The organism is Thioalkalivibrio sp. ALJ21 (assembly GCF_000378605.1).
GTDB lineage: Bacteria > Pseudomonadota > Gammaproteobacteria > Ectothiorhodospirales > Ectothiorhodospiraceae > Thioalkalivibrio.
Map to the genome: position 1 here is coordinate 52881 of NZ_KB905157.1, position 109658 is coordinate 162538.

The 109658-nt window shown below is 66.5% G+C and carries 117 protein-coding genes, 1 tRNA gene and 2 pseudogenes (2 of these 120 cut by a window edge); 74 read left to right on the forward strand and 46 right to left on the reverse strand.

From position 1 onward, the window contains the following. Both mobB and mobA read right to left on the reverse strand, forming a co-directional pair. Nucleotides 1–183: the beginning of a molybdopterin-guanine dinucleotide biosynthesis protein B gene (gene mobB / locus F579_RS0111530; protein ID WP_019024851.1), read on the reverse strand. The gene continues 354 nt to the left of window position 1, outside the view; the window shows 183 of its 537 coding nt (coding positions 1–183); the start codon lies at nucleotides 181–183; its stop codon lies off the left edge, out of view. Between the two features lie 64 nt (nucleotides 184–247). Beyond that, nucleotides 248–814: a molybdenum cofactor guanylyltransferase MobA gene (mobA, locus tag F579_RS0111535; protein ID WP_019024852.1), complete on the reverse strand. Its 567-nt coding sequence runs from the start codon at nucleotides 812–814 to the stop codon at nucleotides 248–250. A gap of 137 nt (nucleotides 815–951) precedes the next feature. Between mobA and F579_RS0111540 the strand changes: the two genes are divergently transcribed. From F579_RS0111540 to F579_RS14675, 5 genes and pseudogenes are all read left to right on the forward strand, one after another. Then, nucleotides 952–2502: a nodulation protein NfeD gene (locus tag F579_RS0111540; RefSeq protein ID WP_019024853.1), complete on the forward strand. Its 1551-nt coding sequence runs from the start codon at nucleotides 952–954 to the stop codon at nucleotides 2500–2502. Between the two features lie 35 nt (nucleotides 2503–2537). Then, entirely contained in the window at nucleotides 2538–3353 is an 816-nt protein-coding gene (locus F579_RS0111545) for a slipin family protein (protein ID WP_019024854.1), read from the forward strand. Nucleotides 3354–3367: 14 nt separating this feature from the next. After that, nucleotides 3368–4273: a site-specific tyrosine recombinase XerD gene (xerD, locus tag F579_RS0111550; RefSeq protein WP_019024855.1), complete on the forward strand. Its 906-nt coding sequence runs from the start codon at nucleotides 3368–3370 to the stop codon at nucleotides 4271–4273. A 94-nt stretch (nucleotides 4274–4367) separates the two neighbouring features. Then, nucleotides 4368–5081 carry a DsbC family protein gene (locus tag F579_RS0111555; protein ID WP_019024856.1) on the forward strand — a complete coding sequence of 238 codons (714 nt, stop codon included), beginning with the start codon at nucleotides 4368–4370 and terminating at the stop codon, nucleotides 5079–5081. Nucleotides 5082–5533: 452 nt separating this feature from the next. After that, nucleotides 5534–5827 (forward strand): annotated as a pseudogene (locus F579_RS14675) (OsmC family protein); the annotation flags it as partial. 100 nt (nucleotides 5828–5927) lie between these two features. Here the strand turns inward: F579_RS14675 and trxA are convergent. Continuing rightward, a complete protein-coding gene (gene trxA, locus F579_RS0111565) occupies nucleotides 5928–6803 on the reverse strand; it encodes a thioredoxin (RefSeq protein WP_019024859.1) in 876 nt (291 codons plus the stop codon). 133 nt (nucleotides 6804–6936) lie between these two features. Between trxA and parE the strand changes: the two genes are divergently transcribed. Both parE and F579_RS0111575 read left to right on the forward strand, forming a co-directional pair. Then, nucleotides 6937–8823, forward strand: coding sequence for a DNA topoisomerase IV subunit B (gene parE, locus F579_RS0111570; protein WP_019024860.1), 1887 nt, complete (start codon nucleotides 6937–6939; stop codon nucleotides 8821–8823). 125 nt (nucleotides 8824–8948) lie between these two features. Continuing rightward, the gene (locus F579_RS0111575) at nucleotides 8949–9524 is read left to right on the forward strand and encodes a Spy/CpxP family protein refolding chaperone (RefSeq protein ID WP_019024861.1); all 576 of its coding nucleotides are present in this window, start codon (nucleotides 8949–8951) and stop codon (nucleotides 9522–9524) included. 42 nt (nucleotides 9525–9566) lie between these two features. Here F579_RS0111575 and F579_RS0111580 read toward each other — a convergent pair whose 3' ends face one another. Together F579_RS0111580 and F579_RS0111585 are read right to left on the reverse strand one after the other, a co-directional pair. Continuing rightward, nucleotides 9567–9893, reverse strand: a complete 327-nt coding sequence (locus F579_RS0111580; RefSeq protein WP_019024862.1) for a DUF3634 family protein — start codon at nucleotides 9891–9893, stop codon at nucleotides 9567–9569. A 12-nt stretch (nucleotides 9894–9905) separates the two neighbouring features. Continuing rightward, entirely contained in the window at nucleotides 9906–10733 is an 828-nt protein-coding gene (locus F579_RS0111585; protein WP_026301090.1) for a M48 family metallopeptidase, read from the reverse strand. Nucleotides 10734–10979: 246 nt separating this feature from the next. On the opposite strand from F579_RS0111585, the gene F579_RS0111590 reads away from it, so the two are divergent. Together F579_RS0111590 and F579_RS0111595 are read left to right on the forward strand one after the other, a co-directional pair. Continuing rightward, nucleotides 10980–11339 carry an MbcA/ParS/Xre antitoxin family protein gene (locus F579_RS0111590; RefSeq protein WP_018862065.1) on the forward strand — a complete coding sequence of 120 codons (360 nt, stop codon included), beginning with the start codon at nucleotides 10980–10982 and terminating at the stop codon, nucleotides 11337–11339. 15 nt (nucleotides 11340–11354) lie between these two features. Continuing rightward, on the forward strand, nucleotides 11355–12101 hold the full coding sequence (locus F579_RS0111595; RefSeq protein WP_019024864.1) for an RES family NAD+ phosphorylase: 747 nt from the start codon (nucleotides 11355–11357) through the stop codon (nucleotides 12099–12101). Nucleotides 12102–12149: 48 nt separating this feature from the next. On the opposite strand, the gene F579_RS0111600 is transcribed toward F579_RS0111595, so the two are convergent. From F579_RS0111600 to F579_RS0111615, 4 genes are all read right to left on the reverse strand, one after another. Next, entirely contained in the window at nucleotides 12150–13064 is a 915-nt protein-coding gene (locus tag F579_RS0111600; RefSeq protein ID WP_019024865.1) for a pirin family protein, read from the reverse strand. Continuing rightward, the gene (locus F579_RS0111605; protein WP_019024866.1) at nucleotides 13064–13648 is read right to left on the reverse strand and encodes an NADPH-dependent FMN reductase; all 585 of its coding nucleotides are present in this window, start codon (nucleotides 13646–13648) and stop codon (nucleotides 13064–13066) included. The genes F579_RS0111600 and F579_RS0111605 overlap by 1 nt, the downstream gene beginning before the upstream one ends. Before the next feature lie 26 nt (nucleotides 13649–13674). Continuing rightward, entirely contained in the window at nucleotides 13675–14367 is a 693-nt protein-coding gene (locus F579_RS0111610; RefSeq protein ID WP_019584616.1) for a pirin family protein, read from the reverse strand. Between the two features lie 73 nt (nucleotides 14368–14440). Further along, nucleotides 14441–14890: a DoxX family protein gene (locus F579_RS0111615; RefSeq protein WP_019024868.1), complete on the reverse strand. Its 450-nt coding sequence runs from the start codon at nucleotides 14888–14890 to the stop codon at nucleotides 14441–14443. 121 nt (nucleotides 14891–15011) lie between these two features. On the opposite strand from F579_RS0111615, the gene F579_RS0111620 reads away from it, so the two are divergent. The 4 genes from F579_RS0111620 to F579_RS0111635 all read left to right on the forward strand — a co-directional run bounded on the left by F579_RS0111620 (nucleotide 15012) and on the right by F579_RS0111635 (nucleotide 18053). Continuing rightward, on the forward strand, nucleotides 15012–15917 hold the full coding sequence (locus F579_RS0111620) for a LysR family transcriptional regulator (protein WP_019024869.1): 906 nt from the start codon (nucleotides 15012–15014) through the stop codon (nucleotides 15915–15917). A 190-nt stretch (nucleotides 15918–16107) separates the two neighbouring features. Then, nucleotides 16108–16470: a nucleotide pyrophosphohydrolase gene (locus F579_RS0111625; protein WP_019024870.1), complete on the forward strand. Its 363-nt coding sequence runs from the start codon at nucleotides 16108–16110 to the stop codon at nucleotides 16468–16470. Between the two features lie 143 nt (nucleotides 16471–16613). Further along, entirely contained in the window at nucleotides 16614–17378 is a 765-nt protein-coding gene (locus tag F579_RS0111630; protein ID WP_019024871.1) for an SDR family NAD(P)-dependent oxidoreductase, read from the forward strand. Between the two features lie 207 nt (nucleotides 17379–17585). Further along, on the forward strand, nucleotides 17586–18053 hold the full coding sequence (locus tag F579_RS0111635; protein WP_019024872.1) for a pyridoxamine 5'-phosphate oxidase family protein: 468 nt from the start codon (nucleotides 17586–17588) through the stop codon (nucleotides 18051–18053). Between the two features lie 65 nt (nucleotides 18054–18118). On the opposite strand, the gene F579_RS0111640 is transcribed toward F579_RS0111635, so the two are convergent. From F579_RS0111640 to F579_RS0111670, 6 genes are all read right to left on the reverse strand, one after another. Then, complete coding sequence (locus tag F579_RS0111640; RefSeq protein WP_019024873.1) at nucleotides 18119–18784, reverse strand: DUF3012 domain-containing protein; 666 nt, start codon at nucleotides 18782–18784, stop codon at nucleotides 18119–18121. Between the two features lie 204 nt (nucleotides 18785–18988). Next, nucleotides 18989–19930 carry a DUF5996 family protein gene (locus F579_RS0111645; protein ID WP_026301091.1) on the reverse strand — a complete coding sequence of 314 codons (942 nt, stop codon included), beginning with the start codon at nucleotides 19928–19930 and terminating at the stop codon, nucleotides 18989–18991. Nucleotides 19931–20105: 175 nt separating this feature from the next. Further along, complete coding sequence (locus F579_RS0111650; protein WP_019024875.1) at nucleotides 20106–20735, reverse strand: MarC family protein; 630 nt, start codon at nucleotides 20733–20735, stop codon at nucleotides 20106–20108. Between the two features lie 479 nt (nucleotides 20736–21214). After that, on the reverse strand, nucleotides 21215–21514 hold the full coding sequence (locus F579_RS0111660) for a type II toxin-antitoxin system RelE/ParE family toxin (RefSeq protein WP_018138039.1): 300 nt from the start codon (nucleotides 21512–21514) through the stop codon (nucleotides 21215–21217). A gap of 25 nt (nucleotides 21515–21539) precedes the next feature. Next, complete coding sequence (locus F579_RS0111665; RefSeq protein WP_018994284.1) at nucleotides 21540–21791, reverse strand: YlcI/YnfO family protein; 252 nt, start codon at nucleotides 21789–21791, stop codon at nucleotides 21540–21542. A 164-nt stretch (nucleotides 21792–21955) separates the two neighbouring features. Next, nucleotides 21956–22288: a DUF3634 family protein gene (locus F579_RS0111670; RefSeq protein ID WP_026301092.1), complete on the reverse strand. Its 333-nt coding sequence runs from the start codon at nucleotides 22286–22288 to the stop codon at nucleotides 21956–21958. A 225-nt stretch (nucleotides 22289–22513) separates the two neighbouring features. On the opposite strand from F579_RS0111670, the gene F579_RS0111675 reads away from it, so the two are divergent. Beyond that, nucleotides 22514–22870, forward strand: coding sequence for a PilZ domain-containing protein (locus F579_RS0111675; RefSeq protein WP_026301093.1), 357 nt, complete (start codon nucleotides 22514–22516; stop codon nucleotides 22868–22870). Nucleotides 22871–22965: 95 nt separating this feature from the next. On the opposite strand, the gene F579_RS15185 is transcribed toward F579_RS0111675, so the two are convergent. After that, nucleotides 22966–23847 carry a hypothetical protein gene (locus tag F579_RS15185; RefSeq protein WP_081616928.1) on the reverse strand — a complete coding sequence of 294 codons (882 nt, stop codon included), beginning with the start codon at nucleotides 23845–23847 and terminating at the stop codon, nucleotides 22966–22968. Nucleotides 23848–24632: 785 nt separating this feature from the next. Here F579_RS15185 and katG point away from each other — a divergent pair. Beyond that, on the forward strand, nucleotides 24633–26825 hold the full coding sequence (katG, locus tag F579_RS0111680) for a catalase/peroxidase HPI (protein ID WP_019024878.1): 2193 nt from the start codon (nucleotides 24633–24635) through the stop codon (nucleotides 26823–26825). 116 nt (nucleotides 26826–26941) lie between these two features. On the opposite strand, the gene corA is transcribed toward katG, so the two are convergent. After that, a complete protein-coding gene (gene corA, locus F579_RS0111685; protein ID WP_019024879.1) occupies nucleotides 26942–28015 on the reverse strand; it encodes a magnesium/cobalt transporter CorA in 1074 nt (357 codons plus the stop codon). A gap of 138 nt (nucleotides 28016–28153) precedes the next feature. On the opposite strand from corA, the gene F579_RS0111690 reads away from it, so the two are divergent. Continuing rightward, the gene (locus F579_RS0111690) at nucleotides 28154–28639 is read left to right on the forward strand and encodes a universal stress protein (RefSeq protein ID WP_019024880.1); all 486 of its coding nucleotides are present in this window, start codon (nucleotides 28154–28156) and stop codon (nucleotides 28637–28639) included. A gap of 16 nt (nucleotides 28640–28655) precedes the next feature. Beyond that, complete coding sequence (locus F579_RS0111695; protein ID WP_019024881.1) at nucleotides 28656–28910, forward strand: Smr/MutS family protein; 255 nt, start codon at nucleotides 28656–28658, stop codon at nucleotides 28908–28910. 98 nt (nucleotides 28911–29008) lie between these two features. Here F579_RS0111695 and F579_RS0111700 read toward each other — a convergent pair whose 3' ends face one another. Further along, entirely contained in the window at nucleotides 29009–29971 is a 963-nt protein-coding gene (locus F579_RS0111700) for a patatin-like phospholipase family protein (protein ID WP_019024882.1), read from the reverse strand. Nucleotides 29972–29981: 10 nt separating this feature from the next. After that, on the reverse strand, nucleotides 29982–30413 hold the full coding sequence (locus F579_RS0111705; RefSeq protein ID WP_026301094.1) for a hypothetical protein: 432 nt from the start codon (nucleotides 30411–30413) through the stop codon (nucleotides 29982–29984). Between the two features lie 100 nt (nucleotides 30414–30513). On the opposite strand from F579_RS0111705, the gene F579_RS0111710 reads away from it, so the two are divergent. After that, nucleotides 30514–30990: a YbhB/YbcL family Raf kinase inhibitor-like protein gene (locus tag F579_RS0111710; protein WP_019024884.1), complete on the forward strand. Its 477-nt coding sequence runs from the start codon at nucleotides 30514–30516 to the stop codon at nucleotides 30988–30990. A gap of 208 nt (nucleotides 30991–31198) precedes the next feature. Here F579_RS0111710 and F579_RS0111715 read toward each other — a convergent pair whose 3' ends face one another. Beyond that, nucleotides 31199–32131, reverse strand: a complete 933-nt coding sequence (locus F579_RS0111715) for a carbohydrate kinase family protein (RefSeq protein WP_019024885.1) — start codon at nucleotides 32129–32131, stop codon at nucleotides 31199–31201. 389 nt (nucleotides 32132–32520) lie between these two features. On the opposite strand from F579_RS0111715, the gene F579_RS15365 reads away from it, so the two are divergent. The 10 genes from F579_RS15365 to F579_RS0111765 all read left to right on the forward strand — a co-directional run bounded on the left by F579_RS15365 (nucleotide 32521) and on the right by F579_RS0111765 (nucleotide 43313). Then, entirely contained in the window at nucleotides 32521–32679 is a 159-nt protein-coding gene (locus F579_RS15365; RefSeq protein ID WP_019024886.1) for a hypothetical protein, read from the forward strand. Next, nucleotides 32676–33410, forward strand: coding sequence for an ABC transporter ATP-binding protein (locus tag F579_RS0111725; RefSeq protein ID WP_038029894.1), 735 nt, complete (start codon nucleotides 32676–32678; stop codon nucleotides 33408–33410). Before F579_RS15365 ends, F579_RS0111725 begins: the two co-directional genes overlap by 4 nt. 15 nt (nucleotides 33411–33425) lie before the next feature. Further along, entirely contained in the window at nucleotides 33426–35786 is a 2361-nt protein-coding gene (locus F579_RS0111730; protein ID WP_019024888.1) for an ABC transporter permease, read from the forward strand. A gap of 866 nt (nucleotides 35787–36652) precedes the next feature. Then, on the forward strand, nucleotides 36653–37846 hold the full coding sequence (locus F579_RS0111735; protein ID WP_019024889.1) for an efflux RND transporter periplasmic adaptor subunit: 1194 nt from the start codon (nucleotides 36653–36655) through the stop codon (nucleotides 37844–37846). A gap of 9 nt (nucleotides 37847–37855) precedes the next feature. After that, nucleotides 37856–40381: an ATP-dependent helicase HrpB gene (hrpB, locus tag F579_RS0111740; RefSeq protein ID WP_019024890.1), complete on the forward strand. Its 2526-nt coding sequence runs from the start codon at nucleotides 37856–37858 to the stop codon at nucleotides 40379–40381. Between the two features lie 297 nt (nucleotides 40382–40678). Then, the gene (locus F579_RS0111745; protein WP_017925782.1) at nucleotides 40679–40900 is read left to right on the forward strand and encodes a hypothetical protein; all 222 of its coding nucleotides are present in this window, start codon (nucleotides 40679–40681) and stop codon (nucleotides 40898–40900) included. 139 nt (nucleotides 40901–41039) lie between these two features. After that, a complete protein-coding gene (locus F579_RS0111750; RefSeq protein WP_019024891.1) occupies nucleotides 41040–42260 on the forward strand; it encodes an AI-2E family transporter in 1221 nt (406 codons plus the stop codon). Between the two features lie 12 nt (nucleotides 42261–42272). Then, entirely contained in the window at nucleotides 42273–42590 is a 318-nt protein-coding gene (locus F579_RS0111755; RefSeq protein ID WP_012983424.1) for a YqjD family protein, read from the forward strand. A gap of 3 nt (nucleotides 42591–42593) precedes the next feature. Continuing rightward, on the forward strand, nucleotides 42594–43007 hold the full coding sequence (locus F579_RS0111760; protein WP_019024892.1) for a phage holin family protein: 414 nt from the start codon (nucleotides 42594–42596) through the stop codon (nucleotides 43005–43007). Between the two features lie 3 nt (nucleotides 43008–43010). Further along, complete coding sequence (locus tag F579_RS0111765) at nucleotides 43011–43313, forward strand: hypothetical protein (protein WP_019024893.1); 303 nt, start codon at nucleotides 43011–43013, stop codon at nucleotides 43311–43313. A gap of 21 nt (nucleotides 43314–43334) precedes the next feature. On the opposite strand, the gene smpB is transcribed toward F579_RS0111765, so the two are convergent. Then, nucleotides 43335–43814, reverse strand: coding sequence for an SsrA-binding protein SmpB (smpB, locus tag F579_RS0111770; RefSeq protein WP_019024894.1), 480 nt, complete (start codon nucleotides 43812–43814; stop codon nucleotides 43335–43337). Nucleotides 43815–44048: 234 nt separating this feature from the next. Here smpB and F579_RS0111775 point away from each other — a divergent pair, with 234 nt between their 5' ends. The 3 genes from F579_RS0111775 to F579_RS0111785 are packed head-to-tail and all read left to right on the forward strand — an operon-like array spanning nucleotide 44049 to nucleotide 46253. Next, nucleotides 44049–45407: a sodium-dependent transporter gene (locus F579_RS0111775; protein ID WP_019024895.1), complete on the forward strand. Its 1359-nt coding sequence runs from the start codon at nucleotides 44049–44051 to the stop codon at nucleotides 45405–45407. Beyond that, nucleotides 45407–45847 carry a type II toxin-antitoxin system RatA family toxin gene (locus F579_RS0111780; protein WP_019024896.1) on the forward strand — a complete coding sequence of 147 codons (441 nt, stop codon included), beginning with the start codon at nucleotides 45407–45409 and terminating at the stop codon, nucleotides 45845–45847. The genes F579_RS0111775 and F579_RS0111780 overlap by 1 nt, the downstream gene beginning before the upstream one ends. Further along, nucleotides 45837–46253, forward strand: a complete 417-nt coding sequence (locus F579_RS0111785; RefSeq protein ID WP_019024897.1) for an RnfH family protein — start codon at nucleotides 45837–45839, stop codon at nucleotides 46251–46253. Before F579_RS0111780 ends, F579_RS0111785 begins: the two co-directional genes overlap by 11 nt. 15 nt (nucleotides 46254–46268) lie before the next feature. Here the strand turns inward: F579_RS0111785 and F579_RS0111790 are convergent, their stop codons facing one another. Beyond that, nucleotides 46269–46631: an outer membrane protein assembly factor BamE gene (locus F579_RS0111790; RefSeq protein ID WP_019024898.1), complete on the reverse strand. Its 363-nt coding sequence runs from the start codon at nucleotides 46629–46631 to the stop codon at nucleotides 46269–46271. 100 nt (nucleotides 46632–46731) lie between these two features. Between F579_RS0111790 and fur the strand changes: the two genes are divergently transcribed. Then, nucleotides 46732–47157, forward strand: a complete 426-nt coding sequence (gene fur, locus F579_RS0111795) for a ferric iron uptake transcriptional regulator (RefSeq protein WP_019024899.1) — start codon at nucleotides 46732–46734, stop codon at nucleotides 47155–47157. A gap of 177 nt (nucleotides 47158–47334) precedes the next feature. On the opposite strand, the gene F579_RS0111800 is transcribed toward fur, so the two are convergent. Further along, a complete protein-coding gene (locus tag F579_RS0111800; RefSeq protein ID WP_019024900.1) occupies nucleotides 47335–48024 on the reverse strand; it encodes a glutathione S-transferase family protein in 690 nt (229 codons plus the stop codon). A 109-nt stretch (nucleotides 48025–48133) separates the two neighbouring features. Between F579_RS0111800 and F579_RS0111805 the strand changes: the two genes are divergently transcribed. The 12 genes from F579_RS0111805 to F579_RS0111860 all read left to right on the forward strand — a co-directional run bounded on the left by F579_RS0111805 (nucleotide 48134) and on the right by F579_RS0111860 (nucleotide 58168). Further along, nucleotides 48134–48559 carry an RNA-binding S4 domain-containing protein gene (locus F579_RS0111805; RefSeq protein WP_012983414.1) on the forward strand — a complete coding sequence of 142 codons (426 nt, stop codon included), beginning with the start codon at nucleotides 48134–48136 and terminating at the stop codon, nucleotides 48557–48559. Between the two features lie 20 nt (nucleotides 48560–48579). Beyond that, a complete protein-coding gene (locus F579_RS0111810) occupies nucleotides 48580–49026 on the forward strand; it encodes an NUDIX hydrolase (protein WP_019024901.1) in 447 nt (148 codons plus the stop codon). Between the two features lie 76 nt (nucleotides 49027–49102). Beyond that, nucleotides 49103–50488, forward strand: a complete 1386-nt coding sequence (gene pcnB, locus F579_RS0111815; protein WP_019024902.1) for a polynucleotide adenylyltransferase PcnB — start codon at nucleotides 49103–49105, stop codon at nucleotides 50486–50488. Beyond that, a complete protein-coding gene (gene folK / locus F579_RS0111820) occupies nucleotides 50485–51015 on the forward strand; it encodes a 2-amino-4-hydroxy-6-hydroxymethyldihydropteridine diphosphokinase (RefSeq protein ID WP_019024903.1) in 531 nt (176 codons plus the stop codon). Before pcnB ends, folK begins: the two co-directional genes overlap by 4 nt. Continuing rightward, nucleotides 51012–51662 carry a deoxynucleoside kinase gene (locus F579_RS0111825; RefSeq protein ID WP_017925772.1) on the forward strand — a complete coding sequence of 217 codons (651 nt, stop codon included), beginning with the start codon at nucleotides 51012–51014 and terminating at the stop codon, nucleotides 51660–51662. Before folK ends, F579_RS0111825 begins: the two co-directional genes overlap by 4 nt. Nucleotides 51663–51698: 36 nt before the next feature. Next, nucleotides 51699–52493: a 3-methyl-2-oxobutanoate hydroxymethyltransferase gene (gene panB, locus F579_RS0111830; protein ID WP_017925771.1), complete on the forward strand. Its 795-nt coding sequence runs from the start codon at nucleotides 51699–51701 to the stop codon at nucleotides 52491–52493. Nucleotides 52494–52544: 51 nt separating this feature from the next. Continuing rightward, nucleotides 52545–53426, forward strand: coding sequence for a pantoate--beta-alanine ligase (gene panC / locus F579_RS0111835; RefSeq protein ID WP_026148146.1), 882 nt, complete (start codon nucleotides 52545–52547; stop codon nucleotides 53424–53426). 92 nt (nucleotides 53427–53518) lie between these two features. Beyond that, nucleotides 53519–53899, forward strand: coding sequence for an aspartate 1-decarboxylase (panD, locus tag F579_RS0111840; RefSeq protein WP_017925769.1), 381 nt, complete (start codon nucleotides 53519–53521; stop codon nucleotides 53897–53899). A gap of 67 nt (nucleotides 53900–53966) precedes the next feature. After that, a complete protein-coding gene (sucC, locus tag F579_RS0111845; protein WP_019024904.1) occupies nucleotides 53967–55127 on the forward strand; it encodes an ADP-forming succinate--CoA ligase subunit beta in 1161 nt (386 codons plus the stop codon). After that, a complete protein-coding gene (gene sucD / locus F579_RS0111850) occupies nucleotides 55124–55999 on the forward strand; it encodes a succinate--CoA ligase subunit alpha (RefSeq protein WP_019024905.1) in 876 nt (291 codons plus the stop codon). The genes sucC and sucD overlap by 4 nt, the downstream gene beginning before the upstream one ends. A 9-nt stretch (nucleotides 56000–56008) precedes the next feature. Continuing rightward, nucleotides 56009–57703 (forward strand): NAD+ synthase, encoded by a 1695-nt coding sequence (locus tag F579_RS0111855; RefSeq protein WP_019024906.1) that lies wholly within the window; start codon nucleotides 56009–56011, stop codon nucleotides 57701–57703. Between the two features lie 126 nt (nucleotides 57704–57829). Next, nucleotides 57830–58168, forward strand: a complete 339-nt coding sequence (locus tag F579_RS0111860) for a P-II family nitrogen regulator (protein WP_012983402.1) — start codon at nucleotides 57830–57832, stop codon at nucleotides 58166–58168. 177 nt (nucleotides 58169–58345) lie between these two features. On the opposite strand, the gene F579_RS0111865 is transcribed toward F579_RS0111860, so the two are convergent. Continuing rightward, complete coding sequence (locus F579_RS0111865) at nucleotides 58346–59185, reverse strand: outer membrane protein assembly factor BamD (RefSeq protein WP_019024907.1); 840 nt, start codon at nucleotides 59183–59185, stop codon at nucleotides 58346–58348. 98 nt (nucleotides 59186–59283) lie between these two features. On the opposite strand from F579_RS0111865, the gene rluD reads away from it, so the two are divergent. The 7 genes from rluD to F579_RS0111900 all read left to right on the forward strand — a co-directional run bounded on the left by rluD (nucleotide 59284) and on the right by F579_RS0111900 (nucleotide 68853). Then, complete coding sequence (gene rluD, locus F579_RS0111870; protein WP_019024908.1) at nucleotides 59284–60243, forward strand: 23S rRNA pseudouridine(1911/1915/1917) synthase RluD; 960 nt, start codon at nucleotides 59284–59286, stop codon at nucleotides 60241–60243. Continuing rightward, entirely contained in the window at nucleotides 60233–61018 is a 786-nt protein-coding gene (pgeF, locus tag F579_RS0111875) for a peptidoglycan editing factor PgeF (protein ID WP_019024909.1), read from the forward strand. The genes rluD and pgeF overlap by 11 nt, the downstream gene beginning before the upstream one ends. A gap of 413 nt (nucleotides 61019–61431) precedes the next feature. Next, nucleotides 61432–64014, forward strand: coding sequence for an ATP-dependent chaperone ClpB (clpB, locus tag F579_RS0111880; protein WP_019024910.1), 2583 nt, complete (start codon nucleotides 61432–61434; stop codon nucleotides 64012–64014). 200 nt (nucleotides 64015–64214) lie between these two features. Continuing rightward, a complete protein-coding gene (locus tag F579_RS0111885) occupies nucleotides 64215–65483 on the forward strand; it encodes an alpha/beta fold hydrolase (protein WP_019024911.1) in 1269 nt (422 codons plus the stop codon). 102 nt (nucleotides 65484–65585) lie between these two features. Further along, entirely contained in the window at nucleotides 65586–66749 is a 1164-nt protein-coding gene (locus tag F579_RS0111890) for a putative zinc-binding metallopeptidase (RefSeq protein WP_019024912.1), read from the forward strand. 27 nt (nucleotides 66750–66776) lie between these two features. Continuing rightward, nucleotides 66777–68453: a BCCT family transporter gene (locus F579_RS0111895; protein ID WP_019024913.1), complete on the forward strand. Its 1677-nt coding sequence runs from the start codon at nucleotides 66777–66779 to the stop codon at nucleotides 68451–68453. Nucleotides 68454–68565: 112 nt separating this feature from the next. After that, a complete protein-coding gene (locus tag F579_RS0111900) occupies nucleotides 68566–68853 on the forward strand; it encodes a hypothetical protein (RefSeq protein WP_017925760.1) in 288 nt (95 codons plus the stop codon). A 49-nt stretch (nucleotides 68854–68902) separates the two neighbouring features. Here the strand turns inward: F579_RS0111900 and F579_RS0111905 are convergent, their stop codons facing one another. The 6 genes from F579_RS0111905 to F579_RS0111930 all read right to left on the reverse strand — a co-directional run bounded on the left by F579_RS0111905 (nucleotide 68903) and on the right by F579_RS0111930 (nucleotide 72320). Then, nucleotides 68903–69481: a hypothetical protein gene (locus F579_RS0111905; protein ID WP_019024914.1), complete on the reverse strand. Its 579-nt coding sequence runs from the start codon at nucleotides 69479–69481 to the stop codon at nucleotides 68903–68905. Between the two features lie 107 nt (nucleotides 69482–69588). Further along, the gene (locus F579_RS0111910) at nucleotides 69589–70587 is read right to left on the reverse strand and encodes an NAD(P)H-dependent glycerol-3-phosphate dehydrogenase (protein ID WP_019024915.1); all 999 of its coding nucleotides are present in this window, start codon (nucleotides 70585–70587) and stop codon (nucleotides 69589–69591) included. Nucleotides 70588–70603: 16 nt separating this feature from the next. After that, nucleotides 70604–71140: a protein-export chaperone SecB gene (gene secB, locus F579_RS0111915; protein ID WP_019024916.1), complete on the reverse strand. Its 537-nt coding sequence runs from the start codon at nucleotides 71138–71140 to the stop codon at nucleotides 70604–70606. Between the two features lie 109 nt (nucleotides 71141–71249). Next, nucleotides 71250–71528: a glutaredoxin domain-containing protein gene (locus F579_RS0111920; RefSeq protein WP_019024917.1), complete on the reverse strand. Its 279-nt coding sequence runs from the start codon at nucleotides 71526–71528 to the stop codon at nucleotides 71250–71252. Continuing rightward, on the reverse strand, nucleotides 71528–71956 hold the full coding sequence (locus F579_RS0111925; RefSeq protein ID WP_017925755.1) for a rhodanese-like domain-containing protein: 429 nt from the start codon (nucleotides 71954–71956) through the stop codon (nucleotides 71528–71530). Before F579_RS0111925 ends, F579_RS0111920 begins: the two co-directional genes overlap by 1 nt. A 28-nt stretch (nucleotides 71957–71984) precedes the next feature. Next, nucleotides 71985–72320 carry a helix-turn-helix transcriptional regulator gene (locus tag F579_RS0111930; protein WP_017925754.1) on the reverse strand — a complete coding sequence of 112 codons (336 nt, stop codon included), beginning with the start codon at nucleotides 72318–72320 and terminating at the stop codon, nucleotides 71985–71987. Nucleotides 72321–72397: 77 nt separating this feature from the next. Between F579_RS0111930 and F579_RS0111935 the strand changes: the two genes are divergently transcribed. The 6 genes from F579_RS0111935 to ruvA all read left to right on the forward strand — a co-directional run bounded on the left by F579_RS0111935 (nucleotide 72398) and on the right by ruvA (nucleotide 77655). Continuing rightward, entirely contained in the window at nucleotides 72398–73597 is a 1200-nt protein-coding gene (locus F579_RS0111935) for a peptidoglycan DD-metalloendopeptidase family protein (RefSeq protein WP_038029899.1), read from the forward strand. Nucleotides 73598–73738: 141 nt separating this feature from the next. Beyond that, the gene (locus F579_RS0111940) at nucleotides 73739–75025 is read left to right on the forward strand and encodes a S41 family peptidase (protein ID WP_019024919.1); all 1287 of its coding nucleotides are present in this window, start codon (nucleotides 73739–73741) and stop codon (nucleotides 75023–75025) included. Between the two features lie 14 nt (nucleotides 75026–75039). Further along, nucleotides 75040–75594 (forward strand): DJ-1 family glyoxalase III, encoded by a 555-nt coding sequence (locus tag F579_RS0111945; protein WP_019024920.1) that lies wholly within the window; start codon nucleotides 75040–75042, stop codon nucleotides 75592–75594. Between the two features lie 160 nt (nucleotides 75595–75754). Next, nucleotides 75755–76492, forward strand: coding sequence for a YebC/PmpR family DNA-binding transcriptional regulator (locus tag F579_RS0111950; protein ID WP_019024921.1), 738 nt, complete (start codon nucleotides 75755–75757; stop codon nucleotides 76490–76492). 45 nt (nucleotides 76493–76537) lie between these two features. Continuing rightward, nucleotides 76538–77053: a crossover junction endodeoxyribonuclease RuvC gene (gene ruvC, locus F579_RS0111955; RefSeq protein WP_012983383.1), complete on the forward strand. Its 516-nt coding sequence runs from the start codon at nucleotides 76538–76540 to the stop codon at nucleotides 77051–77053. Then, nucleotides 77050–77655, forward strand: coding sequence for a Holliday junction branch migration protein RuvA (ruvA, locus tag F579_RS0111960; RefSeq protein WP_019024922.1), 606 nt, complete (start codon nucleotides 77050–77052; stop codon nucleotides 77653–77655). Before ruvC ends, ruvA begins: the two co-directional genes overlap by 4 nt. Nucleotides 77656–77708: 53 nt before the next feature. Here ruvA and F579_RS0111965 read toward each other — a convergent pair whose 3' ends face one another. After that, nucleotides 77709–78149: a DUF3617 family protein gene (locus tag F579_RS0111965; RefSeq protein WP_019024923.1), complete on the reverse strand. Its 441-nt coding sequence runs from the start codon at nucleotides 78147–78149 to the stop codon at nucleotides 77709–77711. 118 nt (nucleotides 78150–78267) lie between these two features. Here F579_RS0111965 and F579_RS0111970 point away from each other — a divergent pair, with 118 nt between their 5' ends. Beyond that, nucleotides 78268–79227 (forward strand): matrixin family metalloprotease, encoded by a 960-nt coding sequence (locus tag F579_RS0111970; protein WP_038029902.1) that lies wholly within the window; start codon nucleotides 78268–78270, stop codon nucleotides 79225–79227. A 34-nt stretch (nucleotides 79228–79261) separates the two neighbouring features. Here F579_RS0111970 and F579_RS0111975 read toward each other — a convergent pair whose 3' ends face one another. From F579_RS0111975 to rplU, 9 genes and pseudogenes are all read right to left on the reverse strand, one after another. Then, a complete protein-coding gene (locus F579_RS0111975) occupies nucleotides 79262–80560 on the reverse strand; it encodes an OmpP1/FadL family transporter (protein WP_019024925.1) in 1299 nt (432 codons plus the stop codon). 164 nt (nucleotides 80561–80724) lie between these two features. Continuing rightward, nucleotides 80725–80913: a DUF3185 family protein gene (locus F579_RS0111980; protein ID WP_019024926.1), complete on the reverse strand. Its 189-nt coding sequence runs from the start codon at nucleotides 80911–80913 to the stop codon at nucleotides 80725–80727. Between the two features lie 24 nt (nucleotides 80914–80937). Then, nucleotides 80938–81195, reverse strand: a complete 258-nt coding sequence (locus F579_RS0111985; protein ID WP_012983377.1) for a GlsB/YeaQ/YmgE family stress response membrane protein — start codon at nucleotides 81193–81195, stop codon at nucleotides 80938–80940. A 63-nt stretch (nucleotides 81196–81258) separates the two neighbouring features. Continuing rightward, nucleotides 81259–83334, reverse strand: a pseudogene (gene recG, locus F579_RS0111990) (ATP-dependent DNA helicase RecG); the annotation flags it as partial. A gap of 7 nt (nucleotides 83335–83341) precedes the next feature. Further along, nucleotides 83342–83731 carry a RidA family protein gene (locus F579_RS0111995; RefSeq protein WP_018862000.1) on the reverse strand — a complete coding sequence of 130 codons (390 nt, stop codon included), beginning with the start codon at nucleotides 83729–83731 and terminating at the stop codon, nucleotides 83342–83344. 86 nt (nucleotides 83732–83817) lie between these two features. Next, a complete protein-coding gene (gene proB, locus F579_RS0112000; RefSeq protein ID WP_019024928.1) occupies nucleotides 83818–84948 on the reverse strand; it encodes a glutamate 5-kinase in 1131 nt (376 codons plus the stop codon). Next, nucleotides 84945–86012 (reverse strand): Obg family GTPase CgtA, encoded by a 1068-nt coding sequence (gene cgtA, locus F579_RS0112005; RefSeq protein ID WP_019024929.1) that lies wholly within the window; start codon nucleotides 86010–86012, stop codon nucleotides 84945–84947. Before cgtA ends, proB begins: the two co-directional genes overlap by 4 nt. A gap of 88 nt (nucleotides 86013–86100) precedes the next feature. Beyond that, nucleotides 86101–86361 (reverse strand): 50S ribosomal protein L27, encoded by a 261-nt coding sequence (gene rpmA, locus F579_RS0112010; RefSeq protein WP_017925741.1) that lies wholly within the window; start codon nucleotides 86359–86361, stop codon nucleotides 86101–86103. A 33-nt stretch (nucleotides 86362–86394) separates the two neighbouring features. After that, complete coding sequence (gene rplU / locus F579_RS0112015; protein ID WP_012983371.1) at nucleotides 86395–86706, reverse strand: 50S ribosomal protein L21; 312 nt, start codon at nucleotides 86704–86706, stop codon at nucleotides 86395–86397. Between the two features lie 203 nt (nucleotides 86707–86909). Between rplU and ispB the strand changes: the two genes are divergently transcribed. From ispB to spoT, 5 genes are all read left to right on the forward strand, one after another. Then, entirely contained in the window at nucleotides 86910–87878 is a 969-nt protein-coding gene (gene ispB / locus F579_RS0112020) for an octaprenyl diphosphate synthase (protein WP_019024930.1), read from the forward strand. A gap of 137 nt (nucleotides 87879–88015) precedes the next feature. After that, a tRNA-Pro gene (locus tag F579_RS0112025) sits at nucleotides 88016–88092 on the forward strand. A gap of 85 nt (nucleotides 88093–88177) precedes the next feature. Further along, complete coding sequence (gene gmk / locus F579_RS0112030) at nucleotides 88178–88828, forward strand: guanylate kinase (protein WP_019024931.1); 651 nt, start codon at nucleotides 88178–88180, stop codon at nucleotides 88826–88828. A 34-nt stretch (nucleotides 88829–88862) separates the two neighbouring features. Further along, nucleotides 88863–89138 (forward strand): DNA-directed RNA polymerase subunit omega, encoded by a 276-nt coding sequence (rpoZ, locus tag F579_RS0112035; RefSeq protein WP_017925738.1) that lies wholly within the window; start codon nucleotides 88863–88865, stop codon nucleotides 89136–89138. Between the two features lie 13 nt (nucleotides 89139–89151). Then, nucleotides 89152–91323, forward strand: a complete 2172-nt coding sequence (spoT, locus tag F579_RS0112040) for a bifunctional GTP diphosphokinase/guanosine-3',5'-bis pyrophosphate 3'-pyrophosphohydrolase (RefSeq protein WP_019024932.1) — start codon at nucleotides 89152–89154, stop codon at nucleotides 91321–91323. A gap of 38 nt (nucleotides 91324–91361) precedes the next feature. On the opposite strand, the gene mutM is transcribed toward spoT, so the two are convergent. Genes mutM through F579_RS0112055 form a run of 3 tightly spaced genes read right to left on the reverse strand, consistent with a single transcriptional unit; the run spans nucleotide 91362 to nucleotide 94332 of the window. Next, nucleotides 91362–92177 (reverse strand): bifunctional DNA-formamidopyrimidine glycosylase/DNA-(apurinic or apyrimidinic site) lyase, encoded by an 816-nt coding sequence (gene mutM / locus F579_RS0112045; protein WP_019024933.1) that lies wholly within the window; start codon nucleotides 92175–92177, stop codon nucleotides 91362–91364. Further along, the gene (locus F579_RS0112050; RefSeq protein WP_019024934.1) at nucleotides 92170–93114 is read right to left on the reverse strand and encodes a hypothetical protein; all 945 of its coding nucleotides are present in this window, start codon (nucleotides 93112–93114) and stop codon (nucleotides 92170–92172) included. The genes mutM and F579_RS0112050 overlap by 8 nt, the downstream gene beginning before the upstream one ends. 3 nt (nucleotides 93115–93117) lie before the next feature. After that, nucleotides 93118–94332, reverse strand: a complete 1215-nt coding sequence (locus F579_RS0112055; protein WP_019024935.1) for an EAL and HDOD domain-containing protein — start codon at nucleotides 94330–94332, stop codon at nucleotides 93118–93120. Between the two features lie 74 nt (nucleotides 94333–94406). Here F579_RS0112055 and F579_RS0112060 point away from each other — a divergent pair, with 74 nt between their 5' ends. Beyond that, complete coding sequence (locus F579_RS0112060) at nucleotides 94407–94616, forward strand: hypothetical protein (protein ID WP_026301098.1); 210 nt, start codon at nucleotides 94407–94409, stop codon at nucleotides 94614–94616. A 117-nt stretch (nucleotides 94617–94733) separates the two neighbouring features. On the opposite strand, the gene rpmG is transcribed toward F579_RS0112060, so the two are convergent. The 3 genes from rpmG to F579_RS0112075 all read right to left on the reverse strand — a co-directional run bounded on the left by rpmG (nucleotide 94734) and on the right by F579_RS0112075 (nucleotide 96962). Further along, nucleotides 94734–94904 (reverse strand): 50S ribosomal protein L33, encoded by a 171-nt coding sequence (gene rpmG / locus F579_RS0112065; protein ID WP_012983362.1) that lies wholly within the window; start codon nucleotides 94902–94904, stop codon nucleotides 94734–94736. A 10-nt stretch (nucleotides 94905–94914) separates the two neighbouring features. Next, complete coding sequence (gene rpmB, locus F579_RS0112070; protein ID WP_012983361.1) at nucleotides 94915–95151, reverse strand: 50S ribosomal protein L28; 237 nt, start codon at nucleotides 95149–95151, stop codon at nucleotides 94915–94917. Between the two features lie 74 nt (nucleotides 95152–95225). Continuing rightward, nucleotides 95226–96962, reverse strand: coding sequence for a bifunctional diguanylate cyclase/phosphodiesterase (locus F579_RS0112075; protein ID WP_019024937.1), 1737 nt, complete (start codon nucleotides 96960–96962; stop codon nucleotides 95226–95228). Nucleotides 96963–97144: 182 nt separating this feature from the next. Between F579_RS0112075 and F579_RS0112080 the strand changes: the two genes are divergently transcribed. The 10 genes from F579_RS0112080 to pmbA all read left to right on the forward strand — a co-directional run. Continuing rightward, entirely contained in the window at nucleotides 97145–98104 is a 960-nt protein-coding gene (locus tag F579_RS0112080) for a LysR family transcriptional regulator (RefSeq protein ID WP_019024938.1), read from the forward strand. Next, nucleotides 98101–98844 (forward strand): type 1 glutamine amidotransferase, encoded by a 744-nt coding sequence (locus F579_RS0112085; protein WP_017925729.1) that lies wholly within the window; start codon nucleotides 98101–98103, stop codon nucleotides 98842–98844. The genes F579_RS0112080 and F579_RS0112085 overlap by 4 nt, the downstream gene beginning before the upstream one ends. A gap of 14 nt (nucleotides 98845–98858) precedes the next feature. After that, a complete protein-coding gene (locus F579_RS0112090; RefSeq protein ID WP_019024939.1) occupies nucleotides 98859–99335 on the forward strand; it encodes a hypothetical protein in 477 nt (158 codons plus the stop codon). After that, nucleotides 99332–100450: an AI-2E family transporter gene (locus F579_RS0112095; RefSeq protein ID WP_019024940.1), complete on the forward strand. Its 1119-nt coding sequence runs from the start codon at nucleotides 99332–99334 to the stop codon at nucleotides 100448–100450. The genes F579_RS0112090 and F579_RS0112095 overlap by 4 nt, the downstream gene beginning before the upstream one ends. Nucleotides 100451–100531: 81 nt before the next feature. Then, a complete protein-coding gene (rng, locus tag F579_RS0112100) occupies nucleotides 100532–102058 on the forward strand; it encodes a ribonuclease G (protein WP_019024941.1) in 1527 nt (508 codons plus the stop codon). Nucleotides 102059–102211: 153 nt separating this feature from the next. Further along, complete coding sequence (locus F579_RS0112105; RefSeq protein ID WP_019024942.1) at nucleotides 102212–106114, forward strand: YhdP family protein; 3903 nt, start codon at nucleotides 102212–102214, stop codon at nucleotides 106112–106114. Nucleotides 106115–106125: 11 nt separating this feature from the next. Then, nucleotides 106126–106956: a carbon-nitrogen hydrolase family protein gene (locus F579_RS0112110; RefSeq protein ID WP_038029909.1), complete on the forward strand. Its 831-nt coding sequence runs from the start codon at nucleotides 106126–106128 to the stop codon at nucleotides 106954–106956. 103 nt (nucleotides 106957–107059) lie between these two features. Next, nucleotides 107060–108502, forward strand: coding sequence for a metalloprotease TldD (tldD, locus tag F579_RS0112115; protein ID WP_019024944.1), 1443 nt, complete (start codon nucleotides 107060–107062; stop codon nucleotides 108500–108502). Between the two features lie 46 nt (nucleotides 108503–108548). Then, on the forward strand, nucleotides 108549–108812 hold the full coding sequence (locus tag F579_RS0112120; protein ID WP_012983351.1) for a hypothetical protein: 264 nt from the start codon (nucleotides 108549–108551) through the stop codon (nucleotides 108810–108812). Nucleotides 108813–108898: 86 nt separating this feature from the next. Next, nucleotides 108899–109658: the 5' portion of a metalloprotease PmbA gene (pmbA, locus tag F579_RS0112125; protein WP_019024945.1), read on the forward strand. 614 nt of this gene lie beyond the right edge of the window; the window shows 760 of its 1374 coding nt (coding positions 1–760); its start codon is at nucleotides 108899–108901; its stop codon lies beyond the right edge, outside the window.

Consider the following 109658-nt stretch of genomic DNA (forward strand, 5'->3'; position numbering starts at 1 on the left):
CAGCTCGTAGCTGTCCTTGCCGGGGGTGTCCACGTCGAAGGCGTGATGGGCATGCTTGATCACGGCCGGGCGCTGGCCGCGGGCGCGCAGGGCGGGGATCACCGCCTTGAGCAAGGTGGTCTTGCCGCTGCCGCTCCAGGCGGCAAAGCCGATGCGCGGGAGGTTGGTCGGGATTGGGTTCATGGTCACCTGCTTGCGTTATGCACGCCCGAGTATAGCGATAACCGCTGGCAGCGGGAGGGAGCGCTCAGCTAACCAGATCCTCGGGCGTGTTCAGGTTGACGAAGGCGCCGGGCTGGTCGGAAAAGTCGACCACCGTGGCCCCGGTGTCCCGAAACCAGCGTCCGACCGCGAGTGAGCCATGGGCGAGATCCGCCTCCAGGCGTGCGGACAGCTCGGGTCTGAGCAGGGCGAACAGCGGTTGCAGGCGTTCGCCGTCATGGGCGATTGCGGCGGGAGCGTCGCCATCACCCAGCGCCTGACCCAGCCGTTCGGCCAGGCCGGGCGGCAGGTGCGGGGCATCCACCGGGACGCTGAGCAGGATGTGCCCGGGGTAGTGCGCCCATGCCGCGGCGATCCCGGCCAGTGGTCCCGGGTAGTCCGGACGGGTATCCGGCAGGCAGGGAAACCCCAGCGCCTGATAGCGGTCGATATCGGTGTTGGCGCTGATCACGATGGAGTCCACTTGCGGCCGCAGACGTTCGATCACCTGTTCCACCAGTGGGCGGCCCTGGTACTCCACCCAGCCCTTGTTGCGCCCGCCCATGCGCCGACCCTGTCCGCCGGCCAGGACCAGACCGAGTGGCGGATGCATTGCCTTGTTCGTGGAAGATGCGGGCATCGGGATTGGGGGGTCAGCGGCGCAATAGCCTATGGTTTAGGGTGGGAGCACGTACCGGGTGAAGCGTTGCCGAGTGTACGACGAAACAGGACCGACGGGAGAGGAAGCCCATGAAGCGAGGCGGCATGCGCCTCTGGCGAACCGTAATCTGGTTGGCATTCCTGCTGCTGGGGGCCGGCTGGCTGGCGATGTCCACGCTGGCGGACACCGGGCAGCGGCAGGCACTGGTGCTGACCGTGGAAGATGCCATTGGGCCGGCCACCGGCGATTACATCCGCCGCGGTATCGAGCGCGCGGAGGCCGAGGATGCCGAGATCATGGTCCTGATGCTGGATACCCCGGGCGGGCTGGATTCCAGCATGCGCAGCATCATCCGCAACATCCTGCAATCGGATGTCCCGGTGGTCACCTATGTCCACCCTTCGGGTGCCCGCGCGGCCAGCGCCGGGACCTACATCCTCTACGGTTCGCATGTCGCGGCGATGACCCCGGCCACCAACCTCGGCTCCGCCACGCCAGTGCAGATGGGCGGGGGTGGTCTGCCGGGCATGGATCCGCCGGAAGAGGAGGAAGAAGAGGCCACCGACGAAGCCAACGACAACGGCAGCGGGGGCAATGACACCAACGGGGCCGAGGAGCAGGACAACGGCGAAAACGGCAACGGCAACGGCAACGGCGACAACGGCGAGGTCGAGCCGGCCACCGAGGAGGAACTGCTGGAGGACGATCCCCCCTCGCCCCGCCGGGGCGGCGACGCGATGGAACGCAAGGTGCTGGAAGATGCGGTGTCTTACATCCGCGGCCTGGCCGAGCGCTACGATCGCAACGCCGAGTGGGCCGAGGAGACAGTGCGCGAGGGCTCCAACCTGACCGCGACTGCCGCGCTGGAACAGAACGTGATCGACTTCGTCGCGGACAACCTCGACGACCTGCTGGCGCAGATCGACGGCCATACCGTGCGCATGCACGACGGCGAGCGGACGCTGTCGACCGAGGGGCTGGAGATCGTGCGCATGGATCCGGACTGGCGCACCCAGCTGCTGTCGCTGATCACCAACCCGAACATCGCCTACATCCTGATGCTGATCGGGATCTACGGCATCATCTTCGAGCTGGCCAATCCGGGCGCGATCTATCCCGGGGTGATCGGCTCGATCGCGCTGATCCTGGCGTTCTTCGCGCTGCAGGTGATGCCGGTGAACTACGCGGGCCTGGCGCTGATGCTGCTGGGCATGATTTTCATGATTGCAGAGGCCTTCGTACCCAGTTTCGGGGCGCTGGGCATAGGAGGAATCGTGGCCTTTACCGTTGGCTCCATCATCCTGTGGGACGACCCGCAGCTGAATGTGGCGATCCCGCTGGTGATCGGCACCGCCATTGCTATTGGCATCCTGTCGGTCTGGGTGCTGGGCCGGCTGTTCAGCCTGCGCGGCAAGAAGCCCGCCACCGGCTATGAAGAGATGATCGGCATGATCGGCGAGGCGCGCGAGGACTTCGACCAAAGCGGTCGGGTCTGGGTCCACAGCGAACAGTGGAACGCGGAGACCTCGGCGCCGGTCCGCGAAGGACAGAAGGTGCGCGTGACCGCCATCGAAGGACTCAGGCTTCGGGTCGAACCCGTGACTGAAGAAGACACCCCGGGCACTGCCTCGGCCGGTTAACCGGCGCGGCACCCTCAACACAGAAGGAGCAGGACATGAACGATCTCGGTTTCTTTGTCGTCCCGCTAGTCATCCTGGTCGCCATCATCGTGATGTCGATCAAGGTGCTGCGCGAGTACGAGCGCGGCGTCATCTTCTTCCTCGGCCGTTTCCAGTCGGTGAAGGGCCCGGGCCTGATCATCGTGATCCCGGGCATTCAGCAGATGGTGCGGATCGACCTGCGTATCATCACCCTGGACGTGCCCAGCCAGGACGTGATCTCGCAGGACAACGTGACGGTTCGGGTGAACGCGGTGCTGTACTTCCGCGTGGTGGATTCCGCCAAGTCGGTGATCCAGGTCGAGGACTACTACGCCGCGACCAGCCAGCTCGCGCAGACCACGCTGCGCTCGGTGCTCGGCAAGCATGACCTGGACGAGATGCTCTCCGAGCGTGACAAGCTGAACAACGACATCCAGGAGATCCTCGACTCGCAGACCGATGCCTGGGGCATCAAGGTCACCAACGTCGAGATCAAGCATGTCGACCTGGACGACTCGATGATCCGCGCGATCGCGCGCCAGGCCGAGGCCGAGCGCGAACGTCGGGCCAAGGTCATCCACGCCGAGGGCGAACTGCAGGCGGCCGAGAAGCTGGTGCAGGCGGCCCAGAAGATGGAGGCAAGCCCGGCCGCGCTTCAACTGCGCTACATGCAGACGATGTCCGACATGTCGACCAACGGCAACGCCAACTCGATCTTCTTCCCGCTACCGCTTGAACTGACCAAGGTGTTCGAGAACCTCGCCGGCAAGTTCCGCGCGGAGAACCCCGAGGCCCCGGGTAACCCCGGCAATCCGGGGGGCAACCCGTAGGCCGCGCGCGGGCCGTGACCGCAGCGGCGGTCCAGTCCGACACCCTCGACCGCTTCCTCGACGAGCTCTGGGCGGTCGAGGGCCTGTCGGATCACACCCTGGCGGCCTATCGCCGCGACCTTGAGGCCCTGGCGCGCTGGCTGCACGGGCGCGGGGTCGCGCTGGAGGCGGCCAGTGGTGCCGATCTGCTGGGGTTCGTCAGCGCCCGCATGCAGGCGGGTGCGCGGCCGAAGTCGATTACGCGTGCCCTGTCCAGCCTGCGGCGTTTCTATCGCTATCTGGTGCATCAGGGCGAGCGCGAGGATGACCCCAGTGCCGGGATCGAGTCCCCGCGCGCCGGGCGTCCGCTGCCGGACAGCCTGTCCGAGGGCCAGGTCGACGCCCTGCTGGCGGCCCCGGAACTGGACACCGCGGTCGGCCTGCGCGACCGCGCGATGCTGGAGCTGATGTACGCGACCGGCCTGCGCGTGTCCGAGCTGGTCGGTCTGGAACAATCCGAGGTGAACAGCCGCCAGGGCGTGGTGCGCGTGACCGGCAAGGGCGACAAGGAACGCCTGGTGCCGCTGGGCGAGGAGGCCGTGCACTGGCTGACGCGCTATCTGCGCGAGGCGCGGGGCGAGCTGATGGCCGGCCACCCGCCGGTGGATACCGTGTTCGTGACGCGGCGTGGCCGGGGCCTGACGCGCCAGGCCTTCTGGTATCGCATCAAGCACTACGCCCGGGTGGCCGGCATCGAGGCGCCGCTGTCGCCGCATACCCTGCGCCATGCGTTCGCAACCCATCTGCTCGACCACGGGGCGGATCTGCGCGTGGTGCAGATGCTGCTGGGTCACTCCAGCCTGTCGACCACGCAAATCTATACCCACGTCGCACGCGCCCGCCTGCAGAGCCTGCATGCGGAACATCATCCCCGCGGCTGACGTCTATTACCCCAGTTTCGTGCCAGAGCCAGGCGGGCCGTATGGTCGGGCCTGCTAGACTGGCCCCCTTTTTTGTACAGCCACGAGAGAGTCCATGTTTGTAAAACGCGCACTGCCCCTGGCCGTCCTGCTGGCCGCCTTCACCTCCACTGCCGCTGCGACCGATGCCATTGAGGAGCGCATGGCGGAGGTCATCCCCAATGCCGAGATCGACAGCATCCAGGAAACCGGCATGGACGGGATCTTTGAAGTGCGTTACGGCACCGAGATCTTCTATGTCTCCGGGGATGGCAAATACCTGCTGCAGGGCAACCTGATTGACCTGGATACCCGCGACAACCTGACTCAGGGCTCGCTGCGTGGCGTGCGTGCCGACATGTTCGCCGAGATCGACGACAGCGAACTGGTCGTCTATTCACCGAACGGCGACACCCGCGGCGTGCTGAACGTATTCACGGATCCGAATTGCCCCTATTGCCGCGAGATTCACCAGGACATCCCGCAGTACCTGGAAGCCGGCATCAAGGTGCGTTACCTGATGTTCCCGGTGCTGGGGCAGAACTCGCCGGAGATCATGGACCGGATCTGGTGCGCGGATGACCGCGAGGACGCGATGGACCGCGCTAAGACCGGCGATACCCTGGATGACATCGATGGCAGCTGTGATACCCCGCAGGACGCGCACATGGCGCTGGGTCAGCAGCTGAATCTGCGCGGCACCCCGGCCCTGATCACCGAGGACGGCCAGCAGATGTCCGGCTACCAGGAACCGGAGGCGGTGATCGAACGGATCGTCGGTAGCAACTGACCGGACGGATCGCCCGGGCCGCATCGGACGGGCCGGGCGCATTCTTCCAGCGGAGGTCTCGATGCTTGAGTACGAGCTGCGCGTTGAACGACTGGATTCGCACGGCAGTGTGGCCAGCGCCAAGCAGGCCGAGGTCACCCTGGACACCGCCATGGACGGGCGTGACGATGCGTAGGGAGACGCTGATTGAATCGCGCGTCCGCGCTCGAGTCGTTTTTGCGTGCGAACAAGGCGCGGTGACTGCCGTGCAGTCATTCTGCACAAGGGAACCGCAACGCCGTGCGCGGGCAAAAGCGGCCGAGCCCCTGCATTGAATGAGTTGTGGGGTTGGCACCCCAGGTTCCCCGATCCTGCGTTGCGGCCCTTGCCGGTAGAACCACTACCGGCTGCGCACCGCGCCTTGTCTCGGAAAACCTGGGGTGCCAACGCGGACGTGCGATTCAATCAGCGTCTCCCTTAGCCCGCCGGAGCTGTTGCTGGCCTCGCTTGGGGCCTGCATGGTCCGGGGTATTCAGCGGGCCCTGCCAATGCTGCGCATGGAGATCGAGACCCTGTCGATCCAGTTGCGTGGCTGGCGCCAGGACGACCCGCCCGCAATCGCCAGAATCGAGTACCGCATCGAAGTCGGGACCGACGCCGACGAGGAGATGCTGGAGATCCTGCACCGCAACGTGCAGAAGGGCACGATCTATTCGACTCTCGCCGCCGGGACCGAACTCACCGGAGAGCTTGTCGCCAGCGCCTGAGGTCGCGCTATTGTAGGAGGCCAGCCCCCTGGCCGATGGGGCGCATGCAGGCGCGCGCTCGCCTGCGAAGCCCCGCCCGAGCGGATTTCCGACTGTCTCCCTAGTACAGCAGCGATGCCATCTGCCGCCGGTACTGTCCGACCAGCGGATGGTCATCGCCCAGCACCTTGAATGCGGCCAGCAGGCCCTTCTGACCGGCGCCGTCGTTGTAGGCGCGGTGCTGTTTCATCAGTTGCAGGTATAGCCCCAGCGCCTCCTCGGCCCGCCCGGAGAGCATCGCGTAGGCGGCCATCTTCTCCAGCGCCTCGGGGCTGGGGTCACCGGACTGGATCTCCTTCGCCACGGCCTGCGGGTCGATGCCGGCCGCGGTCTTGGCGAACACCAGACGGGCGCGCAGTTCCTTCACCGCATCCTGTTCGTGCTGGTCCAGCGGCAGCTTGTTCAGCTCCGCCTCGGCGGCGTCCGCGTCGCCGGACTGGGCCAGCGCGCGGGCCAGCTCGATGCGCAGGTCGCCATTGTCGGGGTCTTCCTCGAGCGCGGCCTTGAGAGTGGCCAGGGCACCGTCGACATCGCCGGTTTTGGCCTGTTCACGCGCCTGGTCGATGATCCTGTCCGAGGGCTTTTCCAGGTGGCGGTCGATCATCGCGCGGATGTTCGGTTCCGGCTGCACGCCCATGAACTGGTCTACTGGCTTGCCATGGCGAAACACCATCACGGTGGGCAGGCTGCGCACGCCGTACTGCTGGGCCAGAGCCTGCTGCTCGTCGCTGTTGACCTTGGCCAGGCGGAACTTGCCGGCGTATTGCGCGGCCAGTTGCTGCAGCAGCGGCATCAGCTGCTGGCAGGGCCCGCACCAGGCGGCCCAGAAGTCGACCACCACCGGGCGCTGATGAGACTCGTCCAGCACAGCCTGCTGGAAGCTTTCCTGGGTGACGTCGAGGATGTCCTCGCCGGTTGCGCTTGCGGCCTCTGCCATGGGAACCCTCCTGAAAACGCTTGAATACGGAATTTGCCATGCAATTGTTGGGATCATGGGGGCGATTGCAAGCAGCCCTGATTTGCTACCCTTCGCGCATCCGCGAGCGCGCGATCGACACAGGAACCATCACGTGAGCTATTCCGCATCCGATATCGAGGTCCTCGAGGGGCTGGACCCGGTGCGCAAGCGCCCGGGCATGTATACCGACACGACCCGCCCGAACCACCTCGCGCAGGAGGTGATCGACAACTCGGTGGACGAGGCGATCAGCGGCCACGCCAAGCGCATCGACGTGATCCTGCACAAGGACGACTCGGTCTCCGTGTCGGATGACGGCCGTGGCATGCCGGTCGATCTGCACCCGCGGGAGAACCGCCCGGGCGTGGAGGTGATCCTGTCCACGCTGCATGCGGGCGGGAAGTTCTCGGACAAGAACTACCAGTTCTCCGGTGGCCTCCACGGGGTGGGCGTCTCGGTGGTCAATGCCCTGTCGCAGCAGCTCGAGGTGCAGATCAAGCGCGACGGGCGCGAGTACCGCATGGCTTTTTCCGGGGGGCACAAGACGCAGGATCTCGAAGAGGTCGGGGAGGTTGGCAAGCGCAATACCGGAACCACGCTGCACTTCTGGCCGGACCCGCAGTACTTCGATTCCGCGAAGTTCTCGGTCCCCCGGCTTAAGCACATCCTGCGCGCCAAGGCCGTGCTGTGCCCGGGCCTGACCGTCACCTTCCGCGACGAAACCACCGGCGAGGCCTGCGAGTGGTGCTATCAGGCGGGCCTGCGCGACTACCTGGTGGAGGCGCTGGATGGACTGGAGCGCCTGCCGGAGGAGCCGTTCATGGGCTCGATGGCCGGCGCCACCGAGGCGGTGGACTGGGCGGTGACCTGGCTGCCGGAGGGCGGCGAGGTCGTCAGCGAGAGCTATGTGAACCTGATCCCGACCACCCAGGGCGGCACGCACGTGAACGGTCTGCGCACCGGTCTGACGGAGGCCGTGCGCGAGTTCTGCGAGTTTCGCAGCTTGCTGCCACGCGGGATCAAGCTGGCGCCGGAGGATGTCTGGGAGCGGGTCGCCAGTGTGCTGTCGTTCAAGATGCAGGACCCGCAGTTTGCCGGGCAGACCAAGGAGCGCCTGTCCTCGCGCCAGGCCGCGCCATTTGTCTCCGGCGTGGTCAAGGATGCCTTCAGCCTTTGGCTGAACCAGCACCCGCAGCAGGGCGAGCGTATCGCCGAGCTGGCGATCCAGAACGCGCAGAAACGCAGTCGCGCGGGGCGCAAGGTGGTGCGCAAGAAGGTCACCCAGGGCCCGACCCTGCCGGGCAAGCTGGCGGACTGCGCCAGCCAGGACCTGGAGCGCACCGAGCTGTTTCTGGTCGAGGGCGATTCCGCCGGTGGCTCCGCCAAGCAGGCGCGCGACCGCGACTTTCAGGCGATCATGCCGCTGCGTGGCAAGATCCTGAACTCCTGGGAGGTCGACCCGGACCAGGTGCTCGGATCGCAGGAGATCCACGACATCTCCGTGGCCTTGGGCGTGGACCCGGGGCAGGCCAGTCTCGACGGGCTGCGCTACGGCAAGGTCTGCATCCTGGCCGACGCGGACTCCGACGGCGCGCACATCGCCACCCTCCTGTGCGCGCTGTTCCTGAAGCACTTCCGCCCGCTGGTGGAACGCGGGCATATCTACATCGCGATGCCGCCGCTATATCGCGTGGACGTCGGCAAGCAGACCTTCTACGCCCTGGACGACGACGAGAAGGCCGGCGTGCTGGAACGCATCGAGGCGGAGAAGATGAAGGGCAAGGTCTCCGTGACCCGCTTCAAGGGCCTGGGCGAGATGAACCCGCTACAGCTGCGCGAGACCACCATGAACCCGGACACCCGACGCCTGGTGCAGCTCACCCTGGACGCCGCCGACGACACCCAGCAGCTGATGGACATGCTGCTCGGCAAGAAGCGCGCCTCCGAACGCCGCGCCTGGCTGGAAGGCAAGGGCCACCTGGCCGACGTCGCCGTTTAAGGAAGTCACGTGCCCATGCATGTGCTCGTGCTCGGTTGGTTGCCCGCGCTTGTAGCGGAACCCGACCATCCCTTAGGGGGTCGATCATGCGTTATGCCCGACGAATCATCCCCAAGGAGTCGCTGATGAAATCTCTGTCCCCGGTGCGCTGGGTTTTCGGGCTGGTGCTGGCCGGCTGTATGGCCCCCGCGCTGGCCAATTCGTATACGACGTTTCAGGACCGCGAGATCAAGGCCCTGTCGGCCGAGGAGCAGGAGGGTCTGCTGGACGGGCAGGGGCTGGGGATGGCCCTGCCGGCGGAGCTGCATGGCTATCCCGGTCCGCTCCATGTGCTGGAGGTGGCCGATCAACTGGATCTCAGTGCCGAGCAGCAGGCGGAAACCGAGCGGTTGTTCGATGCCATGCGCGAGCAGGCGCGGGAGCTGGGGCAGCGGATCGTCGATCTGGAGCGTGAGCTTGACGAGCGCTTTGCCTCGCGCGAGATCACTAGCGACCAGATCGAGGCGCTGACGGTCGAGATCGGCGAGCTGCGTGGGCGGCTACGCCACGTCCACCTCTCCTACCACCTGGAAATGGACGAGCTGCTGTCGGATGAGCAGAAAGAGGCCTACCAGCGTGCCCGTGGCTACGAGGAGGATCGGTCTGGCGCGCACGGACATCAGCACGGCCACGGTCAACACCACGGCGGCCACGGTCACTGATCCGCGCCGTTCAAGGGCGCGCATCGGCGCCCCAGTGCTCGTTTAGCGGCGCTTGCGGCGTTTGCGGCGTCCGAGCTTGATGCGCTTCAGGGCGGTTTGCAGCTCGCCCTGCGCCTCGCGGGGGATGGAGCCGGAGGCGCGCAGGCGCGCGCCCTCGCGCGTGCGCATCGCGGTCACGCGCCCGCGCTGGATGCCGTAGCGCCGGGCGACATCCCGGGCCGTGTGCTCGAAGTGCATGGGTACGTCGCCGCGCCGTGCCCGCGGCTTGCCGTCCACGATCTCGAGGCTGAACAGGATGCTGGCCTGCCAGATGATCAATGCCGCTGCGGACAGCAGCAGCGCAATCATCAGCAGTAACGCGGTGAGCATGGACATTTCGGTCTAATCCGACTCCGGTTCCGGTAGTGCCTCGACCTCGCGGCGAAAGCGCTGGAAATCATCGCTGTCTCGCGCCAGCCCGTCCAGTGTTTCCTGCGGGAGCGCGTCGATCCGCGCCTGGGTGTTCTCGACGCGCTCGCGGGTGGTGGGGTGCGTGGCGAAGAATTGCTCGACCCGGCCGGGATCCCGGTCGCGTTCGTCCAGCAGGGTCTCGAAGAACGAGACGAGGCCGATGGGGTGGATGCCGGCATCCACTAGATAGCCAATCGCCACGTCGTCTGCCTCGCGCTCCGCCTCGCGACTGTAGCCCGCGAACACCCCCGCTGCGCCGACCTGAACGGCCACTTGCTCCGCCGCGCCAGGGTCGCGTCCGAGAATCACGCCGTAGACGACGGCGAGCCCCATTTCCGCCTGCTGCGCGCGACGCCACTGGTCGATGCCATGGCGCTTCACCACATGCCCGACCTCATGTGCCAGCACGCCAGCCAGTTCGGACATGTCGTCGGCCCGCTCGATCAGGCCGCGGTAGACATAGATATGGCCGCCGGGCACGGCGAAGGCGTTTACGTCCGGCCCGTTGACGACATAGAAGGTGTAGTCGATCTCTTCGCGATCGTCGGCCACCGCCGCAATCGAGCGACCCAGCGAATTGATGTAGTCGTTGATGGCCGGCTCTTCGATGATGGGCAGCTCCGCGTTCAGGTCCGCGGCCAGCTCCTCGCCCAGCTGGCGTTCCTCCTGCACGGAGACCCGCGGTGCGCAGGCGCTTGACAGTACAAATAGACCGACCAGTGCCAGTACCGCAGTCAGTCGTCCGTACACCGTGTGCATCCCAATGGCCGTCATACCGTCCCTCTTTGTTTGTTGCGTCTGCTTCATCCCCAACATAGAGGGTTTTCTCATGGAGCGGGAGCCCCGTCACGCGGATGTGCGCCGGGTTCGTGACATCCCACCCGTTACGGAATGCGGGATGGCGTCACGGACCCTTGCCTGGCACGCTGAACCCTGTCGTTCTATAATGTGCTATAAGCACAAAAATATACGGTATGTGCATGTGGTCATCCCTGGAGGTTGCCCATGAGTGTCGCAACAGTTGCAGCGCCGGAGCGCGCGGATGTCCTGCGCGAGGCACTGGTCAACGCCGGCAAGGCGCTGGGTCTTACCCAGGCGGATCTGGGCGAGGTCGTCGGGCGCGGACGCACGGATATCAGTCGAGGCAACATCGACCCGGCCAGCAAGCCGGGGGAGTTGGCGTTGCTGCTGATCCGCTGCTATCGCGCCTTGTACGTGTTGACCGGTGGGGATGCCGCGGCGATGAAGCACTGGATGCACACGCAGAACCACCACACCGGCGGCGTGCCGGCCGAGCAGATCCGTACCGTGCAGGGGCTGGTGGGCGTGCTGGAGTATCTCGACGCGATCCGCGGCAAGCTGTGAGCTTGAGTGGCTGACGTGCCGGACTGGAATGCGCTGGTGAAAGCCGCGCCGCGCGTCCCGCTGCGTGGCGAGGTCCTGCGTCTGGTGGAGAGCCAGGAACAGGTGGCCACCAACCAGATCGTTTCCTCGCTGGACCGCCAGGCCGTGCTGGAAGAGATGCTGGAGGCGACCAAGCCACCCCGGCGCGCCGGCACCGAACGGCTGCACTACCTGCTGGCGACCCCGTTTCGCTACCCCCCGCTGCGCCACGGCTCGCGCTTTGGCCGCCGTCACGAGCCCAGTCTTTTTTATGGCGCCCGGAGCGAGCGCACCGTACTGGCCGAGGCGGCCTTCTATCGCTTCGTCTTCTGGTACGGCATGGCCACGCCGCCGTCGCGCAAGCTCGACACCCAGCACACGTTATTCGCCGCGCGCTACCTGAGCCCCGAAGGCCTGCAGCTCCAGGAGCCGCCGTTCGCGCAGCACGCAGAACGGCTGCGCCACCCTGCCGACTACCGGGCCACCCAGGCCCTGGGCGCGGTCCTGCGCGAGGCCGGGATCGACCTGTTCGAGTACACCTCCGCCCGCGATACCGGGGGCGGCATCAACCTCGCGCTCTACAACCCGCGGCCGTTTACCCGCAACAAGCCCACGCGCCAGGACCCCTGGCTGTGCCAGCTCAGCGCCGAACACGTCCGCTTCCTCAAGCCCCGCGACGGGACCCTGTACGATTTTCCTCTGAGTCCGTTCCTCTATCAGGGCCGCCTGCCGCTACCCGCCTGAGTACCTTCCCCGTACGCCGATCGGCACAGAGCAGGCCGGCCCCGGTAGTCAGGGCAGCGGGATGAACTCGTGTTCGTCGCCGGGGACCTTCGGGAAGCGGCCGTCCTGCCAGTCCTGCTTGGCCTGTTCGATGCGTTCGCGGCGGCTGGAGACGAAATTCCATTCGATGTGGCGCTCGCCCACGGGGGCGCCGCCGACCAGGGCGATGGTTGAGGCCGTGGTGGCGGTGACCGCAATTCCGGACTGGTGCGAGAAGATCGTCATCGAGTGGGTCGGCATTGCGGTGTCCTGCGCGCGCAGTTCGCCGGATACCACGTAGACCGCGCGTTCGTCGGCATCGGGCAGAGTCAGGGTCTGGCCGGGCTGCAGGCGGGCCTCCAGATAGAGCGTCTCGGAGAACACCCGCACCGGCGACTGCTCGCCGTAGACGCTGCCCATCATCACGCGCACGGGGATTCCGTCGACGGTGACGGTCGGGATCGCCTGTTCCGGATAGTGATGAAACGCGGGGTCGGTTTCCTCGTCGGCCTCCGGCAGGGCGAGCCAGAGCTGCAGCCCGTGCTGGGTGTGTTCCCTGGCGCTGATCTCCGGGCGTTCGCGCTCGGAATGGACGATGCCGTGTCCGGCGACCATCAGGTTGAGGTCCCCGGGCCGAATCGCCTGCAGTGAACCCAGTGAATCGCGGTGCAGGATCTCGCCCTCGAACAGGTAGGTGACCGTTGCGATCCCGATATGCGGGTGCGGACGCACGTTGATCCCCTCGCCTGCGGGGAAGTGTGCCGGGCCCATGTGATCGAAAAAGATCCACGGCCCGACCATTCGGCGCTGTGCGGTGGGCAGCACCCGGCGCACGGAGAAGCCGCCCAGGTCGCGCTCGCGGGGCTGCAGCACGGTCTCGATGGCCGCGCAGGGTGCGGGCGAGGCGGTGCAGGGCTGTTCGGTAGTCTCCAGGGTGTTGCTCATCAGGGGGATTCCGTTGTCGTGTCGCGCATGGGCTGGAGGGCGCGGGCCCATTTCGCCAGTTCCTCCAGCATGCCCCGGGCGGAGTCATCGTGCATCGGTTCGGGCACGAATCGCCGCTCGTTGTCCAGGTGGTTCCAGGGCATCTGGATCATCACGCCCTCCGGGATCGGCATCATTTTGAGCGCCGTCACCATTTGCCGGGCCATCTGTGCCGAACGCAGCCCGCCGGAGGCGCCGCCGTAGCTCACGAACGCGCAGGGCTTGTAATTCCACTCTGTATAGACGTAATCGAGGGCATTGATCAGCGCGGGTGGAGCCGAGTAGTTGTACTCGGGGATCACGAACACGTAGGCGTCGGCGCTCGCGACGCTGCGCGACCAGGCCCGGGTGTGTTCGTGTTCGTACTGCTGTGTGCGCGGATGCTGGGGTTCGTCATAGACCGGCAGCTGGAAGTCCGCCAGATCGACCCGCTCGCTCTGGAACGCGCCCTGTTCGCTGGCCAGGGCATGAAACCAGTCGCCCACCGAGGGGCCGATACGGCCCGGGCGAGTGCTGGCGATGATCGTCTGAAGCTGCAGTGACATTGGTGTGTCCTCGTCAGTGGGCGGCATCAGCCGCCGCGCAGGTCGAACAGCAGGGCCTCGGCCTCGCCGTTGGTGATGAACTCGAGCTCGTGCTCCTGACGGATGGTGGCGCCGTCGCCGGCGGCCATCGTCTGGCCGTTCAGGCTCAGTTCGCCCCGGGTGATCTGTACGTAATAGACCCGGCCCGGGTCCGCCGGAAACCGCGTGGTCTCGTGTGCCAGCCGGAGCCTGTGGATGCAGGCGTCCTGCCGGATGGGCAGGGAGCCATCCCGACCATCGGGCGAGACCAGCAGGGCGATCCCGCCGGCACCCGAAAAATCCTTCTGGGCATAGCGCGGTTCGCCACCCTTGCGATCCGGGATGATCCAGATCTGCAGGAAATGCAGCGGATCGGTGGTTGATGCGTTGAACTCGCTATGCCGGATCCCCGTGCCCGCACTCATCACCTGGACCTCGCCGGCGTGCAGCCGGGTCTGGTGGTCCATCGTGTCCCGGTGCTCGATGGCCCCGTCCAGCACACAGGTGATGATCTCCATGTCCCGATGCGGGTGGGCGCCGAAGCCGGCACCCGGGGCGACCCGGTCCTCGTTCAGCACGCGCAGGTCGGAGACCCCCATGTGCTCCGGGTCGAAGTAACTGGCAAACGAGAAGCTGTGGCGCGAATCCAGCCAGCCGTGCTGGGCGTGGCCGCGTTCGGCACTGGGGCGCAGGGTGATCATGGTGTCCTCCTCCCGGGTGCTACCGATCAAGTGACCCATGCCGAGCCCGATGGCCCGGCATGGGGAAGAGCGGCTAGCCGCGGTACGCCCCGGCGAGGCGGTTGTCGACCGAGGCCCGGCCGGCGCCGCTGATCGCCAGTGCGACGGAGACGGCCAGCAGCGACAGCGCGAACTCGTAGCCGTTGTTGCTCATGAACAGGCCATGTTCGAAGTGTACGGCGAAGATCGCCACGACCATGGTGAAGGCCAGCACGGCCGCCGCCGGGCGCACCAGCAAACCGATGATCAGGGCCAGACCGCCGAAAAACTCGGCGCCACCGGCCAGCAGGGCCATCAGAAAGCCCGGCTCCAGCCCGATCGAGGCCATCCACTGGCCGGTCCCTTCCAGACCGTGACCGCCAAACCAGCCAAACAGTTTCTGCGCGCCATGCGCCATGAAGATGATCCCGACCGGGATGCGCAGGGCGAGGGCGGCCCAGCCGGCGTTGGTGCCAAACAGCTGCTGCATGAAGGACGAATTCATTTTGACTCTCCTGGATGGTTTGCGAAGGCCGGCGGTTCTGGCCGGTTAGGGAGAGTCTGTCTATTTCCTCAGGAGCAATAAACGGCTATAAAAGGCACATATAGTTTCGGAAAGTGAAACAATGAATCGTTTCCAGCAGATGCAGATCTTCGTGGCCGTGGTCGAGGCCGGGCACTTCGTGCATGCGGCGGAGGCGCTGGGTCTGTCCAAGGCGGCCGTCTCGCGCGCGGTGAACGGCCTGGAGGAACGGCTGGGTGCGCGGTTGCTGCACCGCACGACCCGGCGCCTGTCGCTGACCAGCGAGGGCGAGACCTTCTTTGGCCGCAGCAAGCTGCTGCTCGAGGAACTGGCCGCTGCCGAGGGCGAGATCAGCGAGCGCGGCACCGCCGTCAGCGGGCGGCTGCGGATCAATGTCCCGGTGAGCTACGGCATCCAGCACCTGGCCCCGCTGTGGGGCGCATTCACGGCGCGGCATCCCCGGGTGGAACTGGACGTTACCCTGAACGACCGCTCGGTGGATCTGGTCGACGAAGGCTTCGACCTGGCTGTGCGCATCGGCACGCTCGACAGCTCCAGCCTGGTCGCGCGCCGCCTGGCGACCACGCGCATGCGCATCTGTGCCGCGCCGGACTACCTGGCGGCCAGCGGTCTGCCCGCACACCCGTGCGAGCTGGCGGACCACGCCACCATCGCCTACAGCTACCACGCGACCGGCGACGACTGGACCCTCACGGGCCCGGACGGGCCGGTCGCGGTCACGACCCGCCCCGTGCTGCGCAGCAACAACGGCGAGACCTGCGTCGCCGCGGCCCTGGCCGGGCAGGGCATCGTCTACCAGCCGGAGTTCCTGCTGCAGCCGCATCTGCAAACCGGCGCACTGCAGGCGCTGTTGCCGGACTGGGAAACCACCACGCTCGGCATCCACGCCGTCTACCCCAGCCGCCGCTACCTCCTGCCCAAGACCCGCGCCCTGATCGACTTCCTGGCGGAGCAGCTAGGTACGCCGAACGAGCTGGCGTCGCGGTAGGCCTGGCATCGGTTGGTCGGCGCATGTCATCCCGGCCGCCGCGAAGCGAAGAGCCGGGATCTCCGGCATATGAAGATCTCGGTGATGTCGCTCCTGCTACTCCGCGGGCCATTAGCAGGCGGATTACGGCGCCGCGAGAGTTCGTTACGGTGTCGAGTCCAGAGAGATGGATGCGACAGGAGTGATGGCTATGGGGTCGAACAACACGCGGGAGCTGGATGAGCTGGCGGCGCGGCTGGAGGCGTTCGTCGAAGAGCGCGACTGGGCGCAGTTCCATTCGCCGAAGAATCTCTCGATGGCGCTGGCGGGCGAGGTCGGCGAGCTGATCGAGCACTTCCAGTGGCTGACCGAGGAGCAGTCGCGTGGCCTGTCCGGCGAGGCGCTGGAAGAGGTTCGGGCCGAGATCGCGGATGTGCAGATCTATCTGCTGATGCTGGCGCGCAAGCTGAACATCGACCTCGTGCAGGCCGCGAGCGACAAGCTGGAAACCAACGCGAAAAAATACCCGGTGGACAAGGCGCGAGGTCTCGCACGCAAGTACACGAACCTGTAAATCGCTCGTTCGGCTCGCCCCGAGGCGTATGCGGCGAGAGTCGTGACCCGGATCAAGATTCCTGGCCTTTGCCGGGCTGATAATGGTCTTGTCCGCGAGCGCCTTGCCGCGGTTCCCCGACTGCATGACGAAGGAGACACAGCATGAGCCCCCTGGAAGGAAAAGTGATCGCAATCACCGGTGGCGCCGGTGGTATCGGCGAGAGCACGGCGCGCATGGCGTACGAGCAGGGTGCCAGTGTGGTGATTATCGACCGCGAGGCCGGGCCGGTGGACGCCATCGCCCAGTCTCTGGGTGAGAGGGCGGTGGGTCTGGCCGTGGACGTCACGCGGCGCGAGGACAACGAGCGCATGGTCGCGACCGCACTGGAAAGTTTCGGGCGCCTGGATGGCGTGTTCCTGAACGCCGGGATCGAGGGCGAGGTTGGCCCGTTCGACAGCCGCTCCGACGCGGCGTGGGAGAAGGTCTTTGCCGTCAACGTGCATGGCGTGCGCCTGGGCGCGGAGGCGGCCCTGCCGGCGCTGCGTCGCGGCAATGGCGGCAGCATTGTGATCACCTCCAGCGTGGCCGGGCTGCGCGGGGCGGCCGGCCTGTCGCCGTACGTGTCCAGCAAGCATGCGGTGGTGGGCATGATGAAGTGCCTGGCCGCCGAGCTGGGGCCGGAGAACATCCGCGTGAATACGCTCAACCCCGGCCCGGTCGCGAACCGCATGATGCAGTCCATCGAGGAACAGGCGAACCCGGGCCACGCCGACGAGGTGCACAAGTCCTTCGAGGCGCGTATCCCTCTCGGTCGATACGTCAGCAACGAGGAATGCGCCGGGATGGCGGTATTCCTGCTGTCCGACGCCGCCTCCGGCTGCACCGGCAATACCTACGTCGTGGACGGCGGCCTCTGCTCGCAGTAACCGCCTGGGTGTCCGTGCAGCGGGACCTGGGGAGCGCATCGCGGGTCCGGCCGGGCGGCACGCTGTCGAGCGTGTCCACATCGTCCGGAGAGCGTCTATATATCGAAAGATCCTGGCCGCTTTCCTGCGATCTCTCGAGTGGGTGCATGAAATGGCCATCGGGCGATTCCGTCGCCCTGGAGTCCACGCATCTTCAGGAGGTGGCAGATGGACGAGGCACTCAGAAAGAAGATCCAGAGCCTGCTGGACGAACACCGGATCATGAGTATTGCCACCCTGCGCGAGGATGGCTGGCCCCAGGTGACGACGGTCGGCTACGTGCATGAAGGGATGACGCTCTATTTCCTCTGCGGACTGGACAGCCAGAAGGCGCGAAACCTGGCGCACGACAACCGGGTTTCACTGACGATCGATCACGACACCTCCGACCTGATGGCGATCACGGGGCTGTCCATGGCGGCGCACGCAGAGCCCGTGGTCGATCGGGATGAGGCACAGAAGGTACTGGACCTGCTCGCGCAGACCTATCCCGAGCAGGACTCCGCCAAGCTGGACATGGAGATGCCCAGCCCGGAGGACGTCCGGATTTTCCGTGTGACGCCAACGGTGATATCCGTCCTTGATTACTCGAAGGGGTTCGGGCACACGGATCTCGTGGACCTGAGCGCGGCATGAGCGCACGGGCGACGTAACCGCGCGCCGACCTGCGCGAGTAATTCAGTACCGTCCGGAGCCCCGCATCAGCGCCCCACGCAGTGGTTCGCAAAGGCGAAGGCGTCGTTCATCGTCCACTGGGCCTGGGGCGTGTTGGCCATGGCGTCGCACCATGCGGGACTGCCAACCGTCTGCGCGCCACCGGCGAACGTGGCCTCCATCTGCCGTTCCAGCCGCTCGTTGGTCCGGGCGAAGTGCAGCCACGCCATCTCCAGTGCCGGTGTTGCATGTGTGGTCTCGACACGCATGATGTTCTCTTCCAGTCGATCCAGCGACTGCTCCATGCGTCCTTCCAGTTCCAGCATGCGCTGGTGGTTTTCCGGAGCATCAAACGATGCCTCCATGACCTCCATCTCGTGCTCCTCGATCGACTCCATGAAGACGATCATCTCGCCTGCCAGTTGTTCCAGGCGCGGCGTCAGTTCTTCGGTCAGCCAAGTGGCGTGCTCATTGGCGGCCTCCTGGCTGTCGACCCCGGCCAGTTCCGCACTCATGGTGTCGAACAACTCGATCCAGGACTCCAAAAAGCCGATCGCGCGCTCCATGGCCGGCGCTTCCGGTTCTTCCTGGATCATGGTGCTCTGTTCCGCGGCCTGGGCCGAGTCGTTCGACTGGCCGCAGCCGGAAAACGTGATCAATGCGAACGCCAGCCCCGCGATGGCTGGCACGGTAAAGCTCGGTAGGGTGTTCATGGCTGCCTCCCTCGGTTCCCCCTAACCGAACACAAATCACTACAACAGGACGGGAACCGCGGCCAACAGCGAATGGAGTGCGAACAGGCGGCGATTACCTAGTTCATAGCAGCAAATGCGCGCGTTTGCGCTGGGTTTCGGGAGCCTCGGTGCATGTGCGAGTCCTGTGTGCGCGCCGCGCGGCTCCGAAGGGCCTTTCCGCCGCTATCTCGAGTTGGGAGGGAGGAACTCGAGGGCTTCGTGGTCCCATCCGCCATTGTCGGCAGCCGCCTGGTAGGTGCTCTGTAGAAAGCTCAGCAGCGCCGCATCGGGATCGGTCGACGCCCGAACAGCGTCGAATGGCAGGATGTATTCCCCGAGGCCTTCGTGGAAGCGGGCCGCGGCGGGCTGGATGGCGGCCTCGCGATATCCGTCAGGTTCTGGGTAGGCATATGCATAGAAAGCCGCTTCACCCAGTCCCGTGCCGGGCCAGAAGCCGGCGCTCGCCAGCTCATGGGAATAAGCCTCTTCCATCACCCAGTCGGCACAGTTGGGGACACCTCCGGGATGCTTCGGCGCCTCGCGGCCGGAAAAGCGCGTGACGGCCAGATCGAACGCACCCCAAAAAAAGTGCACGGGGCTGCACTTTCCCCGAAAGCCCGCACGGAACTGCGAGAACACCGTGTTCGCCTGCACCAGGGCCTGCCAGAAAGCGTGGATGGCATGGTGATCATAGCTGCGGTTTTGCGTGTTCCTGGCAAAGGGGGTGGCTTCCGGTACCTCCACAGGGCGCGCGAGGATGGCTACACGAATGCCGAGGAAGGCAAGTGCGCCAAAGATCTTGTCGTGAAAATCGGCAACGCTCATCGGTTCCAGCGAAAAGACCACCTTGCGGCCGTGCGATGTGGTGATGACCAGTTGGTGCGTGACGAAATTGAAGTCGATGGTGAAGGTCTGCCCCTGATAGGGAATCGGCGATGTCGTCAGCCCGGTGCTGGTGACATACAGCGTGGAACCCCACGAGTGATTCACCCAGGGCCCCAGTTCGAGACGGATCTTGCCGACAATCTGCGTCCACATGTGGACCGTGGTGCAGGTGTCCTCCCAATGATCAAGGGGTGGGAGTTCGGGCCAGTGGGTGGGTCCATTCTGCGAGTGGGCGGGCATGAGATCCTCCGGGGGCTGGTCCGAGGCCATTGCGAATCGAGCGGAAGCACTGGCAAGAGGGCGCGTCCATCAATCCCGAGTAACCTTCGAGGCCATCCTGAGGAGTGTAGACCCCCGCGAAGGGCTTGCTGTCGAACATCCCGCTTGTGATCCCGGCCGCGTACAACGCCGGTGCTCAGCCCAGCAGGCCGCTTTGCTCGAGGCCGTCGAATATGAACTGCATGGCCAGTGCGCATAGCAGCACGCCGAGGATGCGGGTCAGCACATGGGCGCCGGTAACGCCCAGCAGGTGCTGCAGGCGAGATGCGACCAGCAGGCAGATCAGGGCCAGCACCATGATCGCCGCCAGCGCGCCCAGCACCACGGCCTGGGCCATCCAGTCATCGCCGGCCCGGCTCATCAGCAGGATTGCCGCCCCCATCGCGCCCGGCCCGGCCAGCATGGGTGTCGCCAACGGGAACACCGAGATGTCGCCTCGGCTGCGCGCCTCGCTGGTTTCCGCCGGGGTTGCCGACACGCCGCCGGAACTGCGCGCGAAGACCATGTCGATCCCGATCAGCAACAGCAGGATGCCGCCGGCCGTGTACAGCGCCGGCATGGTGATGCCCAGTACCGAGAGCACGGCCTCGCCGAACAGCGCGAACAGCATCAGGATGCCGGTCGCCAGCAATGCCGCGCGCCAGGCCATCCGGCGTCGCTGGGCCCGTGTCATGCCCTGGCTCAGCACCGCGAACACGACCGCCACGTCCACGGGGCCTACGGTCACGAAGAAGGTCGCCAGTGCGACCACACCCAGTTCCAGCATTGCTCTCCCCCGATGGCTCGGGTGACCGGATTAGTCGTTGACGTCCCGACGGGATTCCCGGAATACGAATAGTGTCCGCACTAAGTAGGGGCTGACCAAAGTCAGGATCACCCATCCATTGAACAGCCATCCGGGCGCCCGGTCCACCTGCAGCCAGCTCCCCACTGCAAGGAGCGCAATCGGCGCCAGGATTGCGAGCACCGCATACGACGCGCGCGTACCGAAGCGCGCCCCATTCCCCGAAAAGACGATCGCGATAGCCATCCCAAGGAGAAAAACAGGAAGAAGTAGAGGCCACAACATTCGCGCCTAACCCACCCGGATTCCGCGAATTTCAGCGCCTTCCATCTGCGCAGCTCCTGTTGGATGGCGAATCGCCATATCGTTCGCGGTTACGGCGCCATCGAACCCCGTTGGTTGGCGGTCCCTGTGACATCCTTTGAGCCAATGGCCCGGTCCTGTAATCACCCGTGGACCCATTAGAAGTAGTCGTCCTCGCGCTGGTGCCGAAACGCCAGGAGGGAGACCGTCTCGGCATCGTCGATCTCGAACAGGGCGACATAACCCGAGCGGCCAAACGGAATCAGGAGTTCGCGGATGCGGGGGTGGGAGGCGTCGGGCATGCGGCAGCTCAGCGGAAAGCGCTCGAGTAGCGATACCGCCTCGCCGATGGCGGCCCGAGCATGGGCCGCGGCCGTTGGGTCGCGCTCCGCGAGGAAAGCGACAAGCCGCAGGAGATCTTCGCGCGCCTGCGCTGTAAATCGTACCGAGTAACTCATCCTTGAGACTCCAGCGGTTGGGCTACTACTTGCTTAAGAGACGGTCGAGATCATCGAGTACCGATTGGGCCGGGTAGTACTCGCCCGTTTCCCGGGCGCTGCGTGCGGACTCCAGGCCGCGCGCCAGGAACTCGGCCCGGGCTCGTCGACGGTCAATCTCGTGGCGTACGGCATCCTCGATAAAGGCCGACAATGTCTCCCCCTCGCCAAGGGCTTGCTCCACCTGATGCCGAAAGCCATCGCTCACCCGCAGGGCTGGCAACGTCGTGTTTTTCATCCTGTGTCTCCGCAACCGCCTTCCCGTATTGTATCGCAAATGCAATACAGAATGCTGGCCTGCATTCGAAGGCGTTATCGCCTGTCAGGGATAACGAGTGGCAAAGGAAGGTCTGGTGCTGAAGTCGTCACTGCGAGACTGCGGCCATCCGCCGAACCGGCCAGCTATCCGGTCGCGCGCATGCCGCCGCCACCTCCGCCGCCCGGCGGGGGTGTCCAGACGTTGCGAAAGGCCTGGTGCGTCTTTTCCGGCAGATCGCGGGAGAAGCGCAGCTGAACACCCGTGTCGGTGCGCACCGCGGCGATCCGGCCCCGCTTGAGCCCGAACTGGCGTGCCACGTCCTCGCAGCCACGCACAAAGCCGGCCGGGGGCTTGCCGCGTCGCACGCGGGCCTTGCCATCGCGCAGCTCCACCGAGAACACCTGCCGCGCATGCCAGAGCATCAGCGCGACACCCAGGCCCAGCAACAAGAGCATGATCAACAGCGTAAGGAGCATCACCGAATGGGGCGCCAAATGGGACGAGAATCGGCGCCCAGTGTAGCGCACGCCATCCTGCGTCGATCGCATGTCGCAGCGGCGAGCTGGGGTCTCCCGATGCGTGCGGGGCGAAGTGCGGACGGTTCCGCATCGCCCGCGAGCCGGGGCCAGACGCATGTACTACAGTCCAAAGAAAGACACGAACATGCCGTAGCGGAATGAGCTGCGGGGGGAGTGTGGCCAATGGAGCTTCGCGAAGGGCGTCGCAGGGCGATCGGCATGACCGCCGAGGTACAGACTCGATCCGGTGCCCCAGGGTATCGCGCCCGTGGACGGGTCCGGGATGTCAGCCTCAGCGGGTTGTACCTGGAGTTGCCGGTTTCAGGTCTCTCCGAGAATTCCAGAGTGCGGCTGATCGTAAGCCCGGAAGAAGCGCCCGACGGCCGGACCCATGTCTGGCATTGCATCGTCATGCGCCTGGACGAGAACGGCGCGGGCGTGATGTTCGAAACCGAAGACCCGACCAACGTCGACGGCCTCCTGGACCTAATGCGGGAGCGCATCGGGCTCCCACCCGTGAAGCGTTCGTTTCGGAGCTGAAATGCCCCGTTTAAGGCTGTTCCTACAGGGGGGGGGTTACCGTCGTGCGACCCCGTCATGGGTGGTCCCATTGCTTCCAAAGCGAGACTTGTCCGCTATTTCTTGTAACTCATCAATGTGCCTAACGCTTTTGCGAGTGCAGCTTCGTCCTTAAGGGCCTGAGATAGTCGATCGGACAGTTCAGCCAATACAACCCGCACGCTACTAGCAATATCCAAGCACTCCTCATCCGATAATGCATGGATTCCTTCGCTAAGAGCACTATGCAGAAGCAATAATGGGCTGTGCCCATTAATCAGTAGGCTTTCCGGAATGGCGTCTTTTGCGTTCTTTAGTGCGGTGCTAAACTGGGTCTCTTCGGTTGCGTCTTTGAGGGTTTTGATTTGCTCCTGGGAGGCCCCAATTTTTTCCGACACTTTTATTATTTCGCTTAGGATCCTGTTTTTCTGGTTCTCTACTACTCTGCGGTAATAGATGAATGCGCCTACTCCAAGCCCCTGATTCTCACATCTACGGCCCTTTAAAAACTCGTCCCTATCTGGCCCGATTAGTTTGATCAATCGAGATGGAGTGGGTGGTCCAAAATTAGGCAGTTCCCCAAATTTGTAACACTCTCCAGTCTCAGAAAACGTACTATCCATTTTCGCGGCAAGCGAAAATGTCTTTTCTTCTTTTAAGCAGTTATAGCACCGGTATGTAGCATAAAAAAACGAGAAATCACCGCTGGTAATTACCGGCTTGTTTTGATCTACGTAGCGAAAAAAACGCTCGCCGTTGCACGACTCGCTAGAGCAGTGAAGTTGAATTTGGGGTGCAATAAACTCATCAACCCACCCGCCATATTCGCTCCGGTATTCTTTTTGTGCTAGTTTTGATATTCGGGATACTTGATTCGGTGGGTGGGACTCCAGAAAATCGCTCAAGTGGTATTCTGGTTCGGCTTTCTTTATTTTTTCGTTTTCAGCTCTCTCGGGCATCCACTTGAACCTCTAATGTCGTCATGGCTGACGCCAGATCAATATATGATCTACGCCAAGAAAATACACGGTGTTGTTGTTCGGTTACGACGGGAAAGGCGGATTTGGAAAATCCGTATGACTCCAATGTGGCGTTTGGGACCTGGGACGGGCTGTAAGTCGTGAGCGGTGTGGGTAGTCGGTCATGTCAGGGGGGCAGAGGCAGGGTCGACCGTGCGCTCATTGTCGCGGCAGCGGTCGAGAACGGCGCCCGCGTGTCCCGGCGCAGCGATGGAGGCAGTGCCGGATGTTTCGGCGGCTTTGCGTGGGTCGTTTTCCTTCCATGTGACGTAGGTCCGTTTGCGCTGGTAACGACCTTACCGGTTTTGGGTTTCGATGTCGTGTAGCGGTCTGTGGGGCTTTCGGCGTCTGGTGGCCGGGGTGGCGAGATTGGTACTGCGGGGTTCGGGCTGAACGGGAAGCCTGTGGGCTGGTCGGACTGGGTAACCGTATCGGCGGATGTTGAAGGTGAACGGGCCAGGGATGTTGGTGGGGCGCATCGGATGTCGCCGCACTGCGCGCGATCCGCAGCACTCGCCGGCGCGATAACCACGGGCTATCGCCGGGATGGGCAATCTCAACTGGTACCCATGACGCCTGGGGCCTACCTTCATAGACAGAGGGGCCGCAAGCCGTTCTTCGGCCGGTTGGAATCCGGAGTGGAATGGCTCGCGGCCCCGAGGAAAGCCATTGCCGTGTAGACGGATGGCGGTTCCCGAAGCACGAACAATCTGAACGCAACGAACATGGAGAACGACATGGGTGAGCAGCAGAACATGGGCAAGTGCCCGGTCATGCACGGTGGCCAGACCACCGCGGGTCACTCCGTTACGGAGTGGTGGCCGGAGTCGCTGAATCTGGACATCCTGCACCAGCATGACCGCAAGACGAACCCGATGGGCGAGGACTTCGACTATCGGGAAGAGGTGAAGAAGCTCGACTTCGAGGCCCTGAAGAAGGACATGCACGCGCTGCTGACCGAGAGCCAGGCGTGGTGGCCGGCCGACTGGGGTCACTACGGCGGCCTGATGATCCGTATGTCCTGGCACGCGGCGGGTACCTACCGCATCGCCGATGGCCGGGGTGGCGGCGGCACCGGCAACCAGCGCTTCGCGCCAATCAACAGCTGGCCGGACAACGCGAGCCTGGACAAGGCGCGCCGGCTGCTGTGGCCGCTGAAGAAGAAGTACGGCAACAAGATCAGCTGGGCCGACCTGATCATCCTGGCCGGTACCGTGGCCTACGAGAACATGGGCCTGAAGACCTTCGGCTTTGCCTTTGGTCGCGAGGACATCTGGCACCCCGAGAAGGACACCTACTGGGGCGCGGAGAAGGAGTGGCTGGCGCCTTCCGACGAGCGCTACGGCGACGTCGAAAAGCCCTCCACCATGGAGAACCCGCTGGCGGCCGTGCAGATGGGCCTGATCTACGTGAACCCGGAAGGGGTCAACGGCAAGCCCGATCCGCTGAAAACTGGCGAGCAGGTGCGCGAGACCTTCGCCCGTATGGCGATGAACGACGAGGAGACCGCGGCGCTGACCGCCGGCGGCCACACCGTGGGCAAGTGCCACGGCAACGGCGATGCCGGCGCGCTGGGCCCGGAACCGGAAGGCGCCGATGTCGAGGAACAGGGCTTCGGCTGGAAGAACCCCAACATGCAGGGCAAGGCGGCGAACGCTATTACCTCCGGCATCGAGGGCGCCTGGACCAAGAACCCGACGCAGTTCGACATGGGCTACTTCGAGGCCCTGCTCGACCACGAGTGGGAGCTCAAGAAGAGCCCGGCTGGCGCCTGGCAGTGGGAGCCGGTGGACATGAAGGAGGAGGACAAGCCGGTCGATGCCACGGACCCCTCCATTCGCCATAACCCGATCATGACCGACGCGGACATGGCGATGAAGATGGATCCCACCTATCGCCAGTACATGGATGCGTTCCGCAAGGACCCCGAGTACTTCCGGGATTGCTTCGCCCGCGCCTGGTTCAAGCTGACCCACCGCGATATGGGCCCGAAGACCCGTTACATCGGGCCGGACGCGCCGCAGGAAGACCTGATCTGGCAGGACCCGGTGCCGGCCGGCAATACGGACTACTGCGTGGAGGCCACCAAGCAGAAGATCGCCGAGAGTGGTCTCGGTATTGCCGAGATGGTCGCGACCGCCTGGGACAGTGCCCGTACCTTCCGCGGCTCCGACATGCGCGGCGGTGCCAACGGCGCCCATATCCGCCTGGCGCCGCAGAAGGACTGGGAAGGCAACGAGCCGCAGCGCCTGGCCAAGGTGCTCAAGGTCTACGAGCAGCTCTCCGCCGAGACCGGCGCGAGCGTGGCGGACCTGATCGTGCTGGGCGGCAGCGTGGGCATCGAGCAGGCGGCCCGGGCGGCCGGTCACGATGTGCTGGTGCCGTTCATCCCGGGCCGGGGTGATGCCAGCGCGGAGATGACGGATGCCGACTCCTTCGAGCCGCTGGAACCGCTGGCCGATGGCTTCCGCAACTGGCTGAAGAAGGAGTACGTGGTCAAGCCGGAAGAGATGCTGCTCGACCGTGCCCAGCTGATGGGTCTGACCGCGCCGGAGATGGCGGTGCTGCTCGGCGGCATGCGCGTGCTGGGCACCAACTATGGAGGCAGCAAGCACGGCGTGTTCACCAACCGCGAAGGCCAGCTGACGAACGACTTCTTCGTCAACCTAACCGACATGGCCTACACCTGGAAGCCCGCGGGTAATGGCACCTACGAGGTGCGCGACCGCCAGAGCGACCAGGTGAAGTGGACCGCCAGCCGCATCGACCTGGTGTTTGGTTCCAACTCCATCCTGCGCAGCTACGCCGAGGTGTACGCCCAGGACGACAGCGAGGAGAAGTTCGTGCAGGACTTCATCAAGGCCTGGGCCAAGGTGATGAACGCCGACCGCTTCGACCTGGAGCAGTTCCAGCAGTAAGCACGGCCCGAGCCGGGTAACGCGCTCGGTTCAAGCAAAAGGCGCTCGGGGTGACCCGGGCGCCTTTTTTGTTTGGGCAGGGTCTTCGCGGGCGAGCCCGCTCCCACATGTTTTGGCTATAGCCAGCGGCGGCGGCGGAACAGGTAGAGCATGCCGAGGACGATGGCGAGCATGATGCCGAGCAGGACGGGATAGCCGTAATAGGTGTAGAGCTCGGGCATCGACCACGGGCTGTCGGGGTGGTCGAAGTTCATGCCGTAGATGCCGACGATGAACGTGAGCGGGATGAAGATGGTGGCGATGATGGTGAGTACACGGATCACGTCGTTGGAGCGCTGGTTGATGGCCGAGAGGTAGGCCTCGATCAGGCTGGAGGCCATTTCGCGGTAGGACTCGAGCAGATCCATGATCTGGATGGTGTGGTCATGGACATCGCGCAGCCAGGGCATCATCTCGGAGCCGAACGGGTCCTGGTCGTCGCGCATCAGGCGGGTGATTACGTCGCGCGTGGGCCAGAGCTGGCGGCGCAGCACCAGCAGCTCGCGGCGCACGACATGGATGCGGCTCAGGGTGTCGTGGTTGGGCTGCGAGAGCACGCGTTCTTCCAGATCTTCGATGCGGTCGCCGAGTTGTTCCATCAGCGGGAAGGCCTGGTCGACGACCACGTCCATCAGGGCGTAGGCCAGGTATGGGGCGCCCAGACGGTTGAAGTTGCGGTTGGTGCCGCGCATGCGCTGGCGGATCGGCTCGAACGGGTCGTCCTCGCCGCTATGCACGCTGATCACGAACTGCGGGTGCACGAACAGGTTGAACTGCTCCAGGCGCACGCTATCGCCGTCAAGTTGCGGCTGGTTGAGGATGATTACCGCGTAGTCGCCGAAGTAGTCGAGCTTGGGGCGCTGGCCGCGATGGCGCACGTCCTCCAGCGCCAGCGGGTGCAGCGCGAAGGCCTCGGCCAGTTGTTGCAGCTGGCGTGGGCCGGGTGTGCCCTGGAAGTGCAGCCAGACGAATCCGTCCGCCGGCGCGCCTTCATGCATCACGGTGTCCGGGTCCTGGGGGTTCAGTTGTTCGTTGTGGTAGTGCCAGGCGGAAACAATGGCCTCGGAAGGATGGGGGTGTTCGTGAGCGTGCGCCCCGTGGCCCGGGGCTGTGCCGGGTTGCGGGTAGGTCTTCTCGAACAGTCGTGTCATGGGTTTTTCCGGGGCTGTGTTGTCCCGAGTATAGGGCGTTGACGGGCGCAGACGACACGCGGATGCGGTGGCGCGGCGACTCTGGCAGGCTGGACCACTGGGCCAGCGCGGTGGCCTGTTACGAGGAGCGCGGAGCCGATGGAACTGAATACTATGCTGGTGCCGGTGGACGGCTCGGCCAATGCCTGGCGCGCGGTGGAAGTGGCAGCGGATTTGGCCGCCAAGTATCAGACGCGGGTGGTGCTGGTCAGCGTGCTGCTGCAGGGCGAGGTGCCGCCGCATATCCGCAAGCTGTCGGATCTGCCCGATCCGGACGACCCGCCCCTGGCGGTGGGGGGCGCCGCGGTGGGGGCATCGGTACCGCCGAAGGTTCTGCGCGATATCGCGAAGAAGCTGACCGAGCAGGCCCATGGCTACTTCACCGAACTGGGCGTGTCGGATATCGGACACCATATCGAGGACGGCTCGCCCGCGAAGGTGATCCTGCAGCAGGCCGAGTACCACGATGTGGACATGATCGTGATGGGTTCGCGGGGGCTCGGCGGGTTGCAGGGACTGCTGGCCGGCAGTGTGTCGCACAAGGTGCAGCAGCTGGCGCGCTGCATCGTGGTGACGGTGAACTGAGCGCCGCTGGTTAGCGATGTCACGACTGTCCATCGACCTGCACGAGTGCTTTCGCAACGGGCACAAGATCGATGCGGCGCTGAATGGCGCGATCGAAGAAGCCTGCGACAAGCGCATCAAGACCGTGGAGATCATCCACGGCAAGGGCAGCGGGCAGCTGAAAAAGCGCGTGCTGCGTTTCCTGCAGCAGCCGGAGATCAAACAGCGCTACCACCGGGTGGAGAAGGACTCGAAGAACCACGGCCGCCTGTTTGTGCATTTCAGGCACTGAGCAGGCCGCTCCCTCTTTCCTGTAGGAGGCCAGCCCTCTGGCCGATGGGTTTTTCCGGCGCCGGATCGGCCAGAGGGCTGGCCTCCTACAAAGGCGGGCTAGCGTTGTTGGTCGCCCAGGCTGCGTTCGGCGAGGTGGTAGCCGAGTTCGATCATCTCGCGGGCGCGGTGGAAGTCGAAGATGCCGCAGGCGTTTACGGGTACCTCGATCAGGTGTTCGGGGTTGTAGGCGGCGATGCGAAAGCGCGCGATCGAGCCCTGCATGGCCTCGATCGAGTGGGAGACGACGTCGATCATACTGAGTGCCCGGGCCTCCTGCGCGCGGCTCATGCCGGCGGTGGTGGAGCCGAGGCCCAGCTTGCCTGGCCAGTCCTGCAGCCAGCCGCCGACCCGGTCCGGCAATACGCCCTGCAGCCGCTGATTCAGGCGGCTGCGCCCCAGTTTTTCGGCGTCGACGTCGTCGAAGGCATTGGGGCGGGTGACGCGCGTGAGTTCGTCGCCCATGCGCCCGTTCAGACTGACGGCTACGGTGATGTCGGTGTGGTCGTTCAGGGTTGGTGCGATGGGTACCGGGTTTAGCAGGGCGCCATCGACCAGCAGGCGGCCGCGATGGCGCACGGGCGTGAACACCGTCGGGATGGCGATGGAGGCGCGAATCGCGTTGAACAGCGAGCCTGAGTTCAGCCAGACCTCGCGTTCGCGCTCGATGTCGGTGGCCACCGCGGTAAAGGAGATCGACAGCTCTTCGATGTCGATGTCGCCCAGCATGTCGCGCAGTTTGCCGATCAGGCGGTCGCCCCGGATCAGCCCGGCACCGCGAAACGAGAAGTCCAGCAGCCGCCAGACATCCTGACGGCGCAGCGTCTTTACCCAGTCCTCGTAGATATCCAGCTTGCCGGCAGCGTAGATGCCGCCGATCAGCGCGCCCATGGAGGCGCCCGAGATGGAGCGGATGCGATAGTCCGAATGCTCCTCCAGCCAGCGGATGACCCCAATCTGTGCCAGGCCGCGGGCCCCGCCACTGCCCAGTACCAGCGAAATCGACTGTTCGCGATCGTCCATCGCCGGGTCGCTAGGAGGAGGCGTCGCCTAGCAGGAAGTCGTGCAGCGCCCGGGCGGACTCCGTGGCCGACTCTTCCAGGCGCACCTGCCACACGGCTACCGGGTGTTCCGGCGACCATTCGCTGACCACCACCAGGCCCGAGTAGACGTTGGTGCCGCGGACCGTACCGACGGTGATGCGTCCGGTATCGTCGCCAAACAGGCGGACTTCGAACTCCGAACCGGGCGTAGGCAGGGACCAGTACCCGTTCTGGCCCGTCTCGCGGAATTCTTCGTCGGACGGATGTACCGCCTCGCCAAAGTGGCGGCGCAACAGTGGCACGGCGAGCCGGTGGGGCAGGCCCAGCACGGTCTCGATCCCCGAGCGGCCGCGGTCGATCGCGCGCGCAGCCCCGGTCAGGGGGTCTTCTCGGCCCAGCCAGCGTTTTACGGCATTCAGCATGTCCTCGATGATCCGCGTGACGGCGGGCGGCTGCAACCGGTTGGTGTGGGCCCGGGGTGCGCGTTAGGGTGGCGGGTACGTATTGATCAGGAGATTGGCGATGGGTTTTGCACTGTCCGACATGCAGCTGTCCAGTTCCGCGTTCGGTCCGGGTCAGCCGATCCCGAAGCGCCATGCGGGCGACGGCGAGGACACCTCGCCAGCGCTCAAGTGGAGCAACGTCCCGCAGGAGACGCGCTCGCTGGCCGTCATCTGCCATGACCCGGATGCCCCACTGATCAAGTCCGGCACCTACGGCTTTGTGCACTGGGTGCTGTACAACCTGCCGCCGGATACCGACGGCCTGCCCGAGGCGGCAAAGCTGGGCGATGTCGGCGAGAACGACTTTGGCGGCACCGGCTACGGCGGCCCGATGCCTCCCGAGGGCCACGGCAAGCATCATTATTTCTTCTGGCTGCTGGCGCTGGACCGCGACCTGCAGCTCCCCGCCGGCCTCACGCTCTGGCAGTTCCTGGAGCGTGCCGAACCCCACGTGATCGGCATGAACCGCTTGGTCGGCACTTACCAGCGCGACTAGCCCTGGGCTCACAATTCTTGTTGTGGGAGCGTGCTTGCACGCGAAGCCCCTGCCGGCATCCGACTTTGGCGGGAGCTTCGCGTGCAAGCACGCTCCCACGGGGGCAGGGGTCGGAGCGGGTGCCATCCACAAAAAAGGCCCGGACCGAGGAAACTCGGGCCGGGCCTTTTGCGTTCCCGGGCGGGTGCCCGGGGCGGCGTGAGGTCGCTTAGTAGCGGTAGCCGAAGGCCTTTTCGAACTGGTCGGCGAACGCTTCCGGCGTGAAGTGGTGGTTCTGGGTGCCGGAGTGGGCAATCTTGATCGAGCCGATCAGCGAGGCGATGCGACCGGTGGTTTCCCAGTCATAGCCCTGTTCCAGGCCGAACAGGATGCCGGCGCGGTAGGAGTCGCCACAGCCGGTCGGGTCCTTGATCGCGGCCGGTTCGACCGACGGGATGGTGATCTTTTTGCCGCCGGTGTAGATGTCGGAGCCCTCGCCACCACGGGTGACGATCATCGCGTCGACCATCTCGGCCATCTGCTCCAGGCTCAGGCCGGTGCGGTCGGCGGTCAGCTGCGCCTCGTAGTCATTGAACGCGGCATAGGTCGCCTGCTCCATGAAGCGCTTCAGGTCGTCGCCATCGAACATCGGCAGGCCCTGGCCCGGGTCGAACATGAACGGGATGCCGGCCTCGGCAAACTGCTGGGCGTGTTCGATCATGCCGTCACGGCCGTCCGGGGAAACGATGCCGACCTTGATGCCGTCGGCCTCGGTGACCTTCTGCTGGTGCGAGAAGCCCATCGCGCCCGGGTGGAAGGCGGTGATCTGGTTGTCGTCCTGGTCCGTGGTGATGAACGCCTGACCGGTGTAGGTGTCGTTCAGCTCCTTGATGTGCTTGCGCGAGATGCCGTGCTTGTCCATCCAGTCGGCATAGGGGGCGAAGTCGCCGCCGACGGTGGCCATGATGGTCGGCTCGCCGCCCAGCAGTTTCATGTTGTAAGCGATGTTGCCGGCGCAACCGCCGAACTCGCGACGCATGTCCGGGACCAGGAAGGACACGTTCAGCATGTGCACCTTGTCCGGCAGGATGTGGTTCTTGAAGCGGTCGGGGAACACCATGATGGTGTCGTACGCGATGGACCCACAGATGAGTGCGGACATGTTGACTCCTTGCGTTGTTGAAACGGGTTGGCATGGCACCGATCGCGGTGCCAAAACGGCTCTGCGGCGCGCGATTTCGGGATGCTCGGCGCGTCTGCGGCAGGCCGGACGGTGCGCATAGGGTAAATATTTGGGCGCAAAACAACAAATCGGCGGTTCACATCACGCCCTTCGTGCCCCGTCATCGCGAGTCGCGAAGCTCTCGCCCTGTCATTGCGAGGAGCCGAAGGCGACGTAGCAATCGGCCAAAGCTGTCTGCACGCAGGAACAGGCGGCTTCGGATGGAGATCGCCACGTCGCTTCGCGACTCCCGATGACGGGGCGGGGCAGCGCCGTGCCGGGGGCTTTGTGGCAGCATTGGGGTACTGCTGCGAGCGAGGGCCTGTCCGATGAATCCGCGCGTACTGATTCCGATCCTGATCATTTTGCTGTTGCTGCTGAGCCTGTGGTCCATGAGCCTGGACGGCGAGGGCGGCATCCTGCCAAGCGCGCCCGAGCCGGGCGCCTCGGCGCCGCCGACCACGCACCTGGTAGCCGCACCCGCATGAGCGCGTCCCCGGCCCCCGTGGCCACTCGGGAGGTGATCTTCCGTGCGGCGGGGGTAACCAAGGTCTACCGCATGGGCGAGGTGACCATCCACGCCCTGCGCGGGGTGGACCTGGAGCTGTACACCGGCGAGCTGGTGGTGATGCTGGGCGCCTCGGGCTCCGGCAAGTCGACGCTGCTGAACATCATGGGCGGGCTGGATACCGCGACCGAGGGCGAGGTGCGCTACCGCGATCAGGACCTGGCGCAGGCCTCCGAGCGCACGCTGACGGCCTTTCGCCGTGACCATGTCGGCTTCGTGTTCCAGTTCTACAACCTGATCGCCAGCCTGACCGCGCGCGAGAACGTGGCGATCGTCACCGAGATCTCGCGCGACCCCATGCCGCCGGAGGAGGCGCTGGCGCTGGTCGGGCTGGAGGACCGCATGGACCACTTCCCCTCGCAGCTCTCCGGCGGCGAACAGCAGCGCGTGGCCATCGCCCGTGCGATCGCCAAGCAGCCGGCGGTGCTGTTGTGCGACGAGCCGACCGGCGCGCTGGACTCGAAGACCGGCATCCGCGTGCTGGAGGTGCTGCAGCACATCAACGAGCGCCTGGACACGACCGTAGCGATCATCACCCACAACGCCGTCATTGGCGAGATGGCCGACCGGGTGATCCACCTGAGCGACGGCCGCGTGAGCGAGATCCTTGAGAACGGCGCGCGCCAGTCCCCGGCCGCGCTGCACTGGTAGCGACCGCGGCCGGCCATGCGCGCGCTGAACCGCAAGATCCTGCGTGATCTCGGTCACCTGAAGGGGCAGGCGGCCGCGATCGCGCTGGTGATCGCCAGCGGCGTGATGACGCTGGTGATCGCCGTGACCAGCCTCGATGCTCTCACGATCACCAAGGACCGCTTCTACTCGGAATACCAGTTCGCCGACGTGTTCGCGGAGATCAAGCGCGCGCCGGAGAGCGCGGTGGAACGCTTTCGCGATACGCCGGGGATCAACCAGATCGAGACCCGGGTGCGGGCCCCGGTGCGCCTGGAGGTCGCCGATTTTGACGACCCGATCCGCGGCACCGTGCTCTCGATACCGGACGGGGGCGAGCCACTGCTGAACCGGCTCTACCTGCGCGAGGGGCGGTTGCCGGAGGCCGGGCGCGAGCGCGAAGTGGTCGTCAGCGAGGCCTTCGCGGAGGCCCACGATCTGCGGGCCGGCGACTCCCTGCGCGCGATCATCGACGGGCGCCTGACCGATCTGCAGATCAGTGGCATCGCGCTGTCGCCGGAGTTTGTCTATCAGATCAGCCCCACCGATCTGCTGCCGGACTACGAGCGCTACGGCATCCTGTGGATGAACCGCCGCGCGCTGGCCGCCGCCTACGGGATGGAGGGGGCATTCAACTCGGTGGCCGTGAGTCTGGAGGCGGGTGCGGACCCGGCACCCGTGATCGAGGCGATGGACCGGGAACTGGCGCGCTACGGCGGCATGGGGGCCTATGGCCGCGACGACCAGTTCTCGCATCGCTTTCTGTCCGAGGAGCTGACCCAGCTGCGGGCGCAGGCGGCGATCCTGCCGACCATCTTCCTGGCCGTTGCGGCCTTTCTGCTGAACGTCGTCGTCGGCCGCATCATCCGCTCCCAGCGCGAGCCGATCGCCGTGCTCAAGGCCTTCGGCTACGGCAACGGCGCGATCGCCGGGCACTATGCCCTGCTGACCGGCGGCATCGTGCTGGTGGGCTGCGCGCTGGGGCTCGCATTCGGGGCCTGGGCCGCGCAGGGCCTGGCCGGGATCTACGCGGAGTACTTCCGCTTCCCCGAGATGAGCTTTCGTCTGCAGGGCTGGGTGATGGTGCTGGCCGTGGGCGTGGCCATGGGCGCGGCCATGCTCGGCACCTTCCGCGCGGTTTGGCAGGCGGTGCGCATGCAGCCGGCCGAGGCCATGCGTCCGCCGGCCCCGGAGCGTTTTCACCGCGGCTGGCTGGAGCGCTCGGCGGCCTGGGGCGCGTTTGACCAGCCGACCCGGATCATCCTGCGCAACCTCGCGCGCCACCGGCTCAAGTCCGTGCTGTCGGTGATCGGCATCGGCCTGTCCGGCGGTCTGCTGCTGATGGGCGCCTACCAGCTGAACGCGGTGACCCAGATGCTGGACACCCAGTACGGGCAGGTGCTGCAGATGGACATCGACCTGCAGTTCACCGACCCGGTGCCGGCGCGCGCGGCCGGCGAGCTGCGCCACGAGCCAGGCGTGCTGGCGGTGGAGACCTTCCGCGCGGTACCGGTGCGGCTGATCGGCGTGAACCGCGAGGAGCGCGTGCGCCTGCTGGGCCTGGATGCCGAGCCGCGCCTGCGGCAACTGCCGATGGGCGGCGGGCGCGGCCGACTGCCCGACGAGGGCATCCTGCTGACCGACTACCTGGCCGAACAGCTCGGGCTGCGCGTGGGCGACCCGGTGGAGGTAGAGATCCTGGAAGGCCGTCGCCGCACGGTCACGGTGCCGCTGGCCGGTGTGGTAGAGGAACCCATCGGTGTCGGCGCCTATATGTACCGCCCGGCGCTGAACCGCCTGATCGGCGAGGGTCCGGCGGTCTCCGGCGCCTGGCTGCTGACCGACCGCGCACAGGAGGATGCGCTGTTCCGCAGCCTGTCCGACCGCCCGCGGGTCGCCAGCGTCGGACTGATCGCCGAGGCCGAGCGCAACATCCGCCAGTACATCGGCGAGACCGTCATCGTGTTCGCGATGGTGTTCGTCGCGCTGGCCGTGTCCATCGCCTTTGCCGTGACCTACAACAACGCGCGCATCACCTATGCCGAACGCGCCCGGGATCTGGCCACGCTGGAGGTGCTCGGGTACTCGCGCGGCCAGGTCAGCTGGATCCTGCTCGGCGAGATCGCGGTGCTGACCCTGGCCGCGATCCCGGTCGCCTGGCTGACCGGAACGGGCTTCGCCTGGCTGCTGAACCAGGCCTTTGCGATGGATCTGTTCCGCGTGCCGCTGGTGATCACGCCGCAGGCCTACGGCTTCGCCGCCCTCGGTATCCTGGTCGCGGCCAGTCTGACCGCCTTCCTCGCCTGGCGGCGCCTGCAGCAGCTCGACCGCGTACAGGCCCTGAAGGCGGCGGAGTAGTGGTGGTTATTGCCCGCCTCTTTGTGGCTGGCCCTGGTTCGTCGTCTAGTGTTTACGTGCCTTCGTCCGGCCGCCTGCCAAGCGCTGTCTCGGCAGCGCACCCCGAGGTACTTTCTTGCTTGCCCAAGAAAGTACCCAACGAAGGGCACCCGGATTCCGCCCGGGGACCTTGCTCCAGGGCCCTCGGGCCGGCGGCGCTGAAACTCGCTGCGCCTTCGGCTTCGCTCAGACAGTCAGCGCCTCTTTTCCGTCCCGAGGACCCTTCCGCAAGGGGCTTCATACGGGGGGGGGATGAAGGTCAAGACAACGGCGGTTCTGACGTTCGTGCCACTGGATGGAGGCCAGGTGTCCCGACATCTTGGGCACGCGCGGCCTGCGGCCATGGCGTGCCGCGCCCGCGAGCGGGCGCCAAGGGCCTTCTCTCTACGTCTTGGGTAAGTGCCTGGCTCTTCGCCGGAATACCGCCTGTTTTGACCTACCCTCCCGATATGAGCCCCTTGTGGAGGGCGTGACAGGCCGGGAGAAGGCGCTGACTGTCTGAGCGGAGCGTAGCGCAGCGAGTTTCAGCGCCGCCGGCCTGGCGCGGCCGGAGCAAGGTTCCTGGGCGAATCCCGGGCGTGTTTCTTGGTTACTTCTTTGCACGAGCAAAGAAGTAACTCGTGGCGCGCTGCCGAAACAGCGCATGGCAGGCGGCGGACAGAAGCCACCGTAAACACCGGATGCCGGACCATGCCCAGCCTCACAGCGGCTGGTTGCCAACCACCGTTCAGGTGATAACCGAGGGTGGCACTTTGCAGATATACGCTCCGACACGCCGGGCGATGAGGGGGGAAGCGCGGAGTGGCGGGATTTGCGAGACTGAGCCTATGGCGATGAAAAAGCGAATCACGGTTGGGCTCATCGTGCTGGCGGGGGTGGCCGCGCTGGTATGGGCGCTGCGCCCGCAGCCGGTACCGGTGTCGCTGACCACGGTCGAGGCCGGCCCGTTCGAGGAGACCGTGCGCGAGGAAGGCCGCACGCGGCTGCGCGACACCTTTACCGTGTCGGCGCCGATCGCCGGCTTCCTGCATCGCGTCGAGCTGGAAGAGGGGGACGCGGTCGCGCTCGGCGACACATTGTTCCGCATGGAGCCACTGCCGACCCCGGCGCTGGATGTGCGCTCGCGCGAACAGGCGCGCGAGAACCTGGCCGCTGCACGGTCGCGCCTGCAGAGCGCCGAGGCGAACCTCGAGAACCTGCGGGCTGAAGCTCGCTTCGCCGAGTCCGAATATCGCCGGCACCAGGAGCTGTTCGAGCGCGGGGCGGTTTCGGCCACCGAGGTGGAGCGTATGGAGACCGCACGCGACCGCGCGCGCTCGGCGGTGCGCGCCGGCGAGTCCGCGGTGGAGGTCGCACGCAGCGAGATCGAGGGTGCCCGGATCGTGCTGGAGATCGCCAGCGGCCAGATGCCGGAATCCGAGGCCGAGACCCTGTCCGTGCGTTCGCCGGCCTCGGGCGTGGTGCTGGAGCGCTATCGCTGCTGCGAGGGCACGATCGGGGCCGGGGAGGCGGTGCTGGTCGTGGGCGATCTCGATGATCTCGAGGTGCAGGTGGACCTGCTGTCCATGGACGCGGTGCGTGTAGTGCCGGGCATGCGCGTGCGCCTGACCGACTGGGGCCGCGATGCGGAGCTCGAGGGCACCGTACGCCGGGTGCAGCCGTTCGGCTTTACCAGGATCTCCGCGCTGGGCGTGGACGAGCAGCGCGTGCCGGTGATCCTCGACCTCGACGCGGTGGAGGCCCGCATGGCCGGGCTCGCGGTGGGCTACCGCGTGGAGGCCGAGTTCCTGCTGTGGGAAGGGGATGAGGTGCTGCAGGTTCCGACCAGCGCGCTGTTCCGCGACCGCGGCGAGTGGTCGGTGTTCGTGGTCGAGGACGGCCGTGCCGAGCCGCGCCGGGTCGAGGTGGGGCGTCGCTCGGGTTTCGCCACACAGATCCTCGAGGGCCTGGAGGCGGGCGAGCGTGTGGTCACCCGCCCGGGGGACCGGGTGCGGGCCGGCACGCGGGTTACCGAGAACTGACCGCTGTAGATGGCCACAGAGTTGAATGAGGCGCAGCAGGCCCGGGCGCTGGAAAATCTGCTAACCCCCCTCGATGCCGCGCTGCAGACGCGCGGTGCCGCCGTGCTGGTGGCCGAGCCAGGCGCGGGCAAGACCACCCGCATACCGCTGCATCTGGCCTCCGCCAACCCCGAGGATCGCGTGATTGTGCTGCAGCCACGGAGGCTGGCCGCGCGTATGGCGGCCACCTACATGGCCGGACAGCTGGGTGAATCGGCCGGGCAGACGGTCGGCTACCGCGTGCGCGACGAGCAGAAGGTCTCGGAGCGCACCTGGGTGGAGCTGGTCACCGATGGGCTGTTCCTGCGGCGCATCCAGGGTGACCCGCTGCTGGAAGGGGTCGGCACCGTGGTCTTCGACGAATTCCACCTGCGCCGGCCGGAGGCCGAGCTGGCGCTGGCCTTTGCGCTGCAGGTGCGCCGGCTGCTGCGCCCGGAGCTGCGCATCGTGGTGATGTCGGCAACCCTCGACGACGAGGCCGTGGCGCGGCTGCTGGCCGGCCCGGAGGAGGATGCCGTGCCGGTGCTGCGGGCGCGCGGGCGGCAGTTTCCGGTCGAGGTGCGCTACGCGCCTCCGGCCAAGGATGCGCCGCTGGCCGACGGCGTGGCGCAGGCGGTGCGGGATGCGCTGGCGGCGGAGACGGGCTCGGTTCTGGTCTTCCTGCCCGGTGAGCGCGAGATCCGCGAGGTGGCCGCGCGTCTGGGCGAGGGGGTGGGTGACGGCGTGGATACGCCCGCCGGCCCCGCGCGCATCGCGCCGCTGTTCGGGCGGCTGTCGGCGCAGGAGCAGGCCCGGGCCGTGCGCCCGGCGCCCGCGGGCGAGCGCAAGGTGGTGCTGGCGACCGACATCGCCGAGACCAGCCTGACCATCGAGGGCGTGCGCGTGGTGATCGACGCGGGGCTCTCCCGCGAGCCGCGCTTCGATGCGGCGACCGGGCTCTCGCGGCTGGTGACGCTGCCGGCCTCGAAGGCCGCCGCCGAGCAGCGGGCCGGGCGTGCTGGTCGCACCGAACCGGGGGTGGCAATCCGCTTGTGGTCGCGGGCCGACGAGGTCGCGCGCCCGGACTACGCGACCCCGGGGATGCAGCAGGTGGATCTGCTGCCGCTGGCCCTGGAACTGGCCGGCTGGGGCGAAGCGGTGGCCGAACTCGACTGGCTGGAACCGCCGCCCGCGCAGGGTCTGGCCTCGGCACAGGCCATACTCGCCGAACTGGGTGCGGTGGATGCCGACGGACGGATGACCGGGCACGGCCGTGTCCTGCTGCGCCTCCCGACCCACCCGCGTCTGGCCCACATGCTGTTGCGGGGCCGGGAACGGGGGCTGGCGCGCCTGGCCTGCGAACTGGCGGTAGCCGTGGAGGAACCTGGTGTGGCCGGGCCGGAGGCGCCGCTGGAGCTGGGTGCGCGCCTGGAGCGCGCGCGGCGTTCGGGTGGCCGGGCCTGGCAATCCGGGCTGCGGCGTCTGGAGCAGGCGCTGGCGCGAGCCGGGGACCGCCCCGCCGCTGTGGATGCGGTACTGGACGAAAGCACGGCGCTGGGCGTGCTGGCGGCGCTGGCCTGGCCGGAGCGCATCGCGCGCCGCCGTGGCGAGGTGGCCGGGCGCTTCGTGATGGGGAACGGCCGCGGCGCGTGGCTGCCGGAGCGCGAGCGTCTGGCGCATGCCGACTACCTGGTGGCGGTGGACTGCACGGATGCCGACCGCGAGGCCCGCATCCGCTGTGCGGTGGTGCTGGACCTGACGGCACTGGAGCAGGAGGCCCCGGAACTCTTCCACCGCGAGACGCGCTGCGACTGGGTGGAGGATGGCGCGCGGCTGGAAAACGCGCGGGTTCGGCGGATCGGCACGCTGGTGGTGGAACGGCAGATGGTCGCGCTGGATGACCCCGCCGCCACCATCCCGCGCTGGTGCGAGCGGCTGCGCCGCGAGGGCCTTGCGCTGCTGCCCTGGGATGACGCGGCGACCCAGTTGCGTGCGCGTATCCAGCTGCTGCACGACGCGATGCCCGCGGCGGGCTTTCCGGATCTGCGCGACGCCGCGCTACTGGTGACCCTGGAGGACTGGCTGGGGCCGTACCTGGCCGGGATTACACGGCGCCGGGATCTGGAGCGGCTGGATCTGGCGGCGATCCTGCGCGCGCGGCTCGACTGGGACCACCAGCAGCAACTGGAGCGGGAGGCACCGGCGCGCATCGAGGTCCCCTCCGGCTCTGCCCACCGTATTGATTACACGCAGGACCCGCCGGTGCTGGCGGTCAAACTGCAGGAGCTGTTCGGTCTGGGCGAGACGCCCCGGGTGGCGGGCGGCCGCGTGGCGCTGGTGCTGCACCTGCTGTCGCCGGCGCGGCGGCCGGTGCAGGTTACGCAGGATCTCGCCAGCTTCTGGGAGAATGGCTATCCGGAGGTGCGCCGCGAGCTGAAGGGGCGTTATCCCAAGCACCCCTGGCCGGAGGATCCGTGGAATGCGCCGGCCACGCGGCATACCAAGCGGCGTGGGTAGGCAGGGTCGGGCGGGTCTGGCAGGGGCTTCGCCTGCAAACAGGCTCCCACAGGGACTCGGGTAATACGGGACGCCGTGCATTAGCTTCTGTGTTGTCATCCTGGAAACCGCGCAGCGGTTATCCGGGATCTCGGGCGTTGGGGTGGTGCATGGCCGCGGAGATCCCGGCTCTTCGCTGTGCTGCGGCCGGGATGACGGAGTGGGGTGCTGCGGCGGGATGACGATGCGGCGGGTGGCGTTCTCGGGTAGTGTCGCGTTCAGTGTTTCCCTAAGTCCCGTACGAGGAAGCGAACCGCGATGCTGAAGTTCCTGACCGTTGTCCTGATCCTGCTGTTTGTCTGGTGGCGGGTATCGCGCTGGCTGGAGGTGCGGCGGCGGCGGGCGCGCGGCGAGGATGTCTCCTACGAGGTGCGGGTGAAGGGCTTTCGCCCGATCACGATCCTTAGCGTTATTTTCCTGATTCTCTACGGGGGCTACGTGATCTGGTTTGCCCTGACGGAGTGGGCGGACTTGTTCTAGGGATTGAATAGCGTCCCTCTGGCGCGGGCCAGGGTCGAGCGCCATATTTTTGTGATGCAGTACCTGAAACGGTGGTGTGCACCGTGGCAGATCATGGCCGGGTGGTTACGGTCGAACGATCCCCTCATGCGAGCCCTCCGTGGAAAACCAGCCGCAATCGAATATCGAATTCAGCGCCTTCGAGCGGACCTTGTTCCGCTATGTCGCCGTGCTCGCCGCATTCATGGTGCTGACCGGGCTGGTGGCCCTGCTGGTCTGGTTGCTGGGGCAGGTGGTGTCGTTTTTCTACGCGCTGCTCTTGCCGTTGTCAGTGGCCGGCGTGCTGAGCCTGATCCTCTACCCGGTAGTGCACTGGCTGCAGCGGATTGCGGGATTCTCGCGGATGGGGGCGGTGAGCTCGCTGTTCGGTGTGGTGTTGATCGCGCTGGTGATTATCGCGGTACTGGTGGTGCCCACGGCGAGCCATCAGGTTCAGGAGTTCATCAAGGGGGCTCCGGAGCTGGCGGAGAATGCCTATGAGTCATTCTCGCGCAATTTCCCTAACGCCACCGAGCGCGTGGCCTCGATGCTGGAGGAGCTGGACCTCCAGAGCATCATGCCGAACCTGGAAGGTGTGGGCTCGCAGCTGATGCACTACGTGACGGTGGTCGTCGGGCTGGCCTTTGTGCCCTTGTATCTGTTCTTTGCCCTGTTGTCCGGGGAACGCCTGAAGGAGGGTGGGCGCGAGGTCCTGTCGGTCTTTCGGCCCCAGACCCAGCGTGAGCTGATGTTCCTGGGTCGCCTGTTTGTCGGCTACGTGACGGCGTTTTTCCAGGGGCAGGTGGTGATTGCCCTGATCATGGGGGTTCTGCTGGCCGTCGGGTTTTCGTTGATCGGCCTGCAGGCGGCGATCCTGTTCGGGTTGATGCTGGGGTTTCTCAATATCGTGCCCTATCTGGGGACGATCGTCGGCTTGACGCTGGCTCTGCCGGTGGCCTATCTCCAGCCTGAGGGCGGCGGACTGACGCTGGTCGCGCTGGTGCTTGTGGTGTTTGCCGTGGTGCAGCTGATCGAGAGCTGGCTGCTGACGCCGAAGATCATGGCGGATCGCTCCGGGCTGCATCCGGCGATTGTCGTGATCTCGATCTTCTTCTGGGGGACGGCGCTGGGCGGCATTATCGGCATGATCCTGGCTGTGCCGTTGTCGGCGTTTGTGGCCAGCCTCTGGAAGCACTTCAGGGTCAAGTGGAGTACAGCCCTGGTGGATACCTCGGAGGTGATTGAGGAAGACCCGGAAATCCTGACGGGGTTGAGTGATTTCGACGACCCTGCAACCAATTCCGCGGGGGAGGGGTCGGAAGATGATCCAGGCCCGCGATAAGGAGTGCATGTAATGGCAACGACGAAAAGCAGCAGTGCGAAGAAGCAGGACGAAGCGGAACACGAGGCCTCCACCACCGAGCGCGTGGCGGCCCAGGCCCACGAGGCCGTGGACCGCGTGGCGGAACATGCCGGCACGGCCGAGGAACGCATCCGCGAGGGTCTGTCGCACGCGGATGAAGAGGTTCGCGAACGGGCGGAGAAGGCGCGTCAGAGTTCCGAGGACGTCCTGCGCGTGGTCGGCAACTACGTACGCGATAACCCGCTGACCGCGATCGGCCTGGCCTTTGTGGCGGGGACCCTGTTCTCGGCCTTGACCCGCCGCAAGTAGGCCATGGCCGCGCAGGACGACGGGCCGGCGCGCGAGCGACCGGGTTCCGATACCGCCGACCCCGGGGATGTGATGCAGGACCTCGGCCGCATCCTGGGGGATTCGCGCGAGTTGTTGGGGACCGAGACCCGGCAACTGGTGCGCAATGCGGTGGGGGTTATCGTGTTCGCGGTGGTGCTGGGGCTGCTGCTGGTCACGGTGTGGCTGGCGTTGGTCGCGGCCGTGGTAATGCTGCTGCAGGCCTACGCGGGCGTGTCGCCGGCGTTGTCGCTGGTGATCGTGGCGGCGCTGACCGGTGTGCTGGCGTGGCTGGTTGCGCGTGGCATTGGCCGGCTGCTGCACGGCATGACCTACCCGGAGACGCGTGCACTGGTGCGGAATCTGGTCGCACGGCCCGAGAGCCGGGATACCGAGTAGCCCATGGCTGGCACCTGGCTGGGCCTGCGGGGCCGTTCTCGCGAACTGCGCCTGCGGCTGCAGGGCGAGGTCGACGAACTGCGCGACGATGTGCGTGCCACCGGCTGGTGGCGCGCGCTGCAGCGTCTGGGTTCACCGGAGATGATCCCCAGGGCGTTCCTGCTGGGGTTTGCGGTCGACCAGCTGCGCGGACTGCGCCTGCTGCGGCCCGTGAAGGCACTGACAGCGGGTGTGCTGGCGGTGACGAAGCTGAGCTGGCTGACCCGGCGCTGGTGGTGGAAGGAGCGGGCCCACCCGCCGGAGTGATGCCGAGCCCAGGCTTTTTCTTCAGCCGCTCTTGAGGATGCGCGCGCGCTCGCGCTGCCAGTCCTTGTCCTTCTTGGCGGCCCGCTTGTCGAAATCCTTCTTGCCCTTGGCCAGCCCGATTTCCAGCTTGGCGCGGCCATGTTTCCAGTACAGGGCCATGGGGACCAGGGTATAGCCCTTGCGCTCCACCGCGCCGATCAGGCGGTTGATCTCCGAGCGGTGCAGCAGCAGCTTGCGCGTGCGGCTCGGGTCCGGGTTGATATGGGTGGAGGCGGTGGGCAGTGGGGTGATATGGGCCCCGAACAAGAACGCCTCGCCCTTGCGCAGCAGCACGTACGCCTCGCTGAGCTGGGCGCGCCCGGCCCGCATGGACTTGACCTCCCAGCCTTGCAGTTCCAGCCCCGCCTCCAGGCGGTCCTCGATAAAGAAATCGTGGCGCGCCTTGCGGTTCAGCGCGATGGTGTTGGAACCGGCGTCCTTTTTCTTGTTTGGCTTTCCCATGGCCCGCGCAGTGTACTGCACGCGCGGGGCGAAAGCCGAGGAAACACGCACGAACGTACAGGATCGCGCCCGCGTCGCGGGTTGGCGTTTGCCGCGTACAGTTGAGCCCGCGGGAAGCCTGCCCCACAATTCCGGGCGACTCGAAGCCCTGCTTGTGCCGCCATGTGCCGTTGACCGTGCATCGATCTGGCTGCGCCGAGCGATGGAACGGGTACCACCAACAAGGAGCCGCTGATGCCTGCCACGACTTCCATCCACGGTCAGTGGACGACCCGCCTGGCCTTTATCCTTGCGGCCACCGGGTCGGCTGTCGGACTCGGCAACATCTGGCGTTTTCCCTATATCGCCGGTGATAACGGGGGCGGGGCCTTTGTGCTGGTCTACCTCGGCTGCATCCTGCTGATCGGCCTGCCGGTGATGATGGCGGAGATCCTGCTGGGGCGGCGCGGCCGCCAGAGCCCGATCAACACGATGGTGACGCTGGCGCGCGAGGAGGGCCTGAGCCGTGGCTGGGGCATGATCGGGTGGATCGGTGTGCTCGCCGGATTCCTGATCCTGTCGTTCTACAGCGTAGTGGCCGGCTGGTCGCTGTCCTATGTGTTCAAGTCCGGCAGTGGCGGTTTCATGGGCCTGGATGCGGATGGCTCGGAGGCCATGTTCGATGGCCTGCTCTCCAATCCCGAGGCCCTGCTGGCCTGGCATACGATCTTCATGGTGATGACCGCGATGGTGGTTGCACGTGGGGTGCAGTCCGGTCTGGAGAAGGCCGTGACCATCCTGATGCCGCTGCTGTTCGTGATGCTGGTGGTGATGGTCGGCTACGCGATGGTGGAAGGGCGCTTTATCGCGGGGCTGGAGTTCCTGCTGTATCCGGATTTCTCGGCGTTGACGGCCAACGCGGTGCTATTGGCGATGGGGCAGGCGTTCTTCACGCTGAGCCTCGGCATGGGCGCGATCATGATCTACGGCAGCTACCTGCAGAGCGAGGCCTCGATCGCGCGGACCTCGGCGGCCGTGGTGGGGGCCGACACCCTGGTGGCGATCATGGCCGGGCTGGCGATCTTCCCGATCGTGCTGGGGGCGGGGCTTTCGCCGGAGCAGGGGCCGGGGCTGATCTTCGTCACGCTGCCGCTGTCGTTCGCGGAGATGCCGGGTGGGCTCTACTTCGGGACGATGTTCTTCGTGCTGCTGGTGTTCGCGGCCTGGACGTCGTCGATCTCCATCATCGAGCCGGCGGTCGCCTATCTGGTGGAGAATGTCGGCATGACGCGCGTGGCCGCGAGCGCCAGCATTGCCATCGCCGCCTGGCTGCTGGGGATCGGCGCGTTGCTGTCGCTGAACGTCTGGTCGGATTACACCCTGTTCAACATGGGGATCCTGGACCTGCTGGACTATGTGACTGCTAACATCCTGCTCCCGCTGGGCGGGTTTCTGATCGCGGTATTTGTGGGCTGGCGCATGACCGAGCGCTCGGTCCAGTCCGAGCTGCGCATGAAACTCGGGGGTCTGTACCAGATCTGGTATTTCCTGGTGCGCTTCGTGGCCCCGATTGCCATCCTGTTTGTGTTCCTGCGCGCGGTGGAGCTTATTTGATGTCCTCGACAGTCCGGCGCTCGGCGGAGGTCCCGTATACCCGCGAGCAGATGTTCGACCTCGTCAATGACGTGGATTCCTACTCGGAATTTCTGCCGGGTTGCCGCAGTTCGCGTGCGCGCATGCGTGGAGAGAATGAGGTGGAGGGGACCATCGAGATGGCCAAGGGCGCCCTGCACAAGTCGTTTACCACGCGCAATCGCGTGCAGCGCCCCGAGCGCATCGACATCCGACTGGCGGACGGGCCGTTTCGTCGCCTGCACGGCACCTGGAGCTTCACCGAGCTGGACAATGGTCAGACGCGCATCGCGCTGGAGCTGGAATTCGAGTTTGCCAGCCGGCTGATGTCGTTCGCGATCGGGCCGATCTTCCACCAGCTGGCCAACTCCTTTGTCGACGCCTTTGTGCGGCGCGCACGCGAGGTCTACGGTGCCCGATGATCGGGAGGCCGTCAGCCCCGAGGCGGGGGACGGCACAATCCGTATCGAGGTCGCCTATGCGCGCCCCGACCGCCAGGTGATCCTGCCGCTGGTCGTGCCCGAGGGCACGACCGTGGACGCGGCCCTGCGCCAGTCGGAGATCGACGCGCAGTTTCCCGAGATCGATCTGGACAACGCCAAGGTGGGGATCTTCGGCAAGCTCACCCGACGCGACACGGTGTTGCGCCCGAAGGATCGCATCGAGATCTATCGGCCGTTGATCGCCGATCCGAAAGAGGTGCGTCGTCAGCGGGCCGGCAAGAACCGGAAGAAGCCCGGCAAGGGGGGCGATCAGGCTTCCGAAAAGCCCGCGGGCGAGAAGCCGGAGGGCGGGGCCGGGAGCGGGAAGGATTCGGCCGGCGATTGAGCCGGCCGGTCGCGATCAGTTGTCGTCGAGCTCGACCGGGTACTCGTCCAGCGCGATTGGCTGCGGCACGTCGGAGTCGACGTAGCTGACTACGCCATTCTCGAAGAACACCGTTACGCGTCGCTGCTCCGTCGGCCCGATCCCGGGGCGGCGATAGTAGACGTAGTCCCAGCGGTCCTCGCGTTTGAACGCGCCGTCGATTTGCGGCGAACCCATCAGAAAGCGGACTTGCTGCGGGGTCATGCCGGGCTGGATCTGGGCGACCTGTGTCGCGTCGATGACGTTGCCCTGCTGTACATCGAGGCGGAACTGATTGAAGCCACTGCAGGCGGTGAGCAGGCTTGCAGCCACGGCAATAGAAATGAGAATCTTGATCATCGAGCCGGCGGGTCCCCAGAAGTCGGATGGGCCGTTGAACGCGCATGGTACACCAAAGCGTCCGGATGCTCTCAAGCAATCGGGTGACGGGAATCGAAGGATGGAAACAAGCGATCTCAAGAAAGCGGGGCTCAAGGTCACGCTGCCACGCATGAAGATCCTCGAGATCCTCGAGAACTCGGAAACGCGTCACCTGACCGCCGAGGCCATTTACCGCGAGCTGCTCGACTCGGGCGAGGAGATCGGGCTGGCCACGGTCTACCGCGTGCTGACTCAGTTCGAGGCCGCTGGGCTGGTCTGCCGGCTCCACCTGGAGGGCAACCAGGCCGTGTTCGAGCTGGAACGTGGCGGGCACCACGATCACATCGTCTGCAACCAGTGCGGCCGCGTCGAAGAGTTCTTTGACGAGACCATCGAGAATCGCCAGCGGGAGGTCGCGCGCCAGCACGGCTTCTCCATCAAGGACCACGCCCTGGTCCTGTACGGTGACTGCAGCGACAGCGCCTGCCCCCACCGCCCCGTCTGACGCGCCCTCGCGCGGCTTTTCAGTCCGGCCGCTTTGTAGCTGGGCCCGGTTGGTCATCCTGTGTTTACGGTGGCTTCGGCCGGCCGAAAGCACGTGAACACCGGATGCCGAACCAGAGCCGGCCACAGAGACGTGTGCTATTGCCACGTCCGACCCGGCGGGGCCCCGGGCCTGGCCTCAGGCCGTATCGGCGAGACGCGAGGCGATGTGCGCCGGGGCGAAGCCTTTCTGTGCGCGCAGGTAGGCGGCCAGACGCGCCGCAAAGTCGGCGGGGACCGAGGTGGAGACCGCGTCCATGTCGCGCAGCGTTTCCCAGCGCTCGGCCAGGCGCGGAAACGCCTCCGGCTCCCAGGGATTGTCGATGTCGTCGATCAGGCTGTAGCGCAGCAGGATCGGCGCGAGGGTGGCGTCGATCAGGGTGAAGGCATGCCCCGTGAGCAGCGGATCGGCCGCCAGTTCCCGTTCCAGCCGCTCCAGCCCGCGCGAGGCTGCATGGCGCTCCATCTCGAAGGCCTCTTCGTCGCCCGCTGTCATCCAGCGGTACTGCGTCATGGTCTGCTCGCCCAGATATTCGATCCAGGCGCGCGTGCGGGCCTGCTGTAGCGGCGTGTCCGGCATCAGAGGGGGTGGGGTGATGGCATCGACGTATTCGTTGATCACCGCCGACTCGAACAGCACAGTGTCGTGATCGACCTTCAGGAGCGGTACCTTGCCGAGCGGGGACTGTTCGCGAAACCAGTCCGGCGGGTCCGCGAGATCGATATAGGTCACTTCGAACGGGGCCTGCTTGTATTTCAGCGTGATCACGCTACGCTGAACGAAAGGACAAAGGTCAAAGCTGATCAGGTGCAGATGCGGGAGTTTCATGACGTATCGAAGCCCCATGCGGGGCCCCATCCTCTGATGGTGGAAAGCCGCGCATTGTCCATGCCCGCGATCCGGCGGGAAAGCCCAGTGTCTCCAATGCGAGGGCCTCTTGGCCGGGGCTGAGGCGCGCGCAGCGCCCGCCGGCGGGTTGCGCATCGACAAGTGGCTTTGGGCCGCGCGCTTCTTCAAGACTCGCGCGCTGGCCACCGAGGCCGTCAGTGGTGGCAAGGTCCATGTGAACGGCGAGCGCTGCAAGCCGGCGCGCCGGGTGCACCCGGGCGATCGCCTGACGATTCATCGCGGCCAGCAGACCTGGGAGATCGACGTGCGGGCGCTGAATGATCAGCGTCGGCCCGCCCCCGAGGCGCGCGAGTTGTATGCCGAGACGTCGGAGAGCGAGGCCCGGCGCGAGGCCGAGTCCGAACGCCGGCGCTCGGAACGGGCGGTGGCCGACAGCGCCCCCAGTCGCCGCCCGGACAAGCGCCAGCGCCGCCAGATCCGGCGTTTCATCCGCCAGGACGGTCAAGACGAATGAGTGGCCCACCCCAAACCCCCTTGCTGGCCGCGGATGTGGTGATCCATCACCCCGCCCACCCTGGCCGTGTTCTGGTGATCGAGCGACGCAACCCGCCCCATGGCTGGGCCCTCCCCGGGGGCTTCGTGGATGTCGGCGAGTCGGTCGAGCAGGCCGCCGTGCGCGAGGCCCTGGAGGAGACGGGTCTGGAGGTCACGCTCGAGGCCCTGCTGGGTGTTTACTCCGATCCCGCGCGGGATCCGCGCGGGCACACCGTCAGTGCTGTATTCGTGGCGCGCGGCGCGGGCGAGGCCCGTGCGGCCGATGACGCGGCGGACTGTGCCTGGCTGGATCCCGACGATCAGGGACAGCCGCTGGTCTTTGACCACCGGCGCATCCTCGATGACTATCTGCGTTACCGCCTGACCGGCGAAACGGCGCCGCTGCGCCTGGGGTCGCCGGGGGCGGGGCGAGGGGGCGGGACATGATGTCCGAACCTCCGGTCCTTTCCCGTACCGGCTTGCTGTTACCATACTGCGCTTTCGTTCACGGAACCCGAACCGAGTGACCCAGGCCGATCCCGCAACCCCGTCCGCCGCGATCCCCGAACCGCGCGTGTATTCACGCGAGGAGCATGGCATTTCGCGCGCCGCGATCGACGATAATGCCCTGAAGGTGCTCTATCGCCTGCGCGATGCGGGCTACCGTGCCTGTCTGGTGGGCGGGGGAGTGCGCGATCTGCTGCTGGGGCGCGAGCCGAAGGACTTCGACATCGCGACCGATGCCACGCCGGATCAGGTACGCGGGCTGTTCCGCAACTGTCGTCTGATCGGGCGGCGTTTCCGCCTGGCCCATGTTCTGTTCGGCCGCGAGGTGATCGAGGTCGCCACCTTCCGCGCGCCGCATGACGAGGACGACGACAGCGACGGGCAGGTGGCGCTGAGCGAAGAGGGTCGCATCCTGCGCGACAACCGCTACGGCACGATCGAGCAGGATGCGGTGCGGCGGGACTTCAGCGTGAACGCGCTGTACTACGACATCGACGACTTCTCGGTGCTCGACTACACCGGCGGGGTCGAGGACCTGCGCGAGGGCGTGTTGCGCCTGATCGGGGACGATGTCGAGACGCGGCTGCGCGAGGACCCGGTACGCATGCTGCGCGCCGTGCGCTTCTCCGCGAAGCTGGGGCTGCGCATTGCGCCCGAGGTCGAGGCCGGGATCCGCGAGCTCGCGGGCTTGATGCAGACGGTGGCCCCGGCACGGTTGTTCGACGAGGTGATCAAGCTGTTCCACAGTGGTGCGGCGGTCACCTGTCTGGACGAGCTGGAGCGCTTCGGGCTGTTCGCGCCGATGTTCCCGGAGGCGGCCGAGTGCTTTGCCGATCCGGATCTGGGTGCCGAGCGGCGGCAATTCCTGGTCGAGTCGCTGCTCAATACTGACAAGCGCATTAACGAAGAACTTGGGGTCAACCCGGCGTTTCTCTATGCCGCGATCCTGTGGGCCCCGGTGCAGGTGGCGGCGGCCCGGCGCATCGAGGATGGCGAGCAGGAGATCCCGGCCTGGCAGCAGGCGATGGCCGAGGTGCTGGATCGCCAGGTCAAGACGGTCTCGATTCCCAAGCGCTTCAGCCTGGTTGTGCGCGAGATCTGGGAGCTGCAGGCGCGGCTGGAACGGGCACGGGGCGGCCGCGCGCTGCGCCTGCTGACGCACCCGCGTTTCCGTGCGGGTTACGATTTTCTCTGCCTGCGCGCCCGCGCGGGCGATGCCGATCCGGAACTGTGCCGCTGGTGGACCGAGTTCCAGGAGAAGGACGAGGGCGAGCAGAAGCAGATGGCCGGGGGCGGCGGCAAGGGCAAGAGCCGTGCCCGCCGTGGCGGGCGTCGTCGCAAACGCCGGCGCAAGGGCGATGGCGAGGTCGGTGGCTCGAATGACGGAGGGGATGCGGCATGACCGATGCCGGCTTGCAGGTATTCGTGGGCATCGGCGCCAATCTTGGCGACCCCGAGGCCCAGGTGCGCGAGGCCTTCCGGCGCCTGGCCGGTGATGTGCCCGAGACGCGGCTGACGGGGCAGTCGCGGTTGTACCGCAACCCGCCGATGGGCCCACAGGATCAGCCGGACTACGTGAACGCCGTCGCCCGGCTGCACACCCGGCTCGAACCCCTGGATCTGCTGCATGCGCTACAGGCGATCGAAGCCGACTGTGGCCGCGAGCGCGATGGCACCCGCTGGGGGCCGCGCCTGCTCGATCTGGATATCCTGCTGTTCGGGGACCAGGTGCTGGATCTGCCCGGTCTGCATGTTCCCCATCCCGGGCTGGCCGAGCGCGATTTCGTGGTTCTGCCGCTGGCCGAGCTGGCACCGGGCCTGAAGATTCCAGGCGAGGGCCTGATCGAGCGACTCGCCCGCCGCTTCGATGGCGCCTCGCTGGTCGCGCTGGAGGACCCGAACGTCGCCCGTGCCGGAGGGCAGCGGTGAGTCTGAGCGACTTCGACTTTGTTGCGGTGGAAGGGCCGATCGGGGTGGGCAAGTCCAGCCTCGCACGTCTGCTGTCGGAGCACCTGCGGGCCGAGGGGATTTTCGAGGCGCCGGACGAGAATCCGTTCCTCGAGCGCTTCTACCAGGAGCCGGACAAGCACGCCCTGGCCACGCAGCTGCATTTTCTGGTGCAGCGTGTGCGGCAGCTGACGCCGGTCAGCCAGAAGGGCCTGTTCGAGCAGCGCCACGTGGCCGACTACGTCATGGACAAGGACCCGCTGTTCGCCGAGCTCAACCTGCACCCCGACGAGCTGGAGATCTATCGCGAGATGTTCCGGCATCTGCGCGCGGGTCTGCCACGGCCGGATCTGGTGATCTACCTGCAGGCGCCGGTTGAGGTCCTGCTGGACCGCATCCGTCAGCGCGCGCGACCGTACGAACGTCACATCGAGGCGCATTATCTGGAGCGCCTGAACGCGGCTTATGCAGAATTCTTCTATCATTTCGAAGGGGCGGCACTGGTGATCGTGAACGCCACCGAGATCGACTGGGTGAACAATCCGGCCGACTTCGAACAGCTGGTGCAGTTCCTGGAGCCGATCCAGGGTGGCCGACACTATTTCAATCCGCTGCCGATCACGCTCTGACGTGCGGCAGATCGACCCCGCCCGGGAGGCAGACTGATGCGGCCGATCACGGTCAATACGCTGGCCAGGCGCAAGCAGGCCGGTGAACCGATTACCTGTCTGACGGCCTATGACGCGTCCTTTGCCGCGCTACTGGATCGCTGCGGCGTGGATGTCATCCTGGTCGGGGATTCCCTGGGCATGGTGGTGCAGGGGCACCCGACCACGCTGCCGGTGACGATCGACGACATGTGCTATCACGTCGCCAGTGTCGCGCGGGTGACCCACAACGCGATGATCATGGCGGATCTGCCGTTTCTCGGAGACGCCGATGCCCCGACTGCCTTGCAGCAGTCCGGGGCATTGCTGCGCGCCGGCGCGCATATGGTCAAGGTCGAGTGCGGCCTGGCCGAGCTGCCGATCGTCGAGCGGCTGGTGGCCGCTGGTATTCCTGTATGCGCCCATCTGGGCCTGACGCCGCAGGCCGTGCATCGCATGGGGGGCTTCCGGGTGCAGGGTCGCGACCCGCACGCCGCTGCCGAGATGGAATCGCTGGCCGCGCGGCTGGAAGCCGCCGGTGCCCAGGGCCTGCTCCTGGAGAGCGTACCGGAGGAACTGGCCGACGCGATCGTGCGCGCGACCGATATCCCTGTGATCGGGATCGGCGCCAGCCCGCGCTGTGATGGCCAGGTCCTGGTGATCCAGGACGTGATTGGCCTGACGCCCGAGCCGCCACGCTTCGCCCGCGACTTTCTGGGCGAGGGTGGCTCGCTGGAGGGCGCGGTGCGCGCCTATTGCGAGGCAGTGCGGGCGCGTACGTTCCCTGAATCCGGCGTGCATACTTTCCGTTAGTTCGTTCATTGTTCCGTCCATGAGGACCCCGGCCCAAGAGACCCCTGGCCCATGAGAATCCTGCGTGACCGGCCCCAGTTGGTGGCCATGCATCGAGAATGGGCCCGCAAGGGCCGTGGAACCATTGCCCTGATCCCCACGATGGGGCACCTGCACGAGGGTCACATGACGCTGATCCGGCACGCCCGGGCCCGTGCGCAGCGCGTGGTGGTATCGATCTTCGTGAATCCGATGCAGTTCGATCGCCCCGAGGACCTGGAGCGCTATCCGCGCACCCTGGAGGAAGACTCGCGCCTGCTGACCGAGGCGGGTGTGGACGCGGTGTTCTGCCCGTCGGAGGAGGACATGTACCCGGACGACGGCATGCCTCCAGTGCGGGTGGTTGTGCCGGGACTGTCGGAGATGCTGGAGGGGGCCTTCCGCCCGGGGCACTTCGATGGCGTGGCTACGGTGGTGACCAAGCTGTTCAATCTCGTGCGGCCGGATATCGCGCTGTTTGGCGAGAAGGACTACCAGCAGTTCAAGCTGGTCGAGCGCATGGTGCAGGGGCTGGATATCCCGGTACGGGTCGAGGCGATCCCGACCGTACGCGAGAAGGATGGCCTGGCCTGCAGTTCGCGCAACGACCAGCTTCCCGAGGAGGCACGGGCGATCGCGCCGGAGCTCAAGCGTGTTCTGGACGAGGTGGCCACGGTCTGCCGGGGTGCGACGGTCTTCGATGCCGAGCGCATCCCCGAGGTCGAGGGGCGTGCCTGCGATCGCCTGCGCGAGGCCGGCTTCGATCCCGAATACCTGTCCATCCGGCGCGCGGAGGACCTGGCCGAGCCGGAGCATGGCGTGGCGCTGGCCGACCAGGATCTGGTCGTTCTGGCCGCCGCGTGGCTGGCGGAAGTCCGCCTGATCGACAACGTCCGCACCCGCCCGACGAACTGATCCGTGCCCGATTCGGGGTGGGGCATTTGCCGCGCCTGGCACAATCGCGGATAATTTTGCGCCCCCAGAGGTTATCGCCGGGAAAATCGCCGATGCACGTCACCATGCTCAAGGGCAAGCTGCACAAGGCCCAGGTCACTCATTGTGAGCTGGAGTACGAGGGCTCGTGCGCCATCGATACGCGGCTGCTGGAAGCCGCCGGCATCCTGCCGTTCGAGCAGATCCAGATCTACAACGTGGACAACGGCGAGCGCTTTACCACCTATGCGATCGAGGGCGAGCCGGGCTCCGGCATCGTCTCGGTCAATGGCGCGGCCGCGCACAAGGCGGCGGTGGGCCATCGCGTGATCATCTGCGCGTACGCACAGATGGAGGCCGCCGAGGCCCGCGAATTCACCCCGAATCTCGTGTATCTCGACGCCCGCAACGCGATCGTGCGCACCGGCCACGGCATCCCGGTGCAGGCCGCCTGAGAAGCTACTCCCTAGCGCTCGCCTCCGCAGTTGTCGGGCAACGGGCGCACCGCTATCCTCCACACCCATGAATCTCCACGAATTTCAGGCCAAGGCGCGCTTTCGCGACGCCGGCATCCCCGTTCCCGACGGACAGGTGATCACCCACGCCGATGAGCTCCCCGCAGCCTGGCAGGCCCTGGGCGGCGAGCGCGTGCTGGTCAAGGCCCAGGTACACTCCGGCGGGCGCGGCAAGGCCGGTGGCGTGGTCATGGCGGATTCCCCCGAGGCCGCGCGCGAGGCGGCGGAGAAGCTGCTGGGCTCGCGCCTGGTCACCGGGCAGAGCGGCCCCGAGGGTCTGCCGGTGGATCAGCTCCTGCTGGAGCCGGCCGCCGACATCGCCCGCGAGTTCTATTTCGCCCTGCTGGTGGACCGGGCTCGTGAGCGCCTGGCGCTGGTGGTCTCCGCCGAGGGGGGTATGGACATCGAGACCCTGGCCGCCGAGCGGCCCGAGGCGGTGATCACCCTGCCGATCCACCCGGCCACGGGCGTGATGCCGTTTCACGGGCGGCGGGTCGCCTTTGCCCTCGGGCTGTCGGGCGAGTCGGCCAAGGCGATGGCCCAGCTGGTGACCAATGCCCATGCCCTGTTCCAGCAGGTGGATGCGCAGCTGCTGGAGATCAACCCGCTGGTGCTGACTGCTGACGACCAGCTGCTGGCCATCGACGCCAAGCTGACCGTGGACGACTCCGCCGCCTACCGCCAGAAGGCGCTGATGGCCGAACGCGACGCGCGCCAGCGCGACCCGGCCGAGGAAGAGGCGCACGAATACGACCTCAACTACATCCGCCTGGACGGCTCGATCGGCTGCATGGTGAACGGTGCAGGGCTGGCCATGGCCACGATGGACCTGATCAAGCACCACGGCGGCGAGCCGGCCAACTTCCTGGATGTCGGCGGCGGCACGACGGTGGAGCGGGTCACGGCCGCGTTCAAGCTGATCCTCTCGGACGCTTCGGTGAAGGCGGTGCTGGTGAATATCTTTGGCGGCATCGTGCGCTGCGACCTGATCGCCGAGGGCATCATCGCTGCGATCCGCGAGGTGCAGGTCCAGGTGCCGGTGGTGGTGCGGCTGGAAGGCACGAATGCCGAGCAGGGCCGCGAGGCCCTGGCCAGTTCCGGTCTGGACGTGATCCCGGCCGCGGACCTCGACCGCGCGGCGCGCACCGTGGTGGAGGCCGTGGCATGAGTATCCTCGTCGATCACGATACGAAGGTGATCTGCCAGGGCTTTACCGGCAAGCAGGGCAGCTTCCACTCCGAGCAGGCGATCGCCTACGGCACCCGTCTGGTCGGGGGTGTGACGCCCGGCAAGGGCGGACAGACACATCTGGACCGTCCGGTGTTCGACACTGTTGCCGATGCGGTGGCGCAGACCGGTGCGACCGTCAGCATGATCTATGTCCCGGCCCCGTTCGCGGCCGATGCGATCTGCGAGGCGGCGGATGCCAGCATCGAGCTGGCCGTGTGCATCACCGAGGGCATCCCGGTGCAGGACATGATCCGGGTGAAGCAGGTCCTCGCCGGCAGCCCGACCCGCCTGATCGGCCCGAACTGCCCCGGCATCATCACCCCGGATGCCTGCAAGGTCGGCATCATGCCCGGCTATATCCACCAGCGCGGGCGCATCGGCATCATCTCGCGCTCCGGCACCCTGACCTACGAGGCGGTCAAGCAGACCTCGGATCGGGGCCTGGGCCAGAGCACCTGTATCGGCATCGGTGGTGATCCGATCCAGGGGCTCGACTTCGTCGACTGCCTGCGGCTGTTCCGCGACGATCCGGAGACCGACGGCGTGCTGCTGGTCGGCGAGATCGGCGGTGATGCCGAGGAGCGCGCCGCGCGCTATATCGAAAGTGAATTCGACAAGCCGGTGGCGGCCTATATCGCGGGCGCCACCGCACCGCCCGGACGTCGCATGGGCCATGCCGGGGCGATTATCGCCGGTGGCCAGGGTACGGCCGAACAGAAGATGGCGGCCCTGCGCGCGGCGGGTGCGAGCGTGGCCGAGAGCCCGGCCGAACTCGGCCAGGCCATGCAGTCCGCGCTCGATCGCGCCTGACCCGCCACGATGGCGTCCGCCGATGACCTGCCGCTGGCTCTGGCCCAGATCAACCCGATCGTGGGCGGGCTGGACACGAACCGCCACCTGATCGAGGACGCGATCGAACAGGCCCGTGCCGCTGGTGCACGCGCGGTGGTCTTCCCCGAACTCGCCATGACCGGATACCCCCCGGAGGACCTGCTGCTGCGCCCGGCCTTCCTGCGCGCGGTGGAGCATTCCCTGGCCGCGATCACGCGCGCCGTGCAGGGCATCGATGTGATCCTCGGCGCGCCGGTTACCACCGAGCAGGGCCTGGTGAATGCCGCGCTATGGCTGCGCGACGGCCGCGAGGTCGCGCGCTATGCCAAGCGGGTATTGCCCAACTATTCGGTATTCGACGAACAGCGCTATTTCGTCGCGGGCGATCAGGCCTGCGTGGTCGAGCTGGCGGGCTGGCGGATTGGTCTCACCGTCTGCGAGGATATCTGGCAGCCGGCGCCGGCCGCTGCCGCAAAGGCGGCCGGCGCCGAACTGATCCTGAACCTGAATGCCTCGCCCTATCACCGTGGCAAGGCCGAGGAGCGTCTGCAGGTGGTCGGGGCGCGCGTGTCCGAGACCGGCTGCCCGGTGGTCTACGTGAACCAGGTGGGCGGCCAGGACGAGTTGGTGTTCGACGGTCGCTCCTTCGTGCACGACGCCGCACACGGGGCGCGTGCGGTGCTACCGGCCTGGGCGACCGGGTATGCCCTGATGGAGGCCCGGCGCGGACCGTCGGGGGTCGAACTGCAGCCGCGGCCCGAGACCATGCACCTGTCCGCCTGCGGGATCCGCCCGACACTGACCGACCCCGGCCCGGAGCCGGACGAGGCGGACGCCCGCGACCTCTACCAGGCCCTGATGATCGGCATCCGCGACTATGTCGCCAAGAATGGTTTTCCCGGGGTTCTGCTGGGCCTGTCCGGTGGTATCGACTCGGGGCTGACGGCCGCGCTGGCCGTGGATGCGCTGGGTCCGGCTGCGGTGACCGCGGTGATGATGCCGTATCGCTACACCGCGTCGATGAGCATCGAGGACGCCGAGGCCCAAGCCCGGCTGCTGGGTATCGAATACCACGAGATCGCGATTGAGCCGATGGTGCGGGACTTTCTCGATGGGCTGTCACCGGCGTTTGACGCTATGCCCGCCCATGCGGGGGATGTGACCGAGGAGAACCTGCAGTCGCGCGCCCGCGGGGTGCTGCTGATGGCGCTGTCGAACCGCAGCGGCAAGCTGCTGCTGGCGACCGGTAACAAGTCGGAGATGGCCGTGGGCTATTCCACGCTGTACGGCGATATGAACGGCGGCTTCGCCCCGCTCAAGGATGTCTCCAAGCAGTGGGTGTACCGCCTGGCGCGCTGGCGCAACACGCGCGGTGCGGCGATCCCCGAGCGGGTGATCGAGCGCCCGCCCAGCGCCGAACTGGCGCCCGACCAGAAGGATGCCGACTCGCTGCCCCCCTACGAGGTGCTGGACGCGGTGCTCGAGGCCTTCGTCGAACAGGAGCGCTCGGTGGAGGAGATCGCGGCCGAAGGCTTTGATCGGGCCACCGTGGAGCGCATCGCGCGGCTGGTGTTTCGGGCCGAGTACAAGCGCCGCCAGGCCCCGCCCGGTGTGCGCGTCAGCCGCCGCGCCTTCGGCCGCGACCGGCGCTACCCGATCACCTCCGGTTACCGCCCGGACTGAGGGGCTTCACGCTGTCGTGGCCCCGCGCAATGACGGACCCCGGGCGCGGGCGCCGCGTTGGCGGTTTGGTACACTTTCGGATGCAAGACGAGCGCCCGCGCGGCGGGCACAACCAAAGGGATTCGCATGAAGAAGATCGAGGCGATCATCAAGCCGTTCAAGCTGGAGGATGTCCGCGAGGCCCTGACCGAGATGGGCATTGCCGGCATGACTGCGACCGAGGTCCAGGGTTTTGGTCGGCAGAAGGGCCATACCGAGCTCTATCGGGGTGCGGAATACGTGGTCGACTTCCTGCCCAAGGTGAAGCTGGAGCTGGTGGTGGATGACGACCGCGTGGACGCCTGTATCGACGCGATCGTGAAGGCCTCGCGCACCGGCAAGATCGGGGACGGCAAGATCTTTGTCTCCGACATGGCCCGCGTGGTACGCATCCGTACCGGCGAAGAGGGCAGCGAGGCGCTGTAACCCTCGCCCTTCGGGCTTTGTCCCGTCATTGCGAGGAGCGCAGCGACGAAGCAATCGGCCGGGCCCGGTGACCCCGGATTCAGGCCTGCGGGTTCAGGAAACCGGTTGCCGCGTCGCCTTCGGTACCTCGCAATGACAGTTTGATTGCGAAGCCGGGGGAGTACGGATGCTCCCCGGTCAGTTCGTGAAGAACGGCAGGCGGTCGAACACGCGCCACAGGCCGCCGCGCTGCTCGCGGGTTTCGATCGGTTCGCCGGCACGTACCGCGGCGGCCGCGTCGGGGTAGTTCAGCTCCAGCACCATCATCGTCGCGTCGGCGTAATCCTCGAGCCCCAGTTCGGTATAGGCACGCCACAGCACCCCCAGGGCCTGTGGCTGGACCTCGGCACCGGGGTAGGTGGCCAGCAGGTGACGCGCGCGCTCGGCGCCCGCGACCCAGGCGGTGCGCTCCATGTAGAACTCGGCCACGCGCAGTTCGTAGGCCGCCAGCGCATTGCGGATATAGACCATCCGCAGGTAGGAGTCCTGCGCGTAGCGGCTGTCGGGGAATTCTCGGATCAGGCGGTCGAAATCCTGGAAGGCCTGCTCGAAGGGCTCCGGGTCCATCTCTGCCGGATCCCGCGGGAACAGGTTGGCGAGGAAGCCCTGCTGGCGGTTGAAGTTGATCAGCCCGCGCAGGTAGTACGCATAATCCAGGTTCGGGTGGCGCGGATTGAGCTGGATGAAGCGGTCCACCGCGGCGATGGCGGCCTCCGGCTCGCGCGCCTTGTAGTAGGCGTACGGGATCTCGATCTGCGCCTGCTGGGCGTAGCGGCCGAACGGGTAGCGCGCCTCGAGTTTTTCGTAGTATTCGACGGCCTGATCGTAGTTCCCCTCGTTCAGGGCGTTCTTCGCCTCGCCGTAGAGCTGACTGGCGGACCAGCCCAGCGTCGGGTCCTCGCGTCCGGCACAACCGGCAATAACAAGTGCCAGGAGCAGGACGGCGAGCAGGCGCAGCAGGTTTGGAGCAGAAATCACGATGGGGCCTCGCAGATGAAGCGGTGTCCGCGGATTCTACAACATCATGCCGTGCCTGGCCGTTCGCGGGTGCGGGAAAATCGAGACGAGTATCGCCAATGAACGAACCGCGATCTGCGGAACTCCCCGAGGAAGAAGCCGGCCAGCGACTGGATGCCGCGCTGGCGCGGCTGTTCCCCGACTATTCACGCAGCCAGCTGACCCAGTGGCTGAAGGATGGGGCCCTGACCGTGAACGGTGGCCAGCCGAAACCGCGCACGCCGGTGCAGGGCGGCGAGCATGTCGTGCTGGAGCCCCCGGAGGCCCCGGTCCTGGAGGCCGAACCCGAGCCCATTGCGCTGGATATCGTCCATGAGGACCCCGCCATGCTGGTGATCAACAAGCCGGCAGGGCTGGTCGTGCACCCGGCGGCGGGACATCGGGCCGGCACCCTGGTGAATGCCCTGCTGCACCATGATCCGAACCTCTCCCGGCTGCCGCGCGCCGGGGTGGTGCACCGGCTGGACAAGGACACCACCGGGCTGATGGTGGTCGCGCGTACGCCGCAGGCGCAGACCGCGCTGGTGCGCCAGTTGCAGGAGCGTACGGTGCACCGCGAGTACCGGGCACTGGTGCAGGGTCGCGTGATCAGCGGTGCCACCATCGAAGAGCCGATCGGCCGCCATCCGGTGGATCGCAAGCGCCAGGCGGTCACGGGCGGTGGCAAGCCGGCGGTGACCCACTACCGGGTGGCGGAGCGTTTCCCGGCTCATACCCTGCTGAATGTGCGTCTGGAGACCGGGCGCACCCACCAGATCCGCGTGCACATGGCGCACATTCGACACCCGATCGTGGGTGACCCCGCCTATGGGGGACGCCCGCGCCCGGTGCGTGGCATGGGCGAGGCGGCGAAGGGGGCGCTCACGGCCTTTCGCCGCCAGGCCCTGCATGCGGCACGGCTGGAATTCGAGCATCCTGACAGTGGCGAAGTGCTCGCCTTCGAGGCCCCCGTGCCCGAGGATTTCGAGGCGCTGCTCGCCGCCCTGCGTACCGACCGGGAGACCGAGAATGACCGCTGAACTGATCCCCACGCTCGCGCCGGACTTCGGCGACCTTCCGTCGGGTGTCTGGGCGGTACAGAGCACCCGCGAGGGGGGCGTGAGCACGGGCCCCTGGCACTCGCTGAATCTCGCCCTGCATACCGGCGATGACCCCGAACATGTAGCCGAGAACCGCTACCGCCTGGAACACAGCCTGGGGATCGCGGAGCCCGTCGCCTGGCCGCGTCAGGTCCACGGCACGCGCGTCATCCGTGCCGAGGATCTGCTGGAAGCGTGGGAGCAGGACGAGGTACTCGAAGCCGATGCGGTATTCACCGACGTCCCTGGTGTGATCTGTGCCGTGCAGACAGCCGACTGCCTGCCCGTCGTACTGGCGACCGACGATGGCGGGGCGGTGGCCGTGGCCCATGCCGGTTGGCGCGGGCTGGCCGACGGGGTGCTCGAAGCGGCCGTCGAGGCCCTGCGCATCACGCGTCCCGAGGCGGAGATCCGCGCCTGGATGGGGGCGGCCATCGGGCCGGAGGCCTTCGAGGTCGGGCCAGAGGTGCGCGATACCTTCCTCGATCACGATGTCGAGGCCGCGCCCGCCTTCCGCCCCGGCCCGACCGGGCATTTGCACGCGGACATCTACGCGCTGGCCCGGCATCGTCTGGAACGTGTCGATGTCGTGCATGTGGCGGGCGGCGGGCGCTGCACCTATTCGGAGGCCGGGCGGTTCTACTCCTACCGCCGGGACGGCGAGACCGGGCGCATGGGGACGCTGGCCTGGATCGGGCATCTGGACGAGGATTGAAGATACCCGACTGGGCAGCCTCTGATTTCGGCGTTTAGGGAAACACTGATTAATGTACGCGCTCGCGTTGGTGCCCCAGGTTTTCCGAGACAAGGCGCGGTGCGCAGCCGGTAGTGGTTCTACCGGCAAGGACCGCAACGCAGGATCGGAGAACATGGGGCACCAACCCCACAAACCATTCAATGCAGGGGCTCGGCCGCCCGTTTTCGATCAACAACGGGCGCGGGAACGGCGTTGCGGCTCCTTTGTGCAGAATGACTGCACGGCAGTCGCCGCGCCTTGTTCGCACGCAAAAGCGACTCGAGCGCGAGCGTGTACATTAATCAGTGTTTCCCTAACCTTGAAGCGACGGGCATTGCCCCCATCGTTCGTGTCAGTTCATACAGGTTTGACCGAGGGGTTTCCCAATGCGAATGGATCGCCTGACCACCAAGTTCCAGTCCGCGATCGCCGATGCGCAGTCACTTGCCGTTGGCCGCGACCACCAGTTCATCGAACCGTCTCACCTGCTGCTGGCCCTGCTGGACCAGGATGGCGGTACCGTGCGCCACGTGCTCGACCGCGCGGGCGTCAATGTGCGCCAGCTGCGCTCGGCGCTGGGCGAGGCACTGGATCGCATGCCCCGCGTCGAGGGCGCGGCTGGCGAGGTCCATGTCTCCAATGACCTGGGCCGTCTGCTGAATGTCTGCGACAAGCTGGCCCAGCAGAACAAGGACCAGTACATCTCCAGCGAGCTGTTCCTGCTCGCCGCCGTTGACGAGAAGGGCGGCGTGGGCGAGATGCTGCGCCATGCCGGTGCCAACAAGGACGCGCTGGACAAGGCCATCCACGACATCCGTGGCGGCAACCAGGTGGACAACCCGGATGCCGAGGAGAGCCGCCAGGCGCTGGAGAAATACACCACCGACCTGACCGAGCGCGCCGAGCAGGGCAAGCTGGATCCGGTGATCGGGCGTGACGAGGAGATCCGCCGCTCGATCCAGGTGCTGCAGCGTCGCACCAAGAACAACCCGGTGCTGATCGGCGAGCCGGGGGTCGGCAAGACCGCGATCGTCGAGGGCCTGGCGCAGCGCATCATCAACGGCGAGGTGCCCGAGGGGCTCAAGGACAAGCGCGTGCTCGCGCTGGACCTGGGGGCGCTGCTGGCCGGGGCCAAGTACCGCGGCGACTTCGAGGAGCGGCTGAAGTCCGTGCTCAAGGAGCTCTCGCAGGAAGAGGGTCGCGTGATCCTGTTCATCGACGAGATCCATACGCTTGTAGGCGCCGGCAAGGCCGAGGGCGCGATGGACGCCGGCAATATGCTCAAGCCGGCGCTGGCGCGCGGCGAGCTGCACTGCATCGGCGCGACCACGCTGGATGAATACCGCCAGAACATCGAAAAGGACGCCGCGCTGGAGCGCCGTTTCCAGAAGGTGCTGGTCGACGAGCCCAGCCAGGAGGACACCATCGCCATCCTGCGCGGACTGAAGGAGCGCTACGAGGTCCACCACGGTATCGAGATCACCGACCCGGCGATCGTCGCCGCCGCGCAGCTGTCGCAGCGCTACATCACCGACCGCCAGCTGCCGGACAAGGCGATCGACCTGATCGACGAGGCGGCCAGTCGCATCAAGATGGAGATCGATTCCAAGCCCGAGTCCATGGATCGCCTGGAGCGCCGCCTGATCCAGCTGAAGATCGAGCGCGAGGCGCTGAAGAAGGAATCCGACGACGCCTCGAAGAAGCGTCTCGACACGCTGGAGGGCGAGATCGAGCGTCTGGAGCGCGAGTACTCCGATCTGGAAGAGGTGTGGAAGTCCGAGAAGGCCTCGGTCTCCGGCGCCGCGCAACTGAAGGAAGAACTGGAACGAGCCCGCATGGAGCTGGAGACGGCCCGCCGTGCCGGGGATCTATCGCGCATGTCGGAGCTGCAGTACGGACGGATCCCGGACCTGGAGAAGTCCCTGGCCATGGCCCACGAGATGGAGAGCCAGGAGACCAAGCTGCTGCGCACCAAGGTGACCGACGAAGAGGTCGCCGAGGTCGTCTCGCGCTGGACCGGCATCCCGGTCTCCAAGATGCTGGAGGGCGAGAAGGACAAGCTGCTGCGCATGGAGGAGGCGATCGGCGCCCGCGTAGTCGGCCAGTCCGAGGCGGTCAATGCCGTGGCCAATGCCATCCGTCGCTCGCGGGCGGGTCTGTCCGACCCGAATCGCCCGAACGGTTCGTTCCTGTTCCTCGGCCCGACCGGCGTGGGCAAGACCGAGCTAACCAAGGCGCTGGCCGGGTTCCTGTTCGACACCGAAGAGGCGATGGTGCGCATCGACATGTCCGAGTTCATGGAGAAGCACTCCGTGGCGCGGCTGATCGGGGCGCCCCCGGGCTACGTCGGCTACGAGGAGGGCGGCTACCTGACCGAGGCCGTGCGGCGCAAGCCGTACTCCGTGATCCTGCTCGACGAGGTCGAGAAGGCGCACCCGGATGTGTTCAATGTGCTGCTGCAGGTGCTGGATGACGGGCGCCTGACCGACGGGCACGGCCGCACCGTGGACTTCCGCAACACGGTGATCGTGATGACCTCCAACCTGGGCTCGCAGCAGATCCAGGAGATGGCTGGCGAGGAGAACTACGCGGCGATGAAGGCCGCGGTGATGGAGATCGTCGGGCAGCACTTCCGCCCCGAGTTCATCAACCGTGTGGACGACGTGGTGGTGTTCCATCCGCTGGAGCGCGAACAGATCCGCGCGATCGCCGACATCCAGCTGCAGTACCTGCGCAAGCGTCTGGAAGAGCGCGATCTGGGGCTGACCATCACCGACGCGGCGCTGGACCACCTGGGCGCCGCGGGCTTCGACCCGGTCTACGGGGCGCGTCCGCTCAAGCGGGCGATCCAGACCCAGCTGGAAAACCCGCTGGCGCAGTCGCTGCTGGCCGGCGAGTTCGGTCCCGGCGACACCATCGAGGTGGACATGGCCGGCGAGCATCTGACGTTCACCCGCGCCGCGGCGGCCGCCTGATCCTGCCCGTTTCGTTCCGCAACCGACAAGGCCCGCCTAGTGCGGGCCTTTTTTGTTGGTAGCACGCAGGGCGGCGGGCCCCGTAACGGTGGGTAACAAGAGGCGATCTGGTGCATGCGCCGCTATCCTGAGAGGGACAGGTGGGCGGCGAGACGCAAGAGCCGCTTGTTGGACTGATCCGGGCGGGCAGGAAGGCGGACATGGACGGAGCAAGGATTGCCGCACTGGTGCTGGCGGCGTGGTGGCTGACGGGCTGCGGGCTGTGGGATGCGCGCGGACAGATGCAGATGATGGGCCAGGCCTGCACGATCGCCGGAACCGTGGTGGCGGATGACGAGGTCCCGGGGCCGTATGTGGTCGCGGTATTCCGCGCGCCGATGGAGGAGGGTTCGGTGCCGGAACCGATGGACCATGTCGTGAGCGCCGGTGGTGGCGAGTGGTTCTTCGGCCTGGCGCCGGGGCGTTACCAGATCCTGGCCTTTGCCGACCCCGAGCGTGACGGGCGCCACGAGGCGGGGGCCCCGGTGTACCTGGCCAACGAGGGTGGGGTGCTGGAGTGCCCCGCGGGTACGCGTTTTGGCGATCTGGAGATCCGGATCGAGGGTGAAGAGGTCGCCGCCCATGCGATCGCGTTGTCGCCCGAGCGCGAACGGGGCGACGATGGCGGCCCGCTAAGCGTCGGGGGCGTCACGGTGTTCGGGGAGGTGACCACGCTGGATGATCCCCGCTTCGACGACGATGTGGCGCGCGGGAGCCAGTGGCGGCCGCTGGATTTCATGCTGGCCGGTTATGCCGGGATCTATTTTCTCGAGCCCTACGACCCCGACCGTATCCCGGTGCTGTTCGTGCATGGCATGAACGGTTCGCCACGGGGGTTCGCCGAACTGATTGACCACCTCGATCGCGAGCGTTACCAGGCTTGGCTGTACTACTACCCGTCCGGGCTGCCCCTGCAATCCGTCGCGGCACACCTGGCACAGACCCTGGAAGAGCTGGAGCTGCGCTATGACGTGGAGTCCCTGCCGGTTGTGGCGCACAGCATGGGTGGCCTGGTGGCGAAGGGCTTTTTGCACGAGCGCGAGCGGCGCGCCGCGCCGGCCCGGATCCCGCGCATGATTGCGCTGTCCACCCCCTGGCACGGGCATGCCGCCGCGCAGTCGGGGGTGGATCGCTCGCCGGTGGTGATCCCGGTCTGGCGCGACATGGCGCCCGGCAGCGAGTACCAGCGCCGACTGTTCGAGTCGGAGCTGTCGGGGAAGACGGAGCTGCACCTGCTGTTCAGCTTTCGCCGCCCGGACAGCGGTGGGCGTGCGGGGACGGACGGGGTGGTCACCCTGTCGACCATGCTCTACCCCCCGATACAGGGGATGGCGAGCAGTATTTACGGCGTGAATACCACGCATGCGGGCATTCTGACAGACCCGCTCGCGCTGAAACGAGTGCAGATGCTGCTCGAACCAGACCCCTGAGAAGGCCTTGAGGGCAGTCGCATGCGCGACGCATGCAGCAGTTTTGGCGTAGGCTGAAAGGCGTGCCACGAATCGCGGCGGCACGCTTTCCGGGAGGTCGCAATGCAGCTGTTCGAGTGTGAAGGCTGCGGTAGTGTCATTTATTTCGACAATACCTACTGCAATGGTTGTGGACGGCGGCTGGGCTTTCTGCCCGACCGCCTGGAACTGTCTGCGCTGGAAATGGCCGGGGATGCGCTGGACGCCTCGGGGCAGCCGATCCCGGGCGGGTTGTGGCAGGTTGCGGGTGATCCGGATGGGCCAGTCTATCGCCAGTGCCGCCACTATGCGGTGGACGCGGTCTGCAACTGGATGGTGCGCCACGACGACCCGGAAACCTACTGCCGCGCCTGCCGGTTGAACCGCACCATCCCCGATCTGACAGTGCCCGGCAATGCGCGCCTGTGGGAGCGACTGGAGACGGAGAAACGGCGGCTGGTATACAGCCTGCTGCGCCTGGGGCTTCCGGTCGTCTCCAAGCAGACGGACTCCGCCGGCCTGGCATTCAACTTTCTGGCCGATCCGAACCCCGATTTCCACGAGGGCGGAGGCGTGGTGACCGGGCATGCGAATGGTGTGATCACCCTGAACATCGCCGAGGCGGATCCGGCCGTGCGCGAAAGCATGCGCGAGGCGATGGCCGAGCCCTATCGCACGATCCTGGGGCACTTTCGCCACGAGTCGGCGCATTACTACTGGGATCGCCTGATCCGTGACACGCGCTGGCACGAGCCGTTCCGCGAATGCTTTGGGGATGAGCGGGCCGATTATGATGCGGCTTTGCGCCAGCACTATGAGCAGGGGCCGCCGAGTGATTGGCAAGACCACTTTGTATCGGCCTATGCCAGCTCCCATCCCTGGGAGGACTGGGCCGAGACCTGGGCGCATTACCTGCACATCGTGGATGCCCTGGACACCGCCGCTGCCTACGGCATGGATGTTGCCCCGAGCGTGGGAGCGGCCGCGAGGCTGGGCCCGCAGGGCGGTCAGTCACACTTCAATGCCTATGCCACGGATGACCCCGATGCGCTGGTGGCGCACTGGCTACCGCTGGCGGCGGCCCTGAACAGCCTCAACCGCAGCATGGGGCATGCCCATGTCTATCCATTCGTACTGACCCCGGAGGCGATCGCCAAGCTGCGTTTCGTGCACCGGGTGATTCAGGATTTCCGCACGGGTAATCGTTCCGCCGGCGAGCGGGAACTGTTGCAGGCTCATCGCGTCTGACGGCCCAGCCTTTCACGGAGGAAGCGGATGTACAACGTCGCGACCCGAGGCCCGTTCAAGGGGCTGAACCCGCGCGTAGCGCCGATCGCATTGATGCTGGTGGTGATGATCGCGCTGTTCGCGATCTACCGTACCGAGCAGCTCGAGCAGGCCGTCTTTGATGCCCGCGATTTCCTGACACCCTTTCTCGAGTGGTACTACGTCGTCGCGATGGCCTTTTTCCTGGTCATCGTGATCTGGCTGGGGGTCGGACGCTACAAGGACGTGCGCCTGGGGCGCGACGACGAGGTGCCGGAGTTCACCACGCTCTCCTGGCTGGCGATGCTGTTTGCCGCCGGCATGGGCGTGGGCCTCCTGTTCTGGGCGGTGGCCGAGCCGCTCAGTCACTACGGGGGCAACCCGTTCCTGCTGGACAATGGCGAGACGGCCGAGGCCGCCGACATGTCCATGGTGCTGACCTATTTTCACTGGGGTTTGAACGCCTGGGCGGTGTTCGCCCTGCTGGCGCTCATCCTTGCCTATTTCGGCTTTCGCAAGGGGCAACCGCTGGCGCTGCGCTCCGCGCTGCATCCGCTGATCGGGAAATACAGCCACGGCTGGCCCGGCGACATCGTTGATCTGCTGGCCATCCTCGCCACGGTGTTCGGGATCGCGACCACCCTGGGGCTGGGCATTCAGCAGCTGGATACCGGGCTGGTGCACACCCTGGGGATTTCCGGCGGCGAAAACGGGCAGCTGTTCCTGGCGGCACTGCTCACGGTGATCGCGATTGTCTCGGTCATTACCGGCGTCCAGGTCGGTGTGCAGCGGGTCTCGCAGGCCAATATGTGGTTGAGCGTGGCCCTGATGGGCCTGCTGCTGATCTGGGGGCCGACCCAGTATCTGCTGGCGCTGTTCGTGCAGTCCTCCGGCAGCTACCTGCAGAACCTGCTGGGGCTGTCGCTGTACACCCACGCCCACCAGACGGACCCCTGGCACTCCGACTGGACGGTGTTCTACTGGGGCTGGTGGCTGGCCTGGGCCCCGTTTGTCGGGCTGTTTATTGCGCGCATCTCGCGCGGTCGCACGCTGCGCGAGTTCGTCCTGGGCGTGCTGCTGGTGCCCACGGTGATCACCTTTTTCTGGCTGGCGATGCTCGGTGGTACCGCGCTGCATGCCGAGGTCGAGGGGATTGCGGATATTGCCGACAAGGTCTCCGAGGACCTGACCATGGCCACCTTCGCGACCATGGATACGCTGGAACCCTGGCTGGTGGCCAAGGTCGGTGGCGGGCTGATCACAATCCTGATTGCGACCTACCTGCTGACCTCCGCCAACGCCGGGATCGTCGTGATCAATACCCTGCTGGCCCACGGTTCCACAGAGCACCGCAAGCGGCATCTGACCATCTGGGGTGCGCTGATCGGCCTGATCACTGCGGTGCTGCTACTGGCGGGTGGGCTCGAGGTCCTGCAAAGCGCGGTTATTCTTGCGGCCCTGCCGTTTTCGCTGGTGATCCTGATGATGATCGTGGGGCTGATCCGGGGACTGGAGCAGGAGCGCTGGGCACCGCGTCCGGGCGAGAGGACGATTCTGCCCAGCGAGCCCTGGCAGGTGCCGGCAGATCGCATGCACGAGGACTACGACACCGAGGATGATGCCCCCGAATCCGGCCCGGACGACGACAATCCGGAAGATCGGGAACCACCGCCGCGGCCGTGGTGAGGATCGGACGCTGCGCCGGTCGTGGCGGAAAGTCCCGCCGGCTTTGCGTTCACTTTTGGACGCGGCGGCCTTGCCTTAGCCTGTGCACACATTTGATAACCGAGAGAGCATCATGAGCGACGACACCCTGCAGCTGTCCGGCGACCTGATCCAGAAGATCCAGGACGTGCTGGTCGAGACCGATCCCAAGGCCCAGCAGCCCATCGTGGCCGTGCAGTATCTGAGCGCGATCACCGGTTTTCTGGTGGCGCAGATGCCGGAGTCGGTGAACGAGCGCAAGGAGTATCTGAAACAGCTCTCGCAGTTCACCGAGTCGGTGTTCGTGGATATGGAGAGCCGCAAGCAGGCCGCCCCGCCGCCGCAGGAGGCCAGTGGCGTCTGGCGCCCGGGCGATAACTAAAGTCCGTTTGTGCCCGCCTGAGTGCGGGCATGAAGCCGGAGGCTGGGGCTCAGTCGTCCCCGGCCTCGTCCTTCTTGCGTGAGCGCATCTGGCGCAGCATGGCCTCCTGCTCGTTGAAGCTTGGCATGCGCCGCTTGCCGCCCACGTCGCGATCGCGCTCATTCGCCCCGGCGGGACCCGGGTGCCCGGCGCGCTCGCCTTCCTTGATCGACTGGTATTCAGTCAGTTCGCGCTGGGCGTCCTCGTCGCTGGTGTAGCGGCCGCGATAATCCTGCGGCGGCTTGTGCCCCTTGCGCAGGAACACCTGCTTGCGCAGTTCCTTGTTGTAGTCGGTCACGCGGCGGTCGATCCAGATCAGATCAAACGCCGCCCAGGCGGCGATGGCACCCGCCGGGATCAGCCACCACCAGCCAGCCATAAGCCAGGCCGTGATCAGAATTGCCGCGCTCAGGCCGATGTAGCCGGCGCCCCCCAGGGGCTCACGCAGATAGAAGCGGTGCAGTCCCAGCGGAAACAGGACCCAGGCGATGTAGGCGGGCGGGCGCGCGCGCATCTCGGCCGCGAGTTTCGCGTTGATCGCTTGCAGGCCGCCGCCCTCGAGATCCAGTTCCTTCCACGCCTTGCGCATGGATGCCTCCCAGCTGTTAGCGTTTGATCCCACGGTAACGAACCGCGCGGGCGGGTGCGATTGCGCGGGTTCGGCTCGGGGTTACCGGGCGCTGCGGCCGTGTTTCCTTAAGCGGTGGGGTTCTCGTGTGCCGGGTCGCGCTCCAGCAGGCGGCGTGCGGCCTCGCGCACGGGGCGACCCTGATAGAGCACGGCGTGGACCTCCGCACAGATGGGCATGTCCACCGACAGGGTCTTGGCGCGGGCGTTGATTTGCCGCGCGGTCTCCACGCCCTCGACCGACTGGCCGATACGGGCACGAGCTGTCTCCAAGTCATAGCCCTGGCCCAGCAGACGGCCCAGGCGGCGGTTGCGCGACTGGTCATCGGTACAAGTGAGGATCAAGTCGCCCAGCCCGGACAGCCCGGTCAGGGTGCCCGGCTGGGCACCGACCGCCTCGCCCAGGCGCTGCATCTCGGCCAGTCCCCGCGTCATCAGTGCCGCACGGGCGTTGGCGCCGTAGCCGGCGCCGTCGGCGATCCCGGTCGCGACGGCGAGCACGTTCTTCAATGCGCCACCGAGCTCCACGCCGATCACGTCGGGATTGCGATAGATGCGCAGGGCCTCGCCATGCAGGGCCCCGGCCAGCCGGTCCAGGCTGCGCTCGCTCTGCGAGGCCGCCGTCAGCGCGGTGGGCTGGCCGCGGGCCACCTCTGCGGCGAAGGACGGCCCGGAGATCAGTGCGGGCGGGAAGCCGTCACCCAGTTCTTCCTCGGCGATCTCGTGCAGCCAGGCCCCGCTGGAGGTCTCGAGCCCCTTGGTGGCCCAGGCGACCGTCTGGCCTTCACGCAGGCGCGGCTGCATCCAGCGCAGGGTCTCGCGAAAGGCCCCGGACGGCACCGCGATCAGCACCAGGTCCACATCGTCGATTACGCCAGGGTCGGCGCTGATGGACAGGTTTTCCGGGAAGGGGATGCCGGGCAGGTAGCGGGCGTTCTCGCGCTCGCGGCTCAGCCGCTCGGCGACCTCGTCCTTGCGGCCCCAGAGCACGACGTCCTGGTGCAGGCGCGCGGCATGGATCGCCAGCGCGGTGCCCCAGGAGCCGCCACCCAGGAGTGCGATACGCACGGGTGCGAGTCCCGGATCAGGCCTGGGAGGTCGACTCCGGCGCGTCCGCCTGCGCGTCGCCGGACGCCTTTTTCTGGTCTTCCAGGTGTTGCTGGTACAGCGCCTCGAAGTTGACCGGCTGCAGCAGCAACTGCGGGAAGCCGCCCTTGAGTACCAGGTCCGCAACCGTTTCGCGGGCGAACGGGAACAGCAGGTTCGGGCAGTAGGAGCCCAGCAGCTGGTTGAGCTGGTCGCGGGGGAAGCCGCGGACGATGAACACACCGGCCTGGTTGATTTCGACCAGGTAGGCGGTCTTGCCGTTGGACTCGGTGGTCACGGTCAGTTTCAGCTCGACCTCGAACACGCCCTCTTCTTCGCGAATCGGGCGGGCGTTGGTGTTCAGCTGAATGTTGGTGTCGCCCTTCCACTCGTTCAGAAAGATCTCGGGGGCATCCGGCGACTCGAACGAGATGTCCTTGATGAACACCTTCTGGATGGAGAAGCCGGGGTTGTCCTGGGAGTTGCCCTGCGCGCCCGCGCTGTTACCGCTGGTGTTGGAGGTTTCTTCAGCCATGATGTTGTTCCGAGTCGTGGAGAATGGGATTGGTGTGCGGGAATCGTAAAGGAATGTGGCGCCGGATAGGAGTCAAGAGGCGGGTGAGTTTTCCCGTCGTCCTGGGGGTTCAGGCGTCGCTGGTGCGCGCGATGCCGGCCGCTTCGGCCATCCGGTGCAGTTCACCGGAGCGATCCAGCGCCTGCAGCTCGTCGTATCCGCCGATATGGGTGTCACCCAGGAAGATCTGTGGCACCGAGCTGCGACCGGCCCGCTGTTCCATGTCCGCACGCGCCCCGGGTTCGCGATCCACCGGGTGGTCGTCGAAGGGGTAACCGTGGTGGATCAGCAGCCGGCGGGCCAGCAGGCAGAACGGGCAGCGGACCGTGCCATAGACCTCGAAGCGCATTACTTCTTCTTGATCGGCATGCCCGCGGATTGCCAGGCCTGGATGCCGCCCTGGAGGTTCACGACATCCTGGAAACCCGCGGCGGTCAGCTGCGAGGCGGCCATCGCGGAGCGGTTGCCGCTACGGCAGTACACCACCACGGGCTTGTCCTTGTACTTGGCGATGTCGTCCATGCGCTTTTGCAGGCTGCCCACCGGGATGTGCTTGGCCCCACCAATGCGGCCGGAGGCGATCTCGTTGTCCTCGCGCACGTCCAGCACCAGGCTGTCGTCCTGATTGATCACGCGCACGGCCTCGTTCGGCGAAAGGGTGCGGTACTTGCGGGTCAGTCGGCGGAACTCGGTGAACAGAATCATCCCGACAACCGCCAGCAGGGCACCGGTCAGGATCGGGTGATTGGACAGGAATTCAGGGAGTCTTTCGAGCATTCAGGCCGCCGCGTCGGTCAGGGAGATGTCAGGAGCTGCAGAAAACGTCCTGCATCATACCGATCAGGCGCAGCGTGCGGGAGTCCCCCACTCGGTAGTAGACACGGTTCGCATCCTTGCGGGTCGCCAGGATGCCCTTGTCGCGCAGGATGCCCAGGTGCTGCGAAATGTTGCTCTGCGAAGTCCCGACCTGATCGACGATTTCCTGTACGCTGATCTCGCGATCGCCGAGAATGCAGAGGATCTTGAGCCGCAGGGGGTGGGACATGGCCTTGAGCGAGCGCGAGGCCCGCTCGATGTCCTCGTCCTGGGACATCAGTTCTTCTTCGACCATCTTTTCTTCTTCGACCGCTTCGTTGCTCACGGCATGCCTCTTTATTGTTTTGCGAAACAGCAAGCCCGTAACCGGGTGAGAATATAAGTACCTAAACGTACCCCGATATGCGAATTTGCGCAATCTTGACTTCCCGATACCCCTTACTGCTTGTTCTGGCGGCATTTTTGCTGGTACCCGCGGGCAGCCTCTCGGCGTTTGAGCCGGAGGCCGAGCTGGAGGAGACGCTGGAGGCGATCCGTGACCTGGAGCGCAGCCAGGAGGAGCGCCACGCGGCGCTCGAACGCCTGGAGGATGAGCTCGCGCGCGCGGCGCGAGGCAGCAGCGAGTCGCGGCGCGAATTGCGCGAGCTGGAGGCCCAGCGCGCGCAGCAGTCCGAGGTGATCGCCGAGCACGAGGCGCGCGTTGAACAGGAAGAAGAGCGGCTGCGCGAGGAACGCGTGCAGGCGGGGCGCCTGCTGCGCGACCAGTGGCAGCGCGACCGGCACCCGGGGCGCGTTCCGGGAACCGGGGGCGAGGGCGAGCTGAGCCGGTTGCACCCGGAGATCGCCGCGCGCCTGCGGGAGGCGCGGGCCGAGGCGCTGGTCGCCCTGGGGGAGCAGCTTGAAGTGCTGCGCGCCGCCCGCGACGACCTGGAACGCGAGCAGGCGGTACTGGCCGAACAGGAGGCGGCGCTGCGCGAGGTGGTGGCGGATCTCGAACGCGAGGAGGAACGGCAGCGTGCGGCGATGGAGGAACTGGAACGGGCGATCGAGGACGAGGCACTGGAGCTGGCACGGCTGGAACGTAACGCGGAGACCCTGGAGGATCTGATTCGCGAGGTGGAGCGCGATGCGGCGGAACGCGAAGAGCGTGCCGCGCGGGGCGATCCTCCACCCGAGCGTGCGCCGGTTCGTTCCGACGTCGACTTTGCCGACCTCCAGGGCGAGCTGCCCAGGCCGGCGGACGGCTCGGTCGTCCGGCGTTTCAACGAGCCGCGCGGCAGCCGTCTGCAGTCACGCTGGCGGGGGACCGTGCTGGAGGTCGACAACGGCGAGTCCGTGCACGCCGTCCATTTTGGTCGTGTGGTCTATGCCGACTGGATGCAGGGCTACGGTTTTCTGGTGATTCTCGACCACGGGAACGGCTACCTGACGCTGTACAGCAACCTGGAGGAGATCCTGGTCGCCGAGGGCGAGGAGGTCGAGGGCGGCACGCGGATGGCCCTGGCCGGCGCCGGGCGCGAAGCGATCGCGCCGGGACTCTACTTCGAGATTCGGCGAAATGGCGATCCGTTGAACCCTGAGGACTGGTGGCTATCTCAATGACGAGCGTCACGAAATAATCGTGACCATGTTTGAAGGATTTGTCGGGCGAAAACAGCAGACGCAGTCGGGCGTTCAGGCATGGGTCAGATTCCCGGTGCTACCATCGACACGGTAAATACCTCCGTTTCTAGAGGATCGGTAATGAAGAAGTCTTGTCGCACCGGGTACGCCCTGGTGGTGGGTTTGGTGGTTGGTGTCATGCTCAGCGTGTCGGTGGCGGTGTATGCCGATCGCGAGAATGGCGCACAGAATGCCTTGCCGGTGGAGGACCTGCAGCGGTTTACCGAGGTGTATATGCGCATCAAGCGCAATTACGTCACCGAGGTGGACGACAAGGAGCTGCTGGACAACGCCATCCAGGGGATGCTCTCCGGGCTGGACCCGCATTCGGCCTATCTCGACGAGCAGGACTTCGAGGACATGCAGGTCGGGACCTCCGGCGAGTTTGGTGGTCTGGGCATCGAGGTCGGCATGGAGGATGGCTTCGTCAAGGTCATTGCCCCGATCGATGACACCCCGGCGAGCAAGGCCGGCATCGAGGCGGGTGATCTGATCATTCGCCTGGACGGTGAATCCGTGCAGGGCATGACGCTGTCCGATGCCGTCTCCAAGATGCGCGGCGAGAAGGGCACCGACATTACCCTGACCATCGTCCGCGAGGGCGAGGACCAGCCGAAGGAGATCACGCTGACGCGCGACCGTATCCAGGTCCAGAGCGTGCGCTCCGAGATCCTCGAAGACGGGTATGGCTACCTGCGTATCAGCAACTTCCAGCAGCGCACCGCGCGTGACGTCGTGCGAGCCGTCGAAGAGCTGAAGGAAGAGGGTGATCTGCGCGGCCTGGTGCTGGATCTGCGCAACAACCCGGGCGGCATTCTGAATGGCGCGGTGGGTGTGTCCGATGCCTTCCTGGAGGAAGGGCTGATCGTTTATACCGAAGGTCGGCTGGAGGACTCGCAGTTCCGCTACCAGGCCTCGCCGGGTGATGTGCTTGGCGGCGCCCCGATGGTGGTACTGGTGAACCGGGGTTCGGCCTCGGCCTCCGAGATCGTGGCTGGTGCCCTGCAGGATCACAAGCGTGCAGTGGTCATGGGCCAGAACACCTTTGGCAAGGGTTCGGTGCAGACGATCCTGCCGCTGACCGAGAACACCGGTATCAAGCTGACCACGGCGCGTTACTTCACGCCGGACGGCCGCAACATCGAGAAAGAGGGCGTCGAGCCCGATATCCGGCTGGAGAACCTGACGGTCTCGCGCGCCGATGACGGCAATGGGCGCGATGCCCAGGTGCGCATGCAGCAGGAGTTGCAGGGCGAGGACGTGCCGGAGGACGATGACGACAATGGCGAGAGCCTGGCCGAGCGCGATTACGGTCTGAGCGAGGCCCTGAATCTGCTCAAAGGGCTGAACATCTACAGTCAGCGCTGATTGGGGGTGTGGCCATGACGGAGGAAACACCACGTGTCCTGGTGCCGCTGGCGGCCGGGGCCGAGGAACTGGAGGCCGTCACTATCATCGATCTGTTGCGCCGCGCGCGCTTCGAGGTCACGGTCGCGGGGCTCGAACAGGGCCCCGTGCGCTGTTCCCGCGGGACGGTGATCCAGCCCGATACCATGCTGGATGCAATTCAGGACGATGCCTTCGACCTGATCGTGTTGCCCGGTGGTCTGCCGGGGGCCGATCACCTGCGCGACGATCCACGTGTACAGGCAATGCTGCGGGCACAGGCCGAGCGCGACGGCTGGCTGGGTGCGATCTGTGCCGGGCCCAAGGCTCTGGCACAGGCGGGGGTGCTGGAAGGTCGTCGGGTGACCTCGTTTACCGGGGCGCTGGACGAATCGGGCATCCCCTCTACCGGGGGGCTGGTCGAGGTCGACGGGCGCATCATCACCGGACGTGGTCCGGGGGCGGCGATGGACTTTGCCCTGGCCCTGATCGAGCAGCTGGCCGGGCGCGAGGCCCGCGAGGCCGTCGAGGGGCCGTTGCTGCGTCCTTAGAAAGACAGACCTTTCCTGCTCCCGTGCAAGCCCTGCGCGGCTCCATCCAGCGTCACTTCGCATCCTGGCATGAACCCGACGGCCCCAGTCGATTAGACTGTGCGGGTCTCGCGGTCGCCTGGCCGCGCCCTACGAACCCAACCCAAGGAGTCGTGACCGAATGGCAGGCCACAGCAAGTGGGCGAACATCCAGCATCGCAAGAACGCCCAGGACGCCAAGCGCGGCAAACTCTTTACCAAGCTGATCCGCGAGATCACCGTCGCTGCCCGGCAGGGCGGGTCCGACCCCGAGACCAATCCGCGCCTGCGCCTGGCGATCGACAAGGCACTCGGCGCCAACATGACACGGGATACCATCGAGCGCGCGGCCAAGCGCGGCGCTGGCGAGACCGACGGGGCCGCAATGGAGGAGATCCGCTACGAGGGCTATGGCCCGGGCGGCGCGGCGATCCTGGTCGACTGCATGACCGACAATCGCAACCGGACGGTGGCCGAGGTGCGTCACGCCTTCTCCAAGATGGGTGGCAACCTGGGGACCGATGGCTCGGTGGCCTACCTGTTCCAGAACAAGGGCGTGATTCGTTTTGCGCCGGGGCTGGACGACGAGACGGTCATGGAAGCCGCGCTGGAGGGTGGGGCCGAGGACGTGCAGGTCGAGGACGACGGCGCGATCGAGGTGATTACCGAGCCCGATACCTATCAGGACGTGCGCCAGGCCCTGCTGGACCGGGGACTGGAGCCGGAGGGCTCGGAGGTCACCTGGCGCCCGGAGACCCTGTCGCCACTCGATGACGAGACCGCCGAGTCCGTGCTGAAACTCCTGGAGATGCTGGACGACCTGGACGACGTGCAGAACGTTTTTACCAACGCCGATTTCCCGGAAGGCGTGGGGCAGTGATGCCACGCTTCTGCACGCTGTAATTCGAGCCTCCCTGGATAAGCGATGCGGATCCTTGGTATCGACCCCGGTTCGCGGATCACTGGCTTTGCGGTGATCGAGTACGCCAAGGGCCAGGGCCGTTCCCGCGGCCATGGTGTGATCCGGCCCAGATCCAAGGGGTTTCCCGAGCGCCTGGGCGAGATCTTCGCCGGCGTGGTCGAGGTGATCGGCGAACTCAAGCCCGACGTGCTGGCGATCGAAACGGTATTCGTCGCCCGCAATGCGCAGTCGGCGATCAAGCTGGGGCACGCCCGGGGGGCCGCCATCTGCGCGGCGACTCAGGCCGGGCTCCCGGTACATGAATATGCCCCGCGTGCGATCAAGATGGCCGTGGTCGGCGTGGGCAGCGCGGACAAGGAGCAGGTCCAGCACATGATGCAGCAACTGTTACGTCTGACCGAACCGGCCAGCAGCGATGCCGCCGATGCCCTGGCCGTCGCGCTGTGCCATGCCCATACCGCCCAGCACCAGGCGCGTCTGGCAGGCGCCGCCTCGGCCGTGATTGGGGGGCGCCCATGATTGCCCGGCTGGAGGGGACGCTGATCAGCCGCGAGGTGAATGGCGTGGTGATCGATGCGGGGGGTGTGGGCTACGAGGTCGAGGTCCCGCTCTCCACGCTGGCGGCCCTGCCGGAGCCGGGCGCGACCGTGGTCCTGACCACGCACCTCGTGGTACGTGAGGATGCGCACCAGCTGTTCGGGTTCATGCACAAGCGCGACCGCGATCTGTTCCGGCGCCTGATCCGAGTCAACGGGATCGGGGCCAAACTCGCGCTGGCGATGCTCTCGACCTATGCAGGTGACGAACTGGCCGGCCTGATCAGCGGCGGTGACGTGACCGGGCTGGCCAAGGTCCCGGGGATCGGCAAGCGCACGGCTGAACGCGTGGTGCTGGAGCTGGGTGAGCGCCTGGCCGAGATGGGATTCGCGGCCACGCCGGGTGTCGCCGGTGCCGGGGCCGATGCCCCGGCCGCCGCGATGGACGGCGAGGCTCTGGCAGCGCTCGAGTCACTGGGTTATCCGCGCGCCAGCGCGGAGAAGATGGTCGCCGCCGTGCGCGATCAGGCCGATTCGGTGGAGACTCTGGTGCGCCTGGCACTGCGCGCGACTGTCAGGCGCTGAGAATCCCGGCCCGGTAGTACCCGGGCCGTCGGATACTGCCGAGAGGCGTTTCCCTAGCAGTCGCCGATGCGTTGGCCTTCAACGGTGATCCGCACGGACATGGGGCCCATCGGCGAGTCGATCTCGCTGGTCATCTCGCCCTCTGCTCGATCCCCCATGAACTGCATCGACCCCTGCATGTCCATGCTGGTGCCGTCGGGATCGGTGCAGGTCATGGTGTAGTCCACGCCGTCCGCGCGCATGTCCATGCTGTCCACGCTGCAGCCCTCCGGTGCCTCGATCATCTCCTCGCCGCGCGCGAGGTCGTCCTCGGTTACGCACTCGGTGTAGGTCTCGGTCTGCTCCGGCATCTGGTGTGCGCCTTCCATGGTGGTGGTGTTGGTGTACTCCCACTCGCCCGGCTGGATGTTCGGTGTTTCGGCCTGGGCCATCAGTGGCAGGAACGCGAATGGGACGGCGGCCAGCAGGCCGTAAAGGCTGGAACGAGGCATCATGATGGGCTCTCCCTGCGAAATGTGTGGCGTTCATGGTGCCTCGGCGCCTGCAGGGGAGCAAATTGGCGAATGCCGCTGATTGGTGGCATGTTGCGGTTGGGGATCTCGGAGGGAATGCATGGCCATACCGTTATGGGTGCTGGGCGGTGCGGGTGCCGTGGTGCTGGGCGGGGCCGTGCTGCTGGACGGCGATCCGCGCGATTTCCTGGTGGGCGGGGGGCATCCGGCCGCGCCCGGCTGTGCGATTCCGGTGGAAATGCATCTGGGCGAGATCGACCCGCGTTTCGAGCTGGAGCCCGACGAAGTGCGCCGCGCACTCGATGCCGCGGTGGCGATGTGGGAGACCCATACCGAAGAACGACTGTTCACCGCGCGCGACGGTGAGGGGATGGCCGTGCGGCTGGTATTCGACGAGCGTCAGGCCGACGCCATGGCGCGGGACCGCTCCCGCGCGCAGCTGGATCAGGCGCAGGAGGATATCGACGATGCCCGGGAGCGCCTGGATCGCCATCGCTCGGCGCTGAACGCCGACGTCGAGCTGTACGAACGCAGCGTGCGCGGGTTCGACGATCGCCGTCGTGCGCATGAAGGCCGGATCGCCGACTGGAATGCGGGTCGCGGGGAGCGCAGTGCGCAGGCCCGCGAGCGTCTGGAACGGGAAGCGCGAGAGCTGCGCGAGGAGCACGAACGACTGGAAGAGCGCCGCCGCGGGCTGGAGGATCGCCGGTCGGATCTGAACGCGGCCGGTCGCGAACTGGAACGCGAGATCGCCGCCTTCAATGAACAGGTCGAGCAGTACAACCGGGCAGCGGCCGCGGGCAGTGGTTTTGACATGGCGATCTACCATCAGCAGGGCAACCGTCGCAGCATCACGGTCTACAAGGCGAGCGACTTTGACGAGTTGCGCCTGACGCTGGCACACGAGCTGGGCCATGCCCTGGGGATCGGGCACGTCGATGACCCCGCCGCGGTCATGCACGCGGAGCTGGGCCCGGCGAACGCGGGCCGCGAGGACCTGGCTGCGGCGGATCGAGCGGCGCTGGTGGAGTCGTGCGGGGTGGAGCTGGTGACGCCGTGAAGGGCCGGGGCGCGATCCCTCGCCCCGGCAGGCATCAGAAGCGGTAGCGCAACCCGGCCGACAGGACGTGCACATCGCCGCGCGTGCGCCCGCGGGTCTCGGTGGTTACCCCGACATCCGCAAACTCCGATTCGAGCTCGATGGACTCGCTGCTGACGTCGATATAGGCATAGCCGAAGTCGAAGCTGAAGCGATCACTGGCGCGGTAGCTGGCGCCGACCGTGTACCAGATGCGATCGCCATCCGGTGTGCGCGTGCTGCGAAAGCCGTCGCGGGTTGGCGTGCGGTCGTACTGGATGCCGGCACGCAGCGTCCACTGCGGGTTGGCCTGGTATTCGGCGCCCAGCGCGATGGCATAGCTGTCGCGATAGTTCTGCTCCACCGTCTGGATGGAACTGCTACCGCTGCGTACATCGATCTCGTCGAAGTTCGACCAGCGAAACCAGGTGTACTGCACAAGCCCGGTCCAGCGCGCATCGAACTCGTGCGACAGGGCGACACTTGCGACATCCGGCAGTTTGAGCCGGGCCTGGGCGGACATCGTCGTGCTCTCGCCTAGCCCCTGCGGTGGGGTCACCGTCGCCGTACCACGCAGGTTCTGGCTCACTCCGTGGCGGTAGTGCAGGCCCAGCCGGGTCGCGTCGGTCAGGTCGGCCTGCAGGCCCAGGTTGAAACCGACATCCCAGCTGTCGCCCTCCAGCTTGAACTCGCCATCGGTGTCCGGATCGGGGCCCGCGGGCGAGGGGATGGCGCTGCGCAGCGTGGCGTTCGCGTAGTGGAGGTCCAGACCGCCGCCGATGGAGACACGCTCGCTCAGCTCGAAGGCGATCGAAGGGTGCAGATTGATCACCTTCAGATCGGTGTCGGTGGAGTCGTAGCGGCCAAAGAAGTCGTCGTCGTAGTCGTTGGCCAGGCCATAGGGTGCGGTCAGCCCCACGCCCAGCCACAGGCGCTCGCCGTAGCGCTCGGCCCAGTAGAGGTTCGGGATGGGGGTCGGATCGTACGGGTTGCCGCCGTTGCCACCGTCGGTGGGCTGTTCACCGAAGGCGCCGGTGGCCGATGAGCCCTGGTCGCTCATGCGTGTGCGCGGCATCAGCAGGTGCACGTTGGCCTGAAACTCGCCGCTTTCCAGGCGCGTCATGCCGGCGGGGTTGAAGTAGATGGTGCTGGCATCATTGGCGGCGGCGGCCTCGCCGGCGTAGGCCCGGCCAAGGCCCGTGACGCCCTGTTCCTGGATGTAGAACCCCGCCGCGAGCAGGGTGGTCGGCGCGGCGAACATGGCGCCGGCGACGGCGACACAGAGCGCCAGTCGGCGCGTGGAATGGTGCGTCATGCGGTCCCCCTGGTCTTGTTATGGGCGGGGCAGGGCCTGGCCCCTGTCCCGGGGTGACCGCCTGCTCCCGGTTCGGACCCTACCGGGTCGGACGATATTCGCCAACCTTTTTGCCGTGTCCGAGAATGACAAATGTCATGCTCGGAGGGGTGACTGCGGGGGGATCAGACCAGGAGGGCGAGCCCCACGACCGCGGCGGTGACGCCCCCGATCAGCAGGGCAAGCGTGCGCCGGGTGAAGCGGCCGAAGAACAGGCGGGCTGCCCGTTCACGCAGGCCAAAGCTGTCCTGCAGCCCGACGATGGCCGCGATCAGGCCACCGACCAGCAGGACAATGCCGAGGATCTGGATCATCGCGTCTCCCTCCATGCGGTTTGTCTACCACTTGCGTGGTGCGATCAGGCGCAGTAGCGCCAGCAGCAGGATGGCCCCGACGGTGGCCGCCACCAGCGTGCCGATGAGGCCGGCCGTCGGGACTCCCAGCTGGGTGAACAGCCAGCCGCCCAGCACCGCCCCGATGACCCCGATCACGATGTTCAGCAGGATGCCCTGACCGGCGCCGTGGACCAGCAATCCCGCGAGCCAGCCGGCGATGCCGCCGATCAGCAGCAGCAATAACAGTGATTCAACGGGCATTGAGTGCTCCTTTGCTCTCTTGTCTGATGGATGACCGGGGCGGGTGTTCCGTGCGGCCCTGATTCAGCCGACGGTGGCATAGCGCGTGGCGCTGCCCAGCCAGCGCTCGATCAGGGCCGCGGCGCGCGGCGGATCCTCGCGCACGCGCAGGGCCAGCTCCGTGGCCTCCTCCAGCAGGTCCTGATCGCGTGACCAGTCGGCCACGCGGAAGCTGCGGTCGCCCGTCTGGCGTGTGCCCAGCAGCTCCCCGGGGCCGCGCAGCCGCAGGTCGACCTCCGCGATCTCGAAGCCATCGTCGGTGCGGCGCATCGCCTCCAGGCGTTCTCGGGCGGTTTCGCCCAGCGGCGGGCGGTAGAGCAGCACGCAGGCGGAGGCGGTGTTGCCGCGCCCGACACGGCCACGCAACTGGTGCAGCTGCGACAGCCCCATGCGTTCGGCATTCTCGATGATCATCAGGCTCGCATTGGGGACATCCACGCCGACCTCGATCACCGTGGTGGCGACCAGCAGATCGAGCGCGCCGGCACGAAAGCGTTCCATCACCGTATCGCGTTCGGGCCCCTTCATGCGCCCGTGGGCCAGCCCGATGCTCAGCTCCGGCAGCGCCTCGCGCAGGCGCTCGGCGGTCGCCTCGGCAGACTCCGCCTCCAGTTGTTCGGATTCCTCCACCAGCGGGCAGACCCAGTAGGCCTGGGTGCCGGAGCCGCAGGCGGCACGGATGCGCTCGATCACCTCGTCGCGGCGCTCGTGGCTGATCAGTGCAGTGCGCACGGGTGTGCGCCCCGGCGGGCGTTCGTCGATGACCGAGCTGTCCAGGTCGGCGTACAGGGCCATGGCCAGGGTGCGCGGGATCGGTGTCGCGGTCATGATCAGCTGATGCGGCATCTGCCCGTTGCCCTTGTCGCGCAGGGCCATGCGCTGGTGCACGCCAAAGCGGTGCTGCTCGTCGATGATCGCCAGCCCCAGGCGGTGGAAGCGGACCTCCTCCTGGAACAGGGCGTGGGTGCCGATCGCGACCTGGCGCTGGCCACTGGCCAGTTCCGAAAGCAACTGGCCCCGCTCGCTGGCGCCCTGGCGTCCCCCCAGCCACGCCACCGACACACCCAGCGGTTCCAGCCACTGGGCGAGGTTGCGCCCGTGCTGACGGGCGAGCAGCTCGGTGGGGGCCATGAAGGCGACCTGATGGCCGGCCTCCACTGCTGCGAGGGCGGCCGCGACCGCGACCAGGGTCTTGCCGGAGCCGACGTCGCCCTGCACCAGCCGGTTCATCGGGATCGGGCGGGCCAGGTCGTCGCGCACCTCGTGGATCACGCGGTCCTGTGCGCCGGTGGGTTCGAACGGGAGTTGGTCGCGCAGTTGTTGCCACAGTGCGCCCTCGGGGCGGATGACCGGCGCGCGGCGCGTATCCTGCGGGGTGCGGCTTTGTTCCATGCGGGCGAGCTGGTGCGCGGTCAGCTCCTCCAGTGCCAGGCGGGTGCGCGCGGGCCCGCGCTGCTCGGCGGTGTCCAGTGCGTCCAGGGCCTCGGCCCGCGCCGGGGGGTGGTGCAACTGCTGCAGGGCCGTGTGCAGCCCGGGTAGCTGGCGTTCGTTCAGTTCCGGGAGCAGGTCGGGCAGTTGCCCGGTCGTCGGCAGGACCTCGGTGACCAGCTGACGCAGGAGCTTCTGCGAGATGCCCTCGGTGGTCGGGTAGATCGGGGTGAGGTGGGTTTCCAGGGTGGGCGGTTTCGTGCCCACCACCTGGAGTTCCGGGTGCACGCACTCCATTGCGCCGGGCATGCCGCGCGGTTCGCCAAAGGCGCGAATGCGCGTGCCCGGGCTCAGGCGGCGTTGCTGACCACTGCCGAAATGGAAGAATCGCAGCAGGATGGACGCGCCGTCCTCTTCCAGCGTGACCACCAGCATGCGTCGGCGGCGATGGACGACCTCGGCATGGGTAACCCGGCCCTCGAACAGGGCGGGGAGTCCCGGGCGCAGGGCGCGGATCGGGGTCAGCCGGGTGCGGTCCTCGAAGCGCAGCGGCAGGTGCAGGAGCAGGTCCCGCGCCTGTTCCAGGCCCAGGCGGGCCAGGCGCTCGGCCACCGCGGGGCCGACGCCCTTGAACCCCGTCAGCGGTGCCTGCAGGTCCACCGCGGTCGCCGCGCGCGGATCAGCCGCGCGGGCACCAGGCGATGGCGTCCATCTCCACCTGGGCGCCCTTGGGCAGGGCGGCCACGCCGATCGCGGCGCGCGCCGGGTACGGCTCGGCAAAGACCTCGCTCATGATCTTGTTGACCAGCGGGAAGTGGGTCAGGTCGATCAGGAAGATGTTCAGCTTGGCGATGTCGGAGAAATCCGCATCGGCGGCCTCCAGCACGGCCTTCAGGTTGTCGAACACGCGGCGGATCTGGTCTTCGATGCCGCCGTCGACCAGCTCCATCGTGGCCGGGTCCAGCGGGATCTGGCCGGACAGGTACAGGGTGTCGCCGGCACGCACGGCCTGGGAGTAGGGGCCGATCGCGGCCGGGGCGTTTTCGGTCTGGATGATTTCGCGCGACATGCGGGCTCCTTGGCTCGGGTCGGTGATTCGGGATGCGGGCACCTTACCTCATTGGTTCGGGTGGCGGGATCGCCGGGACGTTGCGCCTACAAGAGAACGAGATTGTCGCGGTGAATGAGCTCGGGTTCCAGGAGGTAGCCGAGCTCCGCCTCAATATGGTCCGCGCGCAGGCCGCGGATGCGTTCCACCTCGCTGGAGGCGTAGTTGGTCAGTCCGCGTGCGACCGGGCGGCCGTCCGGGTCGACGCAGGTCACGACCTCGCCGCGGCGAAAGTCGCCGCGCAGACCCACCACGCCCACCGGCAGCAGGCTGCGGCCCGACTCGCGCAATACGCGCGCGGCGCCGGCATCCAGCAGGAGCTCGCCGCGCGAATGCAGCTGGTCGGCCAGCCAGCGCTTGCGCGCGGCCAGCGGCTCGCGGTCGGGCTTGAGCCAGGTGCCCAGGCGCTCGTTCTTCAGTACGCGGCCGATCACCTGGGCCTCGCGCCCGGAGGCGATCACGGTATGCGTACCGGAGCGCGCGGCGCGCTCCGCGGCCTTGAGCTTGGTGGCCATGCCGCCGCGCCCCAGGCGCCCGAAATCGGCGGCCACGAAGCGGTGCAGTTCGGTATCCGTGGCGCGGCCCTCGTGGATCAGCTCTGCGTCGGCGTGCTGGCGCGGATCGCGGTCGAACAGGCCGTCCTGGTCGGTCAGGATCAACAGCAGGTCGGCGACCACGAGATTGGCAACCAGGGCCGCCAGGGTGTCGTTGTCCCCCAGCCGGATCTCCTCGTAGGCGACCGTGTCGTTCTCGTTCACCACGGGGATGGTGCCCATCTCCAACAGGGCCTGCATGGTCGAGCGGGCGTTCAGGTAGCGCGAGCGATCGGCGAGGTCGTCATGCGTCAGCAGGACCTGCGCCGCGTGCAGGCCATGGCTTGCGAACTCCCGCTCGTAGGCCTGAACCAGACCCATCTGCCCCACGGCGGCGGCAGCCTGCAGGCGGTGCAGCTGGTGCGGGCGCTCGCTCATGCCGAGCCGGCGCATGCCCTCGGCCACGGCGCCACTGGAGACCAGGATGACCTCCAGCCCCTTGCGTCGCAGTGCCGCGATCTGGTGGGCCCAGGACTCCAGCGCCGGGCGATCCAGGCCCGCGCCATCGGCGGTGATCAGCGCGGAGCCGATCTTGACCACCACGCGGCGGATGGCCGGGAGTTCGCGCAGGGCGCGGGTGTTCACGCGCGATCCTCCCCGGCCTCGCCGGTCGCCGTGGGGGCCGTAGCTGGCTCCTGGTTCGCCGCTTCGATGTGGCGCATGACGGCCTGCATCAGCGCGTCGACCCCGTCGCCGGTGGCGGCGGAGATGGTGAAAACCGGGCGCTCGTCGCCCGCCACCTCGCGCACCCTCGCGATCAGGTCCTCGAGGGCCTCGGCGTCCAGCAGTTCCTTCTTGTTCAGCACGATCCAGCGCGGACGACCGGCCAGTTCGTCGCTGTGGCGTTCGAGCTCGCCCAGCGCGGTCTGCATGTCTGCGACCGGATCGGCCTCGGGGTCGGGCGGGGCCACGTCGACCACGTGCAGGAGCAAACGGGTGCGCGCCAGGTGCTTGAGAAAGCGGGTGCCCAGCCCGGCGCCCTCGGCCGCGCCCTCGATCAGGCCGGGGATATCGGCCATCACGAAACTCTGGTTCGGTCCGATGCGCACCACCCCCAACTGCGGGATCAGGGTGGTGAACGGGTAATCCGCGATCTTCGGACGTGCGGCCGAGGCGCGTGCGAGCAGGGTGGACTTGCCGGCATTCGGCAGGCCCAGAAGCCCCACGTCAGCCAGTACCATCAGTTCCAGCGCCAGCTTTCGCAGCTCGCCCGGCGTGCCGGGCTTGCTCTGGCGCGGGGCCTGATTGGTAGAGGACTTGTAGCGGGTATTGCCGAGCCCGTGAAAGCCGCCCTGGGCGACCAGCAGGCGTTCGCCGTCGCGGGTGATGTCGCCCAAGACCTCGTCGGTGTCGGCGTCCCGGACCTGGGTGCCAACCGGGACGGGAATCTCCAGGTCCTCGCCGGAGGCACCGGTGCGCTGGCGCCCCATGCCGTTCTCGCCGCGCTGGGCGTCGAAGCGGCGCTGGTAACGGAAGTCGGCTAGGGTGTTGAGCCCCTCGTCGCCGACCAGCCAGACGGAGCCGCCATCGCCCCCGTCACCGCCGTCCGGCCCGCCAAACGGGATGAACTTCTCGCGGCGAAAGCTCACGCAGCCGTTCCCGCCGTCGCCGGCCTTCACGGTAATGGTTGCCTCGTCGATGAACTTCATGCCGCGTCTTCCTGGTTCCCGTCTTTGATTTGCGCAATAAAAAAGCCCCGCGGAACGGGGCTTTTGGCGCTACCGGTGGCGTGTCCGCTTACTGCTGCGGCTGCACGCTCACGAAGCGCCGGTTGTTCGGGCCACCGACCTTGAACACGACTTCGCCGTCGACCTTCGCGAACAGCGTGTGGTCCTTGCCACAACCCACGTTCTCGCCGGGATGATACTGCGTCCCGCGCTGACGGACGAGGATGTTGCCGGCGCGCACGACCTGGCCGCCAAAGCGCTTCACGCCCAGGCGTTTGCTCTCGGAATCGCGCCCGTTGCGGGTACTCCCGCCTGCCTTTTTATGTGCCATGGATTCGTTCTCCTGAAAAAATGCGCCTGCGCGTCAGCCGGCGATGCCGGTGATGCGCACGGTGGTGTAGTGCTGGCGGTGCCCCATCTGCTTCTGCGAATGCTTGCGGCGCCGGAATTTCATGATGTGGACCTTCTTGGCCCGGCCGTGGTCTTCGACCTTGGCGGTCACCTTGCCGCCGTCGACCAGCGGGGCCCCGACGCGAACATCGTCGCCCGAACCGACCATCAGCACCTGGTCGAACTCGACCTCGGAGCCGGCTTCGGCCTCAAGCTTTTCGATGCGGATCACGTCACCTTCGGCGACGCGGTACTGTTTACCACCTGTTGCGATGATCGCGTACATTTCCCTGGGACTCCGTTGCGATACCTGTGTGGACCGGCCCGTCAAGTCTGGAACTGAAAGACCGGTCTCGCGAAAGGGCGGAAATGCTAGCAGCGAGTCGCCTTCGGGTCAATGCCCGGCGGTGGTGCGCGCTTGACACCCCACCGGGGCCTTCCTAGCATGCCAGCGCCTACCAACTTCCTCATACTGGCGCGCCTACCCGCATGTCCATCAACGCAATCCGAGAGCTGGCTGCAGACGACATGCAGGCGGTCGACCAGTGCATCCGTGACCGGCTCAGTTCGCCGGTTGTGCTGATCAACCAGCTGGGCCACTACATTATCCACTCCGGGGGGAAGCGCCTGCGGCCCCTGCTGGCGACCCTGTCGGCACGCGCCTGCGCGGTCGAGGGCGAGGAGCCGGTGGTGCTGGCCGCGGTGGTGGAGTTTATCCACACGGCGACCCTGCTGCATGACGACGTGGTCGATGCCTCCGAGATGCGCCGGGGCAACGAGACCGCGAACCACATCTTTGGTAACGAGGCCGCGGTGCTGGTCGGCGATTTTCTCTACTCGCGCGCGTTCGAGATGATGGTCGAGGTCGGCTCGATGCGGGTGATGGAGATCCTGGCCCATGCGACCAACGTGATCGCCGAGGGCGAGGTGATGCAGTTGATGAACTGCCACGACGCCGATGTCGACGAGGCTCGCTACATGAACGTGATCCAGTCGAAGACGGCCAAGCTGTTCGAGGCCGCCTGCCAGCTGGGCGCCATCCTTGGCGAGCGCCCGCGGGCCGAGGAAGAGTCGCTCGCGCGCTACGGCATGCATCTGGGCACCGCCTTCCAGCTGATCGACGATGTGCTCGACTACTCTTCCGACGATGCCGTGACCGGCAAGCGCATGGGCGATGACCTGGCCGAGGGCAAGCCGACCCTGCCGCTGATCCAGGCGATCCGGGTCGGTACGCCGGAGCAGCAGACCGTTGTGCGTCAGGCGATCGAAGACGGCGGGCGCGAGCAGGTGGATGCGGTACTCGAGATCGTTCATGCCACCGGGGCCCTGGACTATGCCCGCGAACGCGCGGCCGCGGAGACCGAGGCGGCGATTGCCGCGGCGTCCGTGCTCCCGGAGTCGCCACACCGCCAGGCCCTGATCGACCTCGCACGCTTCGCGGTGGGTCGCGATCACTGACCGTTCGGGCCCGGTGCGCGGTGCATTATGCGGCCGCGCAGGCGCGTGACATTGCCCGGATCACCAGTTCCATTGATCAGTGTCTCCCTGGGGCATGGACACGCCCGGATTGGCTCGGCATAATAGCGGGCTCGGTTCGGAGTGTAGCTCAGCTTGGTAGAGCACTGCCTTCGGGAGGCAGGGGTCGAAGGTTCGAATCCTTTCACTCCGACCAACTCTATTTCCCTGGTATGCCGGGTCGTTTCTGGCCGGCAGCCAGCCGATGATTCCATTCCTGTTCTGCTCCTGCGGACGCGTTCATGACCGCCACTTCCCAGGCCGTTCGCGGCACCCTCTATATCGTTTCCGCGCCATCGGGCGCAGGCAAGACCAGCCTGGTCGCCGCTTTGCTCGAGCGCGTGGAGCAGGTCGAGGTCTCCGTCTCGCATACGACGCGCAAGCCGCGCGCCGGCGAGGTGAACGGCGAGCACTATCACTTCGTCTCGGCCGAGGAATTTCTCGGCATGATCGAGGACGGCCAGCTGCTGGAACACGCGAAGGTGTTCGACAACTTCTATGGCACCGCACGCGCCAGCGTCGAAGAGCGCCTGGATGCCGGCATGGACGTGATCCTGGAGATTGACTGGCAGGGTGCGCGCCAGGTGCGCGCGGCGGTGCCGGATGCGCATTCGATCTTCATCCTGCCGCCGTCGCGCGACGAGCTGGAGCGGCGCCTGCGCGGGCGGGGGCAGGACAGCGAAGAGGTCATCCAGCGGCGCCTGCGCGACGCGGAGTCCGATTGCACGCATTTCCGCGAATATGACTACACGGTCGTCAACTCGAATTTCGAGCGGGCGGTCAGTGACCTGGCCAGCATCTTCCGCTCCAACCGTCTGCGCACGGTGGAGCAGGAGATACGTTCCGCATCGACGATACGGAATCTGTTGGCGAGTACGCCGGGCACGGCGTAACATGCAGTATTAACGACTCATAACCGGAGTACCCATGGCACGCGTCACCGTCGAGGACTGCCTCGAAAAAGTGGACAATCGCTTCGAACTGGTGCTGATGGCGGCCCGCCGGGCCCGTCATATCGCACACGGCAAGGAGCCCCGTGTATCCGAGGACAACGACAAGCCCACGGTTATCGCCCTGCGCGAGATCGCCGAGGGGCTGGTCGGCACCGAGGTGTTCGACGAACACGATGAACGGCCCCAGAACCAGATGCTGGACTTCAGCACGATCCGCCATCTGGAGCAGCTGGAAGCCGACGAACGCTAGGGATCGATAACTCATGGCCGCTGGGCAGCCAGCCGCGCCCGGGGCCGCATCGCCGGTTCCCGGTGACTCGACCCGATTCCTGATCAGCGATCTGTGTTCCGAGCTTGAGTCCTATCTCGAGCCGGACGAAGTCGAGGAGGTCTATCGCGCCTATCTCCTGGGCGCGGAGGCCCACGAAGGCCAGACCCGCAAGACCGGCGAGCCGTATATCTACCACCCCCTGGCCGTGGCCCGGACCATGGCCGAGATGCGGATGGACCACAAGGCCATCTGCGCCGCGATCCTCCATGACGTCATGGAGGATACCGCCACCAGCAAGGACCGCATCCACGCCGAGTTCGGCGAGGAAGTGGCCGAGCTGGTCGATGGTGTCTCCAAGCTGACCCACCTGCAGTTCCAGTCCAAGGCCGAGGCGCAGGCGGAGAATTTCCGCAAGATGATGCTGGCGATCACCCGCGATATCCGGGTGATCCTGATCAAGCTGGCCGACCGCCTGCACAACATGCGCACCCTGGGCGTGATGCGCCCGGACAAGCGCCGCCGCATCGCCAAGGAAACCCTGGAGATCTACGCGCCGATCGCCCAGCGCCTGGGGATGAATGCGATCCGTCGCGAGCTGGAGCAACTCGGGTTTTCCGCCAAGCACCCCTGGCGCGCCGCGGTACTGGAACGCGCTGTGCAGCGGGCCGGGGGCAACCGGCGCGAGCCGATGAAGAACATCGAACAGGCGATCTGTTCGCGCATGGAGGCGGCCGGGATCGTCGGGCGCATCTCCGGGCGCGAAAAGAGCCTGTACAGCATCTATCGCAAGATGCGCGACAAGCACCACTCGTTCGAGGAGGTGTTCGACGTCTTCGCCATCCGCATCATTGTCGACGACGTCGACACCTGCTATCGCTCGCTGGGCGTGGTGCACAACCTCTACAAGCCGGTGCCGGGGCGCTTCAAGGACTACATCGCGATCCCGAAGTCGAACGGCTACCAGTCGCTGCATACCATCCTGTTCGGCCCGCAGGCCATCCCGATCGAGGTGCAGATCCGTTCCACCGAGATGGATCGCGTGGCCGAGAGCGGGATCGCCGCGCACTGGCAGTACAAGGCCGGGGGCGAGTCCGCACGCACCGCGCAGAGCCGGGCCCGCGAGTGGCTGAAGGATGTACTGGAGATCCAGAACAGCGTCGGCAACTCCATCGAGTTCCTGGAAAACGTGAAGGTCGACCTGTTCCCGGACGAGGTCTACACCTTCACCCCCGAGGGCGACATCCTGGTTCTCCCGCGCGATGCGACGCCGATCGATTTTGCCTACGCGGTGCACTCCGACGTCGGCAACCGCTGCGTGGCGGCGAAGATCGATCGCCAGCTGGCACCGCTTTCGGTGCGCCTGCAAAGCGGACAGACGGTAGAGATCGTCACCGCTCCGGGCGCGCGCCCGAACCCTGCCTGGCTGTCCTTCGTTGTCACCGGCAAGGCCCGCTCCGGCATCCGGCATTGCCTGAAGTCGATGCAGTCGGACGAGGCCCGTGCCCTTGGCGAGCGTCTGCTGGAGAAGGCCCTCAGCGCGCTGGATACCTCGCTCAAGCAGATCTCGCCGGCGCGCCTGGATCAGCTGCTCGACGCGATGCAGCTACAGGACCTGGACAGCCTGCTGGTGGATATCGGGCTGGGCAACCGCATGGCCTCGCTGGTCGCACGCCAGATGGTGGGCAAGGAGAGCGCGGACACCGACAACACCACCCAGACCACGCTGGCGGTCAAGGGTACCGAGGGGCTGGTGCTGAACTATGCCCGCTGTTGCCACCCGATCCCCGGCGACCCGATTATCGGCCAGCTGAGCGCGGGGCGCGGGCTGGTCGTGCATCGGGAGAGCTGTCGTAACGTGCTGCACGAGAGCCGTGACCGGGCGGACAAGACAATCGCGCTCGAATGGTCGCACGAGCCGGAGCTGCAGTTCACCGCGGCGGTGCGCACCCGTACCGCCAATCGGCGTGGTGCGCTGGCCGACATGGCGGCCGTGATCGCCGATCACGGCTCGAATATCGAGCACATCTCGTTCAACGAGCAGGACGGCCACTCCACCGCGATGACCTTCCTGCTGACCGTCAGCGATCGCCAGCACCTGGCCCAGATCATGCGAGGCCTGCGGCGTCTGCCGGATGTGCTGCGGATCGCGCGTCAGCGCGGGTAGCAGCGTTTTCCAGGCGATGCCCGTGCGTGCGCGGCTCGCTACCGTTGGCAGGTCGGGCAGTACGCCGAGGCGCGCTGCCCGATACGTCGGTTGCGCAGCGGCGTCGCACACTCCAGGCACGGCTCTCCGGCGCGTCCGTAGACCCGCAGTGACTGGCGAAAATACCCGTGGGTCCCGTCCTCGCGCAGGAAGTCGCGCAGGGTCGTACCGCCTTGTTCGATCGCCGCGCCCAGCACCGTGCGGATGAATCCGGCCAGTCGTCCATATTCCGCCCGGGTCACGCGCCCGGCGGCCCGCCCCGGACGGATCCCGGCCAGGAACAGCGCCTCGGTCGCATAGATGTTGCCCACGCCGACCACGATATCCTGATCCATGATGAAGGCCTTGACCGGGCCACGTCGCCCGCGGCTGCGGCGGAACAGGTAGTCGCCGTCAAATATGGCGTCCAGGGGTTCCGGCCCCAGGGCGGCCAGCAGGGAGTGTGCCTCGCCGGTCTCCGGCAGCGGCAGGCAGCACCCGAAGCGGCGTGGATCATGAAAGCGCACCTGCGAGCGATTCGTCAGATGCAGGATCAGGTGGTCGTGTGTGCGCAGCGGGACATCAGGTGTGCAGTGGCGTAGCGAGCCGGACATCCCGAGATGAAGCAGCGCCCCACCACGATCTGTGGTCAGCAGCAGGTATTTGGCGCGGCGCGTCAATGCGGTAATACGGGCCCCGGCCAGGCGCTCGGGCAGATCTTCCGGCACCGGCCAGCGCAGGCGTCCGTTGCGTACCTCGAGCCGGTTGATCGTCTGGCCCTCTAACAAGGGTGCCAGGCCTCGCCGGGTGGTCTCGACCTCGGGGAGCTCAGGCATGCACGCCCTCGATCTCGAGCAGGAGTTCTGGCCGGCAGATGTCGCCTCGGGCCCACTGGATTACAGGGCCCGGCTTCATCGCCTTGTAATGTTCGGCGATCACCCCCGCGACGGCGGCGCGATCTTTGGGGCGCCGCAGGTAGACCCGCAACCACGAAGGACCGGGGAGCTCGCGCCCCGCCGTGTCGTGCAGGGCCTGGAGGTTGGTCACCGTCTCGCGCGCCTGGGCCACCACATCGTCGGGATGGCGGCTTTCGTGACCGACGATACTGGCCGTGCCGGAGACCATCAGCATGGGTCCGGTCGCGGTCAGCAGCAGCGTGGCGCGGGCAAAGGCCGGGCTTCTCGGGCTGTAGCGTTCCGGGTAGTGGTAGGCACTGACCTGGCGCGGATTCTCGATCGCACGGGCAGGGGCGCGGGTGGCAATCAGGTAGACGAACAGACCCGGTTGCCGGGTGCCGACTGCGGTGGCCGCAGGCATGCTGCCCAGCGGGACCTCGAGCGCCTCCAGCGCCTCGGCGCGCCCGATACAGAAGGCCTGGTAGCGTTCCTGGCCCTGTTCGTCACCGTGGATGTCGGAGAAATAGTTCCAGATGCGCGCCGGATGCTCGAAACCCCGTTGCCGGCAGGCATTCAGGAGCTGACGGTAGGCATGCTCGGTTTGTTCGCGCAGGGGACAGTCCGGGCCCTGCCAGGCGGCGAGCAGTACGTCGTCGAACTCCAGCAGATGCAGGGGGCCGGCGCTGGCAGGCCGCGCAGGGCCGTCTCCCCACCAGTGCTCGATATAGAGATCCGGAGGCAGGGCCTCGAGACCCGGGACGACCTCGATCCGACCGCCCCCGGCATGGACGCCCGCGCTTGCGTCCAGCCGCACGTGGAGGCCGTCCGGGAGCGTCGTCCCGGGCGAGACGAGCCGGTTGTGCAGGTGGGGTGCCATCAGTCAGGTCCTGGACAGCGAATCGAGTATGTCCTCGGTCCAGCGTACCGATTCCAGATAGAGCCGGCTGGCAACCTGCGGTGCTACCGGGGATTCTCCGGCGGGGGGCGGGTTTGCGGGCCCCTCGAATGCCTCGATGGTCGCCAGCCATGGGGCCAGCAGGCCTTTGTGTTCAATCAGCGCCTGTTCCACCTCCGGCGCCAGGCGCAGTTCGTTCAGGATGCGACGCAGCGGGATGCCCAGCACGCGGTCCAGTCCGGAGAGCATCCCCAGCGAAAAGTGACACTCGCACTCCGAGGCCGTCAGATTGCACGCCCGGGCCAGAAGCATCCCCATGCGGGCTCGAATCATGACCTGCTCGACCGCAGCCGAGGGTCCGGCCGCATTGTTGAGAACCAGCAGCATCCCGATGCGGCGGATGCGCCCCTGCCCCAGACGATCGATCGCCGAAGCCAGGTCCTCCGCGGGCTGTTCGCCGCGGTAAGCGGGACTGTTGGCGATGCGCAGGATCTGCGCGGCCAGATCGGGTTCGGCGCCAATAAGGCGTTCCAGTTCCGATGGTTCGGGATCGGAGTCCTGCAGCGTCTTCAGCAGCTTCAGTAGCGCGACTTCCAGGCTCTCCAGGCGCTGGCCTTCGATTACGTGCGGGTGCGACAGGTGGTAGCCCTGGAAGTAGCGAAAACCCAGTTGCTGGCAGTGGTGGTAGCACTCGGCGGTTTCGACCTTCTCTGCCAGCAGCTCCACGCCGAACGTGCGCAGCGTCTCGACCTCGCGTGCCAGTGCCTCGGTGGAAAGGGCCAGTACATCGAGTTTGACGATGTCCGCCAGCGCCACCAGCGGCGAGTGGTGGACCTGAAACTGGTAGTCATCCAGGGCGATGCGAAAACCTCGCTGCTTCAGCCTTTGCACCGCGGCGACGACCTCGGAATCGATCTCGATATCCTCGAGGATTTCCAGGACCACCTGATTGGGGGGCAGGCCGGTGATGATGTCGTCGTCGAGAAAGGACCGTGTCAGGTTGACGAAGGCCAGGTGCGGACCGACCAGATGGGGCAGGCCGATATCCACGAACGCGCTTCGCAGCAGGTCCGAGGTGGCTTCGTCGCCATTGGTCACCGAGGCTTCGCTACGATGTCCGGCGCGAAAGAGGAGTTCGAAACCGACCAGGCGCTCGTGCGCATCGAAGATGGGTTGCCGGCCGACAAAAATAGGGTGCATGCTTGCGCTTTGCCAGTTGATGAAAGAGGCGGCCCGATCTGCGTGTGGCCGGCCCGGGAGAGAGCGTACACATCATGGAGTCCATTGATGCGCCGTTTGGTGAGGTCGTGGAGTTGCGGCAGATCCTGCACGACTCGGGAATCCCTCTCCTGAGGGTCATTATCCGCGATGGCGGCCGCTACACCAAGATAGAACTGGACCCGTCTACTGCCCATCAGTGGGGCCGCATGATGGTGCGCTGGGCCGAGACGGCGTCGCAACAGGAAGGTGCTGGAGAAGGATAGGGTTCCGACTGAGTGGTGTCCGTGATGGTTTGCCCACTCGAGACTACAAGCAATAAAAAAGCCCGGCCAAGCCGGGCTTTTTGATCTGCCATCAGGCGCTCTCGCGCCGGGCAGGCATTACTTGATCTTGGCTTCCTTGTACATCACGTGCTTGCGGATGACCGGATCAAACTTCTTGATCTCCATCTTTTCGGGCATGTTCCGCTTGTTCTTCGACGTGGTGTAGAAGTGGCCGGTGCCGGCGGAGGACACCAGGCGGATCTTGTCGCGTGCGCTCTTCGCTGCCATGGGTAGCTCCTTACACCTTTTCGCCGCGGGCGCGGCAGTCCGCGAGCACCGCATCGATGCCCAGCTTGTCGATGATCCGCATGCCCTTGCTGCTCACGCGCAGCCGCACGAAGCGGTTCTCGCTCTCCACCCAGAAGCGGTGGGTGTGCAGATTAGGCAGGAAACGCCGCCGCGTCTTGCGGTGGGCGTGGGATACGTTGTTACCAGTCGCCGGGCGCTTGCCGGTCACCTGACATACTCGGGCCATCTCGGGGACTCCGGAAATTGGGTCTAGCAAAAGACGGCGGATCTTAGCCTAGTCGGCGGCTCGGCGCAAGATCATCACGGATCGTCCTGTTCCAGTGCGCACTCGCGCTGCAACGAGGGCTCGATCGTCTGATGGCGTGCCCATTGCAGTGTCTCGTTGAAGGGCATGGGGCGGGCGACCCCGAAGCCCTGGACGGCGTCGCAGCCCAGTTCGCGCAGCATGGCGAGGGTCTGGCTGTCTTCCGCGCCTTCGGCCACCACCTTCAGGCCAAGGTCGTGCGCGAGGCCCACAGCCGCGCGGGTGATCTGCTCGTCCACCCTCTGTGTGGCCATGTGGGACACGAAGGTCTGGTCGACTTTGAGGGTCGTCACCGGGAGTCGCCTAAGGTAGGCAAGAGAGGAATATCCAGTGCCGAAGTCGTCGATGGAGAGCGCCAGCCCGCGCTCGGTCAGACGCCGCAGGGCCTCGATGACTTGATCGGGGTCGGCCATCAGGGCCGTCTCGGTGAATTCGATCTCCAGCGCGCAGGCCGGGAGACCAGCGGCTTCTATGCGCTCGATAATGGTTTGGGCAAAGTCGGGATCGAGGAAATTGCGCGCCGAGACATTGATGCTGACCGGGGCCTGGATGCCTTGTTCGCGCAGCACAAGGAGGTCGGCGATCGCCAGGTCCAGCACCTTGAGCGTCAGGGCATGAATGAGGCCGGTGCGCTCGGTTTGTGCAATGAATCGGTCCGGCGGTACCTGTCCCCGATGCGGGTGTTGCCAGCGCAACAGGGCCTCGAAGCCACACAGTTCGCCATGCCGCAGGGTCACCTTGGGCTGGTAGTGCAACTGGAACTGGTCGTCCTCCAGGGCGCTTTGGAGTTCCCCCAGCAGCTCCACGGTCTGGCGCCCGGCGTCGTTGCTGCGCCGGTCGTAGGTGCGGTAGCGCCGGCCCGACTGACTGGCTTCGTGCATCGCCATCCAGGCCTTGGTCAGCAGGCTTTGCGGGTCGTCTTGTTCGTGGAACGGAAACGAGGACACCCCGGCGTGGGCCCCGACGTAGACCGGCAGCCCGAGTACCTCGAACGGCGCCTGCAACTCTTCCACGGCCTCCTGTGTGGTGGCCAGGCACTCCTGGCGGCTGCGGTGAGGCAGCAGCAAGGCGAAGTGATCGTCGTGGATATGGTAGACGAGGGTGTCCGGGCTCCCGGCGACTGCCTGCAGGCGTTCGGCAATCCCCATCAGCAGGGGTCTCTCCGCGGCGAAGCCCAGGGCGCTGATCGTGTCCGCATAGTTATCCATTTGCAGGCTGATCACGAATACCCGGGTCGCGGGCTGCTCCGAGCCCTCCGCCTGGGCCATCAAATGGCGGATATGCTGTTCCAATGACTCGCGGTTGGGCAGGCCGGTCACAGGGTTGTGGTAGGCCTGATCGAGCAGCCGCGCCGCGTGCTGGCGCAGCTGGGAGAAAAGCCACCCGCTGAACCCGCCCAGCACCAGATAGATCCCGGCACGGGTCAGCCAGTTGAGGGTCGGCTGGGCGATCCCCTCGTCCACATTCAGGGGCATGAACGGCCCCAGCAGTAGCCCGGCCAGCAGGCCGAAGGCCAGCCCGCCCCACAGGCCCATCAGGGCGGCGCCCAGCAGTACCGGGATCAGGACGAAGTTGAGATAGGCGGTGCTGGTGCCGCCGGTCTGATAGACCAGTAGTGTGACGCCGGCCATCAGGATCAGGACCAGCCCCACGCCGGTCAGGCGCCAGGCGCCGGTCACCCCCAACCAGGATTCGGGACGCCAGGGTCGGTCAAACTCCGAAAGCCGCTCCATGCGCGTTCCTTGGTGGAATGAGTTTTGCCAGCTTGTCCCTCTTTATAGATTGATTCCCGCGAGACTGGTGAGTTCATTCCTCGGTCGCTGGTTGGTGCCAGTCGTTCATCGGCGTGCCTCTGGCTGTCCCCCTTGCGAGTGGCTTGGTAGCATGCCGAATCGTACGGGTTGCGGAGTGGTGCATGGCCGATCGACGCTTGCAGGTCTTTCTTACGGTGGCGCGCCTGCTGTCCTTCACCAGGGCGGCCGAGGTCCTGCACATGACCCAGCCGGCGGTCACCTTCCAGGTGCGCCAGCTGGAGGAGCAGCTGGAGACACGGCTGTTCGACCGTAACCACAATCGGGTGACCCTGACCGAGGCCGGGCGTCTGGTGCAGCGCTATGCCGAGCGCATCTTCGATACCTACGGCGAACTCGAGGCCGCGCTGCGCGAGCTCAAGGGCGCCGACGGCGGGGCGATCGTGATCGGCGCGAGCATGACGGTGGCCGAGTACATGCTGCCGGCCTTGCTCGGGGCCTTCCGGCGGGCACACCCGGATATCGGTATCCGGCTGCGTGTCGGCAACACCGAGAATGTCGTCGCGATGGTTGAAGAGGGCAGTGTCGATCTGGGGATTGTCGAGGCGCCGGTGAGCCATCGCACCCTGCTGGTACAGCCCTGCACGGTGGACCAGTTGCGCCTGATTGTGCCGCCGGAGCACGAACTGGCCAGCCGCAAGAGTGTGCGGGTGGCGGAGTTCGTCGAGCAGCCATTCATATGCCGCGAGGAGGGTTCCGGGACCCGCGAGGTCATCATGGAGTACCTTGGGCGGTCCGGTTACGACCGCAATACCCTGCGCGGGTGTATGGAACTCGGCAGCCCCGAGGCCATCAAGGGCGCCGTGGCGGCGGGCATGGGCGTGTCGGTACTGTCCGAGGCCGTGGTCGCCAAGGAACTGACGCTGGGCGAGCTGGCGGCGATCCCGCTGGACCCGCCGCTGGAACGCCCGATCTCGCTGGTGCATGCGCGCCAGCAGTTCCGTGTCCCGACGCTGGAGGTGCTGATGCAGTTCCTGCGTGGTTACTGCACGGGCCTGGGGCCCGGCGCGGCCGAGGGTGCCCCCGCGAACACAGAATCCAATCGAATAGAAGACGCGACATGAAGAATTACTGCGTAGTGCAGCATAGTTATTCCGAGTTTCTCGGCCTGATCGAATCGCAGCTCGAGAAGCGCGATATCGGCTTTTCCTACTACCGGCCCTTTGTCGGCCAGGACCTCCCCGGGTCGGCGGCCCAGTTCGACGGCCTGTGGCTGCTGGGTGGCGCCTGGCCGACCGCGGACCACGAAGAAAACCCGCAGGTCCCCGACGAGCTGGCGCTGATTGATATCTTCCGCCGGTCGCAGCGCCCGGTGGTCGGGCTGGGCATGGGCGGGCTGCTGGTGGCCGAACAGGCCGGTGGCACCGCGCATGAGGACCCGATGTACCGGGCCCGTTTCGTGACCGCGCACAAGACCGCGGCCGGCGAGGGCGACGATCTGGCCGAGGCCCTGGACGGGCGCCGCGTACTGCAGCTGGTCAACGGCCGCGTGGATCTGCCGGAGGGGCTGGAGCCAGTCCTGGTGGACGACGACGGTGACTGGTTGGCAATCCGGCCGGACAAGCTGACCTACGGCCTGCTGTTCCGTCCGGAAATGAAGCCGGGCATGCTCGAAGACATCATCATGGAGGCCAAGCACAATCCGCCGCCGAACATGGGCGAGTTGCTGGGCGAGGCGCGCATGGAGTGGGGTGACATGCAGAAGGTCACCGAGGACGTGATCGTTGCCCTGGTCAAGGAGCTCGGCCTGATGCAGGAGCGGCGCAAGATGCCCGTGTTCAGCCTCAAGATCGAGAACGAATAGGCATGCTCCCTCCGATGGGCAGTCCGGGCGGGCTGGGCGGGGGCGACGTCGCCTCCGCCCTGACCCGTGGCAAGAAGAAAAAGGACGACCCGGCGCGCGAGCTGGCCGAGATCGCGTCACGCCTGTCGCCCGAGGATCAGGCCAGCCTGCTGAAGTTCGCGCGTTTCCTCGAGCAGGAGTCGCCGGCCCCGGCGCCGGAACCGGTGCCCGAGCCGGAGCCGATCCCGCGCCCGGAGAACGAATCGGTGATCAAGGCGATGCGCCGGCTGTCGGCGACCTATCACATGCTGGATCGCTCCAAGCTGCTCAACGAGACCTCGGCGCTGATGGCCCAGCATGTGATGCAGGGGCGTTCGGCGGTGGAGGTGATCGACGAGCTGGAGGTCGTGTTCCAGACCCACTACGAAAAGGTGGTGGCCGAAGACCCGACGCGTAAGGATGGGTCCTCCCAGGCGTCCGCAGACGCGACAAACGGGGATGCCAGTCGATGATCGACGTCCTGCGCGAGTGGTACCGGCGGCACTTCACCGACCCCCAGGTGGTGATCCTGGCGTTCCTGCTGCTGGCGGGGTTCCTCATCATCGTCTTCGCCGGACGCATTCTTGCCCCGCTGCTGGCCTCGCTGATCATCGCCTACCTGCTGGAGGGGGCGGTGCAGAAGCTGATACGCCTGCATGTTCCACGCCTGCTGGCGGTCACGATCGTGCTGATCGCTTTCCTGGCGCTGACGGTGGCTGCCCTCTTTAGTGTCGTGCCGCTGATGTCGGCCCAGGTGACGCAGCTGGTGCGCGAACTGCCGGGCATGATCCGCGAGGGGCAGGCGCTGCTCCTGCAGCTGCCCGAGCGATATCCGCAACTGATTACGGACGAGCAGGTGCGCGACCTGATGGGCGCCATCCAGGCCGAGGCCACCATGCTGGGACAACGCGTCGTCTCGTTCTCGCTGGCCAGCGCCCGGCATCTGGTGGATGTCGTGATCTACCTGATCGTGGTGCCGCTGATGGTCTTTTTCATGCTGAAGGACCGCGACCTGATCCTCGACTGGGTGCGCAGCTTCATGCCGCGCGACTCGCATCTGGCCAGCGAGGTGTGGCGCGAGGTCAACGTGAAGATCGCCAGCTACGTGCGCGGCAAGTTCATCGAGATCCTGATCGTCTGGGCGGTGAGCTTCCTGACCTTCAACTGGTTCGGGCTGGAGTACGCCGTGCTGTTGTCGTTCATGGTCGGCATCTCGGTGATCATCCCGTATATCGGGGCAGCGGTGGTGACGATCCCGGTGGCCGCGGTGGCCTACTTCCAGTTCGGGTTGTCCAGCGAGTTTGCGTGGTTGCTGATCGCCTACGGGGTGATCCAGTTCCTGGACGGCAATGTCCTCGTCCCGCTGCTGTTCTCCGAGGTGGTCAATCTGCACCCGGTCGCGATCATCGCGGCGGTATTCGTGTTCGGTGGCATCTGGGGGCTGTGGGGGGTGTTCTTTGCGATCCCGCTGGCGACTCTGGTGCATGCGGTGATCAAGTCCTGGCCGCGCACCGACAAGCTCGAGGCCAGGCGCGAGGCGGAGCAGCAGGCCGCAACGCCCGAGCCCGCCGAAGCCGACTCCAAGTAGCCCCGTCGCGCCGGCGTCCCACGCCTGCGCGGGAGGTCGGCGCGATCTGTACATTCACAACAACAAGAAGAAAAACCCAGCATGACCGGTACCGAAATCCTGATGAACGTCACTCCCCAGGAAAGCCGCGTGGCCCTGGTCGACAACGGCGTTCTGACCGAACTGCATCTGGAACGAACCCGTCGGCGCGGCATCGTCGGCAATATCTACAAGGGTCGTGTCGTGCGCGTGCTCCCGGGCATGGATGCGGCCTTCGTGGACATCGGCCTGGATCGGACGGCCTTCCTGCATGCCTCCGACGTGGCACCGGTGGAGCGTGAAGAGCTTAATGGCCCAGGGTCGAGCAATGGGTCGGGCAATGGGTCGGGAAACGGCGGCGGCAATGGTTCCGGCCGTGCCGAGACCATCCGCGAGTTGCTGCGCGAAGGCCAGGATGTGCTGGTGCAGGTGATCAAGGACCCGCTGGGCTCCAAGGGTGCCCGGCTGACGACTTACATCACCGTGCCGTCCCGCCATCTGGTACTGATGCCGAATCAGAGCAATGTCGGCGTATCCACGCGCATCGAGGACGAGGGCTCGCGCAGCCGTCTGCGCGAGAAGGTGGAGGCCCTGCGCGACGAGATCGCCCCGCAGCATGGCTTCATTGTGCGCACCGCGGCGGAGCTGGTGGACGACGAGGCCCTGGAAAACGACACGGCCTTCCTTAAAAAGGTCTGGGACAGCATCCAGATCGCCGCTGCCGAGGCCAGCGCGGGGGAGGAGGTCTACGCCGACCTGCCGCTGGTGCTGCGCATCCTGCGTGACATGGTCGGGGTCGAGATCGAGCGCATCCGCATCGATTCGCGCGAGACCTATCAGAAGGTCTGCGAGTTCGTCGCACAGTACCTCCCGGAGCTGGTGGGGCGGATCGAGCATTACCCCGGCGAGCGCCCGATCTTCGATCTGTTCAATGTCGAGGAGGAGATCCAGCGGGCGCTGGAGCGCAAGGTCGAGCTGAAGTCCGGGGGCTACCTGATCTTCGACCAGACCGAGGCGATGACCACGGTGGATATCAACACTGGCGGCTTCGTTGGGCATCGCAAGCTGGAAGAGACGATCTTCAAGACGAATCTCGAGGCGGCCCAGGCGATCGGGCGCCAGCTGCGCCTGCGCAATCTCGGCGGGATCATCATCATCGATTTCATCGACATGCAGGACGACGAGCACAAGCGCCAGGTGATCCGCGCGCTGGAGAAGGCGCTCGAACGCGATCACGTGAAGACGCAGATCTGCGATGTCTCGCCACTGGGGCTGGTGGAGATGACGCGCAAGCGAACGCGCGAGAGCCTGGAACACCAGCTCTGCGAACCGTGTCCAACCTGTGCGGGGCGTGGCTATCTGAAGTCGGCCGAGACCGTTTGCTACGAGCTGTTTCGCGAGATCCTGCGCGAGGTACGTCAGTACGACGCGCGCGAACTGCGCGTGCTCGCCTCGCAGAACGTGATCGACCTGCTTCTGGACGAGGAATCGGCGAGCCTGGCGGAGCTCCAGAGCTTTGTCGGTATCCCGATCCGTTTCCAGGTGGAGACGCTATATACCCAGGAGCAGTTCGACGTGGTTTTCATCTAGGTGGTTTTGTTCTAGCCAGGGAAACGCTGGGTAAACGAGCCCCCAGCCAGGAACGGAGGAGGAAACGGACGGCGTGACAACGATGCACGGGCCCAGACAGCGCAGGGGTCCCGGCACACCGGGCCGGCGGTGTTGCGGCCGGTCGGGGCTGAAATGAGAGCCCTGTCACACTCCGTTCGTATCGTTGTTGGCGTCCTCCTGCTGCTGATTGCGGTGACCGCGGTTGCCTTGCTGGCCCTGCGCCTGACGGTGGCCCACTGGGACGGGCTGGACGAGTGGGTGGAGACCACTGCCAGCACGCAGCTGGGCTATCCCGTTCGCACGGACGAGATCGATCTGGGCTGGTCCGGCTGGTCGCCGGCGCTGGTTGCCCGGGGCGTGAGTGTTGACCTGTCTGGCGAGGAACCGCTGCATCTCGAACGTCTGCGCCTGTCACTCAGCGCCGGTGCGACGCTGCGAAGTCGTTTTCCGTCGATGCAGGTCGAAGTGTCCGGCACCGAGGTCCGGGTGGTCCGCGAGGCTGATGGCGCGATTCATGTGCACGGCTACGACGTGGGGCTGGGCGATGGCGCCTTGCTGGAGGTCCCGGTGGAGCGCTGGCCGGACCTCGAAGCGAGTGAGGTGCGCATTACCTGGGAGGACCGCGGGGCGGGGCTGGAGTCGGTCCTGGATGTGCGCCGACTGGCCGTGCGGACGGATGCCCGGAGCCGGCTGCGCGTTTTTCTCGACGGCGCCATGCAGGGGGCGGCCGACGGTGACTTCATCCTGGGGGTGGAGGTGCCGGACGCGACCGCCCGCGACGCGCGTTTCTTCCTCGATACCCAACCGGTGGCACTGGGGGCCTGGTCTCCCTGGCTGGTGCGTCTGGGCTGGGAGCCACCCCCCGGCACGACCGCCCTGCGTCTTTGGGGCGAGATCGACGATGGCCGTGTGGTCGCGCTGCGCGGCGAGCACGACACCCAGCTGGACGGAGCCGGGGGCGAACCGGGGGGCGCCTTTGGTCATCGCTTCGACTGGCGGGTGCGTGGCGCCGCCCATGAATCCAACTGGACCGCCACGCGCCCGGGGTCGGGCGATCTGCGCCTGCGCTATACCCTCGGGGGGGAACCCGAGGCGGTGATTGTCGAGGCGCTGGAACTCGCGGCGCGGGACCTGGAGGTGGAACCCTATGCACCTCTGCTGTTCCTGGTGGAGCAGCGCGCGCCCGAGCTGGCCGACCCCCTGCGCGAGGTGCGCCCGCGCGGACGGCTCGGCGATGCCTGGGTGCGGGCACGGCATGACGGGGAACGTCTGGAGCCGGTAGAGGGGCTGGCGCAACTGCGCGATCTGCAATGGCATGCGGGCGATTACGGGCCGGGCGTGCAGGGGGTCGACGGGGAGGTCTCCTGGCGCGAGGGCGGGTTGGAGCTCGACCTCGCCAGCCGCAATGTGCGCTTCGAGATGCCCACCCTGTTTGACGACCCCCTGTGGATCGAGACGGTGCGCGGGCGGCTGCGGGCCGAGCGCAACGAGGCCGGTGACTGGCGCATCGCCGGGGAAGGGCTCGATGTCGCGAACGAGCACGCGGCTGCCCGTGGCCGCATGCGGCTGTTGTTCGACGGGCACGAGTCGGGCCCGCGCGTGGACCTGGCGCTGGATATCCTGCGTGCCGACGGAGACTACACCCAGCGTTATCTGCCCATTCATTTGTTGCCGTCCAATACCTACCAGTGGCTGGCGGAGAGCATCCAGACGGGGGTCTCCGACGGGGGCGGTATGGTCTATCGCGGCCGCGGCCGCGACTTCCCGTTCACGGATCAGTCGGGTGTGTTCGACCTGTGGGCGGATATCGAGGAAGGCCTGCTCGATTACGAGCCCGGCTGGCCGGTGGCGGAGGACCTGCGCGGGCGGTTGCTGTTCCACAACGCGAGTTTCCGCGCGACCGATGTCTCGGGACTCATCCTCGATACGGCGGTCCACGGCACCGAGGTGTGGATCGACGACATGATGGACACCCCGGTCCTGGAGATCGAAGGGACGGCCGACGGCACCGCACAGGACCTGATGCTGTATCTGCGGCAGGCCGGGTTGCTGGAAGACGCCGCCGAGATCCGCGATGCGGCAACACTGGAGGGACCCACGCGTCTGGCCCTGGGCATCACCCTGCCGCTCGACGAGGACCGCCTGCAGGACGTCCGTGTGCAGGGGCGGCTGGACCTGCTGCGAACGCGGGCCGAGGTCGCCGGCTGGCCGACCGGCTTCGAGGCCGTGGAGGGTGCGGTGCATTTTGATACCCACGACCGGGTATGGGCCGATGATGTACAGGCACGAGTCCATGGGGAGTGGATCAATATCAGCGCCGACTGGCCGCTGAACGGCGAGGAGGCCACGATTCGCGCCCATGGCCCCCAGCCGCTGGAACCGTGGCTGGAGGAGATACCCGCCCTGCAGCCGTATCTGGACGGCCGCGCGACCTGGGATGCGACCCTGAGGCTGGGGGATGCCATCGATGGTGTGCGTCTCGATCTGAGCTCGGATCTGGTCGGCGTCGGGATCGACTGGCCCAGCCCGATTGGCAAGGACCCCGATGAGAGGCGCCCATTGGAGGTAACGCTCCCGTTCGGTCACAGCCGGGCGGGCATCGGGCATGTACGGCTGGGCGAGACATTGCGGGCCCACTTGCGCCTGAGCCCAAGCCAGGCACCGGACGACCCGGCTGCGCGCGGGGTGGATCCACAGACCGCCGCCGCGGGAATGGGCGTGCAGGCCATGGCGTTGGAGATTGGCATCCCGGCCGCAACCCTGCTCTCGCTTCCGGGCGAAGGCCTTTCGGTGCGGGCACGGCTGCCGGAGCTGGGCGTCCAGCCCTGGCTGGAGGCGTTGGCCGAGGCGCCTTGGGCGCGGGATGTGGACCTGGGTGATATTGAAGCCGCCGATGGCAGCGGCGGCCTCAGTCTGCAGCGGATCGAGCTGGACGTGCGCGATCGTATCCGCTGGGGCGAGCTGGAGATCCCGGGTACGCGTCTGCAGGGACAGCGGCGCGAGGATGGCTGGGACCTGGAGGCCCAGTCTGCCTGGCTGGCGGGAAGCGCCACCTGGCGTGCGTCTGGCGATGGTCGTGACCGTTGGCAGGCGCGCCTGCGTCATTTGATCCTCGAGGACGTGGATTTCGATGGCGAGCCGGACAGCGATACGACCGTGCGGGCTGTCGAAGGAGGGGGGCTGGAGGACCCGCGGGAGTGGCCGGGGGTGGATCTGGTCCTGGACCGGCTGCACGTCGGCGAGTACCGCCTGGCCGATGTTCACCTGGCGCTGGAGCCGGTGGACCAGGGGCTGCGGGTAGAGAACCTGCGGGCCCGCGGTCCGGACGGCGATTTGCGGGCGCAAGGGACTGGCCACTGGCATGTCCTGGCCGACGGGTGGCCCGACACCCGTCTGAATGTCCGGCTGTCCGGTGATGACTGGGGAGGGGCCCTGTCATCGGCGCGGCTCTCCCGCGCAATGGCGGGGGGCGAGGGCGAGGGTCGACTGGATCTGTCCTGGCCAGGCCCGCTGTATGCGCCGCGCCTGGCGCTACTGGGCGGAACGATGGAACTGGAACTGGAGGACGGTCGCCTGGCGGATGTCGAGCCGGGGGCAGGGCGCCTGCTGGGGCTGGTGAGTCTGGATGTGCTGCCACGGCGTCTGCGGCTCGATTTCCGCGATGTGTTCACGGAAGGGTTTTCCTTCGACCGCCTGGAGGCGACGGCGACGCTGCAAGATGGCAATCTGCACGTCCCCGATCTGGAGATGCGGGGTCCGTCCGCTCGCGTACGCCTGAGTGGCCGCACCGGCCTGGTCGCGCGCGATTACGATCACCACATCGTGGTGGTGCCGAGTCTGCGTACCGCGCTGCCGATCGTCGGGGCCCTGGTCGGCGGCCCGGTAACCGGGGTGGTGGTACTGTTGGCGGAACGAGTGCTGGGGATTGGGGATCAAATCGAAGAGGCCGCGCGCGTGGAATATCGCGTGACCGGTCCGTGGGACGACCCGGAGGTGCAAACCCTGGTTCAGCCCGCCACAGACAACGACGACTAGCGGATGTACCGATGACACAGGTAGCGGCAATACAGATGGCCTCCGGGCCTCAGCCCCAGGCAAACTTGCTGGAGGCCAAGCGCCTGCTGCAGGAGGCCGCGGACAAGGGGGCCCGCCTGGCGGTGCTGCCGGAGAATTTTGCGTTCATGGGGATGCAGGAGTCGGACATCCTGGGCATCGCCGAGGTCGCCGACGGGGCGGGGCCGCTGCAGGCCTTCCTCGCCGAGCAGGCCCGTCGCCTGGGGTTGTGGATTGTCGGTGGTACCGTGCCGCTGCAGACCGGAGGCGGGGAACGCGTGCGTTCCGCCTGCCTGGTGTTCGACGACCAGGGTCAGCAGGTCGCGCGTTACGACAAGATTCACCTGTTCGACGTGCAACTGCCGGACAGCAGCGAGGCCTACACCGAGTCGAAGGTGTTCGAGCGGGGCGACCAGGTGGTGGTGGTCGATACCCCGGTCGGGCGCATGGGGCTCGCGATCTGCTATGACCTGCGCTTCCCGGAACTGTTTCGGGCCTTGCTGGACCAGGGGGCCGACTGGGTGGCGCTGCCGGCGGCATTCACCGCGCAGACCGGCCAGGCCCACTGGGATGTGCTGCTGCGCGCCCGCGCGATAGAGAACCAGTACTACATGCTCTCGTCGGCCCAGGGCGGATTCCATGTGAACGGTCGCGAGACCCATGGCCACAGTGCCCTGGTCGACCCCTGGGGCCGGGTCGTGAATCAGTTGCAGCGTAATCCGGGCGTGCTGCTGGCCGATCTGGATCATGCCCAGGTCGAGCGCATCCGCACGGTGTTTCCGACCATCGAACACCGGCAGCTGGCCTGCCCGGGAACGGTCTGACCCGAACGTCCGGGGCCGGCATAACCGCGTGGCGCGCGGGCTTGAAAGCCTGGCGCGGACCCCAAGCTCCATACTGAAAGCATTCCTGAACCCCGAGGATTCCATGATCGACAGCCTTGCCCAACAAACCCTGCTCGACCCGGCCGGCCTGGGCGACCACGAGTTGACCACCCTGCTCGGCACGACCTTTGGCCGCGGCGTGGACGGGGGCGACTGCTATTTCCAGTTTGCCTGCCAGGAGGGCTGGTCGCTGGAGGACGGCATCGTCAAGTCGGCCAGCTTCAATATCGAGCGCGGGGTGGGCATACGCGTGGTGCGCGGCGAACAGACCGGGTTTGCCTACTCCGACGATATCGCGATGCCGGCGCTGCTGGATGCGGCGCGGACCGCGCGCAGCATCGCCGATGCTGGACAGAGCGGCCGGATCGCGGTGGCGAGCCGCGCGCCCTCGCGGCCGGCGCTGTACGCCCCGGAGAACCCGATGGACTCGCTGGACGAGCAGTCCAAGATCGACCTGCTCAAGGAAGTGGACGCCGCGGCGCGTGCCGCCGACCCGCGCGTGACCCAGGTGATGTGCTCCCTCGCCGGAGTGCACGAGGTGGTCCTCGTGCTGAACGCTCGTGGCGAGCTGACCACCGATGTACGTCCGCTGGTCCGCCTGAGCGTTCAGGTGATCGCCCAGCAGGGCGATCGTCGCGAGTCGGGTACCTCCGGGGGCGGTGGTCGCTTCGGTTATCGCTACTTCCTCGAGAACGATCGCGCGGCCGGCTATGCCCGCGAGGCGGTGCGCCAGGCCCTGGTGAACCTGGAGGCGCGCGACGCGCCCGCCGGCACGATGAAGGTCGTGCTGGGGCCCGGCTGGCCCGGTGTGCTGCTGCACGAGGCGATTGGCCACGGCCTGGAGGGCGATTTCAACCGCAAGGGGACCTCGGCCTTCTCCGGGCGTATCGGCGAGCGGGTGGCTGCAAAGGGCATCACCATCGTTGACGATGGCACGCTGGAAGGGCGTCGCGGTTCGCTGAACGTGGACGACGAGGGCACTGCGACGCAGCAGACCGTGCTGATCGAGGACGGCATCCTGCGTGGCTACATGCAGGACGAGATGAACGCCCGGCTGACGGGAGTCCAGTCGACTGGCAACGGCCGTCGCGAGTCCTACGCCCATCTGCCGATGCCGCGCATGACCAATACCTACATGCTGGCGGGCGAGGCCGACCCGGAGGAGATCCTCGCCTCGGTGGAGGACGGCCTGTATGCGGTCAATTTCGGCGGCGGACAGGTGGACATCACCTCCGGCAAGTTTGTCTTCTCCGCTTCCGAGGCCTATCGCGTCGAGAAGGGCAAGGTGACCTACCCGGTCAAGGGCGCGACCCTGATCGGCAACGGCCCGGACGTTCTGACCCGCGTCTCGATGGTGGGCAACGACATGCGCCTGGACCCCGGTGTGGGGACCTGTGGCAAGGAAGGGCAAGGCGTGCCGGTAGGCGTGGGGCAGCCCACCCTGCGTATCGACGGCATGACCGTGGGGGGCACCCAGGCGGCCTGACGCCGGCCCGGAGTGCCCGCGGACGAGCAGCGACAAGGAGGCTTAGATGAAGCTGGATTTTCTGGATCAGGAACATTCCCTGCCGGAGGGGCACGGCCACGACAAGATCGTGCAGTGGCATGTCTTCCGCGACCGCGAACGTGCCGAGCATTTCGCCGATCACGTCGAGCTGGGCGAGGGCCAGGAACTGGTTGGTGGCTGGACCCGTGACAGCGTCGGCAAGCTTTACTGGGTCGGCGTGCACGTCGAGGACCTGGAACGCTGGGGCAACGTTGGCGCCGTACACAAGCACACGGGCCGCCCCTCCTGAAGCCCCGCGGGGCTTCGCACACCACGGCGGGCCGGGATAAACCCGGCCCGCCGATTCTGTTGATCTGAAGGCAAACGGACGTCTGTATGAGCACATCCCCCGAACGCATGGCGCCGGATCTCGAGATCCAGGCCCTGTCCCATTCCGCCGACTCCCTGCAGGATCGCGTCCAGCGGACCCTGGACGCGGCCCGTGCGAAGGGAGCCTCGGATGTGCAGGCGGTGGTCAGCCACAGCGTCGGGCTGGAACTCTCCGTGCGCAAGGGCGAGATCGAGACGCTGGAATACGAGCGCGACCAGAGTCTGTCGCTGATTGCCTATTTTGGCCAGTCGAAGGGGGCTGCCTCGACCACCGATTTCGGCGAGCAGGCCCTGCTGGATACGGTCGAGGCCGCCTGCCGCATCGCGCGCTACACCGAGCCGGACCCCCATGCCGGGATGCCCGATCCCGCGCTCAAGGCCGGGGAGTGGGATGACCTGGACCTGGATCACCCCTGGGACTGCGATGCGGAACAGGCGACCGAACTCGCGCGTGCGATCGAGGCCGCGGGCTTTGCCGCCGATTCGCGGATCGAGAATTCCGAAGGTGCGAGCGTCAGCACCCGCCGTGCGATCGCTTTTCTCGGCGACTCGCAGGGCTTCATGGGCGGGTATCGCAGCACGCGTCATTCGATGTCCTGTGCCCTGGTGGCGCGCGACGATGCCGGCATGCAGCGTGATTATGCCTACACCGTGGCCCGCCGCGCGGCGGACCTCGACGCCTGCGAGGCCATCGGGCGTCAGGCCGCCGAGCGCACCGTGCGGCGACTGGGCGGGCGCAAACTCTCCACGCGCAGCTGCCCAGTGC

Excerpts from the sequence above, each read along its gene's own strand:
- mobA (WP_019024852.1), bottom strand. The coding sequence starts at position 814 with ATGCATCCGCCACTCGGTCTGGTCCTGGCCGGCGGACAGGGTCGGCGC.
- F579_RS0111540 (WP_019024853.1), top strand. The coding sequence starts at position 952 with ATGAAGCGAGGCGGCATGCGCCTCTGGCGAACCGTAATCTGGTTGGCA.
- F579_RS0111545 (WP_019024854.1), top strand. The coding sequence starts at position 2,538 with ATGAACGATCTCGGTTTCTTTGTCGTCCCGCTAGTCATCCTGGTCGCC.
- F579_RS0111555 (WP_019024856.1), top strand. The coding sequence starts at position 4,368 with ATGTTTGTAAAACGCGCACTGCCCCTGGCCGTCCTGCTGGCCGCCTTC.
- trxA (WP_019024859.1), bottom strand. The coding sequence starts at position 6,803 with ATGGCAGAGGCCGCAAGCGCAACCGGCGAGGACATCCTCGACGTCACC.
- F579_RS0111575 (WP_019024861.1), top strand. The coding sequence starts at position 8,949 with ATGAAATCTCTGTCCCCGGTGCGCTGGGTTTTCGGGCTGGTGCTGGCC.
- F579_RS0111580 (WP_019024862.1), bottom strand. The coding sequence starts at position 9,893 with ATGCTCACCGCGTTACTGCTGATGATTGCGCTGCTGCTGTCCGCAGCG.
- F579_RS0111585 (WP_026301090.1), bottom strand. The coding sequence starts at position 10,733 with ATGCACACGGTGTACGGACGACTGACTGCGGTACTGGCACTGGTCGGT.
- F579_RS0111590 (WP_018862065.1), top strand. The coding sequence starts at position 10,980 with ATGAGTGTCGCAACAGTTGCAGCGCCGGAGCGCGCGGATGTCCTGCGC.
- F579_RS0111600 (WP_019024865.1), bottom strand. The coding sequence starts at position 13,064 with ATGAGCAACACCCTGGAGACTACCGAACAGCCCTGCACCGCCTCGCCC.
- F579_RS0111605 (WP_019024866.1), bottom strand. The coding sequence starts at position 13,648 with ATGTCACTGCAGCTTCAGACGATCATCGCCAGCACTCGCCCGGGCCGT.
- F579_RS0111610 (WP_019584616.1), bottom strand. The coding sequence starts at position 14,367 with ATGATCACCCTGCGCCCCAGTGCCGAACGCGGCCACGCCCAGCACGGC.
- F579_RS0111615 (WP_019024868.1), bottom strand. The coding sequence starts at position 14,890 with ATGAATTCGTCCTTCATGCAGCAGCTGTTTGGCACCAACGCCGGCTGG.
- F579_RS0111620 (WP_019024869.1), top strand. The coding sequence starts at position 15,012 with ATGAATCGTTTCCAGCAGATGCAGATCTTCGTGGCCGTGGTCGAGGCC.
- F579_RS0111625 (WP_019024870.1), top strand. The coding sequence starts at position 16,108 with ATGGGGTCGAACAACACGCGGGAGCTGGATGAGCTGGCGGCGCGGCTG.
- F579_RS0111630 (WP_019024871.1), top strand. The coding sequence starts at position 16,614 with ATGAGCCCCCTGGAAGGAAAAGTGATCGCAATCACCGGTGGCGCCGGT.
- F579_RS0111635 (WP_019024872.1), top strand. The coding sequence starts at position 17,586 with ATGGACGAGGCACTCAGAAAGAAGATCCAGAGCCTGCTGGACGAACAC.
- F579_RS0111640 (WP_019024873.1), bottom strand. The coding sequence starts at position 18,784 with ATGAACACCCTACCGAGCTTTACCGTGCCAGCCATCGCGGGGCTGGCG.
- F579_RS0111645 (WP_026301091.1), bottom strand. The coding sequence starts at position 19,930 with ATGCCCGCCCACTCGCAGAATGGACCCACCCACTGGCCCGAACTCCCA.
- F579_RS0111650 (WP_019024875.1), bottom strand. The coding sequence starts at position 20,735 with ATGCTGGAACTGGGTGTGGTCGCACTGGCGACCTTCTTCGTGACCGTA.
- F579_RS0111660 (WP_018138039.1), bottom strand. The coding sequence starts at position 21,514 with ATGAGTTACTCGGTACGATTTACAGCGCAGGCGCGCGAAGATCTCCTG.
- F579_RS0111665 (WP_018994284.1), bottom strand. The coding sequence starts at position 21,791 with ATGAAAAACACGACGTTGCCAGCCCTGCGGGTGAGCGATGGCTTTCGG.
- F579_RS0111670 (WP_026301092.1), bottom strand. The coding sequence starts at position 22,288 with ATGCTCCTTACGCTGTTGATCATGCTCTTGTTGCTGGGCCTGGGTGTC.
- F579_RS0111675 (WP_026301093.1), top strand. The coding sequence starts at position 22,514 with ATGGAGCTTCGCGAAGGGCGTCGCAGGGCGATCGGCATGACCGCCGAG.
- F579_RS15185 (WP_081616928.1), bottom strand. The coding sequence starts at position 23,847 with ATGCCCGAGAGAGCTGAAAACGAAAAAATAAAGAAAGCCGAACCAGAA.
- katG (WP_019024878.1), top strand. The coding sequence starts at position 24,633 with ATGGAGAACGACATGGGTGAGCAGCAGAACATGGGCAAGTGCCCGGTC.
- corA (WP_019024879.1), bottom strand. The coding sequence starts at position 28,015 with ATGACACGACTGTTCGAGAAGACCTACCCGCAACCCGGCACAGCCCCG.
- F579_RS0111690 (WP_019024880.1), top strand. The coding sequence starts at position 28,154 with ATGGAACTGAATACTATGCTGGTGCCGGTGGACGGCTCGGCCAATGCC.
- F579_RS0111695 (WP_019024881.1), top strand. The coding sequence starts at position 28,656 with ATGTCACGACTGTCCATCGACCTGCACGAGTGCTTTCGCAACGGGCAC.
- F579_RS0111700 (WP_019024882.1), bottom strand. The coding sequence starts at position 29,971 with ATGGACGATCGCGAACAGTCGATTTCGCTGGTACTGGGCAGTGGCGGG.
- F579_RS0111705 (WP_026301094.1), bottom strand. The coding sequence starts at position 30,413 with ATGCTGAATGCCGTAAAACGCTGGCTGGGCCGAGAAGACCCCCTGACC.
- F579_RS0111710 (WP_019024884.1), top strand. The coding sequence starts at position 30,514 with ATGGGTTTTGCACTGTCCGACATGCAGCTGTCCAGTTCCGCGTTCGGT.
- F579_RS0111715 (WP_019024885.1), bottom strand. The coding sequence starts at position 32,131 with ATGTCCGCACTCATCTGTGGGTCCATCGCGTACGACACCATCATGGTG.
- F579_RS15365 (WP_019024886.1), top strand. The coding sequence starts at position 32,521 with ATGAATCCGCGCGTACTGATTCCGATCCTGATCATTTTGCTGTTGCTG.
- F579_RS0111725 (WP_038029894.1), top strand. The coding sequence starts at position 32,676 with ATGAGCGCGTCCCCGGCCCCCGTGGCCACTCGGGAGGTGATCTTCCGT.
- F579_RS0111730 (WP_019024888.1), top strand. The coding sequence starts at position 33,426 with ATGCGCGCGCTGAACCGCAAGATCCTGCGTGATCTCGGTCACCTGAAG.
- F579_RS0111735 (WP_019024889.1), top strand. The coding sequence starts at position 36,653 with ATGGCGATGAAAAAGCGAATCACGGTTGGGCTCATCGTGCTGGCGGGG.
- hrpB (WP_019024890.1), top strand. The coding sequence starts at position 37,856 with ATGGCCACAGAGTTGAATGAGGCGCAGCAGGCCCGGGCGCTGGAAAAT.
- F579_RS0111745 (WP_017925782.1), top strand. The coding sequence starts at position 40,679 with ATGCTGAAGTTCCTGACCGTTGTCCTGATCCTGCTGTTTGTCTGGTGG.
- F579_RS0111755 (WP_012983424.1), top strand. The coding sequence starts at position 42,273 with ATGGCAACGACGAAAAGCAGCAGTGCGAAGAAGCAGGACGAAGCGGAA.
- F579_RS0111760 (WP_019024892.1), top strand. The coding sequence starts at position 42,594 with ATGGCCGCGCAGGACGACGGGCCGGCGCGCGAGCGACCGGGTTCCGAT.
- F579_RS0111765 (WP_019024893.1), top strand. The coding sequence starts at position 43,011 with ATGGCTGGCACCTGGCTGGGCCTGCGGGGCCGTTCTCGCGAACTGCGC.
- smpB (WP_019024894.1), bottom strand. The coding sequence starts at position 43,814 with ATGGGAAAGCCAAACAAGAAAAAGGACGCCGGTTCCAACACCATCGCG.
- F579_RS0111775 (WP_019024895.1), top strand. The coding sequence starts at position 44,049 with ATGCCTGCCACGACTTCCATCCACGGTCAGTGGACGACCCGCCTGGCC.
- F579_RS0111780 (WP_019024896.1), top strand. The coding sequence starts at position 45,407 with ATGTCCTCGACAGTCCGGCGCTCGGCGGAGGTCCCGTATACCCGCGAG.
- F579_RS0111790 (WP_019024898.1), bottom strand. The coding sequence starts at position 46,631 with ATGATCAAGATTCTCATTTCTATTGCCGTGGCTGCAAGCCTGCTCACC.
- fur (WP_019024899.1), top strand. The coding sequence starts at position 46,732 with ATGGAAACAAGCGATCTCAAGAAAGCGGGGCTCAAGGTCACGCTGCCA.
- F579_RS0111800 (WP_019024900.1), bottom strand. The coding sequence starts at position 48,024 with ATGAAACTCCCGCATCTGCACCTGATCAGCTTTGACCTTTGTCCTTTC.
- folK (WP_019024903.1), top strand. The coding sequence starts at position 50,485 with ATGACCGATGCCGGCTTGCAGGTATTCGTGGGCATCGGCGCCAATCTT.
- panB (WP_017925771.1), top strand. The coding sequence starts at position 51,699 with ATGCGGCCGATCACGGTCAATACGCTGGCCAGGCGCAAGCAGGCCGGT.
- panC (WP_026148146.1), top strand. The coding sequence starts at position 52,545 with ATGAGAATCCTGCGTGACCGGCCCCAGTTGGTGGCCATGCATCGAGAA.
- panD (WP_017925769.1), top strand. The coding sequence starts at position 53,519 with ATGCACGTCACCATGCTCAAGGGCAAGCTGCACAAGGCCCAGGTCACT.
- sucC (WP_019024904.1), top strand. The coding sequence starts at position 53,967 with ATGAATCTCCACGAATTTCAGGCCAAGGCGCGCTTTCGCGACGCCGGC.
- sucD (WP_019024905.1), top strand. The coding sequence starts at position 55,124 with ATGAGTATCCTCGTCGATCACGATACGAAGGTGATCTGCCAGGGCTTT.
- F579_RS0111855 (WP_019024906.1), top strand. The coding sequence starts at position 56,009 with ATGGCGTCCGCCGATGACCTGCCGCTGGCTCTGGCCCAGATCAACCCG.
- F579_RS0111860 (WP_012983402.1), top strand. The coding sequence starts at position 57,830 with ATGAAGAAGATCGAGGCGATCATCAAGCCGTTCAAGCTGGAGGATGTC.
- rluD (WP_019024908.1), top strand. The coding sequence starts at position 59,284 with ATGAACGAACCGCGATCTGCGGAACTCCCCGAGGAAGAAGCCGGCCAG.
- pgeF (WP_019024909.1), top strand. The coding sequence starts at position 60,233 with ATGACCGCTGAACTGATCCCCACGCTCGCGCCGGACTTCGGCGACCTT.
- clpB (WP_019024910.1), top strand. The coding sequence starts at position 61,432 with ATGGATCGCCTGACCACCAAGTTCCAGTCCGCGATCGCCGATGCGCAG.
- F579_RS0111885 (WP_019024911.1), top strand. The coding sequence starts at position 64,215 with ATGGACGGAGCAAGGATTGCCGCACTGGTGCTGGCGGCGTGGTGGCTG.
- F579_RS0111890 (WP_019024912.1), top strand. The coding sequence starts at position 65,586 with ATGCAGCTGTTCGAGTGTGAAGGCTGCGGTAGTGTCATTTATTTCGAC.
- F579_RS0111895 (WP_019024913.1), top strand. The coding sequence starts at position 66,777 with ATGTACAACGTCGCGACCCGAGGCCCGTTCAAGGGGCTGAACCCGCGC.
- F579_RS0111900 (WP_017925760.1), top strand. The coding sequence starts at position 68,566 with ATGAGCGACGACACCCTGCAGCTGTCCGGCGACCTGATCCAGAAGATC.
- F579_RS0111905 (WP_019024914.1), bottom strand. The coding sequence starts at position 69,481 with ATGCGCAAGGCGTGGAAGGAACTGGATCTCGAGGGCGGCGGCCTGCAA.
- secB (WP_019024916.1), bottom strand. The coding sequence starts at position 71,140 with ATGGCTGAAGAAACCTCCAACACCAGCGGTAACAGCGCGGGCGCGCAG.
- F579_RS0111920 (WP_019024917.1), bottom strand. The coding sequence starts at position 71,528 with ATGCGCTTCGAGGTCTATGGCACGGTCCGCTGCCCGTTCTGCCTGCTG.
- F579_RS0111925 (WP_017925755.1), bottom strand. The coding sequence starts at position 71,956 with ATGCTCGAAAGACTCCCTGAATTCCTGTCCAATCACCCGATCCTGACC.
- F579_RS0111935 (WP_038029899.1), top strand. The coding sequence starts at position 72,398 with ATGCGAATTTGCGCAATCTTGACTTCCCGATACCCCTTACTGCTTGTT.
- F579_RS0111940 (WP_019024919.1), top strand. The coding sequence starts at position 73,739 with ATGAAGAAGTCTTGTCGCACCGGGTACGCCCTGGTGGTGGGTTTGGTG.
- F579_RS0111945 (WP_019024920.1), top strand. The coding sequence starts at position 75,040 with ATGACGGAGGAAACACCACGTGTCCTGGTGCCGCTGGCGGCCGGGGCC.
- F579_RS0111950 (WP_019024921.1), top strand. The coding sequence starts at position 75,755 with ATGGCAGGCCACAGCAAGTGGGCGAACATCCAGCATCGCAAGAACGCC.
- ruvC (WP_012983383.1), top strand. The coding sequence starts at position 76,538 with ATGCGGATCCTTGGTATCGACCCCGGTTCGCGGATCACTGGCTTTGCG.
- ruvA (WP_019024922.1), top strand. The coding sequence starts at position 77,050 with ATGATTGCCCGGCTGGAGGGGACGCTGATCAGCCGCGAGGTGAATGGC.
- F579_RS0111965 (WP_019024923.1), bottom strand. The coding sequence starts at position 78,149 with ATGATGCCTCGTTCCAGCCTTTACGGCCTGCTGGCCGCCGTCCCATTC.
- F579_RS0111970 (WP_038029902.1), top strand. The coding sequence starts at position 78,268 with ATGGCCATACCGTTATGGGTGCTGGGCGGTGCGGGTGCCGTGGTGCTG.
- F579_RS0111975 (WP_019024925.1), bottom strand. The coding sequence starts at position 80,560 with ATGACGCACCATTCCACGCGCCGACTGGCGCTCTGTGTCGCCGTCGCC.
- F579_RS0111980 (WP_019024926.1), bottom strand. The coding sequence starts at position 80,913 with ATGATCCAGATCCTCGGCATTGTCCTGCTGGTCGGTGGCCTGATCGCG.
- F579_RS0111985 (WP_012983377.1), bottom strand. The coding sequence starts at position 81,195 with ATGCCCGTTGAATCACTGTTATTGCTGCTGCTGATCGGCGGCATCGCC.
- F579_RS0111995 (WP_018862000.1), bottom strand. The coding sequence starts at position 83,731 with ATGTCGCGCGAAATCATCCAGACCGAAAACGCCCCGGCCGCGATCGGC.
- cgtA (WP_019024929.1), bottom strand. The coding sequence starts at position 86,012 with ATGAAGTTCATCGACGAGGCAACCATTACCGTGAAGGCCGGCGACGGC.
- rpmA (WP_017925741.1), bottom strand. The coding sequence starts at position 86,361 with ATGGCACATAAAAAGGCAGGCGGGAGTACCCGCAACGGGCGCGATTCC.
- rplU (WP_012983371.1), bottom strand. The coding sequence starts at position 86,706 with ATGTACGCGATCATCGCAACAGGTGGTAAACAGTACCGCGTCGCCGAA.
- ispB (WP_019024930.1), top strand. The coding sequence starts at position 86,910 with ATGTCCATCAACGCAATCCGAGAGCTGGCTGCAGACGACATGCAGGCG.
- gmk (WP_019024931.1), top strand. The coding sequence starts at position 88,178 with ATGACCGCCACTTCCCAGGCCGTTCGCGGCACCCTCTATATCGTTTCC.
- rpoZ (WP_017925738.1), top strand. The coding sequence starts at position 88,863 with ATGGCACGCGTCACCGTCGAGGACTGCCTCGAAAAAGTGGACAATCGC.
- spoT (WP_019024932.1), top strand. The coding sequence starts at position 89,152 with ATGGCCGCTGGGCAGCCAGCCGCGCCCGGGGCCGCATCGCCGGTTCCC.
- mutM (WP_019024933.1), bottom strand. The coding sequence starts at position 92,177 with ATGCCTGAGCTCCCCGAGGTCGAGACCACCCGGCGAGGCCTGGCACCC.
- F579_RS0112050 (WP_019024934.1), bottom strand. The coding sequence starts at position 93,114 with ATGGCACCCCACCTGCACAACCGGCTCGTCTCGCCCGGGACGACGCTC.
- F579_RS0112055 (WP_019024935.1), bottom strand. The coding sequence starts at position 94,332 with ATGCACCCTATTTTTGTCGGCCGGCAACCCATCTTCGATGCGCACGAG.
- F579_RS0112060 (WP_026301098.1), top strand. The coding sequence starts at position 94,407 with ATGGAGTCCATTGATGCGCCGTTTGGTGAGGTCGTGGAGTTGCGGCAG.
- rpmG (WP_012983362.1), bottom strand. The coding sequence starts at position 94,904 with ATGGCAGCGAAGAGCGCACGCGACAAGATCCGCCTGGTGTCCTCCGCC.
- rpmB (WP_012983361.1), bottom strand. The coding sequence starts at position 95,151 with ATGGCCCGAGTATGTCAGGTGACCGGCAAGCGCCCGGCGACTGGTAAC.
- F579_RS0112075 (WP_019024937.1), bottom strand. The coding sequence starts at position 96,962 with ATGGAGCGGCTTTCGGAGTTTGACCGACCCTGGCGTCCCGAATCCTGG.
- F579_RS0112080 (WP_019024938.1), top strand. The coding sequence starts at position 97,145 with ATGGCCGATCGACGCTTGCAGGTCTTTCTTACGGTGGCGCGCCTGCTG.
- F579_RS0112085 (WP_017925729.1), top strand. The coding sequence starts at position 98,101 with ATGAAGAATTACTGCGTAGTGCAGCATAGTTATTCCGAGTTTCTCGGC.
- F579_RS0112090 (WP_019024939.1), top strand. The coding sequence starts at position 98,859 with ATGGGCAGTCCGGGCGGGCTGGGCGGGGGCGACGTCGCCTCCGCCCTG.
- F579_RS0112095 (WP_019024940.1), top strand. The coding sequence starts at position 99,332 with ATGATCGACGTCCTGCGCGAGTGGTACCGGCGGCACTTCACCGACCCC.
- rng (WP_019024941.1), top strand. The coding sequence starts at position 100,532 with ATGACCGGTACCGAAATCCTGATGAACGTCACTCCCCAGGAAAGCCGC.
- F579_RS0112105 (WP_019024942.1), top strand. The coding sequence starts at position 102,212 with ATGAGAGCCCTGTCACACTCCGTTCGTATCGTTGTTGGCGTCCTCCTG.
- F579_RS0112110 (WP_038029909.1), top strand. The coding sequence starts at position 106,126 with ATGACACAGGTAGCGGCAATACAGATGGCCTCCGGGCCTCAGCCCCAG.
- tldD (WP_019024944.1), top strand. The coding sequence starts at position 107,060 with ATGATCGACAGCCTTGCCCAACAAACCCTGCTCGACCCGGCCGGCCTG.
- F579_RS0112120 (WP_012983351.1), top strand. The coding sequence starts at position 108,549 with ATGAAGCTGGATTTTCTGGATCAGGAACATTCCCTGCCGGAGGGGCAC.